Genomic DNA, 115,343 nt, shown 5'->3' with positions numbered 1-115,343 from the left:
AGCTGCTCGACCTGGCCCATGCACTGACGCCCGCCACGGCCGGGCCCGACCGGCAGCACATCTGGCAGGTGGCATGCCGACTGACGATCGATCCACGCCCACACGGTTCGGTTCTGTTCGTCCAGACCCTGCACCGCCCCACCATCCGGGCCTGGTCCCTCGGCGCCCACACCGTGCTGGACTTCGCCGCCCGCGCCGAAACGGCGCTCGGGTAGCGCCATGCGCGAGCGGCATCACGGGGGAAGGGACAGCGCCGGGACGTCGGGGGTGGACCGCTCGGCGCCACGGGCGCGCCCTCGGTTGCATCAGAGACATGTGCAGGTCCTCCGAGGTGACCCCGATGCGATGGCCGAGACGGCGGACTGGCCCACCCCGTAGGACGCGCACGTCCCCGAGCGGACGTTCCCCACGGTAGCGGTCCGACCGGGCTGCGCCGGTCGGACCATTACCGTTACCCCGCATATCCGGTTACGAGGACTTGACGCGCCCGTCGGGCTCGTACCAGACGACTCCGTCACCGCCGTCGTGGCCGATGGTCTGCGTCATGGCATTGCCGTCCTGCCAGTACTTGGGGTGCTGGTTCAGAAAGCCGGGGATGGACTGGAGCGAGGTGGCGTCGCACGCCAGGTCGGTGCGGATGCAGAACCGTTGTACCGGGACGCCGTCGAACTTCGCCGGGCCGGCGCCCGTAGAAGTGAATCCCAAGGCGTTCCAACCCTGCGGAACCCGGGCCCAGATGCCGGTATCGGGCTGCATGGGGTCGGAATACAGCATGCCGTTCACCTGCGAGCGGGGTATGTCAGTGCCGCCCTTGGCTATCGTCTGGAGCACCTGGTCGGCCACTTGCGCGCCTTGGGAGTAGCCGACGATCGTGAAGCGGGCGCCCGGATCGCGGTGGTACGTGTCCTCGGCGGTGGCCAGCAGATTGCGGTACCCCTCGCGCACGCTGGCGTCGTAGCTCGGTGCGTTGACGTCCGGAACATTGTGGCCGTTGAGCCAGGGTCCGGCGCTCGCCGGATAGCAGACCGGCACCGGGATACCACCGTTGAGGTGCTTGTTGGCGAATGCGTAGGTGCTGGTGCAGTCGGGTGCGTCTGCCGCCGAGCCCGTGCCGCCGACCTCCACGTAGTAGTGATGCACCGGATCGGCGTGGGCAACGGTGGGTGCGACGGCGGTGACGGTCACCACGGCTGCCGTCGCACCGGCAGCGCCGATCGCCTTCTTCCATCTGCGGGCCAGGGTCATCGCTCTGCTTCTCCTCCAGTTGGGACGGCACTCAACTGCTGTGCTCGGCCCAGACGTTAGCCACGACCGTTGGAATGGCGATGAAATGACGATGAGTGCGCTGACGGCGCCGTATCCGGAGGCGTAGACGGGCATCGCCCATCGGGCCCGTGCCTCGTCGCCGTGGCAGCCCTCAGGATCGGCTCGTCGTCATGGACGCATCCCGTCTGTTCGAAGGCGTTCAACGAGTGCGCAGAAGAGGAAGAGATTCGGGATGGTGGACGTCGTTGGCATGAGGCTGTGCCAATTGCCGTCGGTGTAGAGCCTGATGGCCCCCTTCTTGATGTCGATCTGCCGCACCTGCGGCCACCGCGCGGACACCGCTCCCGACCCGACCTGCTCCCTGGTCAGCCAGACGTCCCCGAAGGCCAGTCGCTCGCCCCTTTCGAGTGCGGCCAGTGCACGGGGCAGTTGGGCATGGGTGACGGCCCGCTGGATCGCGGGCCCCCATTCCTCCGCGCCGCTGTCCTCCGGCCTGCCGAGTAACACGACCCGCTCCCCTTCGACGTCGGTGAGCGCGTAGGTGCGAGTGGTGCGGAGGACGCGGGCGGCCGAGTCGTGCGGGTGCTGGGTGTTCTTCTGCAACACCGAGGTGGTGTCGTAGCGGACTACGTGGATCCGCCCGTTGACGGCAATCGTCAGCCCGTGCTCGTACAGGTCCAGTCGTGCGTCCGCGCCCGCCCTCGTCGCGGAAGGCCGGCGGTACCGGGCGAAGGCCAGCAGGCCTCGGAGCCACCGGAGCGGCACGGCATATGCGTGGGGTGTGTGCGCGGTACCCACGTAGGTGGCACGTCGCCTGCCGATGTGCTCGCGGCCGGCTGCTGCGGAGATCCTCGCCAGCAGCAGCTCCTCACCGCGCGAGGGCGGCGTCGGGCAGGTCACGGCCTGGTGCGGGCGAGGCCGAGCCCGGCGTCGTGCCCGCGCAGGATCATCTGGTGCGTCCGCCGCAGCATTTGGCCCGGAGGCACCCCCAGGTCGTCGGCCAGACGGCGGCGGGTGCGATCGAACACGGTCAACGCGTCGGCCTGTCGGCCGCTACGGTAAAGCGCGCGCATGAGCATCGCGGCGACCGGTTCGTTCAGGGGCTGCGCCGCGGCCAAGGCCCACAGCTCGGCGACCACCTCGGCGTGCCGGCCCAGCCGCAGCTGCCAGTCCAGCTTCCGCTGCACGAGGGTGAGCCTGCGCTCGGTGAGCCGCAGCCGCTCCAGCTCGGCGAACGGCCCGGGCAGGCCGGACAGGAGCTCCCCGCGGAACAGGTCCAGCGCCTGGGAGCAGATGCGGACCGCCTCGGCCAGTTCGCCGGCTCGCTCAGCCGTCCCGGCCGCGGTGACCAGTTCCTCCATGCGCGCCACATCCACCTCGACCGAGCCGGGAGTCAGCCGGTAGCCACACCGGTCACTCTGGATCACCGGGTCCGGACCGTCCCCCATGCGCAGGATCCTGCGCAGTCGGTAGATGTACACCGGCACCACGTTCGTCATCGGTGGCTCCATCCCCCACACTCCGTCGAGCAGTTCCTGCTGGCTGACCGTCCGGTCCGGACACAGCACCAGCGTTGCCAGCACGGCTTGCTGACGGAGGTGCCCCAGGTCCACGGGCTGTCCGTCGAGCCATGCCTGCAGCGGTCCGAGCGCGGAGATCCGCAACTGCGGTGCGCGCGCCCGGCGGACGACGGTCCGCGGTACCGGGCTTGCCGCCTGCCTGCGGGGTCCGTGGCTCGGGGCGACAAGGCCGCAGTCGAAGGCGTGGACGATGGCGGCGGCTCGGTCGCGCAGCCCGAGTTTGCCGAGGACCCGCGCGAGGTGTCCGGCCACAGCGTCCTCGGGGATGGCGAGGGCGGAGGCGATCTCGGCGTCCCTCAGGCCACAGCCGACCGCGTAGAGCACCTCGCGCTCCGGATGCGTGAGCGTGGTGACGGTCGGTTGGCCGGTGGTTGCGGTCGTCGGCATCGCGGCTCCCTGGGTTCCGGACGGATCGGTCTGGTGGATGCCGTCGACGCTGGTCCCGGCGCCGGTCAACGGACAGGCCAGCGGACCGGCCGTATCCGGCCGGTGGCCGCGCTAGAGTCCCTCACCTGGGGAAAGTCGATATGGCGGGGGAAGGCCATGACCTGTGACCGGTGAGTTCAACGTGCTGTTACGGCAACTGCGGCACAAGGCGGAGATGACTCAGGAGGCCCTGGCGGAGCGCGCAGGAGTGGGCGTGCGCACCATCCGCGGGTTGGAGACCGGCGAGCGCGCCGACCCCAGGGTGACCACCGTGCGGCTGCTGGCCGATGCCCTCGGGCTGAGCCCCGAGGAACGCGAGGAGCTGTTGGCGGCTGCCATCCGCCGGACCGGGGAGGGGAACCAGCCGGACGACTCGGCCGACCGTGTCGAACCGGCGCGGGGGCAGCCGGGCTCGGTCTTGCACGAAACCCTGGCCGATGTCGCCGAGCAGCTCGCGCAGGCGGCGGCTGCCCGCTGGCAGCGCGAGGAGGAGCAGCGGCAGGTCCACGATCCCTACCCGCTGCCGGTGCGCTGGCGACCAGTTCCCGAGGAGCTGATCGACCACTGGGCCAATATCCGCCGCCTGCCCGCCGGGGCTACGCCCGGTCCGCTGGACCTGAGTGGGCGACTGGACGAGATCGTGGGCGTCTACCGGCGGATCCCGTCCGGGCGGCTGGTGGTGCTGGGCCGGTCCGGCTCCGGGAAGACGATTCTCGCCGTGCGGTTCGTTCTCGACCACCTGAAGTCAAGGGCCCGCACCGAAGCCGTACCGGTGATCTTCAGCATCGGCTCGTGGGATCCCACCGCCATTACGTTCCGGGACTGGCTGACCGCGCAACTGACGCGCGATCACCCCGGTCTTGCCGCCACGGGGCCCGGCGGGTCGAGCTTGGCCGCCGTACTGGTCGAGACCGGCCGAGTGCTCCCCGTGCTGGACGGTTTCGACGAGATCGCCAGCGGTCTGCGCCGTCCCGCGCTGGAGGCACTCAACGCCACCACTATGCCGCTGCTGCTGACGAGCCGTCCGTCCGAGTACGCCGCGGCCGTGGCGGAGACCGACGTGCTCACCTCCGCCGCCGCGGTGGATCTGACCGATCTCACCCCGGGCGACCTGGCCGACTATCTGCCGCGCACCACGCGTAAGGCCCGCGGCGGGGTCCCCGCGGCGACCGCCTGGGACCCGGTGTTGCGCGAGCTGCGCGAGCGGCCGCACAGCCAGGGCGGTGCCAACCTCGCTGCGGTGCTGACCACTCCGCTGATGGTCATGCTGGCCCGCGCCGTCTACAGCGATACCCCCGACAACGACCCGGTCTCGCTCCTGGATACCAGGCGATTCGGCAGCGCTGAGAAGCTGGAGGACCACCTCCTCGACAACTTCACCGCCACGGTCTACCGCCCTCTGCCCGAGCACCGCCCGGGAAGAAGGCCGCGTCGCGCCTACGACCCGGAACGCGCCCAGTACTGGCTCGGCTACCTCGCCCACCATCTGACCCGGCTCGACACCCCCAACCTGGAGTGGTGGCGGCTCGGTTGCGGGCTTCGTCGCGCCACGCGCACGCTGGTGACCGCGCTGGTGATCAGTCTGACCATCGGGCTCGTCGACTGTGTCGTAGGCACTCTCTTCGACTCCCTCGAATTCCAGCTCATGGACGGGATGGTGGCAGGGCTCCTCTCCGGACTCATGTTCGGGATCGCGTACTGGTTCCTGGTGGCGGCCAAGGACGCGCCGGTGCAGCCGTCCGGCGTGCGCATCCGGCTGTCCGGCGGGGACATGCGGATATTCGGCAAGGAAAGGAAGACCAGACGGAGAGCCCTCGCTCGACTGGGGATCGGGTTGCTGTGCGGGCTCGTCTTCGGCGTCGGCTACGGCTTCGCACGTGGAGTGCTCAAAGGCGTCCTCTCCCACGTCAGCCTCCCGACCTACCTGGTCATCGGCCTCGACGACGGCATCATCTACGGACTTGTGTTCGCGCTGGGAGCCGGCCCCGCCTTCGGCCTCCTGACTCTCCTCGAAACCCCTCTCGACATCCGATCCGCCGTCAATCCGGTCAGCCTGCTGCGCACGAACTGCCGCACGGTCACCACCCAATTCCTCGTCTGGGCCCCAGCCTTCGGACTCCTGGTCGGCTTTGGATCCGGGGTGGTGGTCCGGCCCATGCCGGCGATCCTGGGCCCACTCGTCTGGAATCTCACGGCCTCGCTCAAACTCGGCGTCATCAGCGGGCTCGGAGGCGCCCTCGGCTACGCGCTCGGCCTGACCGCCTGGGGCCAGTGGGCGGTCTTCGCCCGGATCTGGCTGCCGCTGACCGGCCGGCTGCCCTGGTCCGTCGTCGCCTTCCTCGAGGACGCCTACCAGCGGGGTGTGCTCCGCCAGGCCGGTGCGGTCTACCAGTTCCGCCACGCCCGCCTCCAGCACCACCTCGCCCGCGCCTACCGGGCGCCCCGCGTCCCGGAACAGCCGACCGGACAGGGGAGCGCCGCGCCCGGGTGACAGCGGTGGTCTCCGTCCCTCACGTCGATTTCATCCATGAAAGCAGTGACGAGATGGGCCCCGCCTGCCAGGCGCTGGTACACGCCCCGCAAGGGGCGACTGACCTGAAGCTGGCGGGTGGGGCGGCCGTCCCGGACATCTCCGATCTCCTGCCCGGCGAGCCGGCTTCCGGGCCGCGGAGAGCGCCCCCTGAGGGGCGCTCTGTGCCGTCTGCCGCGGGTGGTCCGTTGGCCTCAGGCAGTGCGTACTCGCGCCGCCCGCGGACAACGGTCACTCCCGGGAAGGCCGGGCCGCGCCGCTGGGGCAGACGCGCCGAACACCTTCGTCGTCGGTCGGGAAAGCATTCGGCTGGGGAACCCTGCGGGCTGGAGGGCGCGACCGCATGATCCGTGGAGTGGACGCCAGATGTGGGTTGGCGCTCGCATCCGGCCTCGCGTACGGGACCGACGGTCAGTTGACTCCCCGCTCAAGCCCCGACCAATACGGCTGGCGGAGCTTGAACTTTTGGATCTTGCCTGTGGCCGTGCGGGGGATCGCGTCGCGGAACTCAACCGACGTCGGAGCCTTGTAGCCGGCCATGTGCTGCTTGCAGTGGGCGATGATGTCGGACTCCTGAGCCGTCGCGCCCTCGGCGAGGACCACGAGGGCTTTGATCGTCTCGCCCCACTTCTCGTGTGGCACGCCGATGACGGCGACCTCGGCGACCGCCGGGTGGCTGAAGATCGTGTCCTCCACCTCGATGGACGACACGTTCTCACCGCCGGTGATGATGACGTCCTTCTTGCGGTCGGAGATTGTGAGGTGGCCGTCGGTGGCATCGATGGTGCCTCCGTCGCCGGTGTGGAACCAGCCGTCCTCAAGAGCCGCCGACGTCTCCTCCGGCTTGTCCCAGTACCCGTCGAGGACCGTATTCGAGCGGGCCAGCACCTCGCCGGAGTCCGAGATCCTCAGCTTGACGCCGAGCGCGGGCAGACCCGCGCGGGTCAGGTTGCGTGCCCGCTCCTCTGCGGAAAGGTCTGCGGCGCCGGGCTGGGTCCGGTTGAAGGTGAGGAGTGGCGACGTTTCGGTGAGGCCGTAGATCTGCATGAACTCCCAGCCCAGCTCCTCACCCACCCGTTGGATCATCTTGGTCGGTGGCGGCGCCCCCGCGCAGATGATGCGTACGCGGTCGCGGCCCGGGATCTCGCCCTCCCACGTCGCTGCCGCGTCGAGCACCATGTTCCAGACGGCCGGGGCACCGCACATGAGCGTGACCCCGTGCTCGTCGACGCGTCGGAGGATCTCGGTGCCGTCGACCTTGCGCAGCACCACCTGCTTCACACCCAGGCCCGCCATCACATACGGCATTCCCCAGCCGTTGCAGTGGAACATCGGCAGGGTGTGCATGTAGACATCGCGCTCCCACACCCGCGTGTGGAGGCCGAAGGTCATGCCGTTGACCCAAATGTTGCGGTGGGTCAGCTGAACGCCCTTGGGACGGGCGGTGGTACCCGAGGTGTAGTTGATCGTCGCGGTGGCATCCTCGTCCGGGTTCGACCACGGACGCGGCTCGATCCCGAACCGCATCAGCTCGGTCTCGGTCTGCTCGCCGAGAACGAAGCGGTGGCGCGCCTTGACCTCGGACAGTGCGGCGTCCAGTTCCGGGTCGACGAGGAGGACCGAGGCCCCGCTCTGCGCCACCACATAATCGACCTCTTCCGGCTTGAGGCGGAAGTTCACCGGGACGCAGATGCGGCCGCTCATGGGCACCGCGAACAGCAGCTCCAGCATGCGTGCGGAGTTGTGGCTGGCCACCGCCACCCGCTCGCCCTCGCCGACCCCGAGAGCGTCCAGCCCCGCCTGCCAGGCACGGACCCGTTCGGCGAACCGCCCGTAGGTCGATACGGGCACCGGCGGGGCGGGCTGATGCGGCTCGTCGACCACACCCGGGATGTCGCGGAAGCCCACCTCGGCGCGGTCGAGGAAGTCCGCGATCGTCATCGGTGTCCGCATGCTCTCTCCTGTGCTCGGATGGATCCGGTACGACGTGTCTCGAAGCTGAAAGGGAGTCTGGCAGGTGCTGGGCGGAAGGAGTTGAAGCTACGGATTCTGCGACGGCAACGGTCAAGCGGTCAGCCGCATTTGGAAGGGAATGCCCCCTGATCCGGACGCCTCGAAGACATCGTCGGCGCGCCCGATGTAGGTGATCCAGCCGTCCTTGTCGCGGGAGCCGATGTCGCCGGTGCGGTAGTAGCCGCCGGCCATCGCCTCCGCGGTGCGTACCGGGTCCCCGTGGTAGCCGGTCATCAGGCCGACCGTTTGTGGGCGCAGGTCGAGGGTGATCTCGCCCTCGTCGGCCGGTGCGCCGCTGACCGGGTCGAGCAGGACGACGTCGAAGCCGGGGATGGGCCGGCCCATGGAGCCCGGTTTGACGGTCTGGCCCGGGGTGTTGGCCACCTGGACGGCGGTTTCGGTCTGCCCGAATCCGTCACGGATCGTGACGCCCCAGGACTGCCGCACCTGCTCGATGATCTCCGGGTTGAGCGGTTCACCGGCCGCGACGATCTCGCGCGGCGGGTGGCGGAGCGCGGACAGATCGGCCTGGATGAGCATCCGCCAGACGGTGGGCGGGGCGCAGAAGCTGGTGACCTGTGCCCGGTCCATCTCGGTCATCAGCCGGGCCGCGTCGAAGCGGGTGTAGTTGTGGATGAAGACGGTGGCCTCGGCGTTCCAGGGCGCGAAGAGGTTGGACCAGGCGTGCTTGGCCCAACCGGGCGAGGAGATGTTCAGATGCACATCGCCGGGTCGCAGCCCGATCCAGTACATCGTCGCGAGGTGGCCGACGGGGTAGGACGCATGGGTGTGTTCGACGAGTTTGGGGCAGGCGGTGGTGCCGGAGGTGAAGTAGAGCATCAGCGCGTCGTCGGCCCGGGTGGGCCCGCCCGGCAGGAAGGTGTCGGGGCCGTCGTAGGCCTCTTCGTACGGCAGCCGGCCGGGACGCGCGCCACCGACCGCGATCCGGGTGTAGTCGCCCGGTACGGAGGCGAACTTGTCGGTGTCCGCGGCGCGTACGACGACATGCCGGGCCCGGCCGCGGTCGATGCGGTCGGTGAGATCGGCGGGGCCGAGCAGCGGGGTCGCGGGGATGGCGACGGCGCGCAGCTTCATCGCGGCGAGCGCGGTCTCCCACAGTTCCGCCTGGTTGCCGAGCATCACGACGATGCGGTCGCCGGCCCGTACCCCTTTGGCGGACAGCCAGTTGGCGGCCTGGTCGGAGCGGCGGCGCATCTCGTCGAAGGTCAGCCGCACCTCGCGGCCGTCCTCCTCGACGATGTGCAGCGCGGTGCGGTCGTTGCCGCGGGCGATGATGTCGAACCAGTCCAGTGCCCAGTTGAAATACTCGGGGCGGGGCCAGCGGAAGGCCGCGCGGGCCGCGTCATAGTCCTCCCGGTGCCGGAGCAGAAGGTCCCGCGCCGCCCGGAATGCCTCGGTGGCCGCCGGTGCGCGGCCCGTCGCACCGGTTTCCGTGTCCGTCATCTGTCCTCCTCATTGCCGCACCGCTACCTGCCATCGTGTAATCAGTGGCGCAGGTCTCACCACCCCCCTGATGGGGGGAAGCGGAGGTCTCGGCGTGCGGCTCGACTCGGGGGGGAATGATGCGGTGGACGTACGGGCGGCGCTGTCGCGGCTGCGGCGGGCCAGCGGTCTGCCGGTGGCGTTCGGCGGGTCTGCTGGCCGGTACGGGCCGCTACCGCATCAAGGAGCTGTCCGGTACGGAGACCACGGTACTGAGCGGTCTGGACATCCTGCAGGGCAACGGGCTGGGCGGTAAGGCCGTGGCGCTGTCCCGGCCGCTGGCGGTGACCGACTACAGCGTCTCCTCGGTGATCAGCCATGATACGACGCGGCGGTGGCCGCCGAGGGGCTGCGGTCGGTGCTCGCGGTACCGGTGATCGTCCGGCGCCGGGTGCGCGGGGTGCTGTACGGGGCGCTGCGCCGGCCGGTGCGGCTCGGCGACCGGCCGTTGTCGGCCGCGATGGAGGCGGCGCGGGAGCTGGAGCAGGCGCTGCTCCTCCAGGACGAAGCGGCGCAGCTGATGTCAATAACGCTCCCCCATGCCGTAAGGGCACGGGAGGTACCCCCATCGACCGCCGCCGACCCGGCGATGTGGGAGGAGGTCCGGGAGGCGCACGGCGAGCTGCGCGCGCTGTCGCAGCGGGTCGCCGATCCGCTGCTGCGGCAGGAGATGCTGGCGGTGTGCGGCCGGCTCGCGGCGGCCTCGTCGGGGCGGCCGGGCGGGACGGGCCCTGGGGGCCCCGCTGCCCATGCCCTTGCGGCACGGGGGGGGAGGGTCCTGTGCTGTCGCCGCGCGAGGTGGACGTACGGGCCTGTGTGGCGTCGGGTGCGACGAACGCGGTGGTGGCCGAGCGGCTGGGACTGCGCCCGGAGACGGTCAAGAGCTATCTCCGGTCGTCCATGCGGAAGTTGGGGGCGCATACCCGTCTGCAAGCGGTGATCGCGGCGCGTCGGGCCCGTAGGGCGGTGGGCCGGCCCTCCCCCGTGAAGGCCGGCCCGTCCGTCGTCTACCTGTCGGCGGTCAGCTTGCCCGCCGCGCCCCAGCTGTCGGTGGGCACCTCCTGGATCCAGACCTGGACGGTCTCGGCGGGGATCTTGTACGTGTCGACGAACGCGTCGGTGATCTGCTTGACCAGCTCCCGCTTGAGCTCGACGCTGCGCGGGCCCTGCTGGACGGTGACGATCGGCATGACTGAACTCCCTTGTCGGATACGGCCGTACGGGAACGGGAAGATCAGGGAATTCCCCGTGTTCCCCGGCCGGGGACTCCCCGGGACCTCCCGGGTTTCCGGTGGTTCACCGGCGTGCCCTCAGTCCATCGCGAACGGGCCCTGCGACCAAGAAGCGGATCGCGCACACAGCGATCACCGATCGAGATCGAGCCTCTCGCCGTCCGTCGCGGCGCAGGCCCGCAGCAGCAGATCCAGCCCGGCGGGTGGGTCGGTACGGCGCACCGCGAGATACGTGGGCAGTTCCATGCCCGGGTTGCGGAACGGCAGGAAGGCGACCCGGGGGGTACTGAGCCGGCGGGCGTGCGAGGCGTAGACGACGGTCCACAGCCCGTCCGCCGGGCCGGCGGCGCCGATCGCGGTCAGGGTGTCGTCCAGCGAGCCGTAGCGGGGCCCCGGTACGGGGGTGAAGCCGGCGCCGTGGCAGGCGTTGACGACCAGGTCGACCAGGGCGCGGTTGTTGCGCCGCTCGGTCAGCACCAGCGGGACGGCTTCGAGATCGGCGAGCGCGATCGTGCCCGGTGCGGCGGGCACGGGGGTCCCTCCCCTGCCCTTGAGGCCGGCGAGAGGGTGCCGGGCCGGGACGACCGCCACCAGCGGGTCCTGCCACAGCGGGACGAAGTTCAGGCCCTCCCGGCCGCCGCCGTCCGGCTCGCCCCGGAGGAACGCCGCATCCAGCTCACGGGAGGCGACCTGGTCGAGCCGCTGCTGGGCGCGCGCGGCCACCAGCTCCACCCGGATCTCCGGAGCGAGGCCGGCCAGCGCGTCGAGCACCCGGTCCAGGTGGGCGCCCAGGCCGGTGCTCGTCCCCAGGCGCAGGGTCCCGGCGCGGTGTGCGGTCAGCTCCGCGACGACGGCGCGGGCGCGCTCCTCGGCGGCGAGCAGCGCCCGTGCCTCCGGCAGGAACCGCTCACCGACGGCCGTGAGGCGCACATGGCGCGCCGAACGGTCGAACAGCTCGACCTTCAACTCCCGCTCCAGCCGCCTGATCTGCTGGCTGACCGCCGACTGCACGATGTGCAGCCGCTCCGCCGCCCGCCCGAAATGGAGCTCCTGCGCGACCATGACGAAGTACCGCACCTGCCGCAGTTCCACGCCTCCCCCTTCCCGGCCCGCTCGGGCCGGCACCCCGCGGGCCGGTCAATTCCGTTGCCGTAGGGCCCGTGGCCCCGACATCATCCCTCCATGATCGATGCCTCCGCGCTGTCCGAGAAGCCGGTACTCACCGGCGCCCGTATCCGGCTGGCTCCGTTGTCGATACGGCATGCGGCCGCCTTTCACCACACCTTCCTGGACCCCGAGACGCGCCGGCTGACCGGCACCCACCACGACTGGACGCTGCGGGAGTTGCAGGACTGGTGCGCCGGGAGCGCCGACCGCGAGGACCGGCTGGACCTCGCCATCGAGGACCGGGAGAGCGGTGGCTACTTGGGCGAGCTGGCCCTGAGCCAGATCGACCCGGACAACGCCCACGGCAGTTTCCGTATCTCCCTCACCCAGGACGCGACCGGTCACGGCATCGGCAGCGAAGCCATCCGTCTGCTCCTCGACTACGCCTTCGACCGGGTCGGCCTGCACCGCGTCCAGCTGGAGGTCTTCGCCTTCAACGAGCGCGCCCGGCGGGCGTACGAGAAGTGCGGCTTCGAGGTGGAGGGCCGGATGCGGGAGGCCCTGTTCTGGGACGGTGAGTGGCATGACGTGTTCGTGATGGCGGCGCTGCGGCCGCGGCGGGCCTGAGCGGCGGGCGTCCGGGGTCCGGGCCGCGACCGCCGCTCAGCACCTCACTCCGGGGAGTTCGTCGGTTCTCTCCCTGGTGAACTCAGGAGTTCTCCCCCGTGAAGGGCAGCCACTCGGTCTCCAGCGCGGTGTCCAGGCGGCGGACCGCGCCGGGGGTGTGCTCGCTGGCCAGACCGGCCTGTACGAGGTTCCGCAGACGGGTGCCGCCCAGGTAGCAGGAGCCCAACTCCCGTACGTTCAGGGTGATATCGGGTGCCTCGGCGGTGGACGTCCAGGTGGCTCCGCCGGGTCCCGCGGTCAGGCGGAAGCGGCCCGCGTTGGCGGGCAGGGCGGGATCGCTCAGTTCGATGACGAGGTCGACGGGGGATGCCCAGGAGCGGGCGGTCAGGGCGGCACGGACGTCCACGAGCCGGACCCACAGTGCGGGTTCCTGGCCGGTGACGCGGACCTGGTCGCGGTCGGCGACGAGGTGCAGAAGCGGGTCGTCGGCCGGGCGGGCCTCCACCACCACGGTCGTGGTGAGGTCGATCGAGGCGAGGTAGGACCACAGGGCGGCGGCGGCCGGTGCGGATTCCGCCTCCAGTTCCTCGACGGCGACCCTGCCGGGCCGGCCCTCACCCGTGCCGCGGGTGCGGTAGACCGCGTAGCCGCCGGGGACCTCGCCGGGCGCGCCGAGCACCACGACGCGTACCGCGCCGAAGCCGTCCTGCTCGGCATTCATCCGGGCGCCGTTGAGGTCCAGCACCTGTTTGCGCCACCACTCCTCGTCGCGGGTGAACCGGCCGGCGCGGTGGGCCAGGCTCGCGTCGTAGCGCGGCGCGAGCACCGCGGGCGCGTCGGCCGGATCGATCAGCCGCAGCGGGCGGCGGTCGGGGGCGATGCGCAGGGCGAGCGGGCGGGACGAGTCGATCTCGATGCCGTACGCCTCGGTGGCGGCGCCGAAGCCGAACCGGCCGTAGATGGCGCTCTCGGACGCCCAGAGGCAGGCCAGCGGCCGCCCTTCGGCGGCACAGCGGCGCCACAGCTCGTCCATCATCGCGGTGAGCGCTCCGCGGCGCCGGTGCGTGGGGGCGACGGAGACGAAGTCCACTGCGGCGCAAGGGAGTTGGCCACCCGGGACGGAGAGGGTGAGGCGGTGCGCGGCGGCCAGACCGGCCAGCTGCTCGCCGTCGTACACACCGATGCGGGCGCTGGCCTCCAGCAACTCCCGGTGATACCGGCGGGTCTTGTCGCCGGGCTTCAGATGGAAGGCGAGATAGGCCAGGTCCAGGGCCTGGTCGAGGCCGGCCTCGGGGATGTCCCGGATGTCCGTGCTCGGGCGGGCGTGGTCGTCACTTGTCACCCGGGGACGCTAACCCGGCGCGCGGCGACCCTTCATCCCGTTTTTGACGCCGCCCGTCCCCTCGCCTGCCTGTGAGCACCTGTCCGTCACGGCCTGTTGCATCACGGCCCGTTGCGTCAAGGCGTCGCGCCCTTGGCGACCCGGCCGTAGCGGATGTCGTACGTGGCGTCCGGAGCGGTCATCCGCAGCACCCCGGCCGCCTCGCCCTCCACCGCGGCACGCTCGGCGCCGGTCAGTGGGGCGAAGGCCTCGATGGTCAGCTGCGCGGCGCCGCCCGCCGTATCGATCCGCCACAGACCGCGGACGGTGCCGTCGACGAGCAGGACGCGGTGGGCGACATTGCGGTCCCAGGTGCGGCCCTGGTACTCGGGCGCGATGACGCGGGCGCGGTCGGCATGCGAGAGCGTGAGATTGTCGAACTCCGGAAGGAAGCGGACCGGCGCCTCGGTGTCCGGGTGCGGCAGCGGCGCGTCGGGCAGATCGAACAGCTCCTCCCCGCTCTCGTCGCGGAAGGTGCGCAGCCGCGGCCGCAGCGGGGCGATCACTTCGCGCAGCCGGGTCAGCCCGCACCAGGTCTGCATGTCCTTGACGGAGGCCGGGCCGAATGCGGCCAGGTAGCGCAACAGGACGGCGGCCAGGTCTTCTTGAGGATCCTCGGCGGCCGGACCCGGCTCCCCCGCGGGCCGCGCCGCCCTGGCCAACCAGGTGTCGAGGGTGGTGTGCGCGGCCGGTCCGCTGCGTCCCCACAGGGCCCGCGGGGTGACCTGCACCAGCGGGAGCATCTGGCGGGCGGCCATGGACAGCGACCGGTGGTCGTGCTGCGGCCAGTCCTCCTGGAGCCGCTGCCCCAGCTCCTGGAAGGTCAGCGGTCGCTGCTCGACGAGCGTACGGGCCTCCGCGGCCAGCCGGTCCAGATCGACGCCGACCAGTGTTTTGGCGAAGTTGCCGCGCAGGGTGCGGTCGTGCACCGGCTGGTGGAGCGGGCGCAGCAGCCGGGCGTCACGGGCGCTGACCAGGTGGAGGGTGGAGCGCATCGCCGAGATACGGACGGCCTGCCGGGTCTCCAGCAGACCGGACAGCTCCTGCGGCCGGAAATCGGCCAGCCGGGCGGCGAGCGCGTAATACGGCGGGCGGGGCGCCTGGGCCTGCAGGCCGACCAGCCACTCCACGGCATCGAGGACGGCCATCTCGCTGCGGCGGAGCAGGAGTTGGCGGTCCAGGGTGGCCCGGCCCAGGGCGCGGGCGGTGAGCAAGGGCGCGGTGCGGCGCTGCGTCATGCCGACGACAGTACGGGCCCTTGCGGACGAACCGTGTCCGCAAGGGCGCGGGCCCCTCACCGGCAGCGCCTGCGGGGACCCCGTGCCTCAGGCCACCGACCCGATCCGCCCCACCGGCCGCGCCGCGTCATGGTGGATGGGCGTGTGTGCTCCGGTCAGCGGGATACCGGTGCCGCCGCGCCGGTTGGCGACGATCTCGGCGGCGATGGAGAGCGCGGTCTCCTCCGGGGTGCGGGCGCCGAGGTCGAGGCCGATGGGCGAGCGCAGACGGTTGAGTTCGAGCTCGGTGAGGCCGACGTCGCGCAGACGCTGCTGGCGGTCCAGGTGGGTGCGGCGCGAGCCCATGGCGCCCACGTAGGCGACCGGGAGCTTGAGCGCGCGCTCCAGCAGCGGTACGTCGAACTTGGCGTCGTGGGTGAGGACGCACAGCACGGTGCGGGAGTCGAGTTCCTGGGAGTCGAGGTAGCGGTGCGGCCAGTCGACGACGATCTCGTCGGCGTCCGGGAAGCGGGTCCGGGTGGCGAAGACGGGCCGGGCGTCGCAGACCGTGACGTGGTAGTTGAGGAACTTGCCGACCCTGACCAGGGCGGCGGCGAAGTCGATGGCACCGAAGACGATCATGCGGGGCGCGGGGGCGGAGGACTCCACAAGGAGGACGACCGGCCGGCCGCACCGCGAGCCGCTCCGCTGTGCACCGCCTTCGCTCGCTGCTTCTTCCTCGGATGCGAAGCCCTCGCCGATCTCCACCGTCGTGGTGCGTCCGGCATCCAGCAGGGCGCGGGCTTCCTCGATCGCGGTGCGGTCGAGCGCGGGATGGCCGCCGAGGGTGCCGGTGTGGCTGCCGTCGGGGCGGACGAGCAGGGCGCGGCCGAGGAGTTCGGCGGGCCCCTGGATGATCCGGGCGACCGCCGCCGCCTCCCCGGTGGCGGCGGCGGCCAGCCCGGCGGCGAGCGTGTCGGCGGTGCTGTCCACCCACTCCCCCGCAGATCCGCTGTCGCCTGCGGGTCGCGGGACGCTCGTCCGTACCGGTTGGACGAGGATGTCGATGATGCCGCCGCAGGTCAGGCCCACGGCGAAGGCATCCTCGTCGCTGTAGCCGAAGCGCTCCAGGACCGGTTCACCGGTCCGCAGCGCCTCCTGGCACAGGTCGTACACCGCCCCCTCCACGCATCCGCCGGAGACCGACCCGATGGCCGTGCCGTCACTGTCGACGGCAAGGGCGGCTCCGGGCTGGCGGGGCGCGCTGCCGTTGGTGGCCACCACGGTGGCCACCGCGAACTCGCGGCCCTGCTCGACCCACCGATGGAGCTCTTCGGCGATGTCCAGCATGTCGGTCTCCTTACGGATAACGGATGGGTGGAAGCGGCGGATCAGTGGTGCATGCCCAGCCAGCTCTCGATCGGATTGAGCGAGAAGTAGGCCAGGAACACCAGGGAGAGCACCCACATCAGCCAGCCGGGCTCGCGCCACTTGCCCTGGACGGCCTTGATCGCGACATGCGCGACCACGCCGGCCGCGATGCCCGCGGTGATGGAGTACGTGAACGGCATGAGGACCGTCGTCAGGAACACCGGGATCGAGGTCGCCGGGTCGTCCCAGTCGATGTGCTTGGCGTTGGTCAGCATCATCGAGCCGATCACCACCAGCGCGGCGGCCGCCACCTGGGTCGGGATGACCTGTGCCAGCGGGGTGAAGAAGAGGCAGAGCGCGAAGCCGAGGCCGGTGATGACGCTGGCGAAGCCGGTGCGCGCGCCGTCGCCGACGCCCGCGGTGGACTCCACGAACACGGTCTGGCCGGAGGCGCCGGTGAGACCGCCCATGATCCCGCCCGCGCCGTCGATGGCCAGGGCCTTGTTCAGACCGGGCATCTTGCCGTCCTTGTCGGCGAGGTTGGCCTGCTGGCCGATGCCGATGATCGTGCCCATGGCGTCGAAGAAGCCGGCCAGCACGAGCGTGAAGACGATGACACCGATGGTGATCCCGCCGACGTTGCCCAGGCCGCTGAAGGACACATGGCCCAGCAGTCCGAAGTCGGGGTTGGAGACGACGGAGCCGGAGATCACCGGGGCGTTGCGGCCGCCCCAGTCCTTGACGCTCAGCCCGGCGAGCTGGTGGACGACCGCGGCGAAGAGCGTGCCGCCGACGATACCGATCAGGATCGCGCCGGGGACCTTGCGGACCTGGAGCAGGAAGATCAGCAGGACGGTGAAGGCGAAGCACAGCACCGGCCAGCCGGTGAGCATGTCGGCGGTGCCGAGCTGGATCGGCTTGGCGCCGGCGAGACCGCCCGGGCCGGGCATGGAGGTCACAAAGCCCGCCTGGACGAGGCCGATGAGGCAGACGAACAGACCGATACCCATGGTGATCGCGTGCTTGAGCGGCAACGGGATGGCGTTCATGATCAGTTCACGCAGGCCGGTGACGACCAGCAGAACGATCACGGCACCGTAGATGACGCACATCGCCCAGGCGTTGTCCCAGGTCATGGTGGGGGCGACCTGGAAGGACATCACTGCGGAAACGCTCAGGCCGGCAGCCAGCGCGAGAGGGACATTGCCGAGGAAGCCCATGACGATCGTGGTGACGGCGGCGGCGAGCGCGGTCGCCGTGGTCACCTGGTCGGCATTGAGCGTGGCGCCGGTGATGTCCTTCGTCGTGGTCAGGATCACCGGGTTCAGGAGGACGATGTACGCCATCGCCATGAAGGTGGTGACGCCGCCACGCACCTCCCGGCCGACCGTCGACCCTCTGTCGGATATGTGGAAGTACCGGTCGAGCCAGGACCGGCCGGCGGGCTGACGCGAGCCGTCGCCCGCGTCTTCCGCCGTGGTCCTCGGCTCAGTGGACTGCTGGGTCATGGTGCCTTACTCCCAAGGTTCACAGGGGCACTCGCATCACAGTGCGAGATTTGGGATGAAACTTCGGCTGCACGACCCGGGGGACGGCCCGAGGCGAACGTGGGGACTGACTGCGTACGAGGCAGCAGCAACTGCGTGGTGCGAGGGGGGGAACTCCGGGCGATACGCGGAGGAGGACGGACAGGGGCACCCCTGACACGCACCACCCGGAGGCCGGTGTCCGGGGGATCGCCCCCGGACGGCTCACTATGTGCCGGTGAGGTGTTCGGGACGCACCGGCGTCTTGTTGAGTTCCAGCCCGGTCGCGTTCCGGATCGCCGCGAGGACGGCCGGAGTGGACGACAGGGTCGGGGCCTCGCCGATGCCGCGCAGCCCGTACGGGGCGTGCTCGTCGGCGAGTTCGAGCACATCGACCGGGATGGTCGGGGTGTCGAGAATCGTGGGGATGAGGTAGTCCGTGAAGGAGGGGTTGCGCACCTTCGCGGTCTTGGGGTCGACGATGATCTCCTCCATGACCGCCACGCCCAGGCCCTGGGTGGTACCACCCTGGATCTGGCCGACGACGGACAGCGGGTTGAGCGCCTTGCCGACGTCCTGGGCGCAGGCCAGCTCGATGACCTTGACCAGGCCGAGTTCGGTGTCCACCTCGACGACCGCGCGGTGTGCGGCGAAGGAGTACTGGACGTGGCCGTTGCCCTGGCCGGTGTGCAGGTCGAACGCCTCGGTGGGGCGATGGCGCCACTCCAGCTCCAGCTCGACGGACTCGCCCTCGAGTACGTCGACCAGATCCGCGAGGACCTCGCCGCCGTCGGTGACGACCTTGCCGCCCTCCAGGAGGAGTTCGGCCGTCGCCCAGGCCGGGTGGTACGAGCCGAACTTGCGCCGGCCGATCTCCAGGACCGCCTCGCGGACGTGCTCACAGGTGTTCTTGACCGCACCGCCGGTGACATAGGTCTGACGGGACGCCGAGGTCGATCCGGCGGAGCCGACCTGGGTGTCGGCCGGATGGATGGTCACCTGTGTGACGCCGAGCTCGGTGCGGGCGATCTGCGCGTGGACGGTGACACCGCCCTGGCCGACCTCCGCCATCGCGGTGTGTACGGTCGCGACCGGCTCACCGTTGATGACCTCCATGCGCACCTTGGCGGTGGAGTAGTCGTCGAAGCCCTCGGAGAAGCCGACGTTCTTGATGCCGACGGCATAGCCGATGCCGCGGACCACGCCCTCGCCGTGGGTGGTGTTGGACAGACCGCCGGGCAGCGCCCGGACATCGGCGCCCTCACCGGCCGCCAGCCACTGCTGCTCCGGGGGAAGCGGCATCGCCTTGATACGGCGCAGCAGTTCGGCGACCGGGGCCGGCGAGTCGACCGGCTGGCCGGTCGGCATGAGCGTGCCCTGCTCCATGGCGTTCATCCGGCGGAACTCGACCGGGTCGATGCCCAGCTTCGCCGCCAGCTTGTCCATCTGGGCCTCGTAGGCGAAGCACGCCTGGACCGCGCCGAAGCCGCGCATGGCGCCGCAGGGCGGGTTGTTGGTGTACAGCGCGATGGCCTCGATGTCGACGTCGTCGATCACGTACGGGCCGACAGACAGGGAGGAGGCGTTGCCGACGACCGCCGGGGAGGCCGACGCGTAGGCGCCGCCGTCCAGGACGATCCTGCACTTCATGTGCGTGAGCTTGCCGTCCTTGGTGGCGCCGTGCTCGTAGTAGAGCTTGGCCGGGTGCCGGTGGACGTGGCCGAAGAACGACTCGAACCGGTTGTAGACGATCTTGACCGGCTTGCCGGTGCGGAGCGCCAGGAGGCAGGCGTGGATCTGCATCGACAGGTCCTCGCGGCCGCCGAAGGCACCGCCGACGCCGGAGAGCGTCATCCGCACCTTCTCCTCAGGCAGGCCGAGGACCGGGGCGATCTGGCGGAGGTCCGAGTGCAGCCACTGGGTGGCGACGTAGAGCTCCACACCGCCGTCCTCGGACGGCACGGCGAGGCCGGACTCCGGGCCGAGGAAGGCCTGGTCCTGCATGCCGAAGGTGTACTCGCCCTCGACGATCACGTCGGCCCGCTCGCGAGCCTCCGCCACGTTGCCGCGGATGATCGGCTGGCGGTGCACGATGTTCGGGTGCGCGACATGACCGATGTGGTGGTCGTCGCGGCCCTCGTGGACCAGGATCGCGTCGGGGGCGGTCGCGGACGCCTCGTCCGTGATGAGCGGCAGCTCGACGTACTCGATCTTGATCTTGGCGGCGGCGCGGCGGGCGGTCTCCGGGTGGTCGGCGGCGACCAGGGCCACCGGCTCGCCGTGGTGGCGGACCTTCTTGTGCGCGAGAACCGGGGTGTCCTGGATCTCCAGGCCGTAGTTCTTCATCTCGGCCGGCAGGTCGTCGTAGGTCAGCACCGCGTAGACACCCGGCGTCGCCAGGGCCTCCGAGGTGTCGATCGACTTGATCTCGGCGTGCGCGACGGTGGAGCGGAGCGTCTGGCCCCACAGCATGTCCTCGTGCCACATGTCCGAGGAGTACGCGAACTCACCGGTCACCTTGAGGGTGCCGTCGGGCCGCAGCGTGGACTCGCCGATGCCGGCCTTGGTCTTGCCGCCCTGCGTGAGGTTGGTGGGTGTGCGGACCGGAGCGGTAGCGGCTCGTGGTGTAGGTGTGCCGGCCATATCAGGCCCCCTGTCCTGCGGTCTGGCCCTCGCCGCGGGCGGCCGCGAGCCGGACCGCGTCGAGGATCTTCTCGTAGCCCGTGCAGCGGCACAGGTTGCCCGACAGCGCCTCGCGGATATCGGCGTCCGACGGGGAGTCGTTGCGCTCCAGCAGTTCGTCCGCGGCGACCAGCAGGCCCGGGGTGCAGAAACCGCACTGGACCGCGCCGGCGTCGATGAACGCCTGCTGGATCGGGGAGAGTTCGGTGTTCTCGCCGGTCTGCGAGTCGGCGGGGCTGGCTTCCCACTGCTTGGCCGCGTCGATGCTCGTACCGCAGGCTCCGGTGCCGCAACCGCCGCGCTCGGCGCGCTGCTTGGCGTAGTCCGCCAGGCCCTCGACGGTCACCACGTCGCGGCCCTCGACCTGACCTGCGGCGACCAGGCAGGAACAGACCGGCACGCCGTCCAGACGGACCGTGCACGAACCGCATTCGCCCTGCTCACAGGCGTTCTTGGAACCCGGCAGGCCCATCCGCTCACGGAGGACGTACAGCAGGCTCTCGCCTTCCCAGACATCGTCGGCCTCCTGCCGGCGGCCGTTGACGGTGAATGTCACGCGCACTGTGCGCTCCTCTCATTGCCGCGGTAGGACTCCCAGGTCCAGCCGAGGGTGCGGCGCGCCATGATGCCGACCGCGTGCCGGCGGTACTTGGCGCTGCCGCGCACATCGTCGATCGGGTTGCAGGCGCCGGAGGCGAGCTGCGCGAACTGCTTGGCGACGGACGGCGGGATGGGGCCCGCCGACTCCCAGAAGCCGCCCTCGTCCAGCGCCGCGGCGAGGAAGTCCTCGGCCTCCTTGGCCCGTACGGGAGTGGGTGCGGCGGAGCCGATGCCGGTGCGCACCGTACGGGTCTCGGGGTGCAGTGCGATACCGAAGGCGCACACCGCGATCACCATGGCGTTGCGGGTGCCGACCTTGGAGAACTGCTGCGGGCCGTCGGCCTTGGGCAGATGCACCGAGCGGATCAGCTCGTCGGGCTCCATCGCATTGCGCTTGACACCGACGTAGAAGTCGTCGATCGGGATCATGCGGCGGCCGCGCACGGATTCCACCTCGACCTCGCAGCCGGAGGCGAGCAGCGCGGGGTGCGCGTCGCCGGCCGGGGAGGCGGTGCCGAGGTTGCCGCCGACGCCGCCCCGGTTGCGGATCTGCGGAGAGGCGACCGTGTGCGACGCCAGCGCCAGGCCCGGGAGTTCGGCCCGCAGATTCTCCATGATCTTGGTGTAGGAGACCGAGGCGCCCAGGCGTACGGTCTTCTCTCCGACCTCCCACTCGCTCAGGTCACCGATGCGGTTCAGGTCGAGCAGGTACTCGGGGCGGCGGTGGTCGAAGTTGATCTCGACCATCACGTCCGTGCCGCCCGCGATGGGCACAGCGGTGGGGTGCTCGGCCTTAGCGGCGAGCGCCTCCTCCCAGCTGGCGGGGCGAAGGAAGTCCATGGGTGGCCTCTTCTACGAATCGGTCATTCGCTGCTCATGGTGAGGACCTGGGGCCCTGGTCGCCATCGAGCTGTTCATGTCTTGTTAACGCTGTTGGACTCAGTGAACGCGCCCTGCACCCACCCGGTGCAGTCACCGAAACCATGAAGCGGTTGGCTGGCCAAGCCACCCGTCTTGTAGATTCGAACGAAAGACGAGGCTCTGAAACCTCGCGGCATTCCACCGGCAACACCAGACAGCAAAGAACGGCGGGCGAGGTCATGCGGCTCCGCGCACTCCTGGACACCCACACCTTGGGCCTTCGGCTGCTCGGCGGCGAGGACGAGCTGGACCGCACTGTACGCGGCGTGATGACCACCGATCTGCGCGATCCCAGCCGCTACCTCTCCGGCGGCGAACTCGTGCTGACCGGCCTGGCCTGGCGCCGCGAGCCGGAGGACTCCGAGCGGTTCGTCCGCATCCTGGCCGCGGCCGGCGTCGCCGGGCTCGCGGCGGGCGAGGCCGAGCTCGGCGCGATCCCGGACGATCTCGTGCAGGCCTGCCACCGGCACCGGCTGCCGCTGTTCTCGGTCGAGGAGGCGGTCTCGTTCGCCTCCATCACCGAGCATGTCGTCCGCCAGGTCTCCGGCGAGCGGGCCGGGGACCTGGCCGCCGTGGTGGACCGCCACCGCCGTCTGATGACCTCGGGCCCCACGGGCGGCGGCCCGGAGGTGGTCCTGGACCTGCTCGGCTCCGACCTCGATCTGCGGGCCTGGGTGCTCTCCCCCACCGGCCGGCAGATCGCCGGCTCCACCCTCGCGGACTCCGGGCCCGAGCTGTCCGGTGAGCTGGCCGCCCGGCTCGCCGGTGAACATCTGGCGGCCGCCCGCACCGGCCGCCGCGGCCCGCACCGCACCACCCTGGGAGGCGCCACCTTCTCGCTCTTCCCGATCCGCCACGAGGGCCGTGACCTGCGCCAGACGCTGCTGAGCGACTGGCTGCTGGCCGTCGAGGCGGACGCCGGCGACTGGCCCGAGGAGCGCCTGGACCTGCTGCACGGCGTCACCCAGCTGATCGCCGTCGAACGCGACCGGCGCGATGCCGCCCGTACGGTCCGCCGACGGCTCGCCCAGGAGGTGCTGGAGCTCGTCCAGACCGGCGCGCCGCCCGCCGAGATCGCGGCCCGGCTGCGGGTGGCGGCCCCGGTGCTGCTGCCCGGTCTGGGCAGCGCCCCGCACTGGCAGATCGTGGTGGCCAGGGTCGAGTGGGAGGACGGCGACATCCCCGGCGGGCCGGTCGCGCAGAGCCTGCTGGAGGAGATGCTGGTCGACCCCGGCACCTTCGGCCCCGAGCCCTCCGACCGCATCGCCGTGGCACAGACCGGCGACGACGCGGTGGCGCTGGTGCCGCTGCCCGTCCCGGACGAGTCCGGGGACCCCTCGGCGACCGGTCTGCACGCCAATGAGCTGCTCTCCGTCATCCAGGAGCCGCTCAGCCGCGGCCTGGCGGACGACGGGCGGCTGACCGTCGGCGTCAGCGCCTCGGTGCACTCGGCGGAGGGGCTGCGCGGCGCCCTGGAGGAGGCCCGGCACGCCCGACGGGTCGCCGCCGCCCGCCCGGGCCGGGTCTGCGCCGCCGGGCACGAGGAGCTGGCCTCGCACGTCCTGCTGCTGCCGTTCGTGCCCGACGACGTCCGCCGGGCCTTCACCGCCCGCCTGCTGGACCCGCTGCGCGACTACGACCGCCGCCACCGCGCCGAGCTGATCCCCACGCTGGAGGCGTTCTTGGACTGCGACGGCTCCTGGACCCGCTGCGCCACCCGTCTCCACCTGCACGTCAACACGCTCCGCTACCGGGTGGGCCGGATCGAGCAGCTCACCGGCCGCGATCTGTCCCGCCTGGAGGACAAGCTCGACTTCTTCCTCGCGCTGCGGATGAGCTGACCGCCGGGCGCGCCGCGGATCCCGTCGCCGGGCGGCGGGCCGTCCGGCGGCGCGCCACCGGTGCCCGGGTCCGGCCGCCGCGACTCCGCGCTCCCCGCATCGACCATTCGGGGTAACCCGATCGGGCGTCATCCCGTCAACTGCGCTTGGCGGCACGCCGACCGGCCACGCCACGACACGCCCGATCAGGGCCACTACGTCCACCCGAAACGCCCATCCGGCGATTGTGAAATCATTCACCCGCCCCCTTGGCCGCACGACGGAGTTCGTGCTGAGATTCGCCCACGGCTTCCAATTTCCAGCTCAATGGCGCGCTCGGGGAGGGCAATGTGGCGGATACCGCCATGCCAGAGTCAGCGGATCCCGCGGATCCGGTCAGTTCCAAGGATCCGGTGCCGATCTCGGTACCGGGGCCGGCACCCGCACCGGAGGTACCGGCAGCCAGAGCGGTCGAGGGGGACGATCCCCTCGACCGTGCCGTTTGGCGGCTGCGCTCCCGCGGCTGTTGGGACGACGCGGCCGCGCTGCTGGAGCCACACTCCGTCCATCACGCGCCTTCCGCGCTGCGCCGCGCCGCGCTCCTGGTGGAGCGCTGCATGTTCACCGCCATCGGCTGGGCCGAGGCCGAGGACGCGCTGCGCACCGCCGAGGCGCTGGCCGGTGACGACGACGAGCGGGGCGGCGCGGCCTGCGAGCGCGGTCATCTGGCATATGCCGCCACGGTCCTCGGCGTACGGGACCGGGCCGACGAGGCACGCTCGGCGCTGGGCCGGGCCGCCGCGCTGCTCGCCCCCGCCTCGCCCGGCCGCCCGCTGCTGGACTTCCGCCGCGGGCTGATGGCCGAGCACATCGCCGACAGCCCGGATTCGGCGCGCGCCGCCTACCGCCGCGCCCACGCCGGCGCCACCGCGCACGGCGACACCCTGCTGCTGTCCTTCACCTGGCGCCATTTGGCCGGACTCGCCCTGCGCGACGGCGAGTTGACGGAGGCCAGGCACGGTTTCGCCGAGTCGTTGCGGATCCGCGAGGAGTTGGGTTTCCTCGTCGGCACGGCGCCGGCGCTCGCGGCGCTGGCCGACGCCGCCCCGGACGCCGACGCGGAACGGCTGCGCGCCGAGGCGGCCCGACTGTTCCGCCTCATGGGCGGCGTCCCCACCTGGCTCGCCGACCATCTCTCCACGGCCTCGGCGGCGACCTAGGCCCGTCCGGCGGGGCCGGACCGGCCCGGCGACTAGGGCACCCATCACGGCCGGCCACCAACGGGCACGCCCCGTTGGTGGCCGGCCGTCGTCGCGCCCGCGGCCGCTCGCCGTCAACCCCCCGTCCTCAGCCATGCGGGCCCCCGCACCGATTGGCGGGATCCGGACTGTCCTGGCGGGGGATCGGCCGGGGCGCACCGGTTGCCGCACCCCCCGGGCTTCGACGCGACGAGCGAAGCATGAGGTGGGACCATGGGCGAAGGCCACGGGGCAGCGGCGCCTCTCCACGCCCCACAGGCCCCGAGAATGGCCGCAAGTCGCACTGTGAGGCGCCGGTGGGGACTGGATGCTGGTCCGTGGCCAGCTGGGCCCCCCACCCATTGACGGAGCCTTTTCAGGAGGCGATCCATGGCAGCAGGAGTGACCAAGACGACCGCTGGAACCGACTGGGGCAAGGCGGATTTCGAGGCGATCTACAACTGCCCTGATCCGCGCCGGTACTTCACCACACTGCAACCACTGGACTACCAGATTCCGCACCATGGCCAAGCGGTGTTCCGCGCCGTGGCCGAGACCCTGCGGCGACGCCGGAGCGACCGCCCACCACTGCACGTCGTCGACCTCTGCTGCTCATACGGGGTCAACGCCGCGCTGCTCAACCACCGGCTGTCCCTCACCGACCTCTACGGGCGCTACGCCGTACAGCGCCCCGAATTCCCGACGACCCGTCAACTCACGGAGGAGGACCGCACATTCTTCGCCAGCCGGCTGCGTGCCGAACCCTTCCGGGTGACCGGCATCGACTCGGCGGACCGGGCCGTCGACTACGCGCGCACGGTCGGTCTGCTCGACCACGGCTTCGCGGAGAACCTGGAGTTGGACGACCCGAGCCCGGCGATGCGGCGCACACTGGCCGACGCCGATCTGATCACCGTCACCGGCGGCGTCGGCTATATCTCCGCGCGCACCTTCGGCCGGCTCTTCGACTGCATGTCGTCGCCGCCCTGGGTCGCGGCGTTCGTGCTCCGCGAGGTGAACTACCGGCCGATCTCCGCGCTGCTGGCCCGCGCCGGCCTGGTGACCGAGAAACTCACCACCCGTACGTTCCGCCAGCGGCGGTTCGCCGACGGTGACGAGCGGCGGTCGGCGTTCGAGGCGCTGGCCGGGCGCGGTCTGACCGTCACCGGCAAGGAAGCCGACGGCTTCTACCACGCCGATCTGTATCTCTCCCGGCCCGCCGCCGATATCGCGGCGCTGCCACTGGTGGAGCTGCTGCCGGGCTGAGCCGGCCGCCCGCGGGGTCAGTGCGGGTGGCGCGTCGCCGAGACATGCTCGCGGGCGATCCGCTCGACGACCGCGTACTCCTGGGCGATCAGCGCATCGAGCAGCGCGGTGTGCTCCGAGGCGTCCGCCAGCAGTTCGGCCGTACGCAGCCGGGAGCTGCCGGCCGCCGGCCACTGGGCACGGCGCAGCAGATCGCCGGTGACCTCGGTGAGCCGGCGGTTGCCGGTGAGCGAGATCAAGGCGTCGTGGAAGGCATGGTCGGCCTCGGCGTAGCCGACCCGGTCCCCGCGGGCGGCGGCGCTCACGCCCGCCGCGGCGAACGGGCGCAGCGCCTCCCAGCGCTCCGGGGGCAGCGCCCGGGCCAGCCGGACGATCGCGGGCACCTCCAGCATGGCGCGGACCTCGGCCAGCTCGGCGAGGTCACGGGAGCTGCGCTCGGCGACCCGGAAGCCGCGGTTGGGGACGACCTCGACGGCGCCCTCGCCCGCGAGCTGCTGCATGGCCTCGCGGACCGGGGTCGCGGAGACGCCGTAGCGCTCGGCGAGCGCGGGCGCGGAGTAGACCTCGCCCGGGGTCAGCTCCCCGCCGACCAGTGCGTGGCGCAGCGCGGCCAGCACCTGGCCGCGGACCGAGTGCCGCCGGAGCGCCGCGGGACCGGCCTGCGCGGGCACCCATGCCCGTGCGCGCGGCTCCTGTTCCGCCGTGCCCTGCTCCATGACGGTTCCTCCTGACGTCCCCAGCACCATAGGCGGCCTTGGCCACAGTTCAAATCCGGGAACCGGTCCCGCAGCCGCCGAGGGCTGCCAGGACTGGCTTCAGGCGGGGGCGGGTAAAGTCTTCGGATAAGGTAAGGCTTACCTGCTAACGATCGCGATTCGGTGGTCTCCCGCATGACTTCTGCCCTCGCCGCCCCGCCCGCGACCCACCCCGTCGCCGCCGCCTACGCCCGGCTCTCCGAGGTCTTCCCCGGTCTGCAGGTGACCACCTGGGACGCGGCACCGCCCGCCGGCGACGGCTGGGTGTGCGCGGCCGGGCTCGCGGCCGGCGGTGAGACCCTGGACACCTTTCTCGCCTGGGACGACGCACAGATCCTCCGCGACTACGGACAGCGCGCCCGGCCGGACGTGACCGCGAGCTTCGCGCTGCACCGCTACGCCTGGCCCGCCTGTCTGCTGATCACCATCCCCTGGTTCCTGCACCGCCGGGTCCCGTACCTGCCTGTGCAGGACGTCTCCTTCCAGCGCGAGCTGGGCCGGATGGCGGTCCGCGTCAGCTCGTTCGGGTGCCTTCCGGACGATCCGGCGGCGGCGCTGCCCGGCGCCCGGGTGGTACCGGACGAGGAGGCGCTGCGCGCCGAGGTGCGGTCGGCGGTGGCCGCGCATCTCGGGCCCGTACTGGAAGGCTTCCGCAGCCGGATGCGGCGCGGGCCGCGGGCGCTGTGGGGGATGGCGTCCGACGAGATCGTCGAGGGGCTCTGGTATCTGGGGCATCTGCTGGGCGAGGAGCCGCGCGCGGTGGCCGCGTTGCAGCGGCTGCTGCCGGGCGCCACCGCCCCGTATGTGGGGAGCGCGGGGTTCCGGTCGCTGACCGGGCCGGACGGCGCGGCGCTGCCGACCCGGGACCGCGCCAGCTGCTGCATGCTCTACACCCTGCGCCCCGAGGACACCTGCGTCACCTGCCCGCGCACCTGCGACGAGGACCGCATCAAGCGCCTCACCGCAACCAGCTGACCCCCACACCACCCGTTCGAGTCACCGAATTCGAACTCAACTCAGCGTCAACACAAGGTAGTTCGAGACCCCGGCCGCTATCTGCGGGTCCCCGCACCTCCTTGGCGTTCTCTTGCTCCGAAACCCCCTGTGGGAGGGCCGGATTCCGCCAGGATGTCGCGCGAAATCGCGTATCCGAGGCAAGGGATCCCCAGAATGAGAACGACCGCTATATCGCTGGATTGGCTGATTCCCGGCGCCCTGATGCTCGTCGGCGTGACGGCGGCCGCGGCCCTGGTGGTGCGCGGCAAACGCGCCGCCGCCCGGTCCGCCACCGACGACTCCTGGGAGCGCAGCGAGGAGCGCCGCCGCCGCAAGGAGGCCGTCTTCGCCTCCGCCTCCTACCTGCTGCTGTTCTGCTGTGCGGCGGTCGCCGCCGCGCTGTCGTTCCACGGCCTGGTCGGCTTCGGTGTGCAGAACCTCAACCTCACCGGGGGCTGGGAGTATCTGGTGCCGTTCGGCCTCGACGGCGCGGCGATGTTCTGCTCCGTCCTCGCGGTGCGGGAGGCCAGCCACGGTGACGCCGCGCTCGGCTCCCGGATGCTGGTGTGGACGTTCGCGGGCGCCGCGGCCTGGTTCAACTGGGTGCACGCGCCGCGCGGCCTGGACCACGCGGGCGCACCGCAGTTCTTCGCCGGGATGTCGCTGTCGGCCGCGGTCCTCTTCGACCGGGCGCTGAAGCAGACCCGCCGGGCGGCGCTGCGCGAGCAGGGCCTGGTGCCCCGCCCGCTGCCGCAGATCCGTATCGTCCGCTGGCTGCGGGCTCCCCGCGAGACCTTCGCGGCCTGGTCGCTGATGCTGCTGGAGGGCGTACGGACACTGGACGAGGCGGTCGAGGAGGTCCGTGAGGACCGGCGCGAGAAGGAGCTGAACCGGCTTCGCCGACGCGAGAAGGGCAAGCTCGACCGGGCACGGATCAAGGCCATCAACCGGCAGCACCGCACCTGGGGCATCGGCCGTACCGGCGCCCGGCAACTGACGGTCGCTCAGGCAACCGCGGCACCCGCGGAGATGGCCGGCCCGGACTCCGCGATAGCCGGCGAGCCGGCACCGCTGACCACGGCGGAGCTGTCGGTACGCGCCCGCCCCGCCCTCAAGGCCCTGTCAGGCGCCGACCCCGATGCCGCCGACGGCGCGATCGGGACCCGGCGGACCGTGGACCTCACGACCGAGGACGACACCCAGACGCTGCCCCGTCTGGACTCCCTCGAAGAGAAACTCGCCGAGATCGAACGGCAATTCGGCTGACAGGTGGCGGACCGCGCCGACCGACACCCCCGCATTCGGGTCAGGCCGGTCCGCAGCCCAGCTCGAACCACACGCACTTGCCGAACCCCTCGGAGCGTATGCCCCACGCGTCGGCCAGTGAGCGCACCAGCATCAGCCCCCTGCCGGACGTCCCTTCCGTGCTCGCCGCACGCGGCTCGGGGCGCCCGGGCGCGAGGTCGCGCACCTCCACCCTCAGCCGGTCGCCGACCCTGGCCGTGACGACGGCGCCGCCCTCCGTATGCACCAGGGCGTTGGTGACCAATTCGCTGGTGAGCAGCGTCGCGACCTCCGCGAGCTCGCCGCTGCCCGGCACCGCCCAGCGGCTCAGCAGCTGCCGTAACTCCCGGCGCACCTCGCCGACCGCACGCAGATCCGCATGCCGCACCTTCCGCTCCAGGACGCCCGGTGCTCGCGCGGCGATCCCCCCGCCGCGGGCCCCCTCGGCCGACTCCTGCCTTCTGTCCCGTTCCTCGCGCCGCACAGGCTGACGCATTCTCTCCCCCGCCCCCCACGAACCTCGGCGCCCGGTCTCGAACAGCCTCACGGTCAGCATGCCCATCGGATCAGCCGCCATGCTTCCGCTTGCGCGACCGCTCGTCGGCGGCCCGCGCGCCGGGTGGGCCGGGCCGGGACCGAGTGGGTATGCCTGACCCGATGCGTGGGCGAGTACGAGCGTGAGGAGCCGCTGTGCACGACGACCGACTGCTGGTGGAGGGGCGCCTGGAGCGGGCGCTGGGGCAGTTCATCAGGCCCGCGCAGTACGCGGCGCGGGTGCCGCTGCGGCTCACCGTCTGGCATGCGCCGGGCGAACCACGGCCGGTGGGTGAGGCCTTGCGGGCCGCGTACGAGCCGTTCACGGCCGGCGAACTCTGGGGGCCGCCGTGGTCGACGAGCTGGTTCCGGCTGGCGGGTGAGGTGCCACAGGAGTGGGCGGGCCGGCGGGTGGAGGCCGTCATCGACCCCGGCTTCAGCGGCGACGGGCCCGGCTTCCAGGCCGAGGGGCTGGTGTACGACGCCGACGGGGTACCCGTCAAGGGCATCCATCCGCGCAACCGGCACCTCCCCGTCGGCTCCCCGGTCCACGGCGGTGAGGAGGTGCGGCTGCTGCTGGAGGCCGCCGCGAACCCGGCCGTGCTGCGGGACTTTCGCCCCACCGACCTCGGCGACGTACGGACCGCGGGGGACCGTCCGCTGTACCGCTTCGCCTCGGCGGATCTCGCGGTGCTCGACGAGACCGTCTGGCAGCTGATCCTGGATATCGAGGTGCTGTCGGAGCTGATGTACGAGCTGCCCGTCGACCGCCCGCGCCGGCACGAGATCCTGCGGGCCCTGGAAGACATGCTGGACGCGCTCGATCTGCACGATGTCGGCGGCACGGCGGCCGCGGCCCGGGCCCGCCTGGCGGACGTACTGACCCGCCCGGCCTCCGCGAGCGCCCATCGCCTGTCGGCCACCGGGCATGCGCATATCGACTCGGCCTGGCTGTGGCCGCTGCGCGAGACCGTGCGCAAGGCGTCCCGCACCTTCGCCAATGTCACCCACCTCGCCAAGGAGTACCCGGAGTTGGTGTTCGCCTGCTCGCAGGCGCAGCAGTACGCCTGGGTCAAGGAGCACCAGCCACGCATCTGGGAACGCATCAAAGCGGCGGTGCGGGACGGCAATTGGGCGCCGGTCGGTTCGATGTGGGTGGAGTCCGACGCCAATATGCCCGGCGGTGAGGCGCTGGCCCGCCAGCTCGTCCACGGCAAACGCTTCTTCCTGGACGAGCTGGGGGTGGAGACCGAGGAGATCTGGCTGCCGGACTCCTTCGGCTACACCGCCGCCTTCCCGCAGCTGGCGCGGCTGGCCGGCGCGAAGTGGTTCCTGACCCAGAAGCTGTCGTGGAACCAGACCGACAAGATGCCGCACCACACCTTCTGGTGGGAGGGCATCGACGGCACCCGCGTCTTCACCCACTTCCCCCCGGTCGACACCTACAACTCCCGCCTGCACGCCGGCGAACTCGCCCACGCGGAACGGAACTTCGCCGACAAGGGCCGCGCCACCCGCTCCCTGGTGCCCTTCGGCTGGGGCGACGGCGGTGGGGGCCCGACCCGCGAGATGCTGGAGCGGGCCCGCCGGCTGCGCTCCCTGGAGGGCTCACCGCGCGTCGAGATCGAGCCGCCGGCCCGGTTCTTCGAGGCCGCACACGAGGAGTACGGGGCGGCGGCGCCGGTCTGGTCGGGCGAGCTGTATCTGCAGTTCCACCGCGGTACGTACACCTCGCAGGCAAAGACCAAACAGGGCAACCGGCGCAGTGAACATCTACTGCGCGAGGCGGAGTTGTGGGCGGCGACGGCGGCGGTGCGGACCGCGGCACGGGCGGGCGGCGGCGCCGCGTACGCCTACCCGTACGACGCGCTCGACCGGCTCTGGAAGACCGTACTGCTGCACCAGTTCCACGACATCCTGCCGGGCTCGTCGATCGCCTGGGTGCATCGCGAGGCCCGGGACACCTACGCGGCCGTCGCGGCCGAGCTGACGGAGATCATCGAGACGGCGATCGGGGCGCTGGGAGGGGACGGGGCGGCCGGGGTGCCGACGGTGTTCAACGCCTCGCCCTACGACCGGGACGAGATCGTCGAGCTGCCGGCGCGGGCCACGGAGGCGGGACCGGGTGAGCCGGCCGCCGTCCCGGTCCATGTCCCCGCGCTCGGCTCGGCGACCGTCCGACCGCCCGGCCCGGACTCCCCCACGCCACCGCCCCCGCCCGTACGGGCGAGCACCGAGGCCGACGGCGCCCTCACCCTCGACAACGGACTGCTCCGCGTCCGCCTCGACACCGACGGCCTGCTGACCTCCGTACGCGATCTGCACACCGGACGGGAGGCCCTGGCGCCGGGCGCGCGCGGCAACTTGCTGCAACTGCACCCCGACCACCCCAACAAGTACGACGCCTGGGACCTCGACCGGCACTACCGCAACCGGCACACCGATCTGACCGACGCCGAGTCCGTCGAGCTCACCGCGGCCGGACCGCTGTCCGCCGTGGTGCGGGTGACCAGGGCGTTCGGCGCGTCCCGGATCACCCAGGAGCTGATCCTGCGTGCGGGCTCGCGGCGGCTGGACATCAGCACCGACATCGACTGGCACGAGTCGGAGAAGGTCCTCAAGGCCGCCTTCCCGCTGGATGTGCACGCCGAACGCTCCACCGCCGAGGTGCAGTTCGGGCATGTGCACCGCCCCACACACACCAACACCAGCTGGGACGCGGCGCGTTTCGAGATCTGCGCACACCGCTGGCTACGGGTCGCCGAGCCCGGCTACGGCGTCGCACTGCTCAACGACTCGACCTACGGCCATGACGTCACCCGTACACCGCACGCCGAGGGCCTGGGCACGACCGTACGGCTGACCCTGCTGCGCGCACCGCACAGCCCCGACCCCGAGACCGACCAGGGCGCCCATCGCTTCTCCTACGCGCTGCTGCCGGGCGCCGAGGTCGGCGACGCGGTCGCCGAGGGCCTGGCGCTCAACCTCCCGCTCAGGACCGCCGACGCACCGCCGGTCCCCCCGCTGATCCGCGTCGACCACCCGGCCCTCACCGTCGAGTCGGTCAAGCTCGCCGAGGACCGCAGCGGCGATGTGGTGGTGCGGCTGTACGAGTCCCGGGGCGGCCGCGCGACCGGCACCCTCTCCCCCGGCTTCCCCCTCGAACGCGCCATGGTGACCGACCTGCTGGAACGCCCGCTGCACGACGAGAAGGAAGGGCCGACATCAGAGGTGACGCTCGAACTGCGCCCGTTCCAGATCCTGACGCTGCGGCTCGCCCCCCAGCGCCGTTAGGGCCTGCCTTCAAAATCCCGCGCGTCTCACATCCGCGGAAGGTTCCGCAGGTTGGACCGTGCCATCTGCAGCATCCGGCCGACCCCGCCGTCCAGCACGATCTTGCCGGCCGACAGCGCGAAGCCGGACACCATCTCCGCGCTGATCTTCGGGGGGATCGACAGGGCGTTGGGGTCGGTGACGACGTCGACCAGCGCCGGGCCCTTGTGCTTGAAGGCGTCGCGCAGTGCGCCGCGCAGCTGTTTGGGCTTCTCCACCCGTACGCCGTGTGCCCCGGCCGCGCGGGCGATGGCCGCGAAGTCCGGATTGTGGTTGGTGGTGCCGTACGAGGGGAGACCGGAGACCAGCATCTCCAGCTCCACCATGCCGAGCGAGGAGTTGTTGAACAGCACCACCTTCACCGGCAGGTCGTACTGGACCAGGGTGAGGAAGTCGCCCATCAGCATGGAGAACCCGCCGTCGCCGGACATCGAGACGACCTGGCGGCCACGGTCGATGAACTGGGCGCCGATCGCCTGCGGCAGCGCGTTGGCCATCGAGCCGTGGCTGAACGAACCGATCACCCGGCGGCGGCCGTTGGGGCTGATATAGCGGGCCGCCCAGACATTGCACATACCGGTGTCGACCGTGAAGATCGCGTCATCGGCGGCCTCCTCGTCCAGGACGGAGGCGACATATTCGGGGTGGATCGGGGTGTGCTTCTCCACCTTGCGGGTGTATGCCTTGACCACACCTTCCAGCGCATCGGCGTGCTTCTTCAGCATCCGGTCCAGGAACTTGCGGTTCGTCTTCGGCCGCACCTTGGGGATCAGACAGCGCAGCGTCTCGCGGACATCGCCCCAGACGCCGAGGTCGAGCTTGGAGCGGCGGCCCAGGTGCTCGGGCCGGACATCGACCTGGACGATCTTGACGTCGTCGGGCAGAAACGCGTTGTAGGGGAAGTCCGTGCCGAGCAGGAGCAGCAGATCGCACTCATGGGTGGCCTCGTAGGCCGCGCCGTAGCCGAGCAGTCCGCTCATCCCCACGTCGTACGGGTTGTCGTACTGGATCCACTCCTTGCCCCGCAGCGCATGCCCGACCGGCGACTTCACCCGCTCGGCGAACTCCATCACCTCGGCGTGCGCACCCGCCGTGCCGCTGCCGCAGAACAGCGTGACCTTGCCGGCCTCGTCGATCATCCGGGCCAGCTTGTCGATCTCGTCGTCACCGGGGCGTACGGACGGGCGCGCGGTGACCAGGGCATGCTCGATGGCGCGCTCGGGGGCCTGCTCGGCGGCGATATCGCCGGGGAGGGAGACGACCGAGACCCCGCTCTGCCCGATGGCGTGCTGGATCGCGGTCTGCAGCACCCGCGGCATCTGCTTGGTGCTGGAGATCAGTTCGCTGTAGTGGCTGCACTCGGCGAACAGCCGGTCGGGGTGGGTCTCCTGGAAGAAGCTGGTGCCGATCTCGCTGGAGGGGATGTGGGAGGCCAGGGCGAGGACCGGAGCCATGGAGCGGTGCGCGTCGAAGAGCCCGTTGATCAGGTGCAGATTGCCGGGGCCGCAGGAGCCCGCGCAGGCGGCGAGCTTGCCGGTGAGCTGGGCCTCCGCCCCGGCGGCGAAGGCCGCGACCTCCTCGTGCCGGACCTGGATCCAGTCGATCGCGGAGTTGCGTCGGACGGCGTCCACGACCGGGTTCAGGCTGTCGCCGACGACGCCGTAGAGCCGCTGCACCCCCGCCCGCGCCAAGATGTCCACGAACTGCTCGGCCACGGTCTGCTTCGCCATGTCGCTGTCGCTCCTTCGACGGGATGCGGGTCGGGCGGCTTCCTTCCCATGAACCCACGGAGGGCGGGCGCGCGCCTCCGCTGCCCGGCGCTACGCCTCCCATACCCCGACGGCCGTGCGGTCCTTCGTGTGGCCCTTGACCCGTAGTTGTGCGGCGGCGAGGAAGTCCACCAGGCCCGGTGGTTCGTCTGCCTTCCACCGGGCGGCCAGTCGGGCGGCGAAGTCGGGCTCCTCCTGGAGCGGCTCCGCCAGGCCGGCGCTGCACAGCAGCAGGGTGTCCCCCGGACGGGCGAAGGCCGCCCGGAAGAGGAAGGGCGCCGGCCGCGCCGGGCTCTCGGCCGTGTACGGGCCGTGCGCCAGGCCGGGGGCGGAGCGGGGCGGTCCGCCGTCGCAGCCCGGTGCGTCGCCCGTGTCGTGGTCGGCCGTGGCGGGCTCCAGGTCCTGCCAGGCACCGTCGCGCAGCCGGAAGAGGCCGCCCGCGCCGACACCGAAGAACACCCGGGTGCGGCAGTCCGGGTCGGCGGGCAGCAGCAGACAGCGCAGCGCGGCCGTGTACCGCTCCGGCGCGGCGCCCAGCTCCCGTGCCCGGCCACGCAGCTTGCCGTAGCTGCGGTCGGTGAGCCGCTGCAGCCCGGATTTGAGGGCGTCGCGATGGTCCGTACGGATGTCCTCCGCCAGTTGGGTGTAACTGCGGCCGACCGCGTCGCCGATCCACGCGCAGGCGTCGCGGGCGGCACGGTGGGCTCCCGCGGCGGCCGGCGGAGGGGTGGCGACGGCGACCAGGATCAGGGCCTGCCGGCCGGCGCCGAAGCGGGCGGTGAGCAGCGCATCGCGGCGTACTTCGCCTCGGTAGCGGGCGGAGTCACCGCGCTGTGAGGCGGCGCGCAGGGTCAGTGAGCCGTAGCGGGCGCCGTCCAGCGCGGTGTCGGGTACGAGATCGTCGAGCGCGCCGGGGTCGGCGGCGGGCAGCGCGCCCGGCTCGGGGTCGTAGGTGGGCGGCCGGTCACCGACGAAGCCGGCGGTACGGGACGGTGGGGTGTCCGGTGCGGTGTCCGGTCGCGTGCCCGGTGGGGTGTCCGATGGCGTGCCCGTTGCGGTGTCCGGTGCGGTATCCGGTGCGGTGTCCGATGGCGTGCCCGTTGCGGTATCCGGTGCGGTGTCCGTTGCGGTGTCCGGTGCGGTGCCCGTTGCGGTGCCCGTTGCGGTGTCCGGTGCGGTGTCCGGTGCGGTGCCCGTTGCGGTATCCGGTGCGGTGTCCGATGGCGTGCCCGTTGCGGTGTCCGGTGCGGTGTCCGATGGCGTGCCCGTTGCGGTGTCCGGTGCGGTGTCCGATGGCGTGCCCGTTGCGGTGTCCGGTGCGGTGTCGCGCGAGGCCGGGCCGGTGGCCGGGAGCGGGATCGGCGTCGAGGGCGCGGGCGGTGGGGCCGCCGGCCGTACGGGCGGCTCCCACGGCTTCGGCTCGGCCGGCGCCCGCACCGCCCGCAGCGCCGACTCGACCCGGTCGTCGAGGGTGTCCGGGGCATCGGACGGACCGGCATCCGACGGCCCGGCAGTTCGCACCCCCGCGCGGCCCGCGACGCCCCCTGCCGCGGCCTGGCCGCCGCCCTCGCCATCGCCGTACAACTGCCGCCACCAGTCGTCCTCGTGACCGCGTCGTGCCCGCTGCTGGTTCATGCGCCGCATTGTCCCCAGCGGGCCGCTGCCGAAACAGGGCACGGACAAGCGGGTCCGCCGGGCGGCCGGCCCCCACAGCTGGCCGCCCGTCGGGGTTCGGCGGTCAGCGCAGGTCATAGGCGCGGACGGTCCGGCCGAGGAGTAGGACAGTGCGGCCTTGGTGAGGGCTCCGGGGGTGTCACCTCCGGTGCGAGAGGCGAGCGGCAGGCCCAGGTGATCGAAGTGGCCTGGGAGGGCACCCAGTTGCGGTCGGAGGAGGGGATCTTCTCGGTGTCACCGCGCTCGGGGAAGGCGGGGTTGTAGACGTACCGTGCGGCACCCGCCGCTCACCGGGCGCACTTGCTCCGTTCGTCCCGCCGGCAAGCGGTTCCGGGCGGCTTCCGGCACTCTTGGGCCATGAGAGAGCGCAGCGTACGAGCCGTCACATGAGCGTGTGGCAGCTGGTCGCGGTCGGCCTGGTGATGCTGCTGGGGCTGCTCGGGGTGCTGGTGCCGGGTATCCCCGGGCCGTTGATCGTGTGGGCGGGCGTGCTGTGGTGGACGCTTTCCGAGAAGTCCTCCCTCGCGTGGGGGGTGCTGATCGGTGCCACCGCCGTACTGCTGCTCAATCAGGCGGTGAAATGGCTGCTGCCGGCCCGCAATCTGCGTGCCGCGGGCGCGCCCTACCGCACGCTGTTCCTGGCAGGGGTGGCCGGCATCGTGGGCTTTGTCGTGATCCCGGTCATCGGGGGGCTGCTGGGCGCCGTCGGCGGCCTCTATCTGCTGGAGCGGGTCCGGCTCGGCAGCCATGGCGATGCCTGGGCCTCGACCCGTACGGTCATGCGCGCCATCGGGCTGAGCGTGCTGATCGAGCTGTTCGTCTGTCTGCTGGTCTTCGGTGCCTGGGCCGGGGCCGTGCTCGCGGGCTGAGGGTCAGTCGGCCCGGCCGGCCACGGCGTACGCGGGCAGCCCGGCGGCCGTCCCGGGCATCTCGCCCGCCGGGAGCAGCCCGGCGTTCCAGAGGTGGTGCAGGGCGTACGCTCCCCAGGGCCGCCACCCGCCGGCCATGCCCGCCTCCGGAGCCCTCCGGGGCTCCGGGTCCGTCCGGGGCTCAGGCTCCGTCTGCGTCCCCACATCCGGGTCGCCGAGGGCCCGCATCCTGATGTACGCGGCGGCCCGCGGGCCGACTCCGGGCAGTGCGGCCAGCGCCCGTTCCGCGCTGTTGCGGTCCGCGCCCGCGTCCAGCGCGATCGTGCCGTCGGCGAGCGCGCCGCACAGCGTCCGCACCGGCTCCTCGACCTCGGCGCCGGTCAGTTCGGCGGGCGCCGGGAAGAGGTGGGTGAGGTGGCCGTCCGCCACGTCCAGCGGCTTTCCGTACGCCCGCACCAGCGCGGCGGCGCGCTCCGGCGGGCCGCCGAGCACGGTCCGTACGGCCAGCTCCTCGGGGTCCGCGGCGCCGGGCGAGCGCAGCCCCGGGCGCTCGGCCACCAGCGGCCCGAGCAGCGGATCCGCGCCGAGCCGCTCGGCGACGGCATACGGATCGGCGTCCAGGTCGAACAGCCGGCGCATCCGCTGCACGGCCGTCGACAGGTCCCGCAGATCGGTCAGCCGCAGCCGGCACTCCAGCCAGCCGCCGTCCGCGCCGCGCGCCGCCGGGCACACCAGGCCCGCCGGCGGCCGACGCCGCCCGCGCGGCCCGGCGGGCTCGTCGATCTCGGCGATCCCGCTGCCGTGGGCGAGCCGCAGCGTACGGCGGTAGGTGCGCCCGCCGCGGCTCCCCCGGATCTCCTCGACCCCGGGGACCGCCCGGACCTGCAGAAAGTCAAAGATCTCGGCCGCCGCGTACGGCCCGCGGTAGGCCAGCCGCAGTGGAATCCCGCCGGCCGGCAAGCCGCCCTCGGCCCCGGCCCGGGCGGTCCTGCGGGCGGCGCCCCCACGTCCGGCCGCCGCCCGCAGTTCGCTGGGCGTACCGGCGTAGATCTCCCGCATGGTGTCGTTGAACTGCCGGATGCTGGCGAAGCCGGCCGCGAAGGCCAGCTCGGTGACCGGCAGCGTCGTGGTCTGCAGCAGCACCCGCGCGGTGTGCGCCCGGCGGGCGCGGGCCAGTGCCACCGGCCCCGCGCCGAGCTCCGCGGTCAGCTGCCGCTGCACCTGGCGCGCGCTGTACCCCAGCCGCTGTGCCAGCCCGCCGACGCCCTCCCGGTCGACCACGCCGTCCCCGATGAACCGCATGGCGCGGCCGACCAGATCGGCGCGCACATTCCACTCGGCGGAGCCGGGTACGGCGTCCGGCCGGCACCGGCGGCAGGCCCGGAAGCCGGCCGCCTGCGCGGCCGCGGCCGACGGGAAGAACCGCACATTCACCCGCTTGGGAGTGACCGCGGGGCAGCTGGGCCGGCAGTAGATGCCGGTCGTCACCACCGCGAAGAAGAACTCCCCGTCGAACCGCGCGTCCCGGCTGGACACCGCTTCGTACCTGGTCTCGTCGTCCATCACTCCCCCAGTGTGCGACGTGCGCGGCGCCGCGACCGGCGGAAATCGGACATGGCGTTTCGGGGCGGGCCGGCCCCGGAGGCCGGGCGTCGGAGCGGGCCCCCGGGACGGCCCGCCCGCACCGCTCACCTCACCTCAGCGGCCCCGCTTCCGCTCCATCATGTGCCGCCCGAGCGCCTGCTTCTGCTTCCAGTCCCGCCGGATCTCCGCGCGCATCCGGGCGTCCGTCTTCGCCACGATGCGCTGGTTCTCGCGCAGCAGCTTCCGGTAGCTCTCCAGCCGGCGTACGGGCAACTCCCCGCTCTCGACGGCCTCTTGCACCGCGCATCCGGGCTCCCCCTGATGCGCGCAGTCATGGAAGCGGCACTCCTCGGCCAGCGCCTCGACATCCGAGAACGTCCGCGCGAGACCGGCCTCCGCGTCCCACATCCCGACGCCGCGCAGCCCCGGCGTATCGATCAGCACCCCGCCGCCGGGCAGCGTCAGCAGATCCCGCGTGGTCGTGGTGTGCCGCCCCTTGCCGTCCCGGTCGCGGGTGGCCCGGACTTCCTGCACACCCGCGCCGAGCAGGGCGTTGGCCAGCGTGGACTTGCCCGCGCCGGACTGTCCCAGCAGTACGGACGTCCCGTCCGCGAGCACGGCGGACAGCACATCGAGCCCCTCGCCGGTCGCCGAGCTGACCGCCAGCACCTGCACCCCGGGAGCCACGGACCCGGTATCCGCCACGAGATGCGCCACCCCGTCCGGATCCCCGGCCAGATCCGCCTTGGTCAGCACCACCAGCGGCTGGGCCCCGCTCTCCCCGCAGGGAGCGGACACCGGCAGCGGTCCCGCAGCGGTCGAGCTGGACATCGCCAGCGCGAGGAACCGCTCGATCCGCCCGAGGTCCAACTCGCCCCCGAGCGACACACAGATGACGATGGTGTCGACGTTGGTGGCCAGCACCTGGCCCTCGGAGCGCTTGGACGACGTGGACCGTACGAAGGCCGTACGCCGCGGCAGCAACGCCCGCACCACACCGTCGATATGGGCGCCCACGCGCCCGTTGCCGAGGTCGATCACGGCCCAGTCGCCGGTGCACGGCACCCGCATCGGGTCGCTCGTGGCCACCAGCGCGGTATCCGCCAGGACCGTCCGGACGCCGGCGCCGTCGGGCACGACGACATCCACCCGGCCGCGGTCCACGCGGACGATTCGGCCGGGCAAAATCCCCTGCCCGGCAAAGGGGAGAAAACTCTCCGCGAACCCGTCGTCCCAGCCATAGGCGGTCAACGGGTGCGCAGCGGAAAGAGGGAGGTCGAACAACGGGATGACCCTTCGAAAAGGAGCGGTCCCGGCTCCGCGCGGCAGCGCGCGGGAAAGGGTGACAAGTCGAGTCAGCCGGAGACCACGGGGGTGGAATGGATGAACTTCCTGATGCGGGCAGCGCCCGTCGCAATGACAGTCATCAGTACGCACCTCCCGGTCTTTCACAGCTGAGCGCGGCAGCCGTCGGCCGCCGCGAGAACAGGGTCACCCTAGACCGGTCGCGGACGACCGGTCCAAGCATTTTTCCGGCCCTGGGAGCGACCGGCCGTCCGCCCGCCGAGCGACCTTGCTCGCGCGATGCGCCGGGCGCAAGCTTGTGGTGTGGGTGCTCAGGACGGTCCTACGCTCATCGCTTCCGTGCAGCGAGCCTTCCGCCTGATGGAAGCCGTGGGGGCACACGAGGGCGGTGCCCCGGCGAAGCAGCTGGCACGCGAGGCGGGCCTGCCCCTGGCCACCACCTATCACCTGCTGCGGACGCTGGTCCACGACGGCTATCTGCGGAAGCTGGACGACGGCGGGTTCGTCATGGGGGACAAGCTGTATGCGTTGCACACGGGCAGCCGTGGGCAGGCGCAGCTCACCCGGATCCGTCCCGTGCTGACCGCGCTGCGCGACGAGCTGTCGGCAGCCGCGTATCTGACCTTCTACGAGGAGGGCGAGATCCGGGTGGCCGAGATCGTCGACGGCCCCCGGGCACCCCGGGTCGACCTCTGGGTGGGATTCGAGGATGCCGGGCACGCCACGGCGCTGGGCAAATGCGTGCTGCGCGAGCTCGACGACGACTCCCGCGACGACTACCTCTCCCGGCACCAGCTCGCCGATCTCACGCCCCGCACCATCACCCACCGTTCCGAACTGCTGCGACGACTCGCATCGTCGCCCGCGGCCCCGGCCGTCATGGACCTGGAGGAGTACGCCCTCGGAACGGTATGCGTCGCGGTGCCCGTCTACAGCGGGCACACGCTCGGCTCGCTGGGTGTCTCTCTGCGGGCGGACCGGCTCTCCCAGATCGATCAGATCCGGGCGCGGCTGGTCCCGACGGCGAGCCGCGTGACCAGGGGTCTTTCGCTCACTACGTGACCAGGGGGCTTTCGCTCACTATCTGAAAACCCTGCCCTTGTGGCGCACCCGCACACCCCTGTTTCCTGGACAAAACGGACGCTCAGGCGTACGCCAAGGGACCAGGGAGTGGCAGTCGAGGACATGAGTCAGGCTCAAGACCATCAGCGCGACCCCCGGCCGACCTGGCTCACGAAGCGGGTGGCCGGCCTGCGGAAAGCGTCGCCGGACCGGCCGCGCACCGCCGCCCACCTCGCCGCCGGTGTGCCCGCCCTGGTCGTCGCTGCCGTGGCGCTCCTCGCCTTCGTCACCGGAGCCGGGATGACCTGGCTGCCGCTGCTCGCCGTCGGGCCCGCGCTGGCCGCCGCCACCAGCAGGCCGTGGGGAGTACTCCGTATCGGCTTCCTCGCCGTGACACTGGGCGCCGCGCTCGGCGCCCATGGCGGTGCGGCCGGCCGCGATCAGGCCGTCGTGCTGTCCGCACTGGTCGCCGTCACCCTGGCGAGCAGCCTGGCCGGCGCGCTGCGCGAGCGCCGCGAACGGGTACTGGCCGCCGTCCGCTCGGTCGCCGAGGCCGCCCAGCACGCGCTCCTCAAGCCCGTGCCCGCCACGGTCGGCCCGTTCGAGGTGGCTGTCCGCTACAGCGCCGCCGCGGCGGAGGCCCGTATCGGCGGGGACCTCTACGCACTGGTGCCGACCCCGTACGGGGTCCGGCTGATCGTCGGCGATGTGCGCGGCAAGGGGCTGCCCGCGGTGAGCACCGCCGCTCTGGTGCTCGGCGTCTTCCACGAGGCCGCCCATGACGAGCCGGACCTCCTGGATGTCGTCGGCAGGATCGAGCGGAGCCTGACCCGCAACCTTGGTGCCGACGACTTCGTCACCGCCGTGGTCGCCGGGTTCCCGCAGACCGGGCGCATGGAGGTGGTCAACTGCGGACACGCCCCTCCGCTGCTGGTGCGCGACGCCGAGGTCATGGCCGTCGAACCGACCCATCCGGCCCCGCCCCTGGGGCTGAGCGCCCTGACCCGTGAGACCCCGAGCCTCCAGGTGCTGCCGTTCACCGACGGCGACCAGTTGCTGCTCTACACCGACGGGGTCACGGAGGCCCGCAACCACGGTCGGGAGTTCTACCCGCTGATCGAGGGGGTGGCGCGGCACGTGTCGGACGAGCCGTCCCGCACCCTCGCCGCACTGCACGACGAACTGCTGGCGCACGTGGGGGGCCGGCTGCACGACGATGCGGCACTGCTGCTGCTCCGGAAGCCGGCCGCCGCCGAGCGCGGGGCTTCGGCCGGCGGGCCGTCCTGCCTCCCGGCCGAAGCGCGCTGAGCGCGCCGTCGTTCAGGCGTCCGCGCCCTCGAAGAGGCGGCGCGGATTGTCGACGAGCATGGTGGTGATCTGCCCCTCGGTCACGCCTCGTTCGCGGATGTAGGGCAGCACCTCCTCCCCGATGTGCAGGTAGTGCCACTGCGGGAGCAGATGCAGGTGGGCGGGGTCCACCCAGTCGATGTAGCAGGCGGCGTCGTGGGAGAGCACAAGGCTGTCCGTATAGCCGCGGCGGCACATCTCGACCAGGGTGTCGGCCCTGGCCTCGAAGGAGATGTCGAGATTGATGCCGAACCGGTCCATGCCCAGCAGGAAGCCCGCGTCGGCGAGTTCGGCGAGGTGGTCGCAGTCGGGGCTGTCGCCGCTGTGGCCGAGGACGATGCGGCGGGGGTCGATGCCCTCCTCGTCGCACAGGATGCGCCGGGCGTCCAGACCGTTGCGGCTCTCGGGGTGGGTGTGCACGGTGATGGGGGTCGCGGTGCGGCGGTGGGCCGCGGCGACGGCGCGCAGCACCCGTACGACCCCGTCCGTCGGCCCCTGCCGGTCGATGGCGCACTTGAGCATGCCGGCCTTGACCCCGGTGCCCGCGATGCCCTCGGTGATATCGCGGACGAACATCTCCACCATGGGGTCGGCGACCTCGGTGCCCAGCACATCGTTCAGCCCCGGGCCGCGGTAGCGGAAGAAGCCGGGGACCTCGTCGTAGGTGTACAGGCCGGTGGCCACGATGATGTTCAGCTCGGGGACCTGCTCGGCGATACGGCGTACGCGGGGGATGTGACGGCCGAGCCCGACGACGGTCGGGTCGACGATCGTGCGGATGCCCTGGGCGGCCAGGGCCCGCAGCTTGCCCACCGCGTCGGCGACCCGCTCATCCTCGCCGCCCCATTCGTCCGGGTAGTTGGCCTGCACATCGGCGGTGAGGGTGAAGAGGTGTTCGTGAACGTAGGTACGACCCAGCTGTGCGGTGTCGACGGCGCCGAGGGCGGTGTTCACCTGGGACATCGGGCGCGCAGCTCCTTCTTGAGGATCTTGCCGGTGGGGCCTTTGGGCAGCTCGTCGACGAGGTGGATCTCGCGCGGATATTTGTAGGCGGCCAGCTGCCGCTTGCAGTGGGCGGCTAGGTCCTCCGCGGTGGTGTGTGCACCCGGTTTGAGGCTGACAACGGCGACGACCTCCTCGCCGAGCCGGTCGTCGGGCCGGCCGATGACGGCGGCCTCGGCGACAGCGGGGTGGGTGTGCAGCACCTCCTCGACCTCGCGCGGGTAGACGTTGTAGCCGCCGCGTATGACCAGGTCCTTCTTGCGGTCGACGACGAAGAAGTAGCCGTCCTCGTCCTGGTAGCCGAGGTCTCCGGTGTGCAGCCAGCCCTCGCGCAGCGCCTCGGCGGTCTCCTCGGGGCGCTTGTAGTAGCCCTTCATGACGTTGTGTCCGCGGACGAGGATCTCGCCCACCTGGTCGGGCCCCGGCAGCAGTTCCGCGCCCGTGTCGTCGACGACCCGGACCGCCACGCCCCAGATCGGCTTGCCGATGGAGAGCACCTTGCGCTGCTCGACGCTGATGTTGAAGGTCGCGGCGCTGGCCGTCTCGGACAGCCCGTAGCCCTCCAGGATCGCCACGCCGGAGAACTTCTCCTCGAAGGCGCGGAGGGTCTCGCCGGGCATCGCCGCGCCGCCCGAGAGGCCGACGCGCAGCCCGGCGAGGTCACGCTTCGTGGTGTCGGCCTGCAGCAGGGCCGTGTACATGGTGGGGACGCCGGCGAAGATCGTGCAGCGGTGCCGTTCGAGGGCGTCGAGCACCGCCCCGGTCTCGAAGCGCGGTACGAGGGCGAGCGTTCCGCCGTGGCGTACGGCCATGTTGAGGACGCTGGAGAGGCCGAAGACATGGAAGAGCGGCAGCACGGCGAGGGCGATGTCGTCGGTGCGGTAGCCGAACACCTCACCGGCCACGGTGCAGTTCATGAAGAGCTGGAAGTGGGTGAGCTCGGCGCCCTTGGGACGGCCGGTGGTGCCGCTGGTGTAGAGCAGGACGGCGGTGTCGTCGCCGCTGGTCGGCTCGGTCTCGCCGGTGTCGTCCGCGGCGTACAGCTCGTCGAAGTCCCGGGTGCCCGGGCCGTGCCGGTCGCTGCCGGGCAGATGGACGACGTAGGTGCCGACGCCGTCGGCCAGTTCGGCGCCCTTGACCGCCTCGGCCGCGAACTCCTCGAAGGTGATGAGGAGTTGGGCGTCGGAGTCGCGCAGGTGGTAGGCGATCTCGGGGGCCTTGAGCAGCGGGTTGAGCGGGACCATGACCAGGCCGGCCTTGAGGATGGCGAAGTAGGCGAACAGGAACTCCGGCACATTGGGCAGCTGGACGGCGACCTTGGCGCCGGGCCCGAGACCGAGGCCCCGCAGAGCGGCGGCGATGCGGCCGGACGCCTCGTCGACCTGGGCGTAGGTGAAGGTCAGATCCGCGATGTGACACAGGGGTTTGTCGGGGTGGGATCGGCGGGATTCACGAAGAGCGGTCGCGAGATTGAAGCTCATCCGGGCTCCTGGCGTGCTGCGGCTCGTACCACTGGCGGCGTCGCTGGCTGCCGAGCATAGAGAGCGGCTAAGCGTTGCTCAATAGGGCCTCGACGGCCCGCCGGTCGTACACGGATCACCCGCCGGACGCCCGCCGCGGGGCACACCGCCGCGCACACCGCCGGGGCAGCTGATCACGTCACAGTGGAGCACAATGCTAAATATGGGGCATGAGGGAAAATTTCCGGCGAGAGGGTGACGATTCGCAAGGCTCGTCGCCCTCCCCCGGGCAACGCCTCCGCTCGCTTCTGAACGCGCACAGCGTCGCGGGCCAGGTGTTCGCGCTGGAGCTCGTCCTCGCGGTGGTGTTGGCCGTCGTGGCGGTGCTGGCCCTCTTTTTCCAGGCCGAGGGCGCGAGCATGCAGGAGGCCCGTCAGCGCTCGATCGTCGGCGCCCAGACCTTCGCGCACGCCCCGGGCACGCTCGCCGCCATGAGATCCGCCAACCCCACCGCGCAGCTGCAGCCCCAGGCGGAGGCGGCCCGGAAGGGCTCCGGCGTCGACTACATCGTCGTGTTCCGGCCCGACGGCATCCGCTGGACCCACCCCGACCCGCGCCTGATCGGCAAGCGTGTCGTCGGCGCCACCTTGGGGCCCTCGCTCCACGGCAAGATGCACACCACCACCCTCACCTCCGCCGTCGGTCCCGCCGTGAACACCACGGTCCCGGTCATCGACAAGAACGGCTCGCTGGTCGGGCTGGTGTCCGTCGGGATCCGCGTCGAGCGGACGACCCAGCGGGTGGTGCACCAGTTGCCGCTGCTGCTCGGATCCGCCGCCGGTGCGCTGCTGCTGGTCGCCGGCGGGGCGGCCTTGGTGAACCGCCGGCTGCGACGGCAGACACACGGGCTGCACCCGGCCGAGATGCGGCGGATGTACGACCACCACCACGCGGTGCTGCACGCCGTACGGGAGGGCGTACTGATCACCAGCAGCGACGGGCGGCTGCTGCTGGCCAACGACGAGGCCCGACGGCTGCTCGACCTGCCCCCGGACGCGGACACCCAGCGGCGCCGGGTGGCGGATCTCGGCCTGGACCCCCAGCTGACCGCGCTGCTGGCCTCGGGGCGGGAGGCGACCGACGAGGTGTGTCTGGCGGGCGACCGGCTGCTGGCGGTGAGTGTCCGGCCGACCGCCCCCTACGGCGGTCCCGCCGGGAACGCGGTGACGCTGCGGGACACCACTGAACTGCGCGGGCTGGCCGGCCGGGCCGAGGTGGCCCAGGAGCGGCTGAAGCTGATCTACGACGCGGGACTGCGGATCGGCACCACGCTGGATGTGGCGCGTACCGCCGAGGAACTGGCCGATGTCGCGGTCCCCCGGTTCGCCGACGTGGTCACCGTCGAGCTGCTGGAGCCGGTGCTGCGGGGCGAGGAGCCGGAGGCCAGGGCGCGCACCACCCTGCGGCGGATGGCGGTCCGCGGGGCCCCGGAAGCAGCGGCGATCTACCGGGTGGGCGACGTGATCAACTTTGTGCCCGGCACGCCGATGGCGACGGGCCTGGCCGACGGCCGGCCGGTCCTCGTGAAGGATCTGCGCAGGTCGGACGAGTGGCGGCGGCAGGACATGGCGGGCACCCAGCGGGTGCTGGACGCCGCGATCCGGTCGCTGATCGCCGTACCGCTGCAGGCGCGGGGCGTGGTGCTGGGGCTGGCCAACTTCTGGCGGGCCGAGGGATCCGACGACTTCGACGAGGAGGATCTGTCCTTCGCCGAGGAGCTGACCGCCCGGGCCGCGGTCGCGATCGACAACGCCCGCCGCTACACCCGCGAGCACACCACCGCCGTCACCCTCCAGCGCAGCCTGCTGCCGCAGACGCTGCCCGAGCAGTCCGCCCTTGAGGTGGCACACCGCTATCTGCCCGCACAGGCCGGTGTCGGCGGCGACTGGTTCGACGTCATCCCGCTGCCCGGCGCCAGGGTCGCCCTCGTGGTCGGCGATGTGGTCGGACACGGTCTGCACGCCGCGGCCACCATGGGCCGGCTGCGGACCGCCGTCCACAACTTCTCCGCGCTCGACCTGCCGCCCGACGAGCTGCTGAACCATCTGGACGAACTCGTCAGCCATATCGATACGGACGAGGCGCGGGCGGCGGGTCACGCCGCCGGCAGCGGGCTCGACGGCGACGAGGCATGGCCGGGGAGTTTCGGCAGCGACACCGAAGAGGTTCGCGCGCAGGAGATGATCGCGGACGGGAGCCGTACCGGCATCACCGGCGCGACCTGTCTGTACGCCATCTACGATCCGGTCGCCGGACGGGCCACCCTGGCCCGGGCGGGCCACCCCGGGCCGACCCTGATCCGCCCCGACGGCACCGTCTCCTTCCCCGACGTGCCCGTCTCGCCGCCCCTGGGCCTGGGCGGCAGCGTCCCGGTGGAGACCGCGGAGCTCACACTGGCCGAGGGCTCCCGGCTGGTGCTGTACACGAACGGGCTGGTCGAGAACCGCGAGCGCGATATCGACACCGGTCTGGAGCTGCTGCGCGCGGCCCTGGCCGGCAGCGCCGACCGCACCCCGGACCAGATCTGTACGGCGGTCCTCGACGCCGTGCTGCCCGCCCATCCCAGCGACGACATCGCCCTGCTGGTGGCCCACACCCAGCTGCTGGACCCCTCCAGGGTCGCCGAATGGGACGTGCCCTCCGACCCGGCGGCCGTCGCGCACATCCGGTCCGCATGTCTGCGCACGCTGGAGAACTGGGGGCTGGAGAGGATCGAGTTCACCACCGAGCTGATCCTCAGCGAGCTGATCACCAACGCCATCCGCTACGGCACCCAGCCCATCCGCGTCCGCCTGCTGTACGACCGCACCCTGATCTGCGAGGTCTCCGACGGCACCAGCTCCTCCCCGCATCTGCGCCGGGCCGCCGCCACCGACGAGGGAGGCCGCGGTCTGTTCCTCGTCGCCCAGTTCGCCGAGCGCTGGGGCACCCGTTACACACCGGGCGGCAAGGTCATCTGGACCGAGCAGTCCCTCGATGACGGGCCGCGGGAAGCCGCTCCCGACTCGGACGACGACATCCTCGACCAGTGGGACGACGTGCCCGCACTGTGAGCGCGGCAGCCGGGCCGCGGGGGGTGTCCGGCGGCGTGGGGCGGCCGTCCGGCCCGCTCGCCGGGTCGTTGCCTCCTGGTTAAGCTCGGTGGGGGGCCGTGGACCTGATCTTGGAGGCTCCGATGGTGCAGCTGCCCGAAGCGCGTGATGTGGCCCCGCGTCTGGCCACCGGTGCGTTCCTCCTCAATTCCGGGCTGACGAAATTGCGGGCGGACCAGGCAACGGCCCAGGCCGTGCACGGCATGGCGTGCACGGCCTATCCGTTCCTGGAGAAGCTTCCCGCGGAGCGGTTCACCCGGTTGCTGGCGTGCTCGGAGATCGCGGTCGGCAGCGCACTGCTGGCACCGCTCGTGCCGACCCGGCTGGCCGGGCTGGCACTGACCGGGTTCTCCAGCGGGCTGGTCGGCCTGTATCTGCGGCTTCCCGGCATGCGCAAGCCGGGCAGCCTGTTGCCGACCCAGGAGGGGATCGTGCTTGCCAAGGACAGCTGGATGCTGGGCATCGGGCTGGGGTTCTTGAGCGCACCGTGCCGACGGCGGCGGGCCGCCGCCCGGCGCAGCTCCCGGCACGGCCGGCGCCACGGCTGCTGCCGGCGCTGAGCCACCCTGGACGGGCCGGATGGCTGGAGGCTGGACGGGCTACACGGCCGAGTGCCGCCGTACGGCCCGTACGGCGGCCGCGCAGCCCGCGCCCGCCAGGCCGGCGAGGAGAAGCACCAGCAGGCTCATCCGGTCCTGCGGCTGGAAGGCCAGCTCGGAGCTCCGGTTGAGCACAAAGCCGTCGTAGAACAACCAGGACACCAGAGCCACGACGGGCACCAGAACCGGCCGGGCCAGCCCGGCCACGCCCAGGGTCAGCAGCGTGAAGACGGCGAGCGCGAACGTGGTGTGGGTTCTCTCGCCGGTCAGCGACAGGGCGGTCACCAGCAGCGCCGCGCCGACGGCGCCGAGCGGCAGGGCGAGGTCGCGGGCGAGGGTGCGGTTCGGCTGCGCCCGGTGTGCGAGGCGCGGACGGGGCGGCGCCACGGCGCGCAGGGCGCGGGGGATACCGGGGGTGCGGGGGACGTGGGGGATGCGCGGGCGGTGCGACGGGACCAGGTGGTCCAAGTGGTGAAGGCCGGCCATGCGGAACACCTCCTGCGGTGCGTCCCCCGCTGGTGAACTCCTGCTACGGGCCCGTCGGCGGCCCCTCCCGTCAGAGTGCGCACCGGAGGCCGTACGGGAGCGCCGCGGCGTCGTCCTTAACGCCGTACGTACGGGTTGTGGACGCTTCCTGACGCGGCCCTGACGCCGAGGTGGTGGACGGTGACGCCGCGGTACCCGAGGGACAGTTGTCGCCCGGCGCGGGGTGGGGCGATGCCTCGCCCGCCCGGTGATGCATACTCGCTCCTCGTTGCCCGAACCGACGACCGATGATCGGCAGGACGTACCCGCATGACCCGTACCGAGGCGGACCCCGCGCCTGCAGCTTCCCCCACCTCCCGACGGTGGCGCGCCTGGCTGCTGGACGGACTGAGCAGCCAGGCCGCCCGCCACCCCGGGCCGCACGGCACTCCGCCGGCCGAGCACAAGGGGCACTCCTGGTGGCGCGTCATGTGCCTCACGGGTGTCGACTACTTCTCGACCCTGGGCTACCAGCCGGGTATCGCCGCGCTGGCGGCCGGACTGCTCTCGCCGTTCGCCACCCTCGTCCTGATCGCGCTGACCCTGCTCGGCGCCCTGCCCGTGTACCGCAGGGTCGCCAAGGAGAGCCCGAACGGCGAGGGTTCGATCGCCATGCTGGAGCGGCTGCTGCCCTGGTGGGCGGGGAAGCTGCTGGTGCTGGTGCTGCTGGGCTTCGCGGCCACGGACTTCGTCATCACCATGACGCTGTCGGCCGCCGACGCCTCGGCGCATGTGGTGGAGAACCCGTTCGCACCGTCCGCGCTGCACGGGGCGAACCTGTGGATCACCTTGGTGCTGCTGGCCGCCCTGGGCGCGGTCTTCCTCAAGGGCTTCCGTGAGGCGATCGGCATCGCGGTCGGGCTCGTCGGGGTCTACCTGGTGCTCAATGTCGTCGTGCTGGCCACCGCGGCCGGGCATGTGGTGTCGCACCCCGTCGTGGTCGACAACTGGTGGGACGCGATGACCGCCGAGCACTCCTCGCCGCTGGCGATCGTGGGTGTGGCGCTGCTGGTCTTCCCCAAGCTGGCCCTCGGCATGTCCGGCTTCGAGACCGGTGTCGCGGTCATGCCGCAGGTGCAGGGCGATGCCAGCGACACCGATGCGAAGCCGGCCGGCCGGATCCGCGGCACCCGCAGGCTGCTGACCACCGCAGCGCTGATCATGAGCTGCTTCCTGCTGCTGTCGAGCCTGGCCACCACCCTGCTGATCCCGCAGAAGGAGTTCGAGTCCGGCGGCTCGGCCAACGGCCGCGCGCTGGCCTATCTGGCGCACGAGTACCTGGGCGAGGCGTTCGGGACGGTCTACGACATCTCCACCATCGCCATCCTCTGGTTCGCCGGCGCCTCGGCGATGGCGGGGTTGCTCAACCTCGTACCGCGCTATCTGCCGCGTTACGGCATGGCCCCGGAATGGGCCCGGGCGGTACGCCCGCTGGTCCTGATCTTCCTGGCCATCGCCTTCGGCGTCACCTTCTTCTTCAACGCCAGCGTCGACGAGCAGAGCGGCGCGTATGCGACCGGTGTGCTGGTGCTGATGCTCTCGGCGTCCTTCGCCTCCACGGTCGCCGCCCGCCACCGGCGGCTGCGCGCGGCCACCATCGGCTTCGGGGCCATCACCCTCGTCTTCGGCTACACCCTGGTCACCAACGTCATCGAGCGGCCGGACGGCCTGAAGATCGCGTTGCTGTTCATCCTCGGCATGCTGCTGACCTCGTTCGCCTCCCGCGTGCACCGCGCCTTCGAGCTGCGCGCCGTACAGGTCGACTTCGACGAGACCGCCGAGCGGCTGATCGGCACCGCGATCGCGGCCGGGCCGCTGCGGGTCATCGCCAACGAACCGGACGAGCGGGACGCGGCGGAGTACCGGGAGAAGGAGTACAGCCAGCGCGAGGAGACCCATATCCCCGACGGCCGGCCGGTGCTCTTCCTCGAAGTGACCGTCAAGGACTCCTCGGACTTCACCACGAATGTGCACGTCCAGGGCGAGGAGCGGTACGGGGCGCAGATCCTGCGGGTGGAGGGCGCCGGCGTGGCGAACACCATCGCCGCCGTCCTGATGCAGCTGCGCGAGCACACCGGCCAGGTCCCGCACGCCTACTTCAACTGGACCGAGGGCCACCCGCTCAGCCATCTGCTGCGCTTCCTGGTCTTCGGCGACGGCGAGGTCGCTCCGGTCACCCGGGAGGTGCTCCGCCGCGCCGAGCCCGACCCGCGCCGGCGGCCGCGCGTCCACGTCGGCTGACCCGCCATCGGAGCGCCGCGGCACGGACGGCCGCGGCGCCTGGCAACGTGACCGCCGGGTGTCACATCGGCCCGGGTCCATGGGTCACTTCTGTGGCACCACGCGACCGGCACGGTGCGACGAAGGAATGTGACCGATGGACGAGCAGGAATTTCTGGCGGAGCGCTTCGAGCAGTACCGGGCCCGGCTGCGGGCGGTGGCCTACCGGGTGCTCGGCTCGACCGGCGAGGCGGACGACGCCGTCCAGGAAGCCTGGCTGCGGCTGAGCCGGTCCGACACCGAGGGGGTGGCGAACCTCGGGGGCTGGCTGACGACCGTCGTCGCGCGGGTGGCCCTCAACATGCTGCGCTCGCGCGAGACCCGGCGGGAGGACCCGTGGGACATGCACCGCGCACCGGCGGGTAACGGCGGCACGGCGACGGCCGTCGACCCCGAACAGCAGGCGGTACTGGCCGATTCCGTCGGTGGGGCGCTGCTCGTCGTCCTGGACACGCTGGCGCCCGCCGAGCGGCTGGCGTTCGTGCTGCACGACATGTTCGCCGTGCCGTTCGACGAGATCGCGCCGATCGTCGAGCGCTCACCGGGCGCGACCCGGCAGCTCGCCAGCCGGGCCCGCCGCCGGGTGCAGGGCACGGCGAATGTGCCGGAGACCGATATCGGCCGGCAGCGCGAGGTCGTCGACGCTTTTCTGGCCGCCTCGCGCGGCGGCGACTTCGCCGCCCTGCTCGCCCTGCTCGACCCGGAGGTGGAGCTGCGCACCGACGCCGCGGCCGCGCTGGCGGGAGCGAGCGCGGCGCGCGGCGCGGCGGCGGTGGCCGAGACGTTCGCGGGGCGTGCCAAGGCCGCGCAGCCGGCCCTCATCGATGGCTTTGCGGGCCTCGTCTGGGCCCCGGGCGGCAAGCCCCGCGTCGTCTTCGGCTTCACGATCCGGCACGGCAAGGTCGTCGCGATCGAGCTGCTCGCCGACGCCGGGCGCATCGACCAGCTCGATCTGGAGCTGCTCGACGGCTGAGGGGCCGGTGTGCCGGGTGCTCTTACGGTGCCTGGACGAGGCCGATGGGATTGCCGTCCGCGTCCTTCACGGAGGCGATCCGCTTGCCGCCACCGACGTCCTGGACCGTCTCCGCGCCCGCGTCCGTCAGCGCCTTGAGGCTGCGCTCGATGTCCTCGACACGCCAGTAGCCGACCGGGCCGGTCAGGCCCTTGCGGTGACCGTTGGGGTCCAGGCCGAGGTCCACTCCCCCGGCCTGGAATCCGACGTAGTAGGGCTCGTCCATATACGGCTCCACGCCCAGCAGCTTGCTGAACAGGGCCTTGGCCGCCGCGAGGTCCTTCACGGGATAGGTGATCGTTTCCAGGCCTTCACTCATGGCGCACTCCTCGGTCGCTTCATGTCGTTCGGTGTCATTCGCTGCAATCGACGGAAGAGGTCCGTCATCGATATGACACGCCGCGGCGGAGCGATGTGACAGCGGGACACACACGAGGCGCCGAATGCGTCACTTCCGTCGGCCGAGCGCCTTCGCCCGGGCGTGTGACCAGCCCGTCAGCACTACGCCCATGGCGACGAGCGCGAGATGGGCGGCCAGCGTTGGCGCGGCGCCGGCCCCGGCGGGGGGCGGGGCCGTCCCGCGCGCTACTGCTCGCGCAGCTGCCAGGCCAAGGCGTACCGGCGGCGTCGGCAGACCCCTGCCCCGGCGGCCGAGCGGCCGGCGGCCACCGGCACCCGAATGCGCAAGCGCCGGCAGATCGCCGAGGCCCTGTGGCGCATCGCCGCCGAGCGGGGGCTGCATGCGGCGAGCCTGCGGGAGGTCGCGGCCGAGGCCGGGGTGTCGCTGCGCACCGTGCAGTACCACTTCGAGAGCAAGCACCAGCTCCTGGTCGCCGCGCTGCACATGCTCCATGAGGAGAACGAGCGGATCGCGCGCTCCCGTATCGACCACGACCCCGCGGACCCCCGGGCGCTGCTGCGCGCGGTCCTGGAGGAGTTCTTGCCGGTGGACGACCAACGGGCCACCGCGCTACGGGTGTTCGCCGCCTACTACGCCCGCAGCCTGACCGACCCCGCGCTCGCCGAGGTCTTCCTGAGCGGCGACCAGCCCTTGGAGCGGCTGGTCGCGGACCTGATCGCCGCGGCGCAGGCCGGCGGGCGGACCGCCCCCGGTCTGGACCCGTGGCGGGAGGCCGATCTGCTGGTCTCCGGCACGGTGGGGCTGGGCGGCGATGTGCTGCACCAGCGCCGCACGCTGGAGGATGTCCGACGCACCCTCGACTACCACCTCGACAAGATCTTCGCCGGAGACCGGGGCGCGCAGCCCTGATCTCCGGCGAAGGGTCCCGCGACCGCCGCCGAGGGACGGCGGTCAGCGGACGGCGGTCAGCGGACGGCGGGTTCCGGATAGAACTCGCGCGACCGTCCACGGTTGTCCTTGAGGCGGCCGAGCAGACTTGCCGGGTATTCGATGATCCAGTAGCTGGCCGCCGCCGCGGGTACCGCGGCCAGGAACACGATCAGCAGGGCCAGCGGGAAGCCCGACTGGCCGGCGGGCAGCACACCGGCCTTGTGGAGCTGGAGCATCACCGGCTCGTGCCAGATGAACAGGCTGTAGCTGATCAGTCCGAGGGCGGTCAGCCAGCGGGCCGTCAACAGACCGTGCCAGAAGGTCCGTTGACGGACATGGACCGTGCTGAAGATCAGTACGACCCACAGGACCGCGGCGAGCGGGTGGTAGAAGGTGAACGAGAAGTTCTCCGGCGCGGAGAGCAGGGAGAGCGTGAACAGTCCGGCCAGCGCGAGCGCGGCCAGCGGCAGCGCGCTGCGCGAGCCGAGCCGGCCCCGGTCACCGAGGGCGGCCGTCAGCACGGCCAGCCCCATCCCGGCCGCGAAGCCGCCGAAGCGGGCCTGCGGACCGAAATACACCACCCAGTCGGTGTGCGGCACCCCGAACCCGTAGTGCGCCACGGCGATCCACGCGAGCGGCGCGGCGTACAGGAACAGACACCCCGCCGCGCACACCGCCACCCTGCTGCCGCGCCGCCGCAGCGGACGGCAGGCGCGCACGGCCAGCGGCCCCAGCGCCACCAGCACGAGGTAGAACAGCACCTCCAGCGAGAGGGACCAGGTCGGGCCCAGGGTGTAGAAGATCCGCTGCTGGTCGAAGACATGGGTGAAGGTGAGGTGCTCGACCAGGTCCCGCCAGTTGCCCGGCAGGCTCGGATTGCGGCTCGCCCAGACGACCAGGACCGCCAGGACGTACAGCGGCAGGATCCGGATCGCCCGCCGGAAGAGGAACTGCCGGGCCGGCCGGGTCGAGCGCCCGTCGATGGCGGCCCGTGCGTAGGACAGCGTCAGCAGATACGCGGACAGCACGAAGAACAGGTCGATGACCTCCAGGGAGAAGACCGCGCCCACCACGGGGTTGTCGACGGGCGGGTGGCTGCCGTGCCCGTCGTAGCGGAAGTACTGCTGCCAGACGTGGTAGGCGACGGTGCTCAGCGCGGCGAGCCCGCGGAAGCCGTCGATGTCACTGGCCCGGCTGCGGGCCGGGGCGGCGTCGGTGCTCATCGGCGGGCCACCGCCTTCGTGGCGGCCCGGGGGGTGACCCGCCACTGCCGGTCCCCCAGCGCCTCCTTGAGATGGGCCTGTCGGGCCACCATGTTCTTGAAGTGGCTGTAGAAGAAGGTCGAGACGAAGAAGTACGACCAGAACCAGCGGCTGCGGGTGCGCAGTTCGGGGACCGCCAGCCGCCAGGCGAAGAGCGCCTGCACGGGCCCGGCGGCCATGGTGAACAGCATGGCCAGCACGCACACCGGCACCGCCCAGTCGAGGCGCTGCAGACCGCCGGCCTTCCACGCCGAGTACAGCAGGATGGGCAGGATCTGCAGCGTCAGCCACGGCTGCACCTCCCGCCAGCCCAACAGGACGAGAAGGCCCAGCTTCTGACGGACGGTGAAGACCGGGGAGCGCAGGCCCCGCCACAGGTGTTTGAGGGAGACCTGGAGCCAGCCCTGTGCCCAGCGGGAGCGCTGGTTCCACAGCGCCTTCAAGGTGGTGGGCGCCAGCTCGCGGGAGATGAGGGTGCGGTCGACGGCGAACCGGGCGCCCTCGCCCAGTGCGCGCAGCGTCGAGTCGATGTCCTCGGTCAGCATCGAACCGTGCATCCGGGTACGGGCGAGCAGGTCCGTGCGCCAGAAGCCGTTGGAGCCGCCGAACACCCCGAATCCGTACAGCCGGGTGCGGCCCGGGTGGCTGACCGCGTAGATCGCCTCGAACTCCACGGCCACCAGCTTGGCAACCCTGGAGCTCTCGCCGTTGCGTATCACGCAGTGGCCCTGGACGACGTCATGGCCGTTGGACAGCCAGTGCCAGGCGTCCTTGAAGGCGGTCGGGGCGGGGTGGTGGTCCGCGTCGAAGATGCCGACGAACTCGCCGCGGACGCGGGTGACCGCGGCGTTGACGTTCTGCGCCTTGGAGGTGGAGCCGGCGACCGGCAGCAGCACCAGCCGCGGGTCACGGGCCGCGATCTCGCGGAGGGTGTCCTCGACGGGCAGCGGGTGCGGCGTGTTGTACGCCAGCACGATCTCCAGCTCGTTGGGGTAGTCGAGGCGGAGGAACGACTCGACCGTTTCGACGATCGTCGCGGCCTCATTGGGCAGATAGGCGGCGATGACGGCACTGGCCGGCGGATACGGCGCGCCGGGCGTCTCGGGCCGGGACGGGGCGTCGAGCGAGAACAGACACTCCAGGACGATCAGCAGCGCGGACAGCACCAGTCCGGCCACCACCACCCAGTACATGGCGGAGCCCAGGTCCCAGCCCAGCTGGTACGTCTGCTGGTAGAGCGCGAACGGCACGGCGACACCGAGCAGCAGTGCCAGGACCGGGGAGAGCGCCGAGAGGGCGGGGCGGATCAGCGCGCTGAGCGGGGGGCGCCGATGGCGGTGCGGTGCGCCGCGCATCCATGGCGCATAGCGGACCGGGCGCAGATCCCGGTGCCGGAGCGCTTCTTGTACGGCGTCCCGGGCCTGGTCGACGCCCTGGGTTCCGTCCGTGCATTCGGCCAGCGGCAGCCAGCCGATCGCCGGGGTGAGGCGGACGTTCTCGTCGGCGACGATGAACCGGGTGCCGGCCACGGTCGCGGCGAACTTCTCCAGCCCGCGGCGAGCGGTCTCCTCGTCGACGCCGGGCAGCAGCATCAGCAGATGGCCGTCCTCGTCCCGGCCGAGCCGGTCGCAGAAGCTGCCGAGCCGCTCCGCCACGCCGGCCAGCCGCTCGGCGACCTCCCGTCGTACCCGCTGCCCGAGCCGGGCCTCCAGGGCGGCCATCTCGGCCACGCCGACCACGGCGAGCACACCGCCGTGCCGGGCGGCTTCGGGGCGCTGCAGTTCGCGGTCGAGTTCGTCCAGGAAGTGCGGCTGGGAGTACAGGCCGGTGCGCGGATCGCGCAGCAGGTTCTCCACCGGTACGGGGACCCGGCGGAGCTTGGCCTCGATACGGGCGGACAGCTCGACCGGATCGGAGGCTTCCGGTATGCAGTCGTCGGCCCCCTGACGCAGCATGTCCACCACTCCGGCGGGCTCCGGGGAGGCGGTGACCATGAGCAGCGGCAGCGCCCGCCCGGCGGGGACGGTGCGGACCTCGCGGATGACGTCGAGGCCGCTTTCGCCACTTTCACCGTGGTCGCCGCGTTCGTCGAGCGCGACGATGGCGTCCGGGTGTGCCTGCCCCATCCGCCGGTCGATCTCGCCGGGCGGGGCGTGGCTCACCGCGTGGCCGGTGGAGCGCAGGGTCTGGGTCAGGCGCTCCAGGCGCGGTCCCGGAGCGCCGACCACCAGCACATGCCCGCCGTTGCGGGAGTGGTCGGCGGGGTCGGTGTGGGTGGCGTGGGCGGCGTGGGCGGTCTCGTCCACGGTGTCGAGCAGGGCCGTGGGTGAGCCCTGGGAGTGTGAGTGGTGCGAAGTGAGCACCTGGGAATGTCCTTTCGTGCAAGGAGACATGCGAAAGCGGGTCCGGTCGCCGCGAGAACAGCGGCAAACCCCGGACCTTCAGCCGGCGTTCACGCCGGTGTCAGATGCATGACATGCAGAAACGCCGTGGCGCCCCGATCGCTCTTCGGGTCCGTCTCTCCGCGGTACGGACGAGGGCGCGCAAACACACGGCCGCTAAGGCAGGCTCCAAGCCTTGGAACGCGCGGGCGCGTTCCAGCACTGATCGCATATGAAGGGTCCCATCCTGATCGGATTGTGGGGGGAGGACCGGATGTCGGGTGTGCAGTCGGCCGGCCCCGCTCGGCGGGGCCGGTCGGCAACGCCAGCCTCGACGATCACTGTGACACCACACCTTCATCTGCGTAACGCTCTCATTACGTCCCGCCGTCCGAGCGATTTCATGTACCGCTACCGCCCGGTAAGCACCCAGGCATCGGCTATACCCAGTAAGCGAGTTGAAGCATGAAATGGGACAGATAGTGCACATCTCCCGCGCGTATCCGCCCGACGGACCGGCACCTTGGACTCGAAGGGGAACTGGAGATTCGTACCTATGGACCATCTGTTAATCTGCCCGCCCCTGGAGGTTCCTCCATCTCCCGCCCCCCAAGCACCCCTCCATCGCCGGGTGCAGCGAGGTGTACCGAGCGTGTACAGCACTCCCTTCTCACCCGCCGAGGCCAGATCCGCGCGGGCCCGGGTAGGCCTGAGCACGGCCCAGGTCGCCCAGTCCATGACCGCATGCGGCGCGCCGGTCCGCCCTGAGCTGATCGAGGCCTGGGAGTACGGCTCCCAGGTGCCGACCGAGCCTCAGCTGTTCGTCCTGGCCGATGTCCTGTGGTGCCCGCCGACCGTGCTGATGGGCGTCGAGCCGCGGACACTCGCCGAACACCGGATGGCCCGCCAGATGAGCGTGGAGCGACTGGCGCAGCTGATCGGCATGGACCCGGCCATGTACTGGGCGGCCGAGTCGGCACAGCAGTGGAACGGCGACTACCGGCAGACCAAGGCGCTGGTGGAGGCTCTGGGGCTGTCGTTGCGGAAGCTGATCGGGGTGATGGGCCGGGACGACGAACTGGCCGGGCATCTGCGGTCGGCGATCGACGGGCGCTGGAAGACGCATGTCGGCCCGGTCACCGCGATCACCACACTGAACAAGACCCGGGTGAGCGACGCACTGCGCACGATGCATGCGGAGTTCGCGGAGTTCTCCGAGCGCTACATGGGGCATGTGGTGGCGCGCAACGACGACTCCCGGCTCAAGGAGGTCGCGGCCGAGCGCTCGGCGTATCTGCGCAGGCTGGCCGACCACTTCTGGGAGCTGATCGGCGAGGCGGGCGAGGCGCCGCCGTTCAACACCGTGCCGACCCACTGACGGGACCGGCGGGGCCGGATGCGGAAGCGGGCGGGGAGGGACCTGGAAACGGTTCCCTCCCCGCCCGCGGCCCGTTGGCGGGCTCAGTGGGTGGGGGTCCCCCAGGGCGGGCCCTGCGGGTTGTGCGGGGCCTGCGGGCTGTGCGGGGCCTGCGGATGGTGCGGACCCTGCGGGTCGTAGGCGCCCTGCGGACGGTGCGGGCCCTGGGGAGCGTACGGGTCCGCCGGCGCGTGCGCTCCGAGCGGCTCGTGCGCACCCATCGGCCGGTGGGCCTCCTCCGGCTCGTCGTTCTCGATCTCGTCCCAGTCGATCTCCATCGACGTACGGCGCGTGAAGACGTTGAAGAAGAGGTTCAGCAGGACGGCGGTCAAACTGCCCAGCGTGATACCGCTGTTGAGGACCGCCCGGACATCCTCCGGCATCCGCTCGAAGAACGGCGCGACCGCGTTGGGCAGCAGCGAGGCGGCGAGGCTGACGGCCAGGATCAGGGCGTTGCGCTCCTCGCGCAGATCCACCTTGCCCAGGATCTGGATGCCGACCGCGGCGACCATTCCGAACATCGCGATCGCGGCGCCACCGAGCACCGGGTGCGGAATCGCGGCCACCACACTGCCCGCCTTGGGCAGCAACCCCATGACAATCATGAAGCCGCCGGCCGCGACCACCACGAACCGGCTCATCACCTTCGACATACGTACCAGGCCGATGTTTTCGGCGAAAGCCACGTAGGGGAAGGAGTTGAACACTCCACCGAGGACGGTGGCGACACCATCGGCGCGCAGCGCGTTGGCGACGGTGGTGTTGTCGACCTTTTTACGGGTGATCTCCCCGATGGCGTAGACGTCTCCGGTGGTCTCCACCATCGTGATCAGCATGACGACGACCATGGCGATGATGGGGAACAGCTCGAACTTCGGCATTCCGTAGTGGAAGGGCGTGCTGACGCCGATCCAGTCGGCATTCTTGACCGCACCGAAGTCCGCATCGCCGAGGAACCAGGCGACCGCGGTACCGACGACCAGGCCGAGAAGTACGGCGAGGCTGCTCAGGTACGGCTTCCCGAGCCGGACGACGGCCAGGATGAACAGCAGGGTGCCCAGGGCGTATCCGAGGTTCTTGGGATCGCCGTATTCGGGGTGCCCGATCAACTGCGCACCACCGGCCGCGTCCTGAAGGCCCTGCGGGATCAGGGTGAGGCCGATGATGGTGAGGATCGTGCCGATGACGATCGGCGGGAAGTACTTCACCAGCTTGCTGAAGAAGGGCGCGAAGAGGAAGGTCGCTATGCCTGCGGTGATCACGGCGCCGTAGACGACGAGCAGCCCGGCGGTGCCACCGCCCGCGCCCAGGCCGATGGCGATCATCGGCGAGACCGCGGTGAAGGTGACGCCCTGGACCAGCGGCAGCCTGGCGCCGATCTTCCAGACGCCGAGGGCCTGGATGATCGAGGCGACACCGCAGGTGAGCAGGTCCGCGTTGATCAGATAGACGAGCTCCTCGCGGGAGAGACCCAGGGCGTTTCCGAGGATGATCGGGACGATCACCGCTCCCGCGTAGAAGGCGAGGACGTGCTGGAAACCGTAGAGCGTGAGCTTGCCGACGGGGAGGACCTCGTCGACGGGGTGAGCCCTCTGGCCGGGGAACTGCTGAGGGTTTTGTCGGGAGACTCGTGCCATCTCTGCCTTGCCTTCACGAGGTAGGTGAATAAGAAGGGACCGGCGCCGTCGTGTCCCGGATGACAGACGGGCCGGCTGGGTCTTACAAAGCCGACGTTTAGCGGTGTTGCCGATACCACGTAGCCCTGCGCTGCACTCTGCATCCTGGTTCGACAGGACTTCCTTCGATCAGCGCAACAAAGTCCGGCATTTTCCATGGAATTTGCAGAGGGGAGCTAATCGGAGCGCTCACCTTAGTTGACCTGTGTCGTTTCCCGCGAGTAACGCGTCGTGTTCGCTCGCATAAAGGGGATCATGCCCCGAAATACCGTTTTGGGTAGGGGTTTTGTGTGCCGCGGCGACGCTGGGTGAACAGGCGGGGCCCGGCCCGCCGCCGTAAAATTCTGGTATGGCTGAGTGGCCGGATGCGTCCACCGCGCCTGAGCTCGTCGTCGAGTCCGACGGCGGTACCCAGGTGATGAGCCCCGGCCGCGTCTATCACGTGGGGCGGGACCCCGAGAGTGAGCTGGTGCTGAGCGATGCCAGGGTGTCCTGGCATCACGCGGTACTGCAGGCCAAGGCCGGCCACTGGACGGTGGAGGACGAGGGCAGTACGAACGGCACCTTCGCCGACGGCCGCCGGGTACAGGAGTCCGGTGTCGGGCCGGGCAGCGTGATCCGGTTCGGCAACCCCGCCGACGGGCCGTGCGCGGTGCTCTCCCAAGTGCCCCGGCCGTCCCGGGTGGACCGGCCGTCCGCCGTCTCGCACCCCGCCGGCACCCGTACCTTCCGCCGGCCCAGTTCGGTACGGCCGCTGCCGGCCGCCCGCACCACCCGTATCGGCCGCGCGTCCGACAACGACCTGGTCGTCGACGACCTCACGGTCTCCCGCCGGCACGCGGAGCTGCGCGCCGGCGCCGAGGGCTTCGAAATCGTCGACCTGGGCAGCCACAACGGCACCTATCTCAACGGCCGGCCGGTGGACAGCGCCCCGATGATCCCCGGCGACATCGTCGGCATCGGTCACTCCGCGTTCGCCCTGGTCGGCGACGAACTCCAGGAGTTCATCGATACCGGCGAGGTGTCGCTGGACGTACAGGACCTGGCCGTACGCGTCGACCACGGCAACAAGACGCTGCTGGACCGGGTGTCCTTCCCGGTGGGCGAGAAGTCGCTGCTCGCCGTGGTCGGACCGAGCGGCGCCGGCAAATCGACGCTGCTCAACGCGCTGACCGGGCTGCGCCCCGCGGACGAGGGCTCGGTGCTCTACGACGGCCGTGACCTCTACCGCGACTACGCCGAGCTGCGGCAGCGCATCGGACTCGTACCGCAGGACGACATCCTGCATCTGCAGCTGACCGTGCGCCGGGCGCTCGGTTACGCGGCGGAGCTGCGCTTCCCCGAGGACACCGCGAAGGACGAGCGGCAGGCGCGGGTCGACGAGGTGATTCATGAACTGGGCCTCGACGAGCGGGTGGACCAGCCGATCCACAGCCTCTCGGGCGGCCAGCGCAAGCGGGTGAGCGTGGCCCTGGAGCTGCTGACGAAGCCGTCACTGCTCTTCCTCGACGAGCCGACCTCCGGCCTCGACCCCGGCATGGACCGCTCGGTCATGCATATGCTGCGCGGTCTGGCGGACGACGGCCGCACGGTCATCGTCGTCACCCACAGCGTGCTGAGCCTGGATGTCTGCGACCGGCTGCTGGTGCTGGCGCCGGGCGGGACGATCGCCTACTACGGGCCGCCACAGGATGCGCTGCCGTACTTCGGTTTCACGCAATGGCCGGAGGCGTTCGAGGCCTTCGAGAACGACAAGGGCCGGGACTGGGCGGGCGAGTACCGCGCCTCGCCGCTGCACCGGCGCTATATCGCCATGGACTCCCACCAGCCCCCGCACGCCCCGGAGCCGCCACAGGGGCCGGTGGCCGCGCCCAAGGCGCAGAGCTGGGGCGGGCAGCTGCACACGCTGGTGCGGCGGTACGCGGCGGCACTGACCGCCGACCGGACCTTCCTGATCATCATGGTGGCGCTGCCGTTCGTGATGGGCGCGATGGCGCATGCCCTGGCCGGCTCCAGCCTCACCGGGGACACCGCGCTCAACGCGCTGCTGATCCTGTGCGTCGGAGCGGTGTTGACCGGTGCCGCCAACGCGGTACGTGAGCTGGTCAAGGAACGGACGATCTATCAGCGGGAGAGAGCCGTCGGCCTGTCCCGCTCGGCGTATCTGATGTCCAAGGTGCTGGTGCTGGGGGCGATCACGATCGTCCAGGCCGTGGTGCTGACCATGGTGGGGCTGATCGGCGTCAAACTGAACGCACCGGGTGGCAAAGGTGTGTTGATGCCACCACTGATCGAAATCACCCTTGCCGTCGCCCTGTTGGCGTTCACCGCCATGATGCTCGGCCTGCTCGTGTCCGCGCTGGTGCGGAAGGAGGAGGTCACCATGCCGCTGCTGGTCCTCCTCGCGATCGTGCAGGTCGTGTTCTGCGGTGCGCTGCTCCAACTGCACGGCACGCCCGGCCTGGAGCAGCTGGCGTGGCTGGTGCCGTCCCGGTGGGGGCTCGGTGCCATGGCGGGCACCATCGACCTGCACCGGCTCGTACCGCAGGGGCTCACCTCCGACCCGCTGTTCCGGCACTCGCCGGGGATCTGGCTGCTCAACATGGGCATGATGGTCGTGCTTTCGCTGATCCTCGGATTCGTGGTCGCCAAGCTGCTGCGGCGGCACGAGCCCGAAATCATGCGCAAGTAGCACCAGGAGCCGCCTGTGACCGCGCCCGAGTTCCTCCCCAGCCATGTCGTCCCACCGGAGGGTATGGCGACATGGTCGGCCCCGGACGCGACCCTGCCCAGCGCGCCGCTCGATGCGCTGCTGCCCGTCCAGGTCGTCGACCGCCGCGGTGACTGGGCGCTGGCGTTGTGCTCCAACGGCTGGTCGGCATGGGTCGACGGCCGGCTGCTGATGCCCGTACCGCGCGACCCGCCGGCCGCCGGGCAGCCCGCCGCCCGCACGGCGGACCCCCGGCCGCTACTGGGCGCGGTGGAGGGCGAACTGGGCCGCTACCGGCAGCTGGTCGAGGAGCTGGCCGCCGGGCAGCTCGACGGCGAGTCCTTCACCCAGCGCACCCGCGGCACCCGGCTGGGGGTGGTCGTGGACGGCGACGCGGTCTGGCTGTACGACGCGCGGCACGAGCGGTGGTGTTACTGCGACGGGGTGTCGTTGCAGACGTACGCGGTGGGGTCGGGGCCGTCGTCGACCGGCTCGGGAGAAGTGTGGCGGCCGGAGTCTCCGCCGCCGCCCTCGCCGCTGCCGGACCCGGCGGCGCAGCCCGCGCCGGGCCCGCCCCAGCGGGGTGACCTGCAGTGAACGGCGCACGGGACGAGCCCGGCCGCAGCCGGGAGCGCTCCACCGCCCCCGACTCCTCCAAGCTGCGCGGGCGCCGGATCGCCGAATATCTGCTGGAGGACGAGATCGGCCGGGGCGGGATGGCGGTGGTCTACCGGGCGGAAGATCTGCGGCTCGGCCGTACCGTGGCGTTGAAGCTGCTGGCACCCGAGCTCGCCCGTAACGACACCTTCCGCAAGCGCTTCGCACACGAGTCACGGGTGGCCGCGGCGATCGACCATCCGCATATCGTGCCGGTCTTCGAGGCCGGTGAGACCGAGGGCGTGCTCTACATCGCGATGCGGTACGTCGAGGGGCGGGATCTGCGGGCGCTGCTGGACCGCGACGGCCCGCTGTCCCTGGAGACCGCCTGCCGGATCGCCCTCCAGGTGGCCTCCGCGCTGGATGCCGCGCATGCGCACGACCTTGTGCACCGGGACGTCAAACCCGGCAACATCCTGATCGCCGAGGGCACCGACAGCGACCGCCCCGAGCATGCCTATCTGACGGACTTCGGGCTGACGAAGAAGTCGCTGTCGCTGACCGGATTCACCAGCGTGGGCCAGTTCGTCGGCACGCTGGACTACGTGGCGCCCGAGCAGATCTCGGGCCGCCCGGTGGACGGCCGGTGCGATGTCTACAGCCTGGCCTGCGTCCTCTTCGAGATGCTGTCCGGGGCGCCGCCGTTCCGGCGCGATGACGACATGGCGCTGCTGTGGGCGCACCAGTACGATCCGCCGCCGGCCCTGACCCGGCTGCGGCCCGATCTGCCGCCGGCCGTCGACACGGTGCTCGCCCGGTCCCTGGCCAAGGCGCCCGGCGACCGCTACGAGACCTGCCGGGGCTTTGTGACGGCACTGCGCGCGGCCGGACGGACCTCGACGCCCGGGGCGGCGGCGCCCGCCGCCCCGGCGCAGACGCACGCCCCGACGCAGGTGGACGCCCATGTGGACCGGAGCGGCCGGGCTCCCCCGCCGCCGCCACGCTGGGCGGCTCCGATGTTTCCGGGGCGCGGGGAGTAGCACAGGCCCTAGAGCAGACGGGACTTCGAAGACAGGCCCTACGGCTCCCGTACCTCGCCCCGGTGCTGTACGCCGCGCGCCAGCAGGCTGCCGAGGAAGCCGGTGACCAGCCCCCATGCGGCGCCCACGCCCACCAGTCGGAGGAGTTGCGGTTGCAGGGAGACCTCGCCGCCCAGGTTGCCGCCGAGGTCCCCGACGCCGATCAGCGACATCCCGTAGCGGGCGGAGATCCCGGTGAGCAGTCCGACGACCAGCAGGGTGAGCGCCAACGCCACGGCCATCTCCAGGGCGTGCCGCCAGGCCGGCAGGCGGGCCGGGGAGCGGACCGCCGCGGTGAAGGCGGCGGCGAGCAGCACCACGGCCGCCAGCGGCACCAGCAGCCAGACCCGGCCGTCGTGTTCGGCGATCGAGCCGAGGTCGAGGGTCCGCTGTCCGTGGGTGCGCAGCACCTGGTCCAGGACGTGCGGCATGGGCAGTCCGATGGCTTTGTCGACATGGCCCACCCAGCCGCCGCCGGTGCCGATGCCCAGCGCCATCCAGACCAGGTTCGGCAGCCCGAGGAAGATCACCGCGAAGGTCTCGGCCGGGCGCCCTTTGACGATCAACTCGACGATGCCGACGACCAGCCCGATCGCCACGTAGGTGAGCAGCGTCAGCAGCATCGCGAAGGCGGGCGGCCGTACCGAGTCCTGGAAGTGCAGCAGCCGCGAGGAGAGCGGCGCCCGGCGCGCGATGATGAAGGTCAGCGCGAGCACCGCCAGCACCCACAGCAGCCCGAGGCCGAGCGTCGCCGGCACATCGGCGCGGAAGCCCACGGTGGGTGTGGTGCCCAGTTCGGCGCCGAGTTCATCGGCGAGGTCGTTGCCGACCGAGATCGTGAAGCTGTGCCGGGCGGCGAACGTGAGGAGCAGCAACAGCACCAGCCAGCACACCGCCGTCCGGGCGATCCGGCCGAGCAGCTCCCGGGTGCCTGCCACCGCCCGGTGACGCAGCGGCAGCAGGAAAACGGCGGCGGTCACCAGGGCGCCGGCGAGCGTGACCGACAGCGGTACGACATCGACGGCGACATCGGCCTGCGCGAGGTCCCCGACGTCGCCGGACAGGCCGACCGAGCCACCCGCGGCGATGAGGACGGCGGCCGCCACGACCGAGGGGAAGGCGCCGCCGGGCAGGTCCGCCGCACCGGCCGCCCACAGCCCGAGCGTGGCGACCACGATCATGGTGACGATGCCCGCCACGGCCGTACCGAGCGCTTCCCCCCAGGCCCGTACGGCGGGAGGTACGCCTGGGGCATGTACCGGGCCCGGAGGACCGGCGGACGCGGGGCCTGGCATCTGTTTTTCTCCTAGCGGGGCGGGTCGCAGGGGAACGGTCGGCATGTCACGCACGCCCGCACCACCGTAAGCACGTCATAAGCCGCCCCGCTTGCGGACAGTGCCGGACAGCGGCACACAATGTTCTAAGACATAGACGAATAGGGCGAATCTCGTATCTCCGGATGGCTCATCGCGCGCCCGAGGAGGGACTAGTGACATCTCCACGACCGCCGGACAGCCACCCGACCGGGCCTCCGACAGGCCCGCTCTCCGGTCCCCCGTCCGGCCGCCCCTCGTACGAGCCCACACAGGGGGGCGCCAGGCCGTGGCGACGGCAGCCGAAGCCCTCTCGCCCGGGACCGCCCGGGCCGCCCAGTGGACCCGGAGGGCGGGGCGGTGGCGGAGGCGGTGGAGCCGGGGACGGCGGGCCCTGGTGGCAGTCCGCATGGCGGGTCGCGATCATCGCGGGCGCCATCGTCGTGGCCGTGATCCTGACCGTCGTCCTCACCCGGCCGAACGGCGGCGCCGCCACCGCCGAGGTGTTCGCCGAACCGACCGGCTCGACCGGCCAGCACCCGTTCACCCAGTCGACGGCGAACGAGTCCACCCCGTCCCCGTCCGCCACGCCCCGAAAGTCCGGCGGCACGAGGAGCGCATTCCATGGCTCGGAGGCCGGTCTCTACGGCGGTTCCCAGAAAACCGCGAGCTGTGACGTCGACAAGCAGATCAGTTACCTGAAGAGCGAGCCCGTCAAGAACCGGGCGTTCGCCGGCGTCCTGGGCAAGGCACCGGAGGCGGTCCCGTCCTATCTGAAGACGCTGACGCCCGTACGGCTGAGCTACGACACCCGGGTCACCAACCATGGCTTCAAGGACGGCCGGTCCTACGATTACCAGTCGGTGCTGCAGGCCGGCACCGCGGTCATGGTCGACCCGCAGGGACTGCCACGGGTGCGCTGCAAGTGCGGGAATCCCCTGACGGAGCCGAAGGAATTCCAGAAGGGAACGCGTACGCGCGGCCAGACGTGGCCGGGGTACCAGCCCTCCAACTCAATCGCCGTGCTGCCCGCGCCGACCAAGGTGAAGGAGTTCACCCTGCGCAACCCGCAGACGGGCACGTGGTTCAAACGCCCCGAGGGCCCCAAGGGCTCCGAGAAGGACACCCCGACGGCCCCGCCCGCCCAAACCCCCAGCGGGCCGGCGTCGTCCCAGCCCCCGCCCTACAGAGACACACCCCCGCCCGATGTGAGCTCCGGCAAGCCCTCCGGCACCTCGGCCTCAGGGCCGGACACCTCCAGCGCGTCCGGTACGAACTCCACCGGGCCCTCCGACACCTCGTCCTCAGAGACGGGCACGTCCGGCACGACCGACACCGGGTCTCCGTCGGAAACCACCGGAGGGTCCAGCGAAACCGGCGGGTCGACCGAACCACCCGCCTCCACCACCGAAGGGTCCAAGACCACCACCGGAGCGACCACCGAAGGGTCCGAGACCACCGGCGGGTCGACGCCGGGCGGCGGCGAGGAATCCGGCGGCGGGTCGCCCGGTAGTGGCGGGTCACCCGGCGGCGGTGAGGAGACCCCGGGCAGCAGCGGGACGGCCCCGGCCACCTGATACGCGGTCCGTACGAGCACGGAACGGGCGGCAACCGGAGGTCCGCGCACCGTTTTTCCGCGGCGCCGATATCGAACTGTTTCCTAATTATCCGGTGTGCCGGACAACCACCTGAGCAGACACACCCTCTGCATATGCGGCGGGTGCATTGGCAGCCTTTGACGGTTACGCCCTCACTGGGCCTGGCCCCGCCACTGTCAGTTGTTCTGCTTTGGAGGGACCCTCGTGCACGCCGTACCCCGTCGTCACCCCGCACGGTTCATACCCGCCCTGGTAGGGGCTGCCGGACTGCTGACCGCATGCGGGGGAGGCGCCACATCGTCGAAGGCGGACCAGCCCGCGGCCAAGGTGACCGTCACCCCGGCCGCCGGCAACAAGTCGGCCAAGCTCGGCTCGGCGATATCCGTGCGGGCCGACGGCGGAAAGCTCACCTCGGTCGAGGTCAAGGACGACAAGGGCGGCAAGGTCACCGGGCGGCTCGCCGGTGACGGCACGTCATGGACGTCGGACGGCAAGGTCGGGCCGGGGACCACCTACACCGTGCGGACCAAGGCGAAGTCGACGCAGGGCAAGGAATCCTCCGGCACCTCGGTGTTCACCACGGAGCAGGCCGACAAGGTCAACAAGCTCACGAACACCCCGGGCGGCGGACAGACCGTCGGCACCGGAATGCCGATATCGATCCTCTTCGACCACCCGATAGCCAAGGACCGGCGCGCGGAAATCGAGAAGGCGCTGAAGGTCACCACCCAGCCGAAGGTCACCGGCGCCTGGGGCTGGGTCAAGGATTACTCCGGCAAGGACCGGATCGACTGGCGCCCCAAGGACTACTGGCCCACCGGCACCAAGGTCTCCGTGAACGGCGCGCTGTCCGGGATCGATTCCGGCGCCGAGGGCGGCTGGTTCGCCCGGGACTACAACTTCGGCTTCAGCATCGGCGCCGACCACAAGGCCGTCATCGATGTGCCCTCGCACACCCTGACGATGTATGAGAACGGCAAGAACGTCGGCACCATCACCGGCTCCGCGGGCTCCCCGCAGGACCCGACCCGCGGCGGTGTGCACACCGTACGCAGCAAGAACGCGGCCGAGACGATGGACTCCGCCACCATCGGCCATGGCAGCGAGTGGATGCTGGACTCGAAGTGGGTCACCCACCTGACGGCGTCCGGGACGTTCTTGCACTCCGCCCCGTGGAACAAGTCGATCGGTGTGGTCAACAACAGCCACGGCTGCTTCGGCATGACCACCTCGGACGCCAAGAAGGCCTACGACTTCCTGACGATCGGCTCCACGGTCGAGGTGAAGAACACCAGCAACCCCAACAAGACCGATGTGGGCAACGGCCTGGAGGTCTGGCAGGAGAGCTGGCCGCAGTGGCAGCAGCGCAGCGCGCTGCACCGGTAAGCGGGCGGCGGGTGCTCATCGGCGTCGTCTGCGAGGCTCCCGGCGACGGGTGAGCAGCAGGAAGACGGTGGCCAGGATGGTGACGGCCTGGGCGAGGACGGTGAGTTTCTTGTCGTCGGTCAAGGTCGGTTCGTACATGTTCGGCACCGGCCCCAGCCGGCCGACGTCCACGTAGGTGTAGAGCAGCAGCAGCGCGAGTCCGCCGGTCGCCACGAGCCAGGCGAAGGTGTCGGCCGCCGGCCTGCGCCAGACCAGGACGAGCAGGGCGGCGAGCGCGGCCAGCGCGGCCTCGACACGGAAGAGCATGCCCTGGCTGAGGGTCGCCGTGACCGCGTCGTACTGGCCGGCGAGACGAGCGTGGACATAGGCGTCCACGGCCAGGCCGGCCGCCGCCAGCAGCCGTGCGGCACCGCGGGCGACCCGGCCGGCCCGCCCGTGCGCCGGTACGGAGTTCTCTGGTGGCACGGCTTCTCCAAGCGCCGCGACGGGCAGCGGTATGCGGGCGTACGGGTCAGCGGACGGTGAGCGAGCCCTTCATGTACGGGTGGATCGTGCAGATGTAGCGGTAACGGCCGGGCTTGGCGGGGGCGGTGAAGGTGACGGTCCTGCCCGGCCCGATGCTGCCGCTGCCGAAGGCCTTCGGGCCGGTGGCCGTCACATCGTGTGTCGCGGAGTCCTGGTTGACCACGGTGACCCTGGCGCCGGGCCGGACGGTCAGGGCGGCCGGCTTGAAGGTGAAGTCCTTGATGGTGATGCGCGCACCGGCGGGTGAAGCGGCGCCGGGGCCCCCGGTGGTGGGGGTGTGGGAGCGCGCGGGGGCGGTTCCTCCGTCGCCGCCCGAGCAGCCGGTCAGCGCCGCCAGGAAGACGGCCGAGGCGGCCACGACGAGCCGCACGGGGCCGGAGCCGCGGGGGCGGTGGCGAGGCGGACGGGGCATGTCAGTAGCCGCCACCGGTACTGGGAGTGCTGCTCGGCGTGGCGCTCCGCGGGGCCTTCACGATCTTGTTGCCGTTGACGTCGAGGACGAACCACTTGCCGCCGGAATCGTCGATGCCCTGACCGTGGGTGTCCCCCGGCTTCTTGTCGTCGTCGAAGTAGTAGAGGGGGTGGTGGTTGTAGGTGACTTCCTTGGTGCCGTCGTCGCGGGTGGTGGTGCCCAGCAGGTCGCTCCGCACCCCGCCGGCGGCCTTCGGCGCGTGGGTCACGAACATCGGTGGCCACTCCTTCGCGCACCCGCCGTAACAGGTCGACCTGCTGGTCCTGTCCGCCTCGAAGAGGTAGAGCGTCCGGCCCCGACCGTCCACCAGGATCGTGCCGAGGGGACCGGAGCGGGCCGTGACCGTCCACGCCGCGGCGGACGGGGACGCCGACGGCGCGGCACTCGTGCGGGTGGGGCTGGGGGTCGGCGGCTTCGACGGCGCGGAGCCGCCACCGTTGTCCGAGCAGCCGCCGACCGCCGTGGTGATCACGGCGACCGTGGCCGCGGCGACGAGCGTTGCGGCGGTCTTCCTCATCGGCGTACGTCTCCTTCGGTCCGGCCGTCCACCCGCCCCGTACGGTGCGGAACGGCAACAACGCCGTCCCTGGCGGGCCGCCCACCTCACTAGACCGCAGGCGCCGCCACCCGGCCATCCGGGCGGCGGCGTTCGGCGTACACGGCGCCGGCCGTCCGCGCTCAGCGGATCTCGTTCGCCGTACGGCGGTAGGTGGAGCGCCGGTCCTCGATGTCGGCCCAGCGGTCGCCGTAGACGTTCTCGGTGATGACCGGCTCGCGCAGGAAGTCGTGCGGGAAACCCAGCTCCACCGCGCTGGAGCGGTCGAGCCGCGCGAGAGCGTCGGCGTCCAGCTCGACATCGACGGCGGCGAGGTTGTCGGCGAGCTGGCTCTCCTTGGTGGCGCCGATGATCGGGATGATGTTGCCGGGCCGGCTCCGCAGCCAGGCCAGCGCCACCTGCGCCGGGCTCCAACCGCCCTGTTCGGCGATCTCCAGGACCGCGGTGACGGTCCCCTCCTCGTTGTGGTCCTGGGTGTTCCCGTTGACGCTGTCCAGCCGGCCCGGCTCGCCACGGCGGTACTTGCCGGTGAGCTTGCCCGCCGCGAGCGGGGCCCAGGCCAGCACCGCGAGGTCGAAGGCGCGGGCCTGCGGGAGCAGTTCGCGCTCCGGCGTCCGCTCCAGCAGGTTGTAGCGCAGCTGCGAGCCCGCGAACGCGGTCCAGCCGCGCAGCTCGGCGAGGGTGTTGGCCTGCGCGATCTCCCAGGCCGGCCAGTCGGAGACACCGAGGTAGAGCACCTTGCCGGACCGCACCAGGTCGTCGAGCGCCCGCATGACCTCCTCGACCGGGGTGAAGTTGTCCCGGGCGTGCACCCACAGCACATCGAGGTGGTCGGTGCGCAGCCGCGCAAGGCTCGCCTCCACCGACCGGACCAGGTTCTTGCGGTGGTTGCCCGCCGCGTTCACATCGCCCTTGCGGGTCGCGCAGGTGTACTTGCTGGCCAGGACGAAGCTGTCCCGGCGGCCTTCGAGCAGTTCCCCCAGGATCCGCTCCGAGGCACCGCCGGTGTAGTTGTTGGCGGTGTCGATGAAGTTGCCGCCCGCGTCCGCGTAGGCGTCCAGGATCCGGGCGCTGGTGTCCCTGCCGGCGCCCCAGCCCCCTTCGTCGCCGATGGTCATGGCACCCAGGCTCAGCTCACTCACCCGCAGGCCGGTCTTGCCGAACAGTGTGTAGCGCAAGGCGTTCCCTTCGTTTCCTTCGCTCAGCTCGTGCACTCACGCTAGGAGCTGGAGCGCTCTCCAACGCAAGACGTGCCGTCGCGGGTGACCAAGTCACAGGTGAGGGCCTAGGCTGGCCGGTGCAACTGGTTCGCCCTGCCATCCGGGTAGGCGCGTCGTAAGAGGGAACCCGGTGGAAATCCGGGACTGCCCCGCAGCGGTGAGTGGGAACGACCGCCGTCATACGCACTGGATCCGGCCGGGTCCGGGAAGCGACGGCCAGTAGGTGTCCGCCCTTGGCGGATGTGCCCGCGAGTCCGAAGACCTGCCAGTGCCCCCGCGCCACCGGTGCGCGGGGCGATCTCGGTGACCTCGAGGGCGGGTCGGCGGACACATCAGGCGGCACGGGCGGCGAGAGCGCACCGTGTTCCGCCCGGTTTGCCGTCCCTTCGCGTCCTTGACCCGTCCCGAGGTCACATGGAGACACGCTCGCGAAGGAGAGTTCCGTGACCAGCACATCCGCAGCCGCGGCCGTACGGGCCACCGTGCACGGCTACCCCCGGCAGGGGCAGCACCGCGAACTGAAGAAGGCGATCGAGGGCTACTGGAAGGGCCGCGTCAGCGCCGATGCCCTCCGGAGCACCGCCGCCGAACTGCGCCGCGGCAATTGGCGGCAGCTCGCCGAGGCCGGTATCACCGAGGTGCCGACCGGCGACTTCTCGTATTACGACCATGTCCTGGACACCAGCGTGATGGTCGGCGCGATCCCGGCCCGGCACCGTGCCGCGGTCGCCGCCGACCCGTTGGACGGCTACTTCGCGATGGCCCGCGGCACACAGGAGGTGGCGCCGCTGGAGATGACCAAGTGGTTCGACACCAACTACCACTATCTCGTACCTGAGTTGGGGCCGGACACGGTCTTTGTCGCGGACTCCGCCAAGCAGGTCGGCGAGCTGACGGAGGCACAGGGGCTCGGTCTGGCCGCGCGGCCGGTGCTGGTCGGGCCGGTCAGCTATCTCCTGCTGGCCAAGCCCGCGCCCGGCGTCGCGGCCGGCTTCGACCCGCTGACGCTGCTCGACCGGCTGCTGCCCGTCTACGCCGAGGTGCTCGCCGATCTGCGGGCGGCCGGCGCCGACTGGGCGCAGCTGGACGAGCCGGCGCTGGTGCAGGACCGCTCCCCCGCCGTGCTGAACGCCGCGGCCCGCGCCTACCGTGACCTCGGCAGGCTCACCGACCGCCCGCGGCTGCTGATCGCCTCGTACTTCGACCGTCTGGGCGAGGCCCTGCCGGTGCTGGCCAAGGCACCGGTCGACGGACTGGCGCTGGACTTCACCGGCGCCGCTGCCGCCAACCTCAAGGATCTCGCGGCGGTCGGCGGGCTGCCCGGCAAGCGGCTGGTCGCCGGTGTCGTCAACGGCCGCAATGTGTGGATCAACAACTTCGAGCGGTCGCTGGCCACCCTGGGCACGCTGCTCGGCCTCGCCGACCGGGTCGATGTGTCGTCCTCGTGCTCGCTGCTGCATGTCCCGCTGGACGCCACCACCGAGCACGAGATCGACCCGCAGGTCGCCCGCTGGCTGTCCTTCGCCCGGCAGAAGACCACGGAGATCGTCACACTGGCGCGCGGACTGGCGCAGGGTACCGACAGCATCTCGGCCGAACTCATCGCCAATCGCGCCGACTTGGTGTCCCGGGCCGAATCCGCGCTGACCCATGACCCGGCGGTACGCGCCCGCGCCGCGGCCGTCACCGACGCCGACGGCCGCCGCTCCCGGCCGTACGCCGAGCGGGCCGTCGCCCAGCGCGCGCATCTGGGGCTGCCGCTGCTGCCGACCACCACCATCGGCTCGTTCCCGCAGACGGCCGAACTGCGCACCGCCCGCGCCGATCTGCGGGCCGGGCGGATCGGCACCGCGGCGTACGAGGAGCGGATCTCGGCCGAGATCCGCGAGGTCCTCGCCTTCCAGGAGAAGGCCGGTATCGATGTGCTGGTGCACGGTGAGCCGGAGCGCAACGACATGGTCCAGTACTTCGCCGAGCAGCTGACCGGCTATCTCGCCACACAGCACGGCTGGGTGCAGTCCTACGGCACCCGCTACGTCCGGCCGCCGATCCTGGCCGGGGACATCTCCCGTCCCGAGCCGATGACGGTGCGCTGGACCCGCTACGCCCAGTCGCTCACCGACCGGCCGGTCAAGGGCATGCTCACCGGCCCGGTCACCATGCTCGCCTGGTCCTTCGTCCGTGACGACCAGCCGCTCGGCGACACCGCCCGTCAGGTGGCGCTCGCCCTCCGCGACGAGGTGAACGACCTTGAGGCGGCGGGGAGTTCGGTGATCCAGGTCGATGAGCCGGCACTGCGCGAGACGCTGCCGCTGCGCGCCGACGGCCATGCGGAGTATCTGGCCTGGGCCACCGAGGCGTTCCGCCTCACCACCGGCGGGGTGCGTCCGGACACCCAGATCCACACGCATATGTGCTACGCGGAGTTCGGCGACATCCTCCGGGCCATCGACGATCTCGATGCCGATGTGATCAGTCTGGAGGCGGCCCGCTCCCATATGCAGGTCGCCGGGGAGCTGGCCACTGCCGGCTATCCGCGCGAGGTGGGGCCGGGGGTCTATGACATCCACTCCCCGCGCGTACCGAGCGTTGACGAGGCAACGACCCTGCTGCGCAAGGGACTTGACGCCATCCCCGCCGAGCGGCTGTGGGTCAACCCCGACTGCGGTCTGAAGACCCGCGGCTGGCCCGAGGTGCGGGCCGCCCTGGAGAACCTGGTCGCGGCGGCCCGCGAGGTCCGCGGCGGCCTGCCGGGCGCGGATTCCTGAGGTGACGGGGCCGGTACCCGACGCGCGGGTACCGGCCCCGGCCCTTCGGCCGTCGCCGCGCTCACGGACGTCCACGGACGCGGTCGGCAACGTCGGGGAGGCCGCGCAGCGGGTGACCGTGCCGGCCCGCGCCTGTCGCGCGGGCCGGTCCGGACCGTCAGCCGGTGATGATCGCCGGGTCGCTCACGCCCGGCCTGCCGTTCTCGACATGGCCGGCGAACCGGCGCAGGAAGGTGCTGTCCATGTCGCAGGTGACCGACACGTCGTACCAGCGCTTGCTGGCGCGCAGGTCCACCGGGTGCTTGACGGTGGCGCCCGCACGGACGGTGAAGGTCTCGCGCGCGCCGCCGTAGGCGTGGGTGAGGGTGAGGTGGCAGTCGGTGCTGCCGGGGTTGGTCATGGTGAGTTCGATGCGGCCGGCTATCGCGTCGTGCCGGGCGGTGACCTCGGGGCCGGTCTTGCCGCCGGCGCCCTTGAAGGTGCGCAGGAAGCCGTTCGGGCCGAAGACGGACAGATCGTAGGTGCCGTTGGAGTAGGACGTGTTCCAGGTGTCGGAGATCTTCTTGCCGGCCTCCGTGGTGTACGTCCAGGGGCCGTCGGTGCGGTTGCCCGCGGTGACGGTGAAGCAGGCGCCGGCGTTGTCGCCGCCGCTGAAGGTCAGCGTGTAGCGCCCGGTGGAGGGGGTTGCGGCCCCGTCGACCAGCGGTGCGTACGGCAGCGGGCGGGACGGCCGGGAGCCGGGCTCCTGCTTGGGCAGGACGGGGTTGGCGGGCGGCTTCGGTACGTAGCTGTCGTGGCGGTCCTTGTCCGGCGGCTGGTAGCCGTCGGTGTCCGGGAGGGTCGCCGGCTTGGTGTTCTCCAGGCTGAAGTCGAAGGCGGAGGTCAGGTCGCCGACGATGGCGCGTCGCCAGGGCGAGATGTTCGGCTCGTGCACACCGAAGCGGCGCTCCATGAACCGGATGATGGAGGTGTGGTCGAAGACCTCGGAACAGACGAAGCCGCCGGTGCTCCAGGGGGAGACGACGAGCATGGGGACGCGCTGGCCGAGGCCGTAGGGGCCGGCGGAGTAGCTCGCGTCGCCGTTGAAGTAGTCGAGCTTGGTGTCCACGGTGGACAGACCCCGGTCGGCGGAGGACGGCGGGAACGGCGGGACGATGTGGTCGAAGTAGCCGTCGTTCTCGTCGTAGGTGATGAACAGGGCGGTCTTGCTCCACACCTCGGGGTTGGAGGTGAGCGCGTCCAGCACCTGGGAGACGTACCAGGCGCCGTAGTTGGCGGGCCAGTTGGGGTGCTCGGAGAAGGCCTCGGGGGCGGCGATCCAGGAGACCTGGGGGAGCTTGCCGGCCTTCACATCGGCCTTGAGCAGGTCGAAGTAGCCGTCGCCCTGCTTGGCGTTGGTGCCGGTGCGGGCCTTGTCGTAGAGCGGGTCGCCGGGCTTGGCGTTGCGGTACTGGTTGAAGAAGAGCAGCGAGTTGTCGCCGTAGTTGCCGCGGTAGGCGTCGTCGATCCAGCCCCACTTGCCGTTCGCGTCCAGACCGTCACCGATGTCCTGGTAGACCTTCCAGGAGATACCGGCCTTCTCCAGACGCTCCGGGTACGTGGTCCAGCTGTACCCCAGCTCCTGGTTGCCGAGGACCGGGCCGCCGCCCGAGCCGTCGTTGCCGACGTGGCCCGAGAACATGTAGTAGCGGTTGGGGTCGGTCGCCCCCATGAACGAGCAGTGGTACGCGTCGCAGACGGTGAACGCGTCGGCGAGCCCGTAGTGGAACGGTATGTCCTTACGGGTCAGGTAGGCCATCGTCCCGGCGGACTTGGCGGGGATCCAGTTGTCGTACTTGCCGTTGTTCCAGGCCTTGTGGCCGCCCGCCCAGTCGTGGTCGAGGCCCTCGATGAACTGCATACCGAGGTCCTCGGCATCCGGGTGGTAGGGCAGCACCTCCTTGTTGCCGTCCGGCTGGTGCCAGACGGACTTCCCGCTCTCCAGGATGACCGGGCGCGGGTCGCCGAAACCGCGTACGCCCTTGAGCGAGCCGAAGTAGTGATCGAAGGAACGGTTCTCCTGCATCAGCACGACGACGTGCTCGATGTCCTTGATGGAGCCGGAGCGTCGCTTGGCGGGGATGGCTGCGGCACGGGCGATGCTGCTCGACAGGGCCGAGACACCCGCGGTGGCGCCGGCGATCTGGAGGAAACGCCGCCGATTCAGTTCAGGCATGAGTGTGGAAACCTCTTGAAGTGTGGGGCAGTTCGCGGACGGGGAGCGGTGCCGTGGGGTCGGGTAGGGGTTTGTGCGGAAACCACGGTCAGCAGAGTGTTCCAAGAGCAACGAGCGACAGGGAAGGGGGGGTGTCGCACGTGTGACATATCGCGGTACGCGTGGCGAACTCCCTGGTCGGGACCGAAGAGAGCGGTGGGCCGACGGCCGTCCCGGCCCCGGCGGGCGGGGACGGCCACCGGAGCCCTCAGCCCACCGCCACCTTCAGCCCGGCGGGCGGTGCCAGCCGGCCCGTGCGGTGCATCGTGTACAGGGCGGCGCTGCAGGCCAGCCCCAGTGCCGGGAGGGCGATCCAGGGCAGGGCGGGCAGACCCGCCGACCGGGAGGCGTCCAGGGCGGCGCCGGTGAGCAGATTGCCGAGCGTGATGCCGATGCCGCAGAGGGTGTTGTAGAGCCCGTAGTGGGTGGCGACCAGGCGGTCACCGGAGAGCCGGACGATGGTGTCCATTTCGAACGGGTAGGTGATCATCGTGCCGATCGCGAGCAGCAGCGCACAGAGCGCGGGCGGTACGGCCGCGAGCGCCCAGCGGCCGGGGCCCCCGTCCGGCACCGGCAGCGCCGTGGCCGCCAGCAGCGGCACGAACGCCAGGCCCATGGTCAACAGGCCCCAGGCGAGGGCGCGGCCGGCTGCCATCCGGGCCTTGCACCATCGGGTCACCCGGGTCTGGCCCAGGATCGTGCTCAGCCCGGACACCGCGAACAGCACCGCCACCGCCGCCGTACCGAACTCCCCCTCGCCGCCCAGCCGCCGTACCTCCAGCGGCAGCGCCAGATAGACCTGGAAGGACAGCACATACGAGCCGATCATGGCGCCCGAGAACAGCAGGAACGGCCGGTTGGCGAGCACGACCCGCCACTGGGACAGCACCCCCGTCGTCCGGCCGCCGCCGTCCCCGCACGCCGGCAGGGCGCGGATCTGCACGATGCTCAGCAGCGCGAAGATTCCCGCCGAAACCAGGCAGGTGACCCGGAAGTTGACTCCGGTCAGCACCATGCCCACCAGCGGGCCGAGCAGGATCCCCGCCTGGTAGAAGACGTTGAACAGCGCGAACGCCTCCAGCCTGCGCTCCCCCGCCGCGGCGGCCAGATACGCCCGGACCGCCGGGTTGAACAGCGCCCCGGCCAGCCCGGTGGCCGCGGACGCCGCCAGCAGCGCGGGCAGCGTGTCCACCAGCCCGAGCATCGCGAAACCGAGCGTGCGCAGCACACAGCCCGCGACGATCAGCGGCTTGTAACCGAACCGGTCGGCGAGCGTGCCGCCGACCAGGAACATCCCCTGCTGGCTGAAGTTACGGACCCCCAGGACCAGTCCGACCAGCCAGCCGGCCAGGCCCAACGTCCCGGACAGATGCGCGGCCAGATACGGCATCAGCATGTAGAAGCCGAGGTTGATGGTGAACTGATTGGCCATCAGCAGCTGGACACTGCGCTCGTAGGAACGGACCTGCGTGAGCATGCCTTTCACCGGACCTCCCGCACGGAGTCGGCGGGCGCGACGGTGAGCGCACCGGCGGGAGCGGGGCCGGCCGACTCGGACAGGCCGAGCGGATCGACGACCGCGGCGCACCGGCTCCAGGCGGTGACCTCCCGCTCCCCCAGGCTGCCGAGGGTCTCCGGCGCATCCGCCGGCGGCGCGTCGAGCAGCCCATGGGCGGCGCAGAAGTCGTCGTCGTACACCGTGCTCAGATAGCGCTGCGGTCCGTCCGGGAAGACGGCCGCGATACGGGTGCCGGCCGGCTGGGTGCGGCTCAGCCAGCCGGCGACCAGGGCTACCGCGCCGACGCTCCAGCCGCCGGTGGCGTAGTGCGAGGACGCCAACTGGCGGCAGGTCCACACCGCTTCGCCCGGTGCGACCCAGTGCACCTCGCTGAACTGGTCGTAGGCGACATTGCGCGGATAGATGCTCGAACCCAGCCCGCGCATCAGCCGGGTGCGGGCGGGCTGTCCGAAGATGGTCGAGCCGATGGTGTCGACGCCGACGAGCCGCAGCTCCGGGTAGAGCTGGCGCAGCACCCGGGACACGCCTGCGGAGTGCCCGCCGGTGCCCACACTGCACACCAGGACATCGATATGGCCCAGCTGGGAGGCGAGTTCGAGCGCCAGCGGCAGATAGGCGGTGGTGTTGTCGGGGTTGTTGTACTGGTCCGGGCACCACGAGCCGGGGTGCGCGGCGAGCAGCTGGGTCACCCGGTCGCGGCGGGCCTGCTGCCAGCCGCCGGACGGATGCGGCTCGGGGACCGGCTCGACCTGTGCGCCGTAGGCGGTCAGCAGCCGGGTCATCGACGGCTCCAGACCCGGGTCGGTGACCAGGCTGACCGGATGGCCGTACACCATCCCGGCGAGCGCCAGACCGAGGCCCAGCGTGCCGCTGGTGGATTCGATGATCCGGGCGCCGGGCCGCAACTCACCGCGGGCGCGGGCACGTTCGACCATGTGGAGGCCCGGACGGTCCTTGATGCCGCCGGGGTTGCGGCCTTCGAGTTTCGCCCAGAAGCCGCGACCGGGCGGGGTGAGCGGCTCGGAGATGTGCAGAACCGGGGTGTTGCCGACCAGGCCGGGGATACCGGCGGCGTGGGCGGGGCCCGGGGTCGGGGCATCGGGGAGATCGGGGGAGACGGAGCCGGCGGTCGTGGGGAGAGAGTGCATGATTCGCTCTCGTTCGGTGTGTGGGGTGGACGGAGGAGCTCATCTCGCGTCGGCCGGGGTGGCCGGGCGCGACCGCGGGCTCCTATATCCGGCACCTACAGAGGGCGGCGAGGGTGGACCGGCCGCTGCGCACCGGTCTGTGCCAAGGGACCCCGCCGCCCGCGGTCGCCCGCCGGGCCGCGGCGATGCGCACGGCTCCCCCGAGGACGGCAGGCGCGCCGGGCCCCGCCGCCTCCGCGGTCGGCCGCCCCTGCGGGATGTGGCCGGACGGCCCGGACACACACTCGGGGTCGACGTGCCCGCCGCCCTCCTCCGCCGACGCTGCGGCCACGGGCGCGACCCGCACCGACGAGGCCGCCGCCGGGCCGGCCGCATGGTGATGCCCCTCGGCACCGTCGAAGCACGGCAACGCCGCCGACAACAGGCCGACGACAAGGAGCAGAGCGAGCGTCAAGGAGCAGCGACGGGAAGGGGAAGAGGACGGGGCGCCACCACGGAAGTGGCGGTAACGGGAAGGGGCGCCACCACGGAAACGGAACGGAATGCGCAACAGGACGCGGAACGGCACGGGTCCTCCGTGAGACTGCCGCCGCGCCGTGCGGGGCACGCACGCGGGCAGGCGAAATCAGCAGGGGGTGATCCGGAATTGGCCGGAAATCTAGACCTGCTGAATGACGGAGCCCGCTGTGCTTCTCAGTGGAGGAAGGGCGGCGGAGGCGCCGTCGGGTGCCCCGGAACGGACCGGCATCGGCGCGCTCCGGGAGGAGCCCGCCACGGGCGTGACGCACGGAAGCGCCACTGCGGCGCCCTGTTGCGGCGGGGCCGACACACACAGCTCGTCGGAGTGGTGCCCGGGGTGGCCGGGGTGCCCTGGATGCTCTGGATGCTCGGTGTGACCGCTGTCCTCGGGAGCGAGCCAGCCACCGGAGTCCGCGGCGGCAGCCGAGGAAGCCGCGACCGGCACGGCGCTCACCAGATGGCCCTCGGCGCTCTCCGCCCGCGCGCCGTGCGCGACCAGCACGCTGATCAGCAACGCGGCCAGCCACAGCAGACGAAACGGAACCGCTGAACCGCGGTTCCGTTGCATGCCGTTGATCGACCGAGCCGTTGCCATGCCGTGATCGTAACCGCGGTGGGCGGCCGTTGCCGGTATCCCGCCGCCCGGCAGACGGATATCAGCCTGTTGGCGAGGCGTAACGTGGGTGCGTGTGCACGCCTCGCCGCCCTCGGGGAGGGTGTGTCAAACGGGCATCAGACGAGCGACACGGCGGACGACGCCGGGGCGGTATCGGCGGTGGCCTCGGGCCTGAGCTCGACGAGCGGCTCGACCGGTACGGCCGGCGGCACCGCGGGCTGGCCCTTCGCGTCGGGCACGCTGCGCAGCGGGGTGCGGCTGGTCAGCGGGCTCTTGCGGGCCGCCTCGACACGTCGGGTGAACCAGATGACCTTGCCGTCCGGAGTGCCGCAGGTGCCCCAACTGTCGCTCAGCGCCGCCACTCTGGAGAGCCCGCCGCCACCGGCGCTCGACAGCTTCGGCAGCCGTGGACCCTCGTCGGCGACGGAGGCCGTGAGGTGGCGGCCGGTCCAGCGGAGTTCGACGACGCACCGGGCCTCCGGGCCGATATGGCGATGGACGTTGATCAGGAGTTCTGCCACTCCCCGGCATACGGGCGGGATATGCAGCTCAAGATTCCAATACCGCAGATGCGCGGCCAGGATCCGCCGGATCTGCGGCACACGCTCCGCCGAAGCATGCAGTTCGACCGTGTAGTGCCGGTCGCTGGGAAGTGTCATGTCGTGGCTCCTCACCGCGAGGCTCACGCCCTTCACCTCGTTGGACCAACGAACCCCGAACACGAAGAGTGAGCAATAATCACGTATGGGTCATTTGTCATGGTGACCCCGTGGCGCGGGATCCGCAACAGATCTTGAGCCGCCGGAGCCCCGGAAACCCGCCCGGCCGCCCGCCTCACAGGTGCCGCAGCACCTTGTCCGGAGTGAGCGGCAGATCGCGCAGCCGGACCCCGGTGGCGTGCCGTACGGCGTTGCCGATGGCCGCCGCGGTGCCGACGATGCCGATCTCACCGATCCCCTTGCTGCCCATGGGGTTGAGGTGCGGATCCTCCTCGTCGAGCCAGTACGCCTCGATCAGCGGGACATCCGCGCAGGCCGGCACGTGGTAGGAGGCCAGATCGCATTCGGCGAAGTCGCCGAATGCGGGGTCCAGACCGCTGCCCTCCATGAGCGCCATCCCCAGCCCCATGGTCATACCGCCGATGAACTGGGAGCGCGCCGTACGGGAGTTGAGGATCCGGCCGGCCGCGTACACACCCAGCATGCGGCGCACCCGGATCTCTCCGGTGGCGGTGTCGACCTGGACCTCGGCGAAGGTGGCCCCGAAGGAGTGCCGGGAGTACGGGGACTGCTCGGCCGTCTCCTCGCGGGTGTCCGCGGCGACCGTCAGCCCTTCGGCCGGTAGCGGCCCGTGGTGCTCGCGCAGCCGCGCCACCAGCTGCGTACAGGCCTTGTGGACCACCCAGCCCCAGGACCCGGTGCCCGCGGAGCCGCCGGCCAGGAACGCGGGCGGCAGATCGCTGCTGCCGATCTCGATCCGGATCCGGTCCTCGGGGACGTTCAGCGCGGCCGCGGCGATCTGTACGAGGACGGTGCGGGCTCCGGTGCCGATATCGGTGGCGTTCACCCGGATGCGGTAGCTGCCGTCGGCGTCGGCGTGCGCCTCGGCGTCGGAGGCGACGATCAGGACGGGGTAGGTGGCGGCCGCGACGCCGGTGCCCAGCAGCAGATCGCCCTGGCGGCGTACGGCCGGACGCGGGTCCCGGGGCAGCCAGCCGAAGCGCTCGGCGCCTTCCCGCAGACAGTCGACGAGGTGCCGGCTGCTGAAGGGGCGGTCACTGTCCGGCTCGGTGTCCGGTTCGTTGCGCATCCGCAGTTCGACGGGGTCGATGTCCAGGAGGACGGCGAGTTCGTCGACGGCCGACTCCAAGGCGTACATCCCGGGGGCCTCGCCTGGAGCACGCATCCACGAGGGGCTCGGTACGTCGAGCGGGACGACGCGGTGCACGGTGCGGCTGTTCGGCGAGGTGTACATGATGCGGGCCGGGACCGCGGCCTGCTCGACGAACTCCTTGACGGTGGAGGTGTGGGTGGCGATCTCGTGCGAGAGGGCGGTGATCACACCGTCATCGCGCGCGCCGAGGCGGACCCGCTGGACGGTGGGCGCGCGATGGCCGACGACCGCGGGCATCTCGCGGCGCGGCAGGGACACCTTGACCGGGCGCCCGATGTGGCGCGCGGCCATCGCGGCCAGCACGGCCTGGGGGCGCGGCGTCCCCTTGGAGCCGAAGCCGCCGCCGACATGCTCGGAGACCACGGTGACCTCGTCCTTGTCCAGCTTGAACAGCGCGGCGAGGTCCTCGCACACCCGGGTGGAGCCCTGGCTGGAGTCATGGACGGTGAGATGGCCGTCGGTCCACCGGGCGGTGGAGGCGTGCGGTTCCATGGGGTGGTTGTGCAGCGGGGGCACGGTGTAGGTGGCGTCGACGGTGACGGGCGCGGCGGCGAACGCCCCCTCGAAGTCGCCACGTTCCCGGGTTCCCGGGTAGCCGCCGTTGGCCGTCTCCGGCTCGTACAGGCGCGGATGGTCGGCACTCAGCCCTACGTCGTGCTCGCCGGTCTCGTAGGTGACGCGGACGACCTCGGCGGCGGCGCGGGCGGCTTCGAGACTGTCGGCGACGGCGAGCGCGACATACCAGCCGCGGTGCGGTACCCGGTCCTCCTGGAGCACCGAGAGCGTCGGGTCGTCGATGGCCGCGAGGCGGGGCGCGTTCTCATGGGTCAGCACCGCGCACACCCCCGGCAGCGCGAGGGCCTCGGCGGTGTCCACGGCGGTGATCCGGCCCCGGGCGACGGTCGCGGGTACCGGCCAGCCGTAGGCGCAGCCCGGCGGGGTGTGTTCGGCGGCGTAACGGGCGGTGCCGGTCACCTTCTCCCGGCCTTCCCGGCGGACGAGCGGGGCGCCCAGGGGGTGCGGGTGGGGGCCGAGCGGGAACGGGTCGGGGCTCATGGCGCGCGTCCTTGGGTCGGGGGCGAGGGGTCGGGTACTGCCGGTGTCCGGACGTCGTCAACTACGGGCGGCCCGGTCCGCCAGATCGGCGAGCACGCCGACGGCGAGATTCCGGGCCAGCGGGACCTTGAAACCGTTGTCGCGCAGCGGCCGGGCGGCGGCGAGTTCGGCGTCGGCGGCGCGGGCGAAGGTCTCCTCGGTGGCGGGCGCGCCGTACAGCACCTCCTCGGCCGCACGGGCCCGCCACGGCCGGTGCGCAAGCCCGCCGAAGGCCAGCGCCGCATGCCGGACGACGCCGTCCCGCACTTCCAGTACGGCGCCGACGGAGACGAGCGCAAAGGCGAACGAGGCGCGGTCGCGGGCCTTGCGGTAGCGCGAGTACATGCCGGGGCCCGCCGGCGGAAGCTGAACGGAGGTGACCAGTTCGCCGGCCCCGATCACGGTGTCCCGCTCCGGCTTGTCGCCGGGCAGCCGGTGGAACTCGGCCGCCGCCACCGTGCGTTCGCCATCGGGGCCGTGCAGGTGAACGGTGGCGTCGAGGGCGGCCAGCGCGACCGCCATGTCCGACGGCTGGGTGGCCACACAGTGCTCGGAGTGGCCCAGTACGGCGAGATCGCGATGGGCACCGTCACGTGCCGGACAGCCGGTGCCCGGTTCACGTTTGTTGCAGGGCTTGGAAGTGTCCTGGAAATACAGACAGCGGGTGCGCTGCAGCAGATTGCCGCCGGTGGTCGCGGTGTTCCGCAGCTGCCCCGAAGCGCCGGCCAGCAGCGCCTGCGACAGCACGGGGTAGCGGTCGCGTACGGGGGCGGCCGCGGCGAGTTCGCTGTTGCGGACCATCGCACCGATCCGCAGTCCGCCGTCCGGCAGCTCCTCGATACGGTCGAGCGGCAGCCGGGTGACGTCGATGAGCAGCCGCGGCGTCTCCACGCCCAGCTTCATCAGATCGACGAGATTGGTGCCACCGCCGAGAAAACGGGCCTCGGGCTGCCCGGCAGCGGCCCGTACCGCCTCGCCGATGCTCGCCGCCCGCACATATCCGAACGGCTTCATGACGCCACCCCCTGGCCGGCCGGTCCGCCGCTCGTCCAACTGGCCGTACCGGCCCTGGCGCTGACGTCCCCGACCGCTTCGACGATCCGGGGATACGCGCCGCAGCGGCACAGATTTCCGCTCATCCGCTCGCGGATCTCATCGTCGGTGAGCTCGACCGGAGCCCCGGAGCCGGTGCCGGGCGGGGTGACATACGACGGAAAGCCGTCCGCCGCCTCCGCCAGCACCCCGACGGCCGAACAGATCTGGCCCGGGGTGCAGTAGCCGCACTGCAGGGCGTCCCGCTCCAGGAAGGCCTCCTGCAGGGGGTGCATCCGCTCCCCCTCGGCCAGGCCCTCGACGGTGGTGATCCGCCGTCCGTCCTGCGCCACGGCCAGCAGCAGACAGCTGTTGGCGCGCCGCCCGTCGACGAGCACCGTGCAGGCGCCGCACTGCCCGTGATCGCAGCCCTTCTTGGCACCGGTGAGACCGAGGTCCTCACGGAGCACGTCCAGGACTGTGGCCCGGTGATCCAGGGTCAGCGTGTGCGGCTTCCCGTTGACATACAGAACCAGCTCGGAGCACTGATCGCTCACCGACCGGCTGCCACCGGCGTCCGCCGGCTGATGCGTGGACTCCACTCGCTCATACCTTTCCGAATCCGGGCTTGGGGTGGGGTGGGGTGGGGTGGGGTGGGGCTGTTGTTGCCGCCGTGCGCTATTGGTGCCGACCGCGCGGCGTTATTGCCGACTGGGCCGCGCCGTTGTTGCCGGCCCGCGCCGTTGCTGCGGGCCCGCGCCGTTGCTGCGGGCCCGCGCCGTTGCTGCGGGCCCGCGCCGTTGCTGCGGGCCCGCGCCGTTGCTGCGGGCCCGCGCCGTTGCTTCGGCTGCGCCTTTTGTTTTTTCCCCGCCGCCCACCCCCCTTCGGGGGGGGTGGGCGGGTGTAGTGATGCGGGTGCGGGTGCTGCTGGGGGCGGGTGTAGTGATGCGGGGCCGGTGTGGGTGTAGTGGCCCCATACGGCGAGGCCGGTCCGGTGGCCCGTATCGAGGGGGCTGGTCCGGTGACGCCGTACCGAGGGGGCTGGTCCGGTGACGCCGTACCGAAGGGGCCGGTCCGGTGACGCCGTACCGAGGGGCCGGTCCGGTGACGCCGTACCGAGGGGCCGGGCAGTGGCAGCCGTACCGCGGGGGCTCGGGCCGTGGCACCCGCGCCGCTCGTCGTTACCGGGATTCCAGCCGTAGTTCGACCTCCTTCTCCTGGTCGCCGGCCGCCATGCCGAGGACGTGCACCGCGAACGCGGGCTCCAGGGCCTTGCACAGCTGGTCGACCGCCCAGTAGCCGCCCTGGAGGCTGACCATGACGGGCGCGGTCAGCCGCCGGGGCTCGGCCTTTCCCTTGAGGTCGCTGACGTCGAAGGTCGAGGTCCACACGGTCGATCCCGCCCCGGCCACCTCCTCGGGCACGTCGTCGGCGGCCCGGTCGGAGCTGAAGGAGGTACGCAGCGCGCTGAAGACGGCGTGCGCGTCCTGCGTCGCACAGCTCTCCAGCTCCACCACCACCTCGGCCGATACATGTTCCGCGTGTGACGCCTGTTCCGCGCTGTTCACTGTGGGGCCTTCCTCTGTGGGCCTTCCTCCGGGAGCCGAACGCTTCCAGGCTCGCCCCACGGCCCGGTGTGTGCGACCGGAGGCTCGAACGAGTGGTTTGAACGGGCGCTACGGCACAGCGCCATGCGATGGAGTTACTGTCTGTAATCAGTGCGAGCGCTCGGTAACCGAAGGGCCTTGCACCGCTTTGCACCGCAGCGACCGCGACCTCATCAGGAGTCCACGTTGACCAGCGCCGCCACCGTCGATCAGAAGGCCACCGGCTACAGCGTCCGCCATGCGCTCTGCATGGCGCGCGCCGCCGCGCTCGCCTACAAGGACGAAGAGACCATCGATGTCACCGTCCGTGACTGGGGCTTCGACCGGGTGCGCCACCACCACACCCGGTTCCGCCCACCGTTCCCGCTGGAGGACACCCAGGCGTACACCCTCGGCGGCCGCAACATGATCATCACTGGCTTCCGGGGTACGGAGCCGACGAATCTGCGCGACTGGCTGTCCGACGCCACGACGCCGCCGTGGCCCGGCCCCGGCGGCAAGGGGTACATCCACTACGGCTTCGGCGAGGCGCTGGAAGCCGTCTGGCCGCAGGTCCGCGCCGCGGTCGACGAGTTCCGCGACAACGGTCAGACGGTGTGGTTCACCGGCCACAGCCTCGGCGGGGCGCTGGCGATGCTGGCCGGCGCCTGGCTGCACTTCGAAGAGCCGCATGTGACCGCCAACGGTGTGTACACCTTCGGCCAGCCGCGCACCTGTGACCGGCTGCTGTCCCAGGAGTTCAACACGGCCTTCTCGGATCGCATGTACCGCTTCGTGAACAACAACGACATCGTGCCCCATCTCCCCCCGGAGCCCGCCTTCCACCATGTCTCGGCGCTGCGCTACATCGATTCCAAGGGCGCCATCCACAACACCATGCCGGTGCTCAGCGGCCTGTTCGACCACGCCAAGGGCCTCACCGCCGACGTCCTTGCACCCGCCTCCGACGGCGTCCGCGATCACTTCATGGACGCGTATGTCAACGCGTTGGAGACGAATCTGAACTGACGGCTGCCGAGCCGCTCCGCCCCCCGACGACCCTGCAACCGTCGCCCCGGCCCGGCGGCCCTGCAACCGCCGCCCCGGCCCGGCGGCCCTCGCCCCGGCCCGGCGGCCCTCGCCCCGGCCCGGCAGCCCTCGCCCCGGTCAGGTGGCCGTCATCCCGGTCAGGTGGCCGTTGGCCGTTATCCCGGTCAGGTGGCCGTTGGCCGTCATCCCGGTCAGGTGGCCGTTGGCCGTCATCCCGGTCAGGTGGCCGTGGTCCCCGTCAGATCGGCTGGGTGAGGTTGACCGCGTTGCCGTCCGGGTCCTCGATGTGGGCGACCCTGTGGCCCCACGGCATGTCGTTGGCCGGGCCGAGCACCTTGCCGCCGAGGGGCGCGACACGGTCCAGGAGCTGGTCCACGTCCTTGACGACGATGCTGAGCAGGATCCGGGTCGGGGTGCCGGTCGCGACGCCCTTGTCCGCGACGATGCCCAGCTCCGAGTCGCCGAGCCGTAGCCCGAGGAAGAAGACCGGACCCTCCTCCGGCACACGGGTGAATTCCTCGGCGCCGAGCAGGTCGCGGTAGAAGGCCTGGAGCCGGTCGACGTCAGGGGTGACGATCACCGGCTGGATGGCGGCGGGGGCGGCTGGTGTGGTGGCAGACATGGTGTCCTCCGGTTGCGGGGCCTATGGGGTCGGTGAGGTAGACCGCGCACGGGGCGCTGATTCATCGGTCGGGGTGGGCGACGGTGAACCGGGGTGGGAGGCGGTGAAGGTGACATCGGCGGCTTGGGCGATGATCTCGACCTCGTCTCCCAGAGCCCATTCCGCGGCGCGGGACGACATCGCTGCCGGGACGACATCGCTGATACCGGACGCCGCGGGGATGTCGTAGGTGGCATGCGCGTCGTGCGGCAGGACGACGCGGAAGTCGCGGGCCAGGGCCGTGCGGGCGGTCGCACTGACGCACATCTCGGAGAGCACCCCGCAGATGGCCAGCTCCTCGACACCGGCGTCGGTGAGCAGAGCACCCAGCGGGGTGCCCTCGAAGCCATCGTCCTCCGTCTTGCGGATCACGGCCTCGCGGGGCCCCGGCTCGACGGGCAGGTGGAGCTCCCAGCCGGGGGTGTGCGGCTCGTCGACGGTTCCGGGCGCGCCGTCGTTCTGCAGATGTACGACGAGGGCTCCGGCGGCGCGGGCCCGGGTGAGCAGGCCGCGGCTCCGGTCGAGCACCCGCGCCGCGTCGGGCACCGCCTCGTCGCCCGCGACGAAGGCCGACTGGAGGTCGACGAGGAGAAGGGCCTCGACGGGTTGAACGGGATGGACGGGCTCGGCGGAGCCGATGGGGCCGACGGGACCCACGACGGGGCCGATCGGGTTCACGGCCGCGGTCGCCGCCCCTGTCGCTGCCCCTGTCGCTGCCCCTGTCGCTGTCCCTGTCGCTGTCCCTGTCCCTGTCCCTGTTCCTGTCGCCGTCGCCGACTTCGTCGTGGTCCCGGTCCCTGTCGCCGTCGCGGACTTCGTCGTGGTCCCGGTCTCGTTGTCGCCCGTGCCGGAGGTGTCGGCCATGCCGGAGGTGTCACCCATGCCGGCGGTATCGGTCTCGCTCGTGGTCATGGTGACCATGGTGCGCGCCTCGCCAGCCGTTGATCATCGGCCGCGGCCGAATCAGGCCACCGAACCGAACCCGACCGCCCGACCGGCCGCCCGCCCCGACCGCCCGCCCCGGCCGGTCCACCCCGCCCCGGTCCCATCCACCGCACCCCGCCCGCCCCACCCTCACCAGTCGTGCACAGACCCGTCCCGCAACCGGTTCACGGGGCGAGGGCGTGCCGGTGCGCCGCCGGTCCTGTCCGGACACGCGCCGCTGAGCCGTCCGGCTCACATTGTTGCCACGGCATCGACGTGGACGGATCATCCCGTACGGGACGACGTACGCGCGTACGGACGTTCCGGCGCACGGATGACCGCACACGGACGACGCGAGGAGACACCGTGGAACGAGCCACCGTCAACGGCCACTGCGCCCCGGGCTTCGCACGCGTACGGGAAGCCTTCGAGCGGAACTTCAGCGTGCACGGCGATGTCGGCGCGGCGGTCACGGTGACCGTGGACGGCGAGGCGGTGGTCGACCTGTGGGGCGGCCATACGGACGCGGCCGGGACCCGGGCCTGGGAGCACGACACGCTCGTCAATGTCTACTCGACGTCCAAGGGGATGACCGCGCTGTGCGCCCATCTCCTCGCGGACCGCGGCGAGTTGGACCTCGATGCGCCGGTGGCCCGCTACTGGCCGGAGTTCGCGCAGGCCGGCAAGCAGGACATACCCGTGCGCTGGCTGCTCAGCCACCGCGCCGGCCTGATCGCACCCCGGGAGCCGCTGTCCGCGGGGCGCGCCTACGACTGGGACCATGTCTGCGCCACCCTGGCGGCCACCGAGCCGTGGTGGGAGCCGGGCACCGCGCAGGGCTATCACGCGGTGACCTTCGGCTACCTCGTCGGCGAGGTCGTACGGCGGATCACCGGGCAGTCCCTCGGTGCGTTCCTGCGCAGCGAGATCACCGAACCGCTGGGCGCGCGGGTGTTCATCGGCACGCCCGCCGAGGAGCACGCCCACTGTGCGGACATGGTCGGGCAGCTGGACGAGGCGCGGATCGCCGAGCGGTTCCCGGGTGTGCCCAAGCCGCCGTTCCGGTCGCTCTCGGACCATCCGCTGGCGACCGTGATGCTGGCGCTGACGTACATCCCCACCGGCGATGTCAACAGCGCCGCCTACCGCTCGGCGGAGATCCCGGCGGGCAATGCGCATGCCTCCGCCCATGGGCTGGCGACGGTGTACGGCGCGCTGGCCGGCGGCAAGCTCGTCGGCCCCGGCACCCTGGAGGCGATGCGCCGGTCGCAGAGCCTGCCGGGCGAGCGCGATCTGGCCATCGACGCGCTCGCCCCCGCCGGCTACGAGCACCGCTGGGGCCTTGGCTACATGCTCAACCACCAGAGGCATTCGGGGCCCAACCCGCGGGCGTTCGGGCACGGCGGCGCGGGCGGCTCGTGGGCCTTCGCGGATCCGGAGAACCGGCTGTCGTACGCGTACGCCATGAACAAGTACGGCGGTGGCACGACGGGCGACGACCCGCGCAACAGCGGCCTGGTCACGGCGGTGTACGAGTCCTTGGCCCGGGCCCGCGGCTGAGGCCCGGGCTGCCTACGGAGCGGCCGCTTCGGGCGGCGGCGCCGGCCTCGGGGCGAGTGGAGGCTCGCCCGCGGCGTCGGTGAGGGCGCGCAGCGAGTCGATCAGCCCGGCGCGCCGATCGGCCGGCAGCCGGGCCACGATCTTGGCGATCTCCGCATGCCGGTCGCCGAGCACCCGCTCGACGAGATCGCGGCCCTTCGCCGTCAGGCTCAGTACGACCTCTCGCCGGTTGCCGGGATTGGCCTGCCGGACGACGCTGCCGGCCGCCTCCAGCCGGTCCACCATCCGCATCGCGGTGGACGGATTGACGCCCAGGGCGCCGGCCAGCGAGGCGAGCTTGACCGGGCCCTGACTGTCCAGCACCACCAGGGCCCGCAGCTGGGGCAGGGTGAGGGAGGGCTCTGTCCGGGCGAGCGCCCGGACAGAGATGCCGACCAGCAGCCGGGAGGCGGTCAGCACGGCGGCGATGACCTCCTCGACATCGTGGTCGAGATCCTCGCCGGGAGCGGCCGCCCCGGCCGGCCGCGGTGCGCCGTGCGCGTCGTGCCCCATGGCGCCTTTATACCCGGTGACGGCATCGTGCCTGGTGGCAGGCCCTGTCGGCGGCCGTCGGCGGTCCGGAAATCTCCCGCCCGCGATCTCCCTTGCACGGCGCAATAATGGAAGGTGCGGCAGGCATCCGGCGCCGGCGCGAGCGCGACTGGCCCGGGGAGAGGGCGTGGTGACCATGGAACGGGACACCGAGGCGGTTCACGAGGCGTATGCATTCGTCTGTCTGCACTGCGGACACGGCTGGGAAGAGGAGTACGAGATCCGGCACACCACGGATCTGGCCGGCCACCGGCGCTCCGACTACTTCACCCGCGGCGTCCGGGTCCCCTCCCCGCTGGTCCGCGCCGACTGCCCGTCCTGCAACCGCGGCCCGATCCGGATCCTGCGCCCCGGCCGGGTGAACTCGGTCAATACCACCTACCTCACCTATCTCCCCTTCTATCACTGACGCACCGTCACCATCCGGTGTAGAGCAGGTGGTTGAGCAGGAGAGCGAGTGCCGCCTGCGCCGTCAGCCAGGGGCGCCGGCGGGCTGCGGGCAGCAGGGCACAGGCCGTCGGCAGCCAGACGGCGAAGGGGAGCCAGATGCGTTCGGTCTCCGCCTTGCTCATCCCGGAGAGATCGGCGGCCAGCAGGGCGAGCAGCGCGGCCAGGACGAGCACCACCAGCCGGTCGGACGGGGTGCGCAGCGGCCCGGCGGACGGGCGCAGCCGGCGCAGGGCGGTGGGCGCGGCCGCCAGGGCGCGGCGCAGACCGGCCACCGTCGCCAGGCCGGTGATCAGGACGGCGCAGGCGAGGTTGCCCCACACCCAGTACGCGTACGGGCGGACCCCGGCGGCGCCCTGGTAGTAGCGCTCGACCAGCAGGTGATAGCCCTCCCACCAGTTGAATCCGGCGAGGGTGAAGACCGCCGCGACGGCCGCCGCCCCGGCCAGGAGCAGGGGCAGCGGGCGCGCGTTACCCGTGATCAGCAGCACCGCCGCGGCGATCAGCACGATCAGGGTGAGGCCGTAGGAGAGATAGCAGGTCAGGCCGAGGAGGAGCCCGGAGGCCAGGGCGGCGGCCGCGCGGAGGGGGGCACCTCCCGGCGGTGGCTGAGGGAGGGTGCGGCGGGTCGCGGCGAGCGCGAGGAGCGCCAGGGACCAGGCGGCGACGGCGGCGAAGTAGCCGTCCGCGGAGGTGCCGATCCAGACGGCGGCCGGGACCAGTACGAGGAAGGGGGCGGCCCGGCGTGCGGTCGGCTCATCGGTGAGGGCGCGCAGCGCGATGAGGACCGCGGCCGCGGCGGAGGTGCCGACGGTGATGCACCAGATGCCGGCCCAGGCGCCGCCGCCCAGCCCGATGCGGTCCAGGCCGACGAAGGTGAGCACTGCGGCCGGCGGATGGCCCGCGACATGGGCGGGCCAGTGGTCCGGTGCGTTGTTGAGGATGTGGTGGGTGAAGTCACGCAGCGCCGGGACGGGATCGTCGAAGCGGCGGATGACCGTCAGATACTCGTACTCGGTGGTGAGCCGACGGGCGACACCGGTCTGCCAGCCGTCGATCAGGGCCAGCGACCATGTCCAGGCCATCGAGGCCGCCCAGCCCGCAAGGACGAGGGTGCGCCAGGGCAGCCGGGCGGCGAGCGGCGGCCCGTAGGCGATCACGAGGACGGCGACGGCGAGCGCGGCGGGGGTGCCCGGGCCGAGGTGCGGGAACCACGAGGCGTACAGCGGCGGCCAGTTGACGTGCAGGCTGCCGTTGGCACGCTCGATGACGGTGCCGACGACCGCGGCGACGACGACGAGCAGGGCGCCGGCCGTGGCGGCCAGCAGATCGGCGCGGCGCACGGCGCGTTCTTCGGGGGTCACACGCGGAGGCGTCGTCTCAAGGGGGGTCACTCGGGGGGTCACACCGGCACGCTAGGGCGTCGGCGGGCCGCTTCGGCCGTTCGGCGGCAGCGGTGTCATCGATCCGTCAGATTTCCCCGGGCACGCCGCCGTGCCGCCCCGCCGCTGTGCCACCGTTCCGTCGACGTCACAGTTTCGTCATGGGTCGCAGCCCCCTGGGCGCACCGGTCGCGGCATACCGTCGGAGCCGGACCTACTCGTCCAGGCGGCGGAGCCTCGTCGCCCGACCGCCGAGGACACCTATGGGCGCCCACGACCACCTCACTCCCCCCACCTCGCCATCGTTCTGGCGCAGCCCGCTGCGCGGCCCGCGGCTGACCGCGCTGCTCGGCATCGCCCTGCTGGCGGGGATCACGCTGCTGTTCGTGACCGGTCTGCTGTCGTACGCCGCGTACAACCCGAATCTGGCCGGTGGCGTCAACGACAAGACGCCCGGCAAGGGCCTGCTCGGCTTCTATCTCTTCAGCTGGCCCACCGACCCGCACTGGCTCTACCGCCTCACGCAGGGGGTGCATGTCACCCTCGGCATCGCGCTGGTGCCCCTCTTGCTGGCGAAGCTGTGGTCGGTGATCCCGAAGCTCTTCACGCTGCCGCCGGCCCGGTCGCCGGGCCATGCGCTGGAGCGGCTTTCGCTGCTGTTGCTGGTCGGCGGGGCGCTGTTCGAGTTCGTCACCGGCATCCTCAACATCCAGCTGGAGTACCTCTTCCCCGGGTCGTTCTATCCGCTGCACTTCTACGGGGCATGGGTGTTCATCGGCGCGTTCGTCGCGCATGTCGTGCTGCGTATGCCGCGGACCGTACGGGCGCTGCGCGAGAGGGAGGACCCGGGTGCGGCGGCCGACGAGACGGGGCTGGTGGCGGCCCGGCCGGACCCGCCGACCGTGACGCGGCGGGGCGCGCTGGGGCTGGTCGGCGCCGGATCGCTGCTGCTGTTCGTGGCGACCGCCGGTCAGAGCATCGGCGGCCGGTGGCGCGGTACGGCCCTGCTGGCGCCGCACGGCGGCCGCGACCCGGGCAGCGGCCCGAACGGCTTCCAGATCAACAAGACCGCCGCGTATGTCGGGATCAGGTCCCAGGACACCGGTGACGACTGGCGGCTGACGATCGAGGGCGGCGGGCGCCGGGTGCGGCTCAGCCGCGCCGAGTTGCTTCGACTGCCGCAGCACGAGGCGGCGCTCCCGATCGCCTGTGTCGAGGGCTGGTCGACGGACGACCAGCGGTGGAGCGGGGTGCGGCTGCGGGACCTCGCCGCGCTGGTGGGGCTCGGCGAGCGGCCACCGGATCTGCTGGTGGAGTCGCTCCAACTGCACGGCGCGTTCCGCCGGGCCGCGCTGCGCGACAACCAGGTGCGCGACCCGCGGTCGCTGCTCGCGCTGCGGGTGGGCGGCGCCGATCTGTCCGCGGACCACGGCTATCCGGCGCGGATCATCGTGCCGGCGGCGCCCGGGGTGCTCAACACCAAGTGGGTGTCCCGGCTGACATTCGGGGAGTGGTGAGGGTGCGGGTGGCACGGCGGGACAGGGTGGCGCGGGCCCGGCGGGCGCTGCGTGTGCGCCGCTGGTACGGCGAGGGGCCGCTGCATCTGCTGCTGATGCTCGCCTCGTTCGCGCTCACCGGCTATGCGGGGGTACGGCTGCTGGCCGGCGGGCAGTGGCCGCTGGTGATCGTCTGGTTCGTCGGGGCGGCGCTGCTGCACGATCTGGTGCTGCTTCCGCTGTATGCGCTCGCCGACCGCGCGGTGGCCAGGTACACGGCGGGGACCGGCCGGCACCGGGCCTGGACCGCGTTCGTCCGGGTCCCCGCCGCGCTGTCGGGGCTGCTTCTGCTGGTGTGGTTCCCGCTGATCGCGGGCTCGGTGGGGAGCGGCTCGGCGGCGCACTACGAGGCCGCGACCGGGCTGCCCGGCGGGGTGTTCCTGGGCCGCTGGCTCCTGATCACCGCCGGGCTGTTCGCGGTATCCGCGCTGTGGCTGCTGGGCCGTACGGTTCAGCAGCGGCCGCCGGGCGCGGCGCGGCGGCGCAGGGAGACGAAGCAGCGTCCGGCGGGCGGCTGATCGGCCGCCTCGCAGGCGCTCCACCGCTCGACGGGCGTCCAGCCGGCGGCACCCGCGTACCGCAGCAGTGCGCGGGTGCCGACCCGGGCCCAGGGGAAGAGGTCGCCCGGTGCGTGGCGTCCGTCGTGGCTGGCGTTGTCGACCCGGACATGGACCCGTTCGTCGACGTCCGCCGGGGTGGTCTCCACGATGAGCAGCCCGGCCTCCTCGACCAGTTCGGCTATCCGGGCGAGCAGGGCGTGCGGGTCGCCGCCGATGCCGATGTTGCCGTCGAGAAGCAGCGCGGTGCCCCAACTCCCTTCTTCGGGAAGGGAGTCGAAGACCGAACGGTGCAAGGCCGAGCCGCCGGTCGCGGCGGTGCGGGCCACCGCGGCCGTGCTGACGTCGATGCCGAGCGCCCGCCGGCCCTGGGCGGCGAGCGCGGCGACCAGCCGTCCCGGGCCGCAGCCGATGTCGAGGACGGTGCCCTCGCAGCGGCGCAGCGCCGACAGATCGGCCGCGTCCGCCCCGGCGCACCAGCGCTCGACCTCCAGCGGCAGCAGCCAGCCGTCGCTGCGGCGCAGGAAGAGCGGACCGCGGCCGCTGCGCAGCGCGTCGGCGTAAGGGTCCGCGCCCCAGGAGACGGTGTCGGGGACGGCGACGGTGCGCCGGTCGGTCCGGGTGGTCGGCGGCACGGCGGTGCTCATCGTTCGGCGACCGGGGTCAGCCGGGCGAGGGTGGCGGCGAACCGTCCACCGGGCGCCGCGGCCGCGACCCGCTCGGCGTCGTCCGCGGTGTCGACGTCGCGCAGCGGCGGCAGTTCGCGTACCCGCAGCCCGGCGGCGGTCAGCCGGGCACGCTGGGCGGCGCCGGTGCGGTCGGTGGACATCGGGACACCGCGCAACAGCCGGGGGTCGGGGGCGGCCAGGCCGAGCGCCCAGAATCCGCCGTCCTCGGCCGCGCCGAACCAGGCGTCACAGTCGTCCCAGGCGTCGAAGTCCAGTGCGGGGGCGAGGAGTTGGGGCGTGACCTGAGGGGTGTCCATACCGATCAGCAGTGTCGGGCCGGTGCTGTCGGCGAAGGCGGCCGCGAGCCGCTCGTCGAGGCCACCCGGGCACTGCGGCCGGACGTCGAAGCCGGCCGGCAGCCAGCTCCCCGGCCGGCCGTCGAGTACGACGACCCGCCGCCGGGCGGGCATGGCGCGTACGGCCCGGAGGGTGTCGTACAGCGCGGCCTCGGCCAACTGGGCGGCCTCGTCGGGGGTGTAGGGCGGGGTGAGCCGGGTCTTGACCCGGCCGGGCACCGGTTCCTTGGCGATGACCAGGACGGTCGTCGGCCCGGGACACTCCTCACCCGCTGCGGGTTCGGTCATCGGGCCGTCTCCTCGGTGCGGGCCGTCAGCGGCGGCTGGTGAAGGACGGTGCGCATATCGCGCACCGCGTGCCAGGTGCCGCGCCAGGTGCCGGTGACCTTGGAGCGGCCGGTGCGGGGGTGGTAGGGCACCTCGCGTTCCTCGATGCGCCAGCCGGCGTCGGCGGCCCGGACGACCATCTGCAGGGGGTAGCCGCTGCGGCGGTCGGTGAGGGCGAGGGCGAGCAGCGCGGTGCGCCGGGCGGCGCGCAGCGGGCCGAGGTCGTGCAGCCGCAGTCCGGTGCGGCGGCGCAGCATCCGGGCCAGGGCGAAGTTGCCGAGCCGGGCGTGCGGCGGCCAGGCGCCACGCCCCTGGGGGCGTCGGCGCCCCAGCACCAGATCGCTGTCGCCGTCGTGCACGGCGCGGACGAACGGGGTGAGCAGCGCGGGGTCCAGGGAGGCGTCGCAGTCGCAGAAGCAGACGATGTCCGCTTCGGCGGCCAGCAGTCCGGCATGGCAGGCGGCGCCGAAGCCGCGGCGCGGCTCGTGCACCACGGTGGCGCCCAGGTCGCGGGCGATGTCGGCGGAGCCGTCGGTCGAGCCGTTGTCCACGACGATGGCCCGCCAGGCGGCCGGGATGCGTGCCAGCACCCAGGGCAGCGCGGCGGCCTCGTCGAGGCAGGGCAGCACGACGTCCACCGAAGGCGGCCGGGGGGAGTGGGTCACGGCCGCATCCCTTCCGTCGCGAACTCCTTCATGCCCTCGGCGAATCCGGTCTCCGCGCGCCAGCCGAGCTCGTCGGCGATCCGCTGCGAGGACGCCGTGATGTGCCGTACGTCGCCCAGCCGGTACTCCCCCGTCACCACCGGCGCCGGACCACCGCACGCCTCGGCGAGGGCCAGCGCCGTCTCGCCGACGGTGTGCGGTACTCCGCTGCCCGTGTTGTACGCGGTCAGCGTGCCCGCCGAACGGTCCGAAAGCGCCTCCAGCGCCACCGCGTTGGCCGCCGCGACATCCCGTACATGGACGAAGTCCCGCCGCTGGCCGCCGTCCTCGTAGACGGTCGGCGGCGCGCCGCGGGCCAGCGCCGAGCGGAAGAACGAGGCCACTCCGGCGTACGGGGTGTCGCGGGGCATCCCCGGCCCGTAGACGTTGTGGTAGCGCAGCGAGACGGCGCGGCCGCCGGTCGCGCGCGCCCAGGAGGCGGCCAGATGTTCCTGGGCCAGCTTGGTCACCGCGTACACATTGCGGGGGTCGGTGGGGGCGTCCTCGCCGACCAGCCCCGGCGCCAGTTCCGCGCCGCAGTGCGGGCAGCGCGGTTCGAACCGCCCGGCGGCCAGCTCGGCCACCGCCCGCGGCCCCGGGCGCACCACGCCATGGCCGGAGCAGAGATAGCGCCCCTCGCCGTAGACCACCATCGACCCGGCGAGCACCAGCTTGTGCACCTCGGCCGCGGCCATCGCGGCCAGCAGCACCGCCGTACCCAGGTCGTTGCAGCCGACGTAGTCGGGCGCGTCGGCGAAGTCCTTGCCCAGGCCGACCATTGCCGCCTGGTGACAGACCGCCTCCACACCCAGGAGGGCGGCGTCGACGGCCGCCCGGTCGCGTACGTCCGCGACGATGCGGCGCTCCCCGGGGCGCGGCGGCGGGGGCTCGCGATGCGCCGAGGGCAGCAATGCATCAAGGACGACGGGCTCGTGGCCGCGCGCGGTGAGCGCATCGACGATCTGCGATCCGATGAATCCGGCGCCGCCGGTGACCAGTACACGCATGCCGTCACGCTAAGCGCGACAGGGCGTTGCGGCCCGCGCCGCGGCCGCCGTGTCATGGGTCCGTAAGATCCGCGGGCCGGCGGGCGCGGGGGCTGCCGGCCGCCCGAGCCGCTGCGATTCGATAACAGGCCGCATTCGAGGTATATCGGTACGGCATATGTTGCATATGCTCAGGTCGGGGGCCCGGGGGTCGTTTTCGGACAGTCCGAGGGCCGGCGGCCCCCGTTACCCGATCACCTCATACGACACCGTCGGAGACCATCTTGGCCGTGGAGAACGGGGAGCAGTGCACCGGCTCCCGTGTGCTGTCCGTGCTCCCGTACACGGTCATGGCCGTGGTCAGCGCCGTCGACCTCACCGCGGGCCCGGGCGTCGGCTTTCTGCCTCTGGTGTCCCTGGGTCCGGCGTTCGCCGGGCTGGTCGGCGGCTGGCGGCGGACCGCGCTGGTCGGGCTGACGGCGTGTGTGCTCTGCCTCGGCCTCGGCGTCTACAACGGTCTGTTCGAGACCCGGCGCGGGCTGACCGCCCTGCTGTCGGTGGCCGGGGTGACCGCGGCCGGTGTGGTCGCCGCGGTCATGCGGCAACGCCGCGAGGCGGAGCTGGCCAGCGTCCGCTCGATCGCCGAGGTGGCCCAGCGGGTGCTGCTGCGGCCGGTGCCACGCAGCGCGGGCCCGCTGCGGATCGCGGTCTCCTACACCTCGGCGGTGGCCGAGGCCCGGATAGGCGGCGATCTGTACGAGGTGGTGACCTCGCCCGCCGGCGTGCGGGTCATCGTCGGCGACGTCCAGGGCAAGGGCCTGGAGGCCGTGGAGAGCGCGGCGGTGGTGCTCGGCGCCTTCCGGGAGGCGGCGCACGACGAACCGGATCTGCCGGCCGTCGGCGAGCGGGTGGAGCGGGCGCTGAACCGCCATCTGTCCGGCGAACGCTTCGTCACCGCGGTGCTCGCCGAGATCGGCGACGGCCCGAACGCGACGCTGCTGAACTTCGGCCATCCGGCGCCGCTGGTCGTCCGCCCCACCGGCGAGGTCGGCTTCGCCGCACCGCCCGACCGCGCCCTGCCGCTCGGCCTGACCCTCCACGGCCCGGACACACCGGTCCCCTACGAGGTGCCGTTCACACCCGGCGACCAGCTGCTCTTCTACACCGACGGCGTCACCGAGGCCCGCGACGCCACCGGCCGCTTCTACCCGCTCGACGAGCGGGCCGCGCTGCTCAAGGACCCCGACCCGGAGGCCGCGCTGCGCTCCGTGCGTGAGGACGTGGTCGAGCATGCCGAGGGGCCCCTGCACGACGACGCGGCGATGCTGCTGGTCCGCTACCGGGAGAACCGGTGAGCCGGACTCACTTCAGGGACAGCCCCGTGTAGTTCTCCGCCAGCTCGGCGGCGGCATGCGGCGAGGTGGCGATCCGGTCGAGCTGGGAGAGCTGCAGCCGGGTGTCGAACGGGCTCTGGTCCGGGCCGGTGTGCAGGGTCGTCGTCATGAAGTACGAGAAGTGTTCGGCGCGCCAGACGCGGCGCAGACAGGTGTCGGAGTAGGCGTCGAGAGACTCCGTCGAGCCGGTCCGGTGCAGCCGGTCCAGGGCGCGGGCCAGGACGGTGACATCGGCGACGGCGAGGTTGAGGCCCTTGGCCCCGGTGGGCGGCACGATGTGCGCCGCGTCGCCGGCCAGCAGCACGCGCCCGTACCGCATCGGTTCGGTGACCGAACTCCGCATGGGGAGGACGGCTTTCGCGGTGAGCGGGCCGCGCTCCAGCTTCCAGGGGGCGTCGATCGCGGCACGGGCGTCCAGTTCGTCCCAGATCCGGTCGTCGGGCCAGTCCGCCGGGTCGGTGCCGTTGGGGACCTGGAGGTAGAGCCGGCTGACGGTCGGCGTCCGCATGCTGAACAGCGCGAAGCCGCGTTCGGAGTGGGCGTAGACCAACTCGTCGCAGGAGGGCGGCACATCGGCGAGCACACCGAGCCAGGAGTAGGGATAGCTGCGCTCGTACGTCCGGCGTGCGTGCTCCGGTATTGCCTGCCGGGCCACGCCGTGGAAGCCGTCGCAGCCGACGACATAGTCGCAGGTCAGGGTCTGCTGCCGGCCCTGGTGGGTGTAGCGGACGAGCGGCCGGTCGGTGTCCGCCCCCTCCACCGCGAGCGCCTGCGCCCCGAAGAGCAGCGGTGCCCCGTCGTCGAGTTGGAGGGCGATCAGATCCTTCACCACCTCCGTCTGGGCGTAGACCATGACCCGGCGGCCACCGGTCAGCGCCGGGAAGTCGAGGCGGTGGGCGCGGCGGTCGTAGCGCAGCTCGATGCCGTCGTGGACCAGGCCCTCGCGGTCCATCCGCTCCCCCGCGCCGCAGGCGCGCAGGACGTCGACGGTGCCCTGTTCGAGGATGCCCGCGCGCTGCCGCTGTTCGACGTAGGCGCGGTCGCGGCTCTCCAGGACGACACAGTCGATACCGGAGCGGTGGAGCAGTCGCGCGAGCAGCAGCCCTGCGGGGCCGCCGCCGATGATGCCGACGGTGGTGTGGCGTATCCGCGTCACTTCTCTGTTCCTTCCGCGGGGTGTGGGGTGGAGTGCTGGGCGGGGTCGTCAAGGTAGGCGGCGACGATGCGGTCGGCCAGGGCGAAGGCGGTGTTGGCCGCGGGGACACCGCAGTAGACGGCCGTCTGGAGGAGGACCTCCTGGATCTCCTTGGGGGTCAGGCCGTTGCGCAGCGCGGCCCGCAGATGCATCGCCAGTTCGTCGTGGTGGCCGCCCGCCACCAGCGCGGTGAGGGTGATACAGCTGCGGGTCTGCCGGGACAGGCCGGGCCGGGTCCAGATCTCGCCCCAGGCGTAGCGGGTGATGAAGTCCTGGAAGACCTCGGTCAGGGCGCTGGTCCGGGCGATCGAGCCGTCCACATGGGCGTCGCCGAGGACGGCGCGGCGTACGGCCGTTCCGGCGGCGTGCCGGGAGCGGTCGTCCGAGGAGCGGTCATCCGAGGCGGGCGCGTCGGTGGCGGGGACGTCGGCGGCCGGGGACACGGGCGCGTCGGCCGGGTGTGCCGCGAGGTGGCCGAGGAGGGCGGCCAGCACCGGGGCCGGGCGTTCGACGCCGGCGAGATGGGCGGCGCCGGACAGTTCGACCAGGCTCGCGTCCGGGATGCCGTCGGCGAGTTCACGGGCGTGTGCGGGCGGGGTGGCCGGGTCGGAGCGGCCGGCGACGACGAGCGTGGGCGCGGTGATCCGGGGCAGTTCGGCGCGCAGGTCGTAGTCGGCGAGGGCATCGCAGCAGGCCGCATAGCCCGCCGGCGCGACCGTCCGGCGCACCGCGTCGACCAGGGCCGTGGCCTGTGGGGAGCCGGCGAAGGCCGGGGTGAACCAGCGGCCGGCGGTGGTGTCGGCGACCGGCCCGAGCCCCGCTTCCCGTACGAGCGCGGCCCGTTCGTGCCAGGCGGCGGGTTCGCCGAAGCGCGCCGAGGAGCAGATCAGGGCGAGCGAGGCGATCCGCTCGGGGTGGTGCGCGGCGAGCCAGGCGCCGACGGCGCCGCCGAGCGAGACCCCGGCGTACGCGAAGCGGCCGATGCCGAGGGAGTCGGCGAGGCCGAGGACCAGGCCGGCCAGTTCGGGGACGGTGGTGGTGGGAGTGGGGGCGGCGGTCAGTACGTCGGTGGGGGTGCCACCGTGACCGGGGAGATCCCAGCGTATGACGCGGTACTGCCGTGCCAGGGCGGGGAGTTGGGGGTCCCAGAGGGAGAGCGAGGTGCCGAGGGAGGGCCCCAGGATGAGCGGTGGGGCGTCTTGGGGTCCGTCCACGGTGTGGTGCACGGGCGGGTCGGCGGGCGGGTGCGTCATACGGGCTCCTGCGGGTTGTGCGCGGTGCGTTCCAGCGCGCGGTCCACGAGGGCGCCGGCGGATCCCATGTGGTCGGCGGGGTCGAGGAGTTGGCGGAGACGGGCTTCGGAGAGGGCCGCCTCCAGGGTGGTGTCCCCGTGGCGGGCGGTGCGCAGCGCCTCGGACAGGTCGATGCCCTCCTCGGCGGTGCGCCGGGCCGCCGCGTCCAGGATGCGGCGGGCCTCGCCGCGGCCGGTCAGGGCGGTGAGGGCCGCGACGAGGCGTTCGGTGACGACCAGACCGCCGGTCGTATCGAGGTTGTGCCGCATGCGGTGCGGGTGGACCCGCAGCTCCGCGGTCAGTTCGGCCGCGTCCCGGGCCGCTCCGCCGACCAGTCGCAGGGCGTCCCGCAGCGGCTGCCATTCGGCGTGCCAGGCACCGGCCGGGCGCTCGTCCTCGGCGGCGAGGGAGCCGTACAGCACCGCCGCGAGGGCCGGGACCTGCCGGGCGGCCGCCGCGATCAGCGTGGCGCGCACCGGGTTGGCCTTGTGCGGCATGGCGGAGGAGCCTCCGCCGCTGCCCTCGGCCAGCTCGCCGATCTCCGTACGGGAGAGGGTGAGGACATCGGCCGCGAGCTTGCCGAGGGCGCCCGCGGTGCAGGCGAGCGCACCGGCGAGATCGGCGACGGGGGTGCGCACGGTGTGCCAGGGCAGGAGGGGTGCGGCTAGCCCGGTCTCCGCGGCGTAGGCGGTGAGGAGCCGGGCGCCGAGGTCCGCCGCGGGCGCGGAACCGCTCTCCGCCTCCGCGTACGCATGGAACGCGGCGAGGGTGCCGGCCGCGCCGCCGAGTTGCGCGGGCAGGGCGGCCCGTACGGACCTGAGCCGGTCATGGGCGTCGAGCACGAGGTGGCGCCAGCCCGCGGCCTTGAGGCCGAAGGTGGTCGGCACCGCGTGCTGGGTGAGGGTCCGGCCGGCCATCGGGGTGTCGCGGTGCCGCGCCGCCGTACGGCGCAGCGCGTCGGCGGTGCGGCCGAGGTCGGTCAGCACGGTGTCCAGGGCGCGGGCGCAGACCAGCATCGTGGCGGTGTCCAGGATGTCCTGGCTGGTGGCGCCGCGGTGGACGTAGGCGGCGGCCCGGGGGTCGCGGTCGGCGACGGCGGCCGTCAGGTCCGCGACGAGCGGGACCACCGGGTTGCCCGCGGCCCGGGCGCGCAGTGCGAGGGTGCGGGGGTCGTGGCGGTGGGGTTCGGCGGCCGCGGCGGTGACGGCCGCGGCCGCCGACTTCGGTGCCAGGCCGAGCGTGGCCTGGGCGCGGGTCAGCGCGGCCTCGGCGTCGAGCAGGGCGCGCAGATATCCGGCGTCGCCGGTGGCGTCGGCCACCGCGGAGCCTGCCCAGGACGGCGCGAGCAGCCCCATGTCGGCGGCCTCACAAGGGAGTTCGGGTGCCGGGTGCCGGTAGCCGGACGGGTCATCGGAAGGCAAGGAAGACCGTCTCCTCGTGCGTGCCGTCCTCGGTCTGCTGCAGTTGGACGTCGAAGCGGTACCGGCCGGGGCCGTCGGGGCGGGCGAGCAGTGTGCTCGCGCGGTCGGCGGGCAGCCGCGCCAGCAGCGGATCGGCGGCGTTGGCCGTCTCGTGCTCGGGGAAGTAGACGCGGGTGAACAGGTGGTGGAGCAGTCCGCGGGCGAAGACGCAGACGGCGAGGTACGGCGCGGCGTCCGGACGCCCGGCGGGGGCGGTGGCGGGCAGGGTGTGGACCGCGTAGCGCCCGTCGGCGTCGGTCGGGACGCGGCCGAAGCCGGTGAAGTCCAGGCCGTTGCGGCCGATGACGGCGCCGGTGACCGGGTCCCGGCGGAGCGAGCCGGGCGCGCCGGAGAGGCTGCCGTCCGGGCCCGCCTGCCAGAACTCCAGCAGCGCGTCCGGCACCGGGGCGCCGGCTCCGTCCCGTACATGGCCGTGCACGGTGACCGTGCCGGGGTGGCCGGCCGGTGCGATCCGGTCGCCGCCGGGGAACGGGAGGGCGTAGCCGTAGAACGGGCCGACGGTCTGGGAGGGCGTGGGGGCGAGCGGTGCGGACGGTGCGTGGGTCGCGCCGTGGGAGGGGTCGTGGTGGGTGCGGGCGGGGGGCATCAGCGGCCTTCCTCGATCCAGGTGGCGGAGGGGCCGTCCAGGACCACGTCCCAGCGGTAGCCCAGGGACCATTCGGGGCGGGACAGTTCGTGGTCGTAGGCGGCCACCAGGCGGGCGCGGGCCACGGGGTCGGTGACCGAGCTCAGGATCGGGTCGTAGGGGAAGAGCGGGTCGCCGGGGAAGTACATCTGGGTGATCAGCCGCTGGGTGAAGGCCGGTCCGAAGAGCGAGAAGTGGATATGGGCCGGGCGCCAGGCGTTGTCGTGGTTGCGCCACGGATAGGCGCCGGGCTTGACGGTGGTGAACTCGTAGCGGCCCTGGTCATCGGTCAGACAGCGGCCGACGCCGGTGAAGTTGGGGTCGAGCGGGGCGGGGTGCTGGTCGCGCTGGTGGGCGTACCGGCCGGAGGCGTTGGCCTGCCAGATCTCGACGAGCTGGCCGCGTACGGGGCGGCCGGTGCGGTCCAGGATGCGACCGGTGACGGTGATGCGTTCGCCGAGCGGCTCGCCGGCATGCTGCCGGGTCAGGTCGGCGTCCAGGTCGGTGATGTCCGTGCGGCCGAACGCCGGGCCGCTCAGCTCCACCGCCTCCGGGTCGGCCAGGTGGTCGATCTCGACCAACGGCCGGTGGGGGTGGCGCGAGGTGCTGCTGCGATAGGGGGCGTAGCCCCGCGCCGGGTGCTGCGGGGCCGGGGCGCCGGCCGCCCGGTCCCGTTCACCGGCGTCGTGCAGGGCGGCGATCTCGCGGCTGATGTCGGCCTGGGTGGGCAGCGTCGGGGCGGCGGGCTGCGGGCGGGGCGCGGGGACGGGGGCGGACGCGGGGACGGGGGCCGGGGTGTCGCCGAGTGGGGTGGGTGGGGTCAGGGCCATGGTGCCTTCTCCATGCGGTGGTGGTCATCGGGTCACGGGCCGGTCGGCGGCCGGCGTACGGTCGGCGGTCGGCGGTCGGCGGAGGTGCGGTGGCCGTCGGAGGAGTGGTGCTACCTCTCCAGCACCACGGCGAGCCCCTGCCCCACGCCGATGCACAGCGTCGCCAGCCCCGTACCGGAGCCGGCGGCCGCCAGTTGGTGGGCGACCGCACCGGTTATCCGGGCCCCGGAGGCACCGAGCGGGTGGCCGAGGGCGATGGCACCGCCGTACGGGTTGACGATGCCCGGGTCGAGGTCGGGCCAGCCGGCCAGGCAGCCGAGCGCCTGGGCGGCGAACGCCTCGTTCAACTCGACGGTGTGCAGCGCGTCGAAGCGGCGGCCGGCCTTTTCCAGGGCGCGTCGGGCCGCCTGGACCGGACCGAGCCCGAAGTACTGCGGCTCGATGCCGGTGACCGCGCTGCTGCGGATCCGGGCGAGCGGTTCGCATCCCGAGGCGCGCAGCCCCCGCTCGTCCATCAGGAGCAGCGCGGCCGCACCGTCGTTGAGCGGCGAGGAGTTGCCGGCGGTGACGGTGCCTCCCCCGGGCTTCGGCCGGGAGGAGCCCCGCCCCGCTTCTCCCCCAGCCTTCGGCCGGGGGGACCCCCACCTCGCTTCGCTCGCCTTGCGGAAGACCGGCCGCAGCTTCCCCAGGGCCTGGAGGGAGGTGTCCTCACGGATGCATTCGTCGCGCACCGGCGTCGCTTCAGCGGCGCCGTCCGGGGCGGTCGCCTCGTCGCCGTAGGGCACCACCTCCGCGTCGAAGGCACCGTCCTTCCAGGCTCGTGCGGCCTTCTCATGGCTGGCCAGCGCATAGGCGTCCTGCTGTTCGCGGGTGATGCCGTACCGGTCGGCGATCAGCTCCGCGCCCTCGCCGAGGGCGACGGTCCACTCGTCGGGCATCTTGGGGTTGGTCAGCCGCCAGCCCAGGGTGGTGGAGTGCAGGGTCTGCGGCCCTGCGGGAAAGGCCCGTTCGGGCTTGGGCAGCACCCAGGGTGCGCGGCTCATCGACTCCACCCCGCCGGCGACGGCCACGGAGGCATCGCCGAGCGCGACGGCCCTGGCCGCCTGGATGACCGCCTCCATGCCGGAGCCGCAGAGGCGGTTGACGGTGACGCCGGGCACGGTCACCGGCAGCCCGGCGAGCAGCACCGCCATCCGGGCCACATCGCGGTTCTCCTCGCCCGCGCCGTTGGCGTTGCCCAGGTAGACATCGTCGATGGTGGCCGGATCCAGCCCCGGCGCGCGGTCCACGAGGGCCTTGACGACATGTGCGGCGAGGTCGTCGGGGCGGACGCCGGACAGCGCGCCGCCGTATTTGCCGATGGGGGTGCGGACGGCGTCGACGATGTAGACGTCCCGGGGGCGGTCGGTGATCATGAGGCGTCCTTCCGGGAGCCGTGGGCGTCGAGGGTTGCGGTGTCGGGAGTTGCGGCGTCGGGAGTTGCGGCGTCGGGAGTTGCGGCGTCGGGGGTTGCGGTCTTGGGGGTACCGGTCTCGGGCATGGTTGCCGCCTTCAGGGCGCGCAGGGCGGCGAGTTCGGCATCGGTGGGTGGGGCGGTGACGCCGAGCCGGGGGGCCTCCTTGAGGTCCCAGCCGGTGGCCTGCCGCACCTGATCGACCGTCACTCCCGGGTGCAGATCGGTGAGGACGAGCTCCGCGGTGACCGGGTCGGGGCGCAGCACACCGAGGTCGGTGATGACCGCGGTCGGGCCGGCGCCGGGCAGCCCGAGCGCCGCGCGGTCCCGGGGACCGCTGCCGTGGCCGAGGGTGGTCACAAAGTCCAGCGCGCCGACGAAGTTACGGCGACTGTGCCGGAGGACCATCAGCACCTGCCCGCAGTTGGCGGCGATCTCGGGGGCGCCGCCCGCGCCGGGCAGCCGCCCCTCGGGCCTGTCGGGGCCGCGCCGGACGACGGTGGTGTTGATGTTGGCGAACCGGTCGACCTGCGCGGCGCCGAGGAAGCCGACGTCGATCCGGCCGCCCTGGAGCCAGTAGTTGAACATCTCCGGCACGGACACCACCGAGTCGGCGGTGTCGGCCAGTTCACCGTCCCCGATGGAGAGCGGCAGCCGGGTCGGCTTGGAGCCGATGGTGCCGGACTCGTAGATGAGCACCAGGTCCGGATTGACGGTGCGGCGGGCGAGGTTGGCGGCCGTACTGGGCAGCCCGATGCCGACGAAACAGGTCCGCGCGCCGGCCAGCGCGCGGGCGGCGTTGACCTCCATCAGCTCGTCGGGGGTGCAGTCGGGGCCGGGGCCGGGGCCGGGCGCCCGGGAGGCGGCCTCGGCGGGGGCAGGGGCTCGGGTGGCGGCCCCGGCGGGGACGGGGGCTCGTACGCCGGACACGGCAGCCGCTTCCGCCGCCGGGGCCACCTCGCCGGCTGCCGCCGCCGGGACGGCCGCCCGCCGCTCCTCCCCCCGCACCCGGCCCACGTTCTCCTCAAGCCATCGCCCGAACGCCGCCCGGTCCCGCGAAATACCGTCCCACTCCCGGTAGAAGGCGTTGTCACGGACCGAATACCCGGCCGCGTAGGACGGATGGGCGCCGCCCGGAACGACCGCGACCGCATCGACGACCCATGTGGGCAGGACGACGCCGCCGGGACGCGGCTCCAGGGTGTCGACGAGCTCCTCGACGGTGACCAGGACGCGGCGGGCGGCCAGCGCCGCTTCCTTCTGCACACCGGTCAGGCCCCACAGCTGGACATTGCCGGCCTTGTCGGCCTGCTGCGCATGAATGACCGTGACATCCGGGTTGAGGGCGGCGACGGCGGCCAGCTCCTCGCCGGTGAACGGGCAGGTGACGGTGGAGACCGTGGGCGTACGGGCCGGGATGTCGCTGCCGCGGTAGCCGCGCAGCACCGCGAACGGGAGCTTGGCGGCGCCGGCGGCATAGCGGTTGGCCATCCCGGCGTGGCTGTGTTCGTCGATCTCCAGCGGGGCGGGCCAGCCGTTCTCGACCGCGTCCCGGAAGCGGTGCAGCGAGCCGACGCCCGGGTTGCCGCCCCAGGAGAAGACCAGCTTGCGGGCCGTACCCGCGCCGATCAGCTGGTCGTAGACCACGTCCGGGGTCATCCGGGCGAGCGTGAGGCCCTTGATGCCCTGACGGATGATCTCGTGCGCCGCGGCGAACGGGATGAGGTGGGTGAACCCCTCCAGCGCCACGGTGTCTCCGTCATGGATCAGCTCCGCGACGGCATCGTGCAGGGAACGGATGTCGGCCATGTCCTCGCCCTCGGGTCGTACCGGGGTGTGGTCCCGCGGACCGCCCCGCACCATCTCGTTCAACTAGGTCAACCGGTGCAACGTGCGAAGTTGTTCGCACAGTGAACTTAAGTTCATAATCGAGCTGCCTTGAGTTTGGACCCCGTCCCCGGCCCTGTCAACGGGTGGCCGGGTACGGTTCCGACGAGATCGCCGCACGATGGAGAGGCCATGACCCGTTCCGCCCCCACCGCCCCGTCATCGCCGACTCCGCCGCCACCGGAAGCGGTGGGGCCGCTGATGCGCAGCCTGTCCGTGCTGCGGGAGCTGGCGGTCGGCGGCGGCCGGCAGTCCGTCGGCGACCTGGTACGCATCACCGGCCTCGCCCGCTCCACGGTGGACCGCGTACTGAGCACCCTCGCCCGGCTCGGCTACGTACGGATCGAGGGCCGGGACGCGGTGCTCGCGCCGCGCCTGCTGGAGCTCGGCAACGCCTATCTCGCCGCCTCCGAACTCCCCGACCGGCTCGGTCCGCTCGCCGACCGGCTGGCCGACGAGCTCGACGAGTCGGTCTCGCTCGCGGTACCGGACGGCGACGGCGTGCGCTTCGTCCATCAGGCGACCCGCCGCCGCGCCATGTCGCTCGCGTTCCGCATCGGCGATCTGCTGCCCGCCGAGCGGGGCGCGCCGGGCGCGCTGTTCGCGGACCGGTGGGACGCGGCGGACTGGCGGCGCTGGCGGCTGCGCCGCGCGGCCGACCCCACGGACGCCGGATTCCCCGCCGTACCACCACGTCCCGCCGACGACCGGCCCCTCGGCCACCGGGCCCCCGACACCTCGACCCGCGGCATCTCGACCCGTGACACCGCGGCCCACGACGCGTCGGCCGCCGACACCTCGGCCGCCGACTTCGAAGCCCGGGTGGCCGCCGCGCGCACCGCCGGCTGGTCGCTGGACGACCAGCTCATCGAGCCGGGCCTGGTCGCGGTGGCCATGTCGGTCCGGGACGCTTCCGGGCGCACGGTCTGCGCGCTCAGCGTCGTCAGCCACACCAGCCGACTGAGCGCGGCCGAACTGCCGGACGCGGTACTCCCCCGGCTCCGCGAGACGGTCTCCGCCATGGAGTACGCCCTCAGCGCGCCCCAGGACGGACCGCCCGCCCCCACCACCGCCTCCGATGCGGCCCCGGGCCCGGCCCACCCCACCCATGCCGGCTGGATGCGGGCGTCGAAGCAGGAGCTGGGCCCCGAGTTCGTCGAATCGTTGGCCCGCGGGCTGATCACCCTCACCGCCTTCGGTGCCGGCCGCGCCGAACTGCCGCTCACCGCAGTGGCGGAGGCCACCGGCCTGGCCCGCGCCACCGCCCGCCGGGCCCTGATCACCCTGGAACACCTGGGCTATATCGCCACCGACGGCAAACTCTTCCGCCTCACGCCGAAGGTGCTGGAGCTGGGCTTCGCGCACCTCTCCGGCCTGACGCTGCCCGCCATCGCGCAGCCCCATCTGGCCACGCTGGTCGAGCGGGTGCACGACTCCGCCTCGATGGCGATCCTCTCCGGCGACGACATCCAGTACGTCGCACGGGTCCCCACCGTGCGGATCATGAGCGTCAACATCACCCTGGGCACCCGCTTCCCCGCGTACCCCACCTCGATGGGCCGGGTCCTGCTCGCCGGTCTGCCCCCGGCCGAGCTGTCCGCCCGGCTCGCCCTCACCGACCTGCGGCCGCTCACCCGGCACACGGTGACCGACCCCGACCGCCTGATCGCCCTCGTGGAACAGGTACGCGCCGACGGCTACGCCCTGGTCGACGAGGAGCTGGAGGAGGGCCTGCGCTCCCTCGCCGTCCCCGTGCACGACCGCACCGGCCGGGTGGTCTCCGCCGTCAACGTCTCCACCCACGCGGGCCGTTGCAGCCCCGACGAGGCCCGCGAGACCCTCCTCCCCGCCCTCCGCGCCACCGCCGCCGCCATCGAGGCCGACCTGCATGTCGCGGGGCGGTACGCCCGGATTCCGGCGCTGTGAACGCTCACGACCCGGCGCTGACCGGCGCCGGTCCCGCGGGGGCCGGGCGGCCGATGCGGCGTGCGAGCGGGACCAGACCGATGGCGAGCGCGCCCAGCAGACCGGCCAACGCGAAGGCGGTGAAGCCGAGTTGGTCGTTGCCACCGGCCGCGAGGGTGCCGCCGAGCCAGGGGCCGACCACCGCGCCGGTGCGGCCGATGCCGGTCACCCAGCCGATGCCGGTGGCGCGTTCGGCGGCCGGATAGACGCGGTTGGCGGCGGCGTAGACCATCACCTGGGCGCTGAAGAGCCAGACACCGGTGACGCCGACGACGACATAGGTGAGGGTGAGCGGCAGATGCGTGCCCAGGAGCAGCGCGCCGGCGGCGGTGAGCAGGAACCAGAGGGCGGAGACCTTGACCGGGCCGTAGCGGTCGGCGGTGCGGCCGGCGATCAGCATGCCGACGATGCCGCCCGCGTTGATGATGAGCAGGAAGCTGACCGAGGACGTGAGGCCGTATCCGGAGGCGCGCATCATCTGCGGCAGCCAGGTGCTGACGCCGTACACCAGGAGCAGACCGCAGAACGAGGCGAGCCAGAGGAGCGGGGTCGCCCAGCGCGCGCCGGGGCGGAAGAGGGCGAGGACCGCGGCCAGCCGCCCCTTGGCGCCTTGGGTCGGCGCGTCGGCGGGTACCGGGCGGGCCATGCCGTAGCGGTCGGCGACCGCGGCGGCCTCGGCGGTACGGCCCTTGGCGAGCAGTACGCCCGGGGATTCCGGCAGCAGCCGCAGCAGCAGCGGGGCGGCGACCACCACGGGCAGCACACCGGCCCAGAACACCCAGCGCCAGCCGAACGCGGGGGCGAGGGTGAGGCCCAGGCCCGTCGCGAACATGCCGCCCGCGTGATACGAGGTCATCAGCAGCCCGGTGGCCAGCGCGGCCCGGCGCGGCGGGGCGAACTCCATCACCATCGACAGGCAGATGGGCATCAGACCGCCGAGGCCGAGTCCGGCGAGGAACCGTCCGGCGCCGAACGGCCCGGGTGAGCCGGACAGCGCGCAGACCGCGGACCCGGCGGAGAACAGCAGCACGCTGGTGACCAGGACCGGGCGGCGGCCCAGCCAGTCGGTGAGGGTGCCGGTGCCGAGGGCGCCGATCAGCATGCCGAAGGTGGTCCAGCTGCCGATCGTGCCGGCCGTGCCCGGGGTGAGGCCGAGACCGGGGTCGTCGAGCATGTGCGGCATGACGGCGCCGTAGACGTTGACGTCCATGCCGTCGAAGAAGACGGCCAGCCAGCACAGCGCCAGGACGGGTGCGACGGAGCGGAAGGTATGGCGGGGGCCGGGGGCGGCGGCCGCGCCGGTGGAGGGCGGAGAACCGGGGTGGGACATGGGGACCTCGGATTCACGATTCGCGGAGTGCCGATCCGGCACCGGCGCGCACGGAGCGCACCTGAAGTTCGCCTGGTGAACTTTCGTTCGCGAAGTGGACGGCAGGATCATCTGCCCGAGTCCCGAGGCTGTCAATGGTTTGCGCGCGTCCTCAGTCGTCGCGCTTGCCGCCGGCGCCGTGGCCATCGCCAGGACCGTCGCCGTCGCCACGGGCATCGCCGCGGCCGTCACCCTCGCCGCGCTCATCGCCGTCCGCCGAGGCGTCGCCCTCCTCGCCGTCCCCCGCCTTCGCCCGCACCCGCCGGGCGATCTCCTCGCGCGCCGCGGCGGTGGCGACCGACGGCCACACCCGGTCGAGCGAGGCGTTCATCGCGGCCCCGACCAGCACCGCGAAGGCGGACACCCCGATCCACAGCAGTACGGCGACCGGCGCCGCCAACGAGCCGTAGATCGTGGGCCCCTCGACCGTCGAGGTGAGATAGAGCCGCAGCAGAAAGCTGCCGAGCACCCACATGCCGAGCGCGACCACCGCGCCGGGAATGTCCTCCGGCCAGGGCGAACGGACGGGCACCGACACGTGGTAGAGCGTGGTCAGGAAGGCGACCGACAGAATCAGGACGACCGGCCAGTACAGCGCCCGGATGATGTGCTCACTGCCCGGCAGCCAGCTCACGACGGTGTCGGGGCCGGCCACCATCAGCGGCAGCGCGACGGCACCGACGACCAGCGCGGCCAGGTACAGCGCGAACGACAGCAGCCGCGTCTTGACGATGCCCCGCCGCCCGTCGAGGCCGTACATGATCGTGATGGTGTCGACAAAGACATTCATCGCCCGGGAGCCGGACCACAGGGCGATGGCGAAGCCGATGGAGATGATGTCCGGGCGGCGGCCGGTGAACACATCGTTCAGCAGCGGCCGGGCGATCTCGTCCACGCCCTTTTCGGACAGCACGGTGCCGGCGGCGCTGAGGATGTGCTGCCGCACGCTGTCGATGGTGTCGTGCCCGATCCAGGCGTCCGTATAGCCGAGCACACCGAGCAGTCCGAGGATCAGCGGCGGCAGCGACAGCAGACACCAGAAGGCCGCCTCCGCGGCCAGACCGGTGACGCGGTAGCGCATGCAGGAGTTGACGATGTCCTTGAGCAGCAGCCAGGCCAGCCGACGCTTGGAAACATTGCGGTAGAGGACGCGGGCCCTGGTCAGACGGCCCGCGCGCTCGGTTGATTCGTTTGCCGGCTGCACCTCCTTACCGTATCTGGCATGGCAGCCACCACTCACACGGTCACGAACCAGCCCCCGCCGCTGGTCGGATACGACGTCTTCGCCGGCGACCCGGCGCTCACCGAAGGCATCACGCGGTATGTCGCCGACATCCGTCTCGACGAGGTACGGGAGGAATTGGGCAGGCTGGGGCAGGCGGCCGGCTCGGCGCACGCCCAGCGCTGGGGCGAGCAGGCGAATACGCATCCGCCGGTCCTGCGCACCCACGACCGCTACGGCCATCGCATCGACGAGGTGGAGTTCCACCCGGCCTGGCACCGGCTCCTCGGGCACGCCGTCTCGGCCGGCCTGACCGACGCCTGGTCCCGGCCGGACGGCCATGTCCGCCGCACCGCCGGCTTTCTCGTATGGACCCAGGCCGAGGCGGGGCACGGCTGCCCGCTGTCGATGACCCATGCGGCGGTGCCCGCGCTGCGCGCCGAGCCGGAGCTGGCGGCCGAGTGGGAGCCGCTGCTGACCTCGCGGATCTACGAGCGGGAGCTGCGGCCGGTCGCCGAGAAGGGGGGTGCGCTGGCGGGCATGGCGATGACGGAGAAACAGGGCGGCAGCGACGTACGGTCCAATACGACGCGCGCCGAGCCGCTGGCCGCACCCGGCGAATACGTACTGACCGGGCACAAGTGGTTCTGTTCGGCGCCGATGTCGGACGCCTTTGTGGTGCTGGCCCAGGCGCCCGGAGGACTCACCTGCTTTCTGCTGCCACGGGTGCTGCCGGACGGCAGCCGTAACGCCTTCCGTATCCAGCGGCTCAAGGACAAGCTCGGCAACCGCTCGAATGCCTCGGCGGAGGTCGAGTTCGACGGGCAGAGCTGGGCGCGCCGGGTCGGCGAGGAGGGGCGCGGGGTGGCGACGATCATCGAGATGGTCGCGGCGACCCGGCTGGACTGTGTCAGCGCGTCGGCCGCGGTGATGCGGCAGGCGGTCACCCAGGCGCTGCACCACGCCGCGTACCGGGAGGCGTTCGGCGACCGGCTGATCGACAAGCCGCTGATGCGCAATGTGCTGGCCGATCTGGCGCTGGAGTCGGAGGCGGCGACCACGCTCGCGCTGCGGCTGGCGGCGGCGTACGACGGCGGCACCGAGCGGGACCGGCACTTTCTGCGGCTGGCGGTCCCGACGGCGAAGTACTGGGTGACCAAGCGGTGCACACCGGCGGTGGCCGAGGCGCTGGAGTGTCTGGGCGGCAACGGCTATGTCGAGGAGTCGGGGCTGCCGCGGCTGCTGCGCGAGGCGCCGCTCAACTCGATCTGGGAGGGCTCCGGCAACGTCCAGGCGCTGGACGTCCTGCGGGCCCTGCGCCGCGAACCCGATGCGCTGAACGCCTTTCTGACCGAGATCGGCACGGCGCGCGGCGCGGACCACCGGCTGGACCGTGCGATCCGGGGGATGCTCACCGAACTCGCCGATCTGGAGGGCATCGAGGCCCGGGCCCGGCGCCTGGTGGAGCGGATGGCGCTGGTGCTCCAGGGCTCGCTGCTGGTGCGCCACGCACCACCCGAGGTCGCGGACGCGTTCTGCGCCTCCCGTCTCGGCGGCGACGCGGGCGCGGCGTTCGGGACGCTGCCGCACACGCTGGATCTTGCGGCGATCGTGGCGCGGGCGCGGCCGGTGGTGGAGGAGGAGGGCTGACGGCGGCAGCGGCGCCGGCCCAGAGGGGTCATCGGCGCGGCGGCGGCTCCCCGTCGCCTCGGGCCAATGCCGCGCGAGGGGACGGGGACAGGGGGTTACCGCCGCCGCGCCGGTCAGGGAGCGGTGCCGCGCCGACTCGGCGCCGCTCCCGGTATCAGGGGCCGCTGGGGCCTGGTCGCCAGGGCGGGTCCGGCACGGTGCGCCCACGCAGCGCCGCGTCGATGGCCACGATGACCTCGCCGTCCGGTGTGCCCGGCAGGAAGGTGACCAGCGCCCCGCGCGCCTCGTGGTAGCGCAGCACACGGCAGGCCTCGTCCGCGCCGGTCCACTCCTCCCCGCGCAGCACCACGACGAGGTCGGCGAAGGCGAGCGCGGGCAGCAGACCGCCGACGCCGGCCACCCGGTCCAGCAGGCGCGGGGTGCTGTCGATGACATAGCCCTCGACAGGCA

General features: G+C 72.0%; 91 protein-coding genes, 3 pseudogenes and 1 riboswitch (2 of these 95 cut by a window edge). Of the genes and pseudogenes, 33 read left to right on the top strand and 61 right to left on the bottom strand.

Features of this window, described 5'->3' with window-relative positions; all coding sequences use genetic code 11:
• On the top strand, nucleotides 1-215 hold the 3' end of the coding sequence (locus KI385_RS34960) for a hypothetical protein (protein WP_238576052.1). 433 nt of this gene lie to the left of the window's left edge; only the last 215 of its 648 coding nucleotides appear in the window; its start codon lies off the left edge, out of view; its stop codon occupies nucleotides 213-215.
• 253 nt (nucleotides 216-468) lie between these two features.
• Here the strand turns inward: KI385_RS34960 and KI385_RS34955 are convergent, their stop codons facing one another.
• The 3 genes from KI385_RS34955 to KI385_RS34945 form a co-directional block, all read right to left on the bottom strand.
• Nucleotides 469-1,245, bottom strand: a complete 777-nt coding sequence (locus KI385_RS34955; RefSeq protein WP_238576051.1) for a PE-PPE domain-containing protein — start codon at nucleotides 1,243-1,245, stop codon at nucleotides 469-471.
• Between the two features lie 189 nt (nucleotides 1,246-1,434).
• Nucleotides 1,435-2,166: a DUF6585 family protein gene (locus KI385_RS34950; protein WP_238576050.1), complete on the bottom strand. Its 732-nt coding sequence runs from the start codon at nucleotides 2,164-2,166 to the stop codon at nucleotides 1,435-1,437.
• Nucleotides 2,163-3,233, bottom strand: a complete 1,071-nt coding sequence (locus KI385_RS34945; protein ID WP_238576049.1) for an AfsR/SARP family transcriptional regulator — start codon at nucleotides 3,231-3,233, stop codon at nucleotides 2,163-2,165. The genes KI385_RS34950 and KI385_RS34945 overlap by 4 nt, the downstream gene beginning before the upstream one ends.
• Nucleotides 3,234-3,396: 163 nt before the next feature.
• Between KI385_RS34945 and KI385_RS34940 the strand changes: the two genes are divergently transcribed.
• Complete coding sequence (locus tag KI385_RS34940; RefSeq protein WP_281066934.1) at nucleotides 3,397-5,763, top strand: NACHT domain-containing protein; 2,367 nt, start codon at nucleotides 3,397-3,399, stop codon at nucleotides 5,761-5,763.
• A 450-nt stretch (nucleotides 5,764-6,213) separates the two neighbouring features.
• Here KI385_RS34940 and KI385_RS34935 read toward each other — a convergent pair whose 3' ends face one another.
• Together KI385_RS34935 and KI385_RS34930 are read right to left on the bottom strand one after the other, a co-directional pair.
• Nucleotides 6,214-7,755, bottom strand: coding sequence for an AMP-binding protein (locus tag KI385_RS34935; protein ID WP_238576047.1), 1,542 nt, complete (start codon nucleotides 7,753-7,755; stop codon nucleotides 6,214-6,216).
• Nucleotides 7,756-7,881: 126 nt separating this feature from the next.
• Nucleotides 7,882-9,279 (bottom strand): annotated as a pseudogene (locus tag KI385_RS34930) (AMP-binding protein); the annotation flags it as partial.
• A 70-nt stretch (nucleotides 9,280-9,349) separates the two neighbouring features.
• On the opposite strand from KI385_RS34930, the pseudogene KI385_RS34925 reads away from it, so the two are divergent.
• Nucleotides 9,350-10,275, top strand: a pseudogene (locus KI385_RS34925) (helix-turn-helix transcriptional regulator); the annotation flags it as partial.
• Between the two features lie 50 nt (nucleotides 10,276-10,325).
• Here KI385_RS34925 and dmpI read toward each other — a convergent pair.
• Nucleotides 10,326-10,553 carry a 4-oxalocrotonate tautomerase DmpI gene (gene dmpI / locus KI385_RS34920; RefSeq protein ID WP_281066991.1) on the bottom strand — a complete coding sequence of 76 codons (228 nt, stop codon included), beginning with the start codon at nucleotides 10,551-10,553 and terminating at the stop codon, nucleotides 10,326-10,328.
• Nucleotides 10,554-10,682: 129 nt separating this feature from the next.
• Complete coding sequence (locus KI385_RS34915; protein WP_238576046.1) at nucleotides 10,683-11,642, bottom strand: LysR family transcriptional regulator; 960 nt, start codon at nucleotides 11,640-11,642, stop codon at nucleotides 10,683-10,685.
• A gap of 90 nt (nucleotides 11,643-11,732) precedes the next feature.
• Between KI385_RS34915 and KI385_RS34910 the strand changes: the two genes are divergently transcribed.
• Complete coding sequence (locus KI385_RS34910; protein ID WP_238576045.1) at nucleotides 11,733-12,284, top strand: GNAT family N-acetyltransferase; 552 nt, start codon at nucleotides 11,733-11,735, stop codon at nucleotides 12,282-12,284.
• Between the two features lie 82 nt (nucleotides 12,285-12,366).
• Here KI385_RS34910 and KI385_RS34905 read toward each other — a convergent pair whose 3' ends face one another.
• The 7 genes from KI385_RS34905 to KI385_RS34875 form a co-directional block, all read right to left on the bottom strand.
• Complete coding sequence (locus KI385_RS34905) at nucleotides 12,367-13,626, bottom strand: GNAT family N-acetyltransferase (protein ID WP_238576044.1); 1,260 nt, start codon at nucleotides 13,624-13,626, stop codon at nucleotides 12,367-12,369.
• A gap of 116 nt (nucleotides 13,627-13,742) precedes the next feature.
• Complete coding sequence (locus tag KI385_RS34900; RefSeq protein ID WP_238576043.1) at nucleotides 13,743-14,903, bottom strand: winged helix DNA-binding domain-containing protein; 1,161 nt, start codon at nucleotides 14,901-14,903, stop codon at nucleotides 13,743-13,745.
• 87 nt (nucleotides 14,904-14,990) lie between these two features.
• Nucleotides 14,991-16,232, bottom strand: a complete 1,242-nt coding sequence (locus tag KI385_RS34895) for an XdhC family protein (RefSeq protein WP_238576042.1) — start codon at nucleotides 16,230-16,232, stop codon at nucleotides 14,991-14,993.
• 41 nt (nucleotides 16,233-16,273) lie between these two features.
• A complete protein-coding gene (locus KI385_RS34890; protein ID WP_238576041.1) occupies nucleotides 16,274-17,761 on the bottom strand; it encodes an NCS2 family permease in 1,488 nt (495 codons plus the stop codon).
• Nucleotides 17,762-18,007: 246 nt separating this feature from the next.
• Nucleotides 18,008-20,422, bottom strand: coding sequence for a xanthine dehydrogenase family protein molybdopterin-binding subunit (locus KI385_RS34885; RefSeq protein ID WP_238576040.1), 2,415 nt, complete (start codon nucleotides 20,420-20,422; stop codon nucleotides 18,008-18,010).
• A 1-nt stretch (nucleotide 20,423) separates the two neighbouring features.
• Nucleotides 20,424-21,023, bottom strand: a complete 600-nt coding sequence (locus KI385_RS34880; RefSeq protein WP_238576039.1) for a (2Fe-2S)-binding protein — start codon at nucleotides 21,021-21,023, stop codon at nucleotides 20,424-20,426.
• Entirely contained in the window at nucleotides 21,014-21,901 is an 888-nt protein-coding gene (locus tag KI385_RS34875; protein ID WP_238576038.1) for an FAD binding domain-containing protein, read from the bottom strand. The genes KI385_RS34880 and KI385_RS34875 overlap by 10 nt, the downstream gene beginning before the upstream one ends.
• Nucleotides 21,902-22,161: 260 nt before the next feature.
• Here KI385_RS34875 and KI385_RS34870 point away from each other — a divergent pair, with 260 nt between their 5' ends.
• The 3 genes from KI385_RS34870 to KI385_RS34860 all read left to right on the top strand — a co-directional run bounded on the left by KI385_RS34870 (nucleotide 22,162) and on the right by KI385_RS34860 (nucleotide 26,306).
• Nucleotides 22,162-23,823, top strand: a complete 1,662-nt coding sequence (locus KI385_RS34870) for a PucR family transcriptional regulator (RefSeq protein WP_238576037.1) — start codon at nucleotides 22,162-22,164, stop codon at nucleotides 23,821-23,823.
• A 344-nt stretch (nucleotides 23,824-24,167) separates the two neighbouring features.
• Entirely contained in the window at nucleotides 24,168-25,022 is an 855-nt protein-coding gene (locus KI385_RS34865; RefSeq protein WP_238576036.1) for a hypothetical protein, read from the top strand.
• A 408-nt stretch (nucleotides 25,023-25,430) separates the two neighbouring features.
• Complete coding sequence (locus KI385_RS34860; protein WP_238576035.1) at nucleotides 25,431-26,306, top strand: hypothetical protein; 876 nt, start codon at nucleotides 25,431-25,433, stop codon at nucleotides 26,304-26,306.
• Between the two features lie 17 nt (nucleotides 26,307-26,323).
• Here the strand turns inward: KI385_RS34860 and KI385_RS34855 are convergent, their stop codons facing one another.
• Nucleotides 26,324-27,022: a GntR family transcriptional regulator gene (locus KI385_RS34855; protein ID WP_238576034.1), complete on the bottom strand. Its 699-nt coding sequence runs from the start codon at nucleotides 27,020-27,022 to the stop codon at nucleotides 26,324-26,326.
• A gap of 174 nt (nucleotides 27,023-27,196) precedes the next feature.
• Here KI385_RS34855 and KI385_RS34850 point away from each other — a divergent pair, with 174 nt between their 5' ends.
• Nucleotides 27,197-28,036 carry a (2Fe-2S)-binding protein gene (locus KI385_RS34850; protein WP_238576033.1) on the top strand — a complete coding sequence of 280 codons (840 nt, stop codon included), beginning with the start codon at nucleotides 27,197-27,199 and terminating at the stop codon, nucleotides 28,034-28,036.
• 195 nt (nucleotides 28,037-28,231) lie between these two features.
• Nucleotides 28,232-29,323 (top strand): DUF2637 domain-containing protein, encoded by a 1,092-nt coding sequence (locus KI385_RS34845; protein WP_238576032.1) that lies wholly within the window; start codon nucleotides 28,232-28,234, stop codon nucleotides 29,321-29,323.
• Nucleotides 29,324-29,363: 40 nt separating this feature from the next.
• Here KI385_RS34845 and KI385_RS34840 read toward each other — a convergent pair whose 3' ends face one another.
• Nucleotides 29,364-29,837 (bottom strand): ATP-binding protein, encoded by a 474-nt coding sequence (locus tag KI385_RS34840; protein WP_238576031.1) that lies wholly within the window; start codon nucleotides 29,835-29,837, stop codon nucleotides 29,364-29,366.
• Nucleotides 29,838-30,031: 194 nt separating this feature from the next.
• On the opposite strand from KI385_RS34840, the gene KI385_RS34835 reads away from it, so the two are divergent.
• On the top strand, nucleotides 30,032-33,169 hold the full coding sequence (locus KI385_RS34835) for an alpha-mannosidase (RefSeq protein ID WP_238576030.1): 3,138 nt from the start codon (nucleotides 30,032-30,034) through the stop codon (nucleotides 33,167-33,169).
• A 26-nt stretch (nucleotides 33,170-33,195) separates the two neighbouring features.
• On the opposite strand, the gene KI385_RS34830 is transcribed toward KI385_RS34835, so the two are convergent.
• Together KI385_RS34830 and KI385_RS34825 are read right to left on the bottom strand one after the other, a co-directional pair.
• Nucleotides 33,196-34,938 carry a pyruvate dehydrogenase gene (locus KI385_RS34830; RefSeq protein ID WP_238576029.1) on the bottom strand — a complete coding sequence of 581 codons (1,743 nt, stop codon included), beginning with the start codon at nucleotides 34,936-34,938 and terminating at the stop codon, nucleotides 33,196-33,198.
• A gap of 90 nt (nucleotides 34,939-35,028) precedes the next feature.
• Nucleotides 35,029-36,612, bottom strand: a complete 1,584-nt coding sequence (locus KI385_RS34825; protein WP_238576028.1) for a protein phosphatase 2C domain-containing protein — start codon at nucleotides 36,610-36,612, stop codon at nucleotides 35,029-35,031.
• Between the two features lie 425 nt (nucleotides 36,613-37,037).
• On the opposite strand from KI385_RS34825, the gene KI385_RS34820 reads away from it, so the two are divergent.
• Complete coding sequence (locus KI385_RS34820; RefSeq protein ID WP_238576027.1) at nucleotides 37,038-37,520, top strand: DUF456 domain-containing protein; 483 nt, start codon at nucleotides 37,038-37,040, stop codon at nucleotides 37,518-37,520.
• 3 nt (nucleotides 37,521-37,523) lie between these two features.
• On the opposite strand, the gene KI385_RS34815 is transcribed toward KI385_RS34820, so the two are convergent.
• Together KI385_RS34815 and rsgA are read right to left on the bottom strand one after the other, a co-directional pair.
• Complete coding sequence (locus KI385_RS34815; RefSeq protein WP_238576026.1) at nucleotides 37,524-39,083, bottom strand: DNA-3-methyladenine glycosylase 2 family protein; 1,560 nt, start codon at nucleotides 39,081-39,083, stop codon at nucleotides 37,524-37,526.
• Between the two features lie 135 nt (nucleotides 39,084-39,218).
• Complete coding sequence (rsgA, locus tag KI385_RS34810; RefSeq protein ID WP_238576025.1) at nucleotides 39,219-40,388, bottom strand: ribosome small subunit-dependent GTPase A; 1,170 nt, start codon at nucleotides 40,386-40,388, stop codon at nucleotides 39,219-39,221.
• A 324-nt stretch (nucleotides 40,389-40,712) separates the two neighbouring features.
• Here rsgA and KI385_RS34805 point away from each other — a divergent pair, with 324 nt between their 5' ends.
• On the top strand, nucleotides 40,713-41,471 hold the full coding sequence (locus KI385_RS34805; protein ID WP_238576024.1) for an IclR family transcriptional regulator: 759 nt from the start codon (nucleotides 40,713-40,715) through the stop codon (nucleotides 41,469-41,471).
• A 123-nt stretch (nucleotides 41,472-41,594) separates the two neighbouring features.
• Nucleotides 41,595-42,779, top strand: a complete 1,185-nt coding sequence (locus KI385_RS34800; RefSeq protein WP_238576023.1) for a PP2C family protein-serine/threonine phosphatase — start codon at nucleotides 41,595-41,597, stop codon at nucleotides 42,777-42,779.
• A 12-nt stretch (nucleotides 42,780-42,791) separates the two neighbouring features.
• On the opposite strand, the gene KI385_RS34795 is transcribed toward KI385_RS34800, so the two are convergent.
• Nucleotides 42,792-43,781 (bottom strand): phosphotriesterase family protein, encoded by a 990-nt coding sequence (locus KI385_RS34795; RefSeq protein WP_238576022.1) that lies wholly within the window; start codon nucleotides 43,779-43,781, stop codon nucleotides 42,792-42,794.
• Entirely contained in the window at nucleotides 43,769-45,301 is a 1,533-nt protein-coding gene (locus KI385_RS34790) for a long-chain-fatty-acid--CoA ligase (protein WP_238576021.1), read from the bottom strand. Before KI385_RS34790 ends, KI385_RS34795 begins: the two co-directional genes overlap by 13 nt.
• A gap of 209 nt (nucleotides 45,302-45,510) precedes the next feature.
• On the opposite strand from KI385_RS34790, the gene KI385_RS34785 reads away from it, so the two are divergent.
• Both KI385_RS34785 and KI385_RS34780 read left to right on the top strand, forming a co-directional pair.
• Nucleotides 45,511-48,393, top strand: coding sequence for a SpoIIE family protein phosphatase (locus KI385_RS34785; protein ID WP_238576020.1), 2,883 nt, complete (start codon nucleotides 45,511-45,513; stop codon nucleotides 48,391-48,393).
• Between the two features lie 122 nt (nucleotides 48,394-48,515).
• Nucleotides 48,516-48,992, top strand: a complete 477-nt coding sequence (locus KI385_RS34780) for a DoxX family membrane protein (protein WP_238576019.1) — start codon at nucleotides 48,516-48,518, stop codon at nucleotides 48,990-48,992.
• Nucleotides 48,993-49,031: 39 nt separating this feature from the next.
• Here KI385_RS34780 and KI385_RS34775 read toward each other — a convergent pair whose 3' ends face one another.
• Nucleotides 49,032-49,517 (bottom strand): DUF4118 domain-containing protein, encoded by a 486-nt coding sequence (locus KI385_RS34775; protein WP_238576018.1) that lies wholly within the window; start codon nucleotides 49,515-49,517, stop codon nucleotides 49,032-49,034.
• Nucleotides 49,518-49,826: 309 nt separating this feature from the next.
• Between KI385_RS34775 and KI385_RS34770 the strand changes: the two genes are divergently transcribed.
• Nucleotides 49,827-51,797: an APC family permease gene (locus KI385_RS34770; RefSeq protein WP_238576017.1), complete on the top strand. Its 1,971-nt coding sequence runs from the start codon at nucleotides 49,827-49,829 to the stop codon at nucleotides 51,795-51,797.
• Between the two features lie 136 nt (nucleotides 51,798-51,933).
• Nucleotides 51,934-52,809, top strand: a complete 876-nt coding sequence (locus KI385_RS34765; protein ID WP_238576016.1) for a sigma-70 family RNA polymerase sigma factor — start codon at nucleotides 51,934-51,936, stop codon at nucleotides 52,807-52,809.
• A 22-nt stretch (nucleotides 52,810-52,831) separates the two neighbouring features.
• Here the strand turns inward: KI385_RS34765 and KI385_RS34760 are convergent, their stop codons facing one another.
• Nucleotides 52,832-53,167: a VOC family protein gene (locus tag KI385_RS34760; RefSeq protein ID WP_238576015.1), complete on the bottom strand. Its 336-nt coding sequence runs from the start codon at nucleotides 53,165-53,167 to the stop codon at nucleotides 52,832-52,834.
• A 207-nt stretch (nucleotides 53,168-53,374) separates the two neighbouring features.
• Here KI385_RS34760 and KI385_RS34755 point away from each other — a divergent pair, with 207 nt between their 5' ends.
• Nucleotides 53,375-54,118 (top strand): TetR/AcrR family transcriptional regulator, encoded by a 744-nt coding sequence (locus KI385_RS34755; protein WP_238576014.1) that lies wholly within the window; start codon nucleotides 53,375-53,377, stop codon nucleotides 54,116-54,118.
• A gap of 56 nt (nucleotides 54,119-54,174) precedes the next feature.
• Here KI385_RS34755 and KI385_RS34750 read toward each other — a convergent pair whose 3' ends face one another.
• A complete protein-coding gene (locus tag KI385_RS34750) occupies nucleotides 54,175-55,362 on the bottom strand; it encodes an acyltransferase family protein (protein WP_238576013.1) in 1,188 nt (395 codons plus the stop codon).
• Nucleotides 55,359-57,764: a glycosyltransferase gene (locus tag KI385_RS34745; protein ID WP_238576012.1), complete on the bottom strand. Its 2,406-nt coding sequence runs from the start codon at nucleotides 57,762-57,764 to the stop codon at nucleotides 55,359-55,361. Before KI385_RS34745 ends, KI385_RS34750 begins: the two co-directional genes overlap by 4 nt.
• Nucleotides 57,765-58,434: 670 nt before the next feature.
• On the opposite strand from KI385_RS34745, the gene KI385_RS34740 reads away from it, so the two are divergent.
• A complete protein-coding gene (locus KI385_RS34740; RefSeq protein WP_238576011.1) occupies nucleotides 58,435-59,160 on the top strand; it encodes a transcriptional regulator in 726 nt (241 codons plus the stop codon).
• 83 nt (nucleotides 59,161-59,243) lie between these two features.
• Here the strand turns inward: KI385_RS34740 and KI385_RS34735 are convergent, their stop codons facing one another.
• The gene (locus KI385_RS34735) at nucleotides 59,244-60,836 is read right to left on the bottom strand and encodes a nucleobase:cation symporter-2 family protein (protein WP_238576010.1); all 1,593 of its coding nucleotides are present in this window, start codon (nucleotides 60,834-60,836) and stop codon (nucleotides 59,244-59,246) included.
• Nucleotides 60,837-61,224: 388 nt separating this feature from the next.
• On the opposite strand from KI385_RS34735, the gene KI385_RS34730 reads away from it, so the two are divergent.
• Genes KI385_RS34730 through KI385_RS34720 form a run of 3 tightly spaced genes read left to right on the top strand, consistent with a single transcriptional unit; the run spans nucleotide 61,225 to nucleotide 65,222 of the window.
• A complete protein-coding gene (locus tag KI385_RS34730) occupies nucleotides 61,225-63,567 on the top strand; it encodes an ABC transporter ATP-binding protein/permease (RefSeq protein WP_238576009.1) in 2,343 nt (780 codons plus the stop codon).
• A 15-nt stretch (nucleotides 63,568-63,582) separates the two neighbouring features.
• The gene (locus KI385_RS34725; protein WP_238576008.1) at nucleotides 63,583-64,182 is read left to right on the top strand and encodes a hypothetical protein; all 600 of its coding nucleotides are present in this window, start codon (nucleotides 63,583-63,585) and stop codon (nucleotides 64,180-64,182) included.
• Complete coding sequence (locus tag KI385_RS34720; RefSeq protein WP_238576007.1) at nucleotides 64,179-65,222, top strand: serine/threonine-protein kinase; 1,044 nt, start codon at nucleotides 64,179-64,181, stop codon at nucleotides 65,220-65,222. Before KI385_RS34725 ends, KI385_RS34720 begins: the two co-directional genes overlap by 4 nt.
• A gap of 38 nt (nucleotides 65,223-65,260) precedes the next feature.
• Here KI385_RS34720 and KI385_RS34715 read toward each other — a convergent pair whose 3' ends face one another.
• Entirely contained in the window at nucleotides 65,261-66,556 is a 1,296-nt protein-coding gene (locus tag KI385_RS34715; protein WP_238576006.1) for a streptophobe family protein, read from the bottom strand.
• Nucleotides 66,557-67,023: 467 nt separating this feature from the next.
• On the opposite strand from KI385_RS34715, the gene KI385_RS34710 reads away from it, so the two are divergent.
• Together KI385_RS34710 and KI385_RS34705 are read left to right on the top strand one after the other, a co-directional pair.
• Nucleotides 67,024-68,151 (top strand): DUF6777 domain-containing protein, encoded by a 1,128-nt coding sequence (locus tag KI385_RS34710; protein ID WP_238576005.1) that lies wholly within the window; start codon nucleotides 67,024-67,026, stop codon nucleotides 68,149-68,151.
• A gap of 225 nt (nucleotides 68,152-68,376) precedes the next feature.
• Nucleotides 68,377-69,558, top strand: a complete 1,182-nt coding sequence (locus tag KI385_RS34705; RefSeq protein ID WP_238576004.1) for a L,D-transpeptidase — start codon at nucleotides 68,377-68,379, stop codon at nucleotides 69,556-69,558.
• Nucleotides 69,559-69,573: 15 nt separating this feature from the next.
• Here KI385_RS34705 and KI385_RS34700 read toward each other — a convergent pair whose 3' ends face one another.
• From KI385_RS34700 to KI385_RS34685, 4 genes are all read right to left on the bottom strand, one after another.
• On the bottom strand, nucleotides 69,574-70,023 hold the full coding sequence (locus KI385_RS34700) for a hypothetical protein (RefSeq protein WP_238576003.1): 450 nt from the start codon (nucleotides 70,021-70,023) through the stop codon (nucleotides 69,574-69,576).
• A 46-nt stretch (nucleotides 70,024-70,069) separates the two neighbouring features.
• Nucleotides 70,070-70,495 (bottom strand): cupredoxin domain-containing protein, encoded by a 426-nt coding sequence (locus KI385_RS34695; RefSeq protein WP_238576002.1) that lies wholly within the window; start codon nucleotides 70,493-70,495, stop codon nucleotides 70,070-70,072.
• A gap of 1 nt (nucleotide 70,496) precedes the next feature.
• Entirely contained in the window at nucleotides 70,497-71,072 is a 576-nt protein-coding gene (locus KI385_RS34690; RefSeq protein WP_238576001.1) for a COG4315 family predicted lipoprotein, read from the bottom strand.
• A gap of 161 nt (nucleotides 71,073-71,233) precedes the next feature.
• Complete coding sequence (locus tag KI385_RS34685; RefSeq protein WP_238576000.1) at nucleotides 71,234-72,289, bottom strand: aldo/keto reductase; 1,056 nt, start codon at nucleotides 72,287-72,289, stop codon at nucleotides 71,234-71,236.
• 108 nt (nucleotides 72,290-72,397) lie between these two features.
• Nucleotides 72,398-72,615, top strand: a riboswitch (cobalamin riboswitch).
• A gap of 159 nt (nucleotides 72,616-72,774) precedes the next feature.
• Between KI385_RS34685 and metE the strand changes: the two genes are divergently transcribed.
• The gene (metE, locus tag KI385_RS34680; protein WP_238575999.1) at nucleotides 72,775-75,099 is read left to right on the top strand and encodes a 5-methyltetrahydropteroyltriglutamate--homocysteine S-methyltransferase; all 2,325 of its coding nucleotides are present in this window, start codon (nucleotides 72,775-72,777) and stop codon (nucleotides 75,097-75,099) included.
• Nucleotides 75,100-75,256: 157 nt separating this feature from the next.
• Here the strand turns inward: metE and KI385_RS34675 are convergent, their stop codons facing one another.
• The 10 genes from KI385_RS34675 to KI385_RS34630 all read right to left on the bottom strand — a co-directional run bounded on the left by KI385_RS34675 (nucleotide 75,257) and on the right by KI385_RS34630 (nucleotide 86,743).
• On the bottom strand, nucleotides 75,257-77,314 hold the full coding sequence (locus KI385_RS34675) for a phosphocholine-specific phospholipase C (RefSeq protein ID WP_238575998.1): 2,058 nt from the start codon (nucleotides 77,312-77,314) through the stop codon (nucleotides 75,257-75,259).
• Nucleotides 77,315-77,561: 247 nt separating this feature from the next.
• Complete coding sequence (locus KI385_RS34670; protein WP_425357011.1) at nucleotides 77,562-78,830, bottom strand: MFS transporter; 1,269 nt, start codon at nucleotides 78,828-78,830, stop codon at nucleotides 77,562-77,564.
• A 5-nt stretch (nucleotides 78,831-78,835) separates the two neighbouring features.
• The gene (locus tag KI385_RS34665) at nucleotides 78,836-80,020 is read right to left on the bottom strand and encodes a PLP-dependent cysteine synthase family protein (protein WP_238575996.1); all 1,185 of its coding nucleotides are present in this window, start codon (nucleotides 80,018-80,020) and stop codon (nucleotides 78,836-78,838) included.
• A gap of 82 nt (nucleotides 80,021-80,102) precedes the next feature.
• Nucleotides 80,103-80,474, bottom strand: coding sequence for a hypothetical protein (locus tag KI385_RS34660; protein WP_238575995.1), 372 nt, complete (start codon nucleotides 80,472-80,474; stop codon nucleotides 80,103-80,105).
• A 204-nt stretch (nucleotides 80,475-80,678) separates the two neighbouring features.
• Nucleotides 80,679-81,134 (bottom strand): hypothetical protein, encoded by a 456-nt coding sequence (locus KI385_RS34655; protein WP_238575994.1) that lies wholly within the window; start codon nucleotides 81,132-81,134, stop codon nucleotides 80,679-80,681.
• Between the two features lie 137 nt (nucleotides 81,135-81,271).
• The gene (locus KI385_RS34650; RefSeq protein WP_238575993.1) at nucleotides 81,272-81,814 is read right to left on the bottom strand and encodes an ATP-binding protein; all 543 of its coding nucleotides are present in this window, start codon (nucleotides 81,812-81,814) and stop codon (nucleotides 81,272-81,274) included.
• A gap of 175 nt (nucleotides 81,815-81,989) precedes the next feature.
• Nucleotides 81,990-84,104, bottom strand: coding sequence for a xanthine dehydrogenase family protein molybdopterin-binding subunit (locus KI385_RS34645; RefSeq protein WP_238575992.1), 2,115 nt, complete (start codon nucleotides 84,102-84,104; stop codon nucleotides 81,990-81,992).
• A gap of 57 nt (nucleotides 84,105-84,161) precedes the next feature.
• On the bottom strand, nucleotides 84,162-85,157 hold the full coding sequence (locus KI385_RS34640; protein WP_238575991.1) for an FAD binding domain-containing protein: 996 nt from the start codon (nucleotides 85,155-85,157) through the stop codon (nucleotides 84,162-84,164).
• Nucleotides 85,154-85,732 (bottom strand): (2Fe-2S)-binding protein, encoded by a 579-nt coding sequence (locus KI385_RS34635; protein WP_238577981.1) that lies wholly within the window; start codon nucleotides 85,730-85,732, stop codon nucleotides 85,154-85,156. The genes KI385_RS34640 and KI385_RS34635 overlap by 4 nt, the downstream gene beginning before the upstream one ends.
• Before the next feature lie 624 nt (nucleotides 85,733-86,356).
• Nucleotides 86,357-86,743, bottom strand: a complete 387-nt coding sequence (locus KI385_RS34630; protein ID WP_238575990.1) for a hypothetical protein — start codon at nucleotides 86,741-86,743, stop codon at nucleotides 86,357-86,359.
• Between the two features lie 225 nt (nucleotides 86,744-86,968).
• Here KI385_RS34630 and KI385_RS34625 point away from each other — a divergent pair, with 225 nt between their 5' ends.
• The gene (locus KI385_RS34625) at nucleotides 86,969-87,790 is read left to right on the top strand and encodes a lipase family protein (RefSeq protein WP_238575989.1); all 822 of its coding nucleotides are present in this window, start codon (nucleotides 86,969-86,971) and stop codon (nucleotides 87,788-87,790) included.
• Between the two features lie 259 nt (nucleotides 87,791-88,049).
• Here KI385_RS34625 and KI385_RS34620 read toward each other — a convergent pair whose 3' ends face one another.
• Together KI385_RS34620 and KI385_RS34615 are read right to left on the bottom strand one after the other, a co-directional pair.
• Nucleotides 88,050-88,433, bottom strand: a complete 384-nt coding sequence (locus KI385_RS34620; protein ID WP_238575988.1) for a VOC family protein — start codon at nucleotides 88,431-88,433, stop codon at nucleotides 88,050-88,052.
• 21 nt (nucleotides 88,434-88,454) lie between these two features.
• Complete coding sequence (locus tag KI385_RS34615) at nucleotides 88,455-89,111, bottom strand: isochorismatase family protein (RefSeq protein WP_238577980.1); 657 nt, start codon at nucleotides 89,109-89,111, stop codon at nucleotides 88,455-88,457.
• 651 nt (nucleotides 89,112-89,762) lie between these two features.
• Between KI385_RS34615 and KI385_RS34610 the strand changes: the two genes are divergently transcribed.
• Nucleotides 89,763-90,956: a serine hydrolase domain-containing protein gene (locus KI385_RS34610; RefSeq protein WP_238575987.1), complete on the top strand. Its 1,194-nt coding sequence runs from the start codon at nucleotides 89,763-89,765 to the stop codon at nucleotides 90,954-90,956.
• Nucleotides 90,957-90,968: 12 nt separating this feature from the next.
• Here the strand turns inward: KI385_RS34610 and KI385_RS34605 are convergent, their stop codons facing one another.
• Complete coding sequence (locus KI385_RS34605; RefSeq protein WP_238575986.1) at nucleotides 90,969-91,508, bottom strand: MarR family winged helix-turn-helix transcriptional regulator; 540 nt, start codon at nucleotides 91,506-91,508, stop codon at nucleotides 90,969-90,971.
• A gap of 175 nt (nucleotides 91,509-91,683) precedes the next feature.
• On the opposite strand from KI385_RS34605, the gene KI385_RS34600 reads away from it, so the two are divergent.
• Nucleotides 91,684-91,956, top strand: coding sequence for a hypothetical protein (locus KI385_RS34600; protein ID WP_381396613.1), 273 nt, complete (start codon nucleotides 91,684-91,686; stop codon nucleotides 91,954-91,956).
• Between the two features lie 7 nt (nucleotides 91,957-91,963).
• On the opposite strand, the gene KI385_RS34595 is transcribed toward KI385_RS34600, so the two are convergent.
• Nucleotides 91,964-93,358, bottom strand: a complete 1,395-nt coding sequence (locus KI385_RS34595) for a hypothetical protein (protein WP_238575985.1) — start codon at nucleotides 93,356-93,358, stop codon at nucleotides 91,964-91,966.
• Between the two features lie 281 nt (nucleotides 93,359-93,639).
• Between KI385_RS34595 and KI385_RS34590 the strand changes: the two genes are divergently transcribed.
• Nucleotides 93,640-94,893 carry a molybdopterin-dependent oxidoreductase gene (locus tag KI385_RS34590; RefSeq protein ID WP_238575984.1) on the top strand — a complete coding sequence of 418 codons (1,254 nt, stop codon included), beginning with the start codon at nucleotides 93,640-93,642 and terminating at the stop codon, nucleotides 94,891-94,893.
• Between the two features lie 2 nt (nucleotides 94,894-94,895).
• Complete coding sequence (locus tag KI385_RS34585) at nucleotides 94,896-95,450, top strand: hypothetical protein (protein ID WP_425357010.1); 555 nt, start codon at nucleotides 94,896-94,898, stop codon at nucleotides 95,448-95,450.
• Here KI385_RS34585 and KI385_RS34580 read toward each other — a convergent pair.
• From KI385_RS34580 to KI385_RS34565, 4 genes are read right to left on the bottom strand one after another with little or no spacing between them, the layout of a single operon-like run.
• A complete protein-coding gene (locus KI385_RS34580) occupies nucleotides 95,384-96,124 on the bottom strand; it encodes a class I SAM-dependent methyltransferase (RefSeq protein WP_238575983.1) in 741 nt (246 codons plus the stop codon). The two genes, KI385_RS34585 and KI385_RS34580, sit on opposite strands and share 67 nt — an antisense overlap.
• Nucleotides 96,125-96,132: 8 nt before the next feature.
• Nucleotides 96,133-96,801, bottom strand: a complete 669-nt coding sequence (locus KI385_RS34575) for a TIGR04282 family arsenosugar biosynthesis glycosyltransferase (RefSeq protein WP_238575982.1) — start codon at nucleotides 96,799-96,801, stop codon at nucleotides 96,133-96,135.
• Complete coding sequence (locus tag KI385_RS34570) at nucleotides 96,798-97,505, bottom strand: glycosyltransferase family 2 protein (protein ID WP_238575981.1); 708 nt, start codon at nucleotides 97,503-97,505, stop codon at nucleotides 96,798-96,800. Before KI385_RS34570 ends, KI385_RS34575 begins: the two co-directional genes overlap by 4 nt.
• The gene (locus KI385_RS34565) at nucleotides 97,502-98,551 is read right to left on the bottom strand and encodes an NAD-dependent epimerase/dehydratase family protein (RefSeq protein ID WP_238575980.1); all 1,050 of its coding nucleotides are present in this window, start codon (nucleotides 98,549-98,551) and stop codon (nucleotides 97,502-97,504) included. Before KI385_RS34565 ends, KI385_RS34570 begins: the two co-directional genes overlap by 4 nt.
• A gap of 329 nt (nucleotides 98,552-98,880) precedes the next feature.
• Between KI385_RS34565 and KI385_RS34560 the strand changes: the two genes are divergently transcribed.
• Complete coding sequence (locus KI385_RS34560) at nucleotides 98,881-99,885, top strand: PP2C family protein-serine/threonine phosphatase (protein ID WP_238577978.1); 1,005 nt, start codon at nucleotides 98,881-98,883, stop codon at nucleotides 99,883-99,885.
• A 7-nt stretch (nucleotides 99,886-99,892) separates the two neighbouring features.
• Here KI385_RS34560 and KI385_RS34555 read toward each other — a convergent pair whose 3' ends face one another.
• From KI385_RS34555 to KI385_RS34520, 8 genes and pseudogenes are all read right to left on the bottom strand, one after another.
• Nucleotides 99,893-101,080 carry a 4-hydroxybenzoate 3-monooxygenase gene (locus KI385_RS34555; RefSeq protein ID WP_238575979.1) on the bottom strand — a complete coding sequence of 396 codons (1,188 nt, stop codon included), beginning with the start codon at nucleotides 101,078-101,080 and terminating at the stop codon, nucleotides 99,893-99,895.
• Nucleotides 101,077-102,372: a bifunctional 3-oxoadipate enol-lactonase/4-carboxymuconolactone decarboxylase PcaDC gene (gene pcaDC, locus KI385_RS34550; protein WP_238575978.1), complete on the bottom strand. Its 1,296-nt coding sequence runs from the start codon at nucleotides 102,370-102,372 to the stop codon at nucleotides 101,077-101,079. Before pcaDC ends, KI385_RS34555 begins: the two co-directional genes overlap by 4 nt.
• Complete coding sequence (pcaB, locus tag KI385_RS34545) at nucleotides 102,369-103,766, bottom strand: 3-carboxy-cis,cis-muconate cycloisomerase (RefSeq protein WP_238577977.1); 1,398 nt, start codon at nucleotides 103,764-103,766, stop codon at nucleotides 102,369-102,371. Before pcaB ends, pcaDC begins: the two co-directional genes overlap by 4 nt.
• A gap of 52 nt (nucleotides 103,767-103,818) precedes the next feature.
• Complete coding sequence (gene pcaG / locus KI385_RS34540) at nucleotides 103,819-104,478, bottom strand: protocatechuate 3,4-dioxygenase subunit alpha (RefSeq protein ID WP_238575977.1); 660 nt, start codon at nucleotides 104,476-104,478, stop codon at nucleotides 103,819-103,821.
• Complete coding sequence (pcaH, locus tag KI385_RS34535; RefSeq protein WP_238575976.1) at nucleotides 104,478-105,347, bottom strand: protocatechuate 3,4-dioxygenase subunit beta; 870 nt, start codon at nucleotides 105,345-105,347, stop codon at nucleotides 104,478-104,480. The genes pcaG and pcaH overlap by 1 nt, the downstream gene beginning before the upstream one ends.
• 110 nt (nucleotides 105,348-105,457) lie before the next feature.
• Nucleotides 105,458-106,762, bottom strand: a complete 1,305-nt coding sequence (locus KI385_RS34530) for a thiolase family protein (protein WP_238575975.1) — start codon at nucleotides 106,760-106,762, stop codon at nucleotides 105,458-105,460.
• Entirely contained in the window at nucleotides 106,759-107,610 is an 852-nt protein-coding gene (locus KI385_RS34525) for a CoA-transferase subunit beta (RefSeq protein WP_238577976.1), read from the bottom strand. Before KI385_RS34525 ends, KI385_RS34530 begins: the two co-directional genes overlap by 4 nt.
• Nucleotides 107,611-107,814: 204 nt before the next feature.
• A pseudogene (locus tag KI385_RS34520) lies at nucleotides 107,815-108,609 on the bottom strand (CoA transferase subunit A); the annotation flags it as partial.
• A gap of 210 nt (nucleotides 108,610-108,819) precedes the next feature.
• On the opposite strand from KI385_RS34520, the gene KI385_RS34515 reads away from it, so the two are divergent.
• Nucleotides 108,820-110,613 (top strand): IclR family transcriptional regulator domain-containing protein, encoded by a 1,794-nt coding sequence (locus KI385_RS34515; RefSeq protein ID WP_238575974.1) that lies wholly within the window; start codon nucleotides 108,820-108,822, stop codon nucleotides 110,611-110,613.
• A 4-nt stretch (nucleotides 110,614-110,617) separates the two neighbouring features.
• On the opposite strand, the gene KI385_RS34510 is transcribed toward KI385_RS34515, so the two are convergent.
• Together KI385_RS34510 and KI385_RS34505 are read right to left on the bottom strand one after the other, a co-directional pair.
• Complete coding sequence (locus KI385_RS34510) at nucleotides 110,618-111,982, bottom strand: MFS transporter (protein ID WP_238575973.1); 1,365 nt, start codon at nucleotides 111,980-111,982, stop codon at nucleotides 110,618-110,620.
• Between the two features lie 151 nt (nucleotides 111,983-112,133).
• Nucleotides 112,134-113,225: a YihY/virulence factor BrkB family protein gene (locus KI385_RS34505; protein WP_238575972.1), complete on the bottom strand. Its 1,092-nt coding sequence runs from the start codon at nucleotides 113,223-113,225 to the stop codon at nucleotides 112,134-112,136.
• A gap of 18 nt (nucleotides 113,226-113,243) precedes the next feature.
• Here KI385_RS34505 and KI385_RS34500 point away from each other — a divergent pair, with 18 nt between their 5' ends.
• Entirely contained in the window at nucleotides 113,244-114,893 is a 1,650-nt protein-coding gene (locus KI385_RS34500; protein ID WP_238575971.1) for an acyl-CoA dehydrogenase family protein, read from the top strand.
• 154 nt (nucleotides 114,894-115,047) lie between these two features.
• On the opposite strand, the gene KI385_RS34495 is transcribed toward KI385_RS34500, so the two are convergent.
• Nucleotides 115,048-115,343 carry the 3' portion of a hypothetical protein gene (locus KI385_RS34495; RefSeq protein ID WP_238575970.1) on the bottom strand. It continues 136 nt past the right edge of the window, so 296 of the gene's 432 nt are visible here — the last part of the coding sequence; its start codon lies off the right edge, out of view; the stop codon is at nucleotides 115,048-115,050.

It is taken from the genome of Streptomyces inhibens, from assembly GCF_022221585.1.
GTDB lineage: Bacteria > Actinomycetota > Actinomycetes > Streptomycetales > Streptomycetaceae > Streptomyces > Streptomyces inhibens.
This window is presented reverse-complemented; position numbering and strand designations above follow the sequence as displayed.

Excerpts from the sequence above, each read along its gene's own strand:
- KI385_RS34955 (WP_238576051.1), bottom strand. The coding sequence starts at position 1,245 with ATGACCCTGGCCCGCAGATGGAAGAAGGCGATCGGCGCTGCCGGTGCG.
- KI385_RS34945 (WP_238576049.1), bottom strand. The coding sequence starts at position 3,233 with ATGCCGACGACCGCAACCACCGGCCAACCGACCGTCACCACGCTCACG.
- KI385_RS34935 (WP_238576047.1), bottom strand. The coding sequence starts at position 7,755 with ATGCGGACACCGATGACGATCGCGGACTTCCTCGACCGCGCCGAGGTG.
- KI385_RS34910 (WP_238576045.1), top strand. The coding sequence starts at position 11,733 with ATGATCGATGCCTCCGCGCTGTCCGAGAAGCCGGTACTCACCGGCGCC.
- KI385_RS34900 (WP_238576043.1), bottom strand. The coding sequence starts at position 14,903 with ATGACGCAGCGCCGCACCGCGCCCTTGCTCACCGCCCGCGCCCTGGGC.
- KI385_RS34895 (WP_238576042.1), bottom strand. The coding sequence starts at position 16,232 with ATGCTGGACATCGCCGAAGAGCTCCATCGGTGGGTCGAGCAGGGCCGC.
- KI385_RS34890 (WP_238576041.1), bottom strand. The coding sequence starts at position 17,761 with ATGACCCAGCAGTCCACTGAGCCGAGGACCACGGCGGAAGACGCGGGC.
- KI385_RS34885 (WP_238576040.1), bottom strand. The coding sequence starts at position 20,422 with ATGGCCGGCACACCTACACCACGAGCCGCTACCGCTCCGGTCCGCACA.
- KI385_RS34875 (WP_238576038.1), bottom strand. The coding sequence starts at position 21,901 with ATGGACTTCCTTCGCCCCGCCAGCTGGGAGGAGGCGCTCGCCGCTAAG.
- KI385_RS34870 (WP_238576037.1), top strand. The coding sequence starts at position 22,162 with ATGCGGCTCCGCGCACTCCTGGACACCCACACCTTGGGCCTTCGGCTG.
- KI385_RS34865 (WP_238576036.1), top strand. The coding sequence starts at position 24,168 with ATGCCAGAGTCAGCGGATCCCGCGGATCCGGTCAGTTCCAAGGATCCG.
- KI385_RS34860 (WP_238576035.1), top strand. The coding sequence starts at position 25,431 with ATGGCAGCAGGAGTGACCAAGACGACCGCTGGAACCGACTGGGGCAAG.
- KI385_RS34855 (WP_238576034.1), bottom strand. The coding sequence starts at position 27,022 with ATGGAGCAGGGCACGGCGGAACAGGAGCCGCGCGCACGGGCATGGGTG.
- KI385_RS34850 (WP_238576033.1), top strand. The coding sequence starts at position 27,197 with ATGACTTCTGCCCTCGCCGCCCCGCCCGCGACCCACCCCGTCGCCGCC.
- KI385_RS34845 (WP_238576032.1), top strand. The coding sequence starts at position 28,232 with ATGAGAACGACCGCTATATCGCTGGATTGGCTGATTCCCGGCGCCCTG.
- KI385_RS34840 (WP_238576031.1), bottom strand. The coding sequence starts at position 29,837 with ATGCGTCAGCCTGTGCGGCGCGAGGAACGGGACAGAAGGCAGGAGTCG.
- KI385_RS34830 (WP_238576029.1), bottom strand. The coding sequence starts at position 34,938 with ATGGCGAAGCAGACCGTGGCCGAGCAGTTCGTGGACATCTTGGCGCGG.
- KI385_RS34825 (WP_238576028.1), bottom strand. The coding sequence starts at position 36,612 with ATGAACCAGCAGCGGGCACGACGCGGTCACGAGGACGACTGGTGGCGG.
- KI385_RS34820 (WP_238576027.1), top strand. The coding sequence starts at position 37,038 with ATGAGCGTGTGGCAGCTGGTCGCGGTCGGCCTGGTGATGCTGCTGGGG.
- KI385_RS34815 (WP_238576026.1), bottom strand. The coding sequence starts at position 39,083 with ATGGACGACGAGACCAGGTACGAAGCGGTGTCCAGCCGGGACGCGCGG.
- KI385_RS34800 (WP_238576023.1), top strand. The coding sequence starts at position 41,595 with ATGAGTCAGGCTCAAGACCATCAGCGCGACCCCCGGCCGACCTGGCTC.
- KI385_RS34795 (WP_238576022.1), bottom strand. The coding sequence starts at position 43,781 with ATGTCCCAGGTGAACACCGCCCTCGGCGCCGTCGACACCGCACAGCTG.
- KI385_RS34790 (WP_238576021.1), bottom strand. The coding sequence starts at position 45,301 with ATGAGCTTCAATCTCGCGACCGCTCTTCGTGAATCCCGCCGATCCCAC.
- KI385_RS34785 (WP_238576020.1), top strand. The coding sequence starts at position 45,511 with ATGAGGGAAAATTTCCGGCGAGAGGGTGACGATTCGCAAGGCTCGTCG.
- KI385_RS34780 (WP_238576019.1), top strand. The coding sequence starts at position 48,516 with ATGGTGCAGCTGCCCGAAGCGCGTGATGTGGCCCCGCGTCTGGCCACC.
- KI385_RS34775 (WP_238576018.1), bottom strand. The coding sequence starts at position 49,517 with ATGGCCGGCCTTCACCACTTGGACCACCTGGTCCCGTCGCACCGCCCG.
- KI385_RS34770 (WP_238576017.1), top strand. The coding sequence starts at position 49,827 with ATGACCCGTACCGAGGCGGACCCCGCGCCTGCAGCTTCCCCCACCTCC.
- KI385_RS34765 (WP_238576016.1), top strand. The coding sequence starts at position 51,934 with ATGGACGAGCAGGAATTTCTGGCGGAGCGCTTCGAGCAGTACCGGGCC.
- KI385_RS34760 (WP_238576015.1), bottom strand. The coding sequence starts at position 53,167 with ATGAGTGAAGGCCTGGAAACGATCACCTATCCCGTGAAGGACCTCGCG.
- KI385_RS34755 (WP_238576014.1), top strand. The coding sequence starts at position 53,375 with ATGGGCGGCCAGCGTTGGCGCGGCGCCGGCCCCGGCGGGGGGCGGGGC.
- KI385_RS34750 (WP_238576013.1), bottom strand. The coding sequence starts at position 55,362 with ATGAGCACCGACGCCGCCCCGGCCCGCAGCCGGGCCAGTGACATCGAC.
- KI385_RS34735 (WP_238576010.1), bottom strand. The coding sequence starts at position 60,836 with ATGGCACGAGTCTCCCGACAAAACCCTCAGCAGTTCCCCGGCCAGAGG.
- KI385_RS34730 (WP_238576009.1), top strand. The coding sequence starts at position 61,225 with ATGGCTGAGTGGCCGGATGCGTCCACCGCGCCTGAGCTCGTCGTCGAG.
- KI385_RS34715 (WP_238576006.1), bottom strand. The coding sequence starts at position 66,556 with ATGCCAGGCCCCGCGTCCGCCGGTCCTCCGGGCCCGGTACATGCCCCA.
- KI385_RS34695 (WP_238576002.1), bottom strand. The coding sequence starts at position 70,495 with ATGCCCCGTCCGCCTCGCCACCGCCCCCGCGGCTCCGGCCCCGTGCGG.
- KI385_RS34690 (WP_238576001.1), bottom strand. The coding sequence starts at position 71,072 with ATGAGGAAGACCGCCGCAACGCTCGTCGCCGCGGCCACGGTCGCCGTG.
- KI385_RS34675 (WP_238575998.1), bottom strand. The coding sequence starts at position 77,314 with ATGCCTGAACTGAATCGGCGGCGTTTCCTCCAGATCGCCGGCGCCACC.
- KI385_RS34670 (WP_425357011.1), bottom strand. The coding sequence starts at position 78,830 with ATGCTCACGCAGGTCCGTTCCTACGAGCGCAGTGTCCAGCTGCTGATG.
- KI385_RS34665 (WP_238575996.1), bottom strand. The coding sequence starts at position 80,020 with ATGCACTCTCTCCCCACGACCGCCGGCTCCGTCTCCCCCGATCTCCCC.
- KI385_RS34655 (WP_238575994.1), bottom strand. The coding sequence starts at position 81,134 with ATGGCAACGGCTCGGTCGATCAACGGCATGCAACGGAACCGCGGTTCA.
- KI385_RS34650 (WP_238575993.1), bottom strand. The coding sequence starts at position 81,814 with ATGACACTTCCCAGCGACCGGCACTACACGGTCGAACTGCATGCTTCG.
- KI385_RS34645 (WP_238575992.1), bottom strand. The coding sequence starts at position 84,104 with ATGAGCCCCGACCCGTTCCCGCTCGGCCCCCACCCGCACCCCCTGGGC.
- KI385_RS34640 (WP_238575991.1), bottom strand. The coding sequence starts at position 85,157 with ATGAAGCCGTTCGGATATGTGCGGGCGGCGAGCATCGGCGAGGCGGTA.
- KI385_RS34620 (WP_238575988.1), bottom strand. The coding sequence starts at position 88,433 with ATGTCTGCCACCACACCAGCCGCCCCCGCCGCCATCCAGCCGGTGATC.
- KI385_RS34605 (WP_238575986.1), bottom strand. The coding sequence starts at position 91,508 with ATGGGGCACGACGCGCACGGCGCACCGCGGCCGGCCGGGGCGGCCGCT.
- KI385_RS34600 (WP_381396613.1), top strand. The coding sequence starts at position 91,684 with ATGGAACGGGACACCGAGGCGGTTCACGAGGCGTATGCATTCGTCTGT.
- KI385_RS34590 (WP_238575984.1), top strand. The coding sequence starts at position 93,640 with ATGGGCGCCCACGACCACCTCACTCCCCCCACCTCGCCATCGTTCTGG.
- KI385_RS34575 (WP_238575982.1), bottom strand. The coding sequence starts at position 96,801 with ATGACCGAACCCGCAGCGGGTGAGGAGTGTCCCGGGCCGACGACCGTC.
- KI385_RS34565 (WP_238575980.1), bottom strand. The coding sequence starts at position 98,551 with ATGCGTGTACTGGTCACCGGCGGCGCCGGATTCATCGGATCGCAGATC.
- KI385_RS34560 (WP_238577978.1), top strand. The coding sequence starts at position 98,881 with ATGGCCGTGGTCAGCGCCGTCGACCTCACCGCGGGCCCGGGCGTCGGC.
- pcaDC (WP_238575978.1), bottom strand. The coding sequence starts at position 102,372 with ATGACGCACCCGCCCGCCGACCCGCCCGTGCACCACACCGTGGACGGA.
- pcaB (WP_238577977.1), bottom strand. The coding sequence starts at position 103,766 with ATGGGGCTGCTCGCGCCGTCCTGGGCAGGCTCCGCGGTGGCCGACGCC.
- pcaG (WP_238575977.1), bottom strand. The coding sequence starts at position 104,478 with ATGCCCCCCGCCCGCACCCACCACGACCCCTCCCACGGCGCGACCCAC.
- pcaH (WP_238575976.1), bottom strand. The coding sequence starts at position 105,347 with ATGGCCCTGACCCCACCCACCCCACTCGGCGACACCCCGGCCCCCGTC.
- KI385_RS34530 (WP_238575975.1), bottom strand. The coding sequence starts at position 106,762 with ATGATCACCGACCGCCCCCGGGACGTCTACATCGTCGACGCCGTCCGC.
- KI385_RS34525 (WP_238577976.1), bottom strand. The coding sequence starts at position 107,610 with ATGGAGGTCAACGCCGCCCGCGCGCTGGCCGGCGCGCGGACCTGTTTC.
- KI385_RS34515 (WP_238575974.1), top strand. The coding sequence starts at position 108,820 with ATGACCCGTTCCGCCCCCACCGCCCCGTCATCGCCGACTCCGCCGCCA.
- KI385_RS34510 (WP_238575973.1), bottom strand. The coding sequence starts at position 111,982 with ATGTCCCACCCCGGTTCTCCGCCCTCCACCGGCGCGGCCGCCGCCCCC.
- KI385_RS34500 (WP_238575971.1), top strand. The coding sequence starts at position 113,244 with ATGGCAGCCACCACTCACACGGTCACGAACCAGCCCCCGCCGCTGGTC.